General features: G+C 65.7%; 100 protein-coding genes and 4 pseudogenes (2 of these 104 cut by a window edge). 67 read left to right on the forward strand and 37 right to left on the reverse strand.

Annotation, left to right across the window (positions count from 1 at the left end; genetic code table 11):
* A protein-coding gene (locus tag ACPFMA_RS12845; RefSeq protein ID WP_425930409.1) for an aldehyde dehydrogenase family protein crosses the window boundary here: on the forward strand, positions 1 to 722 show its 3' portion. Its footprint begins 697 nt before the window's first position; 722 of the gene's 1,419 nt are visible here — the last part of the coding sequence; its start codon lies off the left edge, out of view; it ends in the stop codon at positions 720 to 722.
* Between the two features lie 229 nt (positions 723 to 951).
* Here the strand turns inward: ACPFMA_RS12845 and ACPFMA_RS12850 are convergent, their stop codons facing one another.
* Positions 952 to 1,710, reverse strand: coding sequence for an IclR family transcriptional regulator (locus ACPFMA_RS12850; RefSeq protein ID WP_425930410.1), 759 nt, complete (start codon positions 1,708 to 1,710; stop codon positions 952 to 954).
* Positions 1,711 to 1,956: 246 nt separating this feature from the next.
* On the opposite strand from ACPFMA_RS12850, the gene ACPFMA_RS12855 reads away from it, so the two are divergent.
* The 9 genes from ACPFMA_RS12855 to ACPFMA_RS12895 all read left to right on the forward strand — a co-directional run bounded on the left by ACPFMA_RS12855 (position 1,957) and on the right by ACPFMA_RS12895 (position 11,418).
* Positions 1,957 to 3,498, forward strand: coding sequence for an acetolactate synthase large subunit (locus ACPFMA_RS12855; RefSeq protein WP_425930411.1), 1,542 nt, complete (start codon positions 1,957 to 1,959; stop codon positions 3,496 to 3,498).
* Between the two features lie 11 nt (positions 3,499 to 3,509).
* Entirely contained in the window at positions 3,510 to 5,000 is a 1,491-nt protein-coding gene (locus ACPFMA_RS12860) for an aldehyde dehydrogenase family protein (RefSeq protein ID WP_425930412.1), read from the forward strand.
* Positions 5,001 to 5,027: 27 nt separating this feature from the next.
* Positions 5,028 to 5,822 (forward strand): SDR family NAD(P)-dependent oxidoreductase, encoded by a 795-nt coding sequence (locus tag ACPFMA_RS12865; protein WP_425930413.1) that lies wholly within the window; start codon positions 5,028 to 5,030, stop codon positions 5,820 to 5,822.
* A gap of 12 nt (positions 5,823 to 5,834) precedes the next feature.
* Positions 5,835 to 6,875 carry a VPS10 domain-containing protein gene (locus tag ACPFMA_RS12870; RefSeq protein ID WP_425930414.1) on the forward strand — a complete coding sequence of 347 codons (1,041 nt, stop codon included), beginning with the start codon at positions 5,835 to 5,837 and terminating at the stop codon, positions 6,873 to 6,875.
* Between the two features lie 11 nt (positions 6,876 to 6,886).
* A complete protein-coding gene (locus tag ACPFMA_RS12875; RefSeq protein WP_425930415.1) occupies positions 6,887 to 7,345 on the forward strand; it encodes a VOC family protein in 459 nt (152 codons plus the stop codon).
* A gap of 11 nt (positions 7,346 to 7,356) precedes the next feature.
* Positions 7,357 to 7,959, forward strand: a complete 603-nt coding sequence (locus ACPFMA_RS12880; RefSeq protein WP_425930416.1) for an amino acid synthesis family protein — start codon at positions 7,357 to 7,359, stop codon at positions 7,957 to 7,959.
* Between the two features lie 58 nt (positions 7,960 to 8,017).
* Positions 8,018 to 9,625: a bifunctional 3-(3-hydroxy-phenyl)propionate/3-hydroxycinnamic acid hydroxylase gene (locus ACPFMA_RS12885; protein WP_425930417.1), complete on the forward strand. Its 1,608-nt coding sequence runs from the start codon at positions 8,018 to 8,020 to the stop codon at positions 9,623 to 9,625.
* Positions 9,622 to 10,401: a 2-keto-4-pentenoate hydratase gene (locus ACPFMA_RS12890; protein WP_425930418.1), complete on the forward strand. Its 780-nt coding sequence runs from the start codon at positions 9,622 to 9,624 to the stop codon at positions 10,399 to 10,401. Before ACPFMA_RS12885 ends, ACPFMA_RS12890 begins: the two co-directional genes overlap by 4 nt.
* Positions 10,402 to 10,476: 75 nt before the next feature.
* Entirely contained in the window at positions 10,477 to 11,418 is a 942-nt protein-coding gene (locus ACPFMA_RS12895) for a helix-turn-helix domain-containing protein (protein ID WP_425930419.1), read from the forward strand.
* Between the two features lie 20 nt (positions 11,419 to 11,438).
* On the opposite strand, the gene ACPFMA_RS12900 is transcribed toward ACPFMA_RS12895, so the two are convergent.
* Positions 11,439 to 12,266 (reverse strand): helix-turn-helix domain-containing protein, encoded by an 828-nt coding sequence (locus ACPFMA_RS12900; protein WP_425930420.1) that lies wholly within the window; start codon positions 12,264 to 12,266, stop codon positions 11,439 to 11,441.
* 174 nt (positions 12,267 to 12,440) lie between these two features.
* On the opposite strand from ACPFMA_RS12900, the gene ACPFMA_RS12905 reads away from it, so the two are divergent.
* From ACPFMA_RS12905 to ACPFMA_RS12930, 6 genes and pseudogenes are all read left to right on the forward strand, one after another.
* Complete coding sequence (locus ACPFMA_RS12905; protein ID WP_425930421.1) at positions 12,441 to 13,580, forward strand: tyramine oxidase subunit B; 1,140 nt, start codon at positions 12,441 to 12,443, stop codon at positions 13,578 to 13,580.
* Between the two features lie 33 nt (positions 13,581 to 13,613).
* Positions 13,614 to 14,036: a RidA family protein gene (locus tag ACPFMA_RS12910; RefSeq protein ID WP_425930422.1), complete on the forward strand. Its 423-nt coding sequence runs from the start codon at positions 13,614 to 13,616 to the stop codon at positions 14,034 to 14,036.
* 57 nt (positions 14,037 to 14,093) lie between these two features.
* The gene (locus tag ACPFMA_RS12915; protein ID WP_425930423.1) at positions 14,094 to 15,386 is read left to right on the forward strand and encodes an NAD(P)/FAD-dependent oxidoreductase; all 1,293 of its coding nucleotides are present in this window, start codon (positions 14,094 to 14,096) and stop codon (positions 15,384 to 15,386) included.
* An 11-nt stretch (positions 15,387 to 15,397) separates the two neighbouring features.
* A complete protein-coding gene (locus tag ACPFMA_RS12920; RefSeq protein ID WP_425930424.1) occupies positions 15,398 to 16,252 on the forward strand; it encodes an alpha/beta fold hydrolase in 855 nt (284 codons plus the stop codon).
* Between the two features lie 266 nt (positions 16,253 to 16,518).
* Positions 16,519 to 17,747: pseudogene (locus ACPFMA_RS12925) on the forward strand (catalase); the annotation flags it as partial.
* A 719-nt stretch (positions 17,748 to 18,466) separates the two neighbouring features.
* Positions 18,467 to 19,750 (forward strand): annotated as a pseudogene (locus ACPFMA_RS12930) (tyrosine-type recombinase/integrase); the annotation flags it as partial.
* A gap of 166 nt (positions 19,751 to 19,916) precedes the next feature.
* On the opposite strand, the pseudogene ACPFMA_RS12935 reads toward ACPFMA_RS12930, so the two are convergent.
* Positions 19,917 to 20,057, reverse strand: a pseudogene (locus ACPFMA_RS12935) (AlpA family phage regulatory protein); the annotation flags it as partial.
* Between the two features lie 267 nt (positions 20,058 to 20,324).
* Between ACPFMA_RS12935 and glaH the strand changes: the two are divergent.
* From glaH to gabD, 3 genes and pseudogenes are all read left to right on the forward strand, one after another.
* A pseudogene (glaH, locus tag ACPFMA_RS12940) lies at positions 20,325 to 21,242 on the forward strand (glutarate dioxygenase GlaH); the annotation flags it as partial.
* A gap of 59 nt (positions 21,243 to 21,301) precedes the next feature.
* Positions 21,302 to 22,546: an L-2-hydroxyglutarate oxidase gene (gene lhgO, locus ACPFMA_RS12945; protein ID WP_425930425.1), complete on the forward strand. Its 1,245-nt coding sequence runs from the start codon at positions 21,302 to 21,304 to the stop codon at positions 22,544 to 22,546.
* A 33-nt stretch (positions 22,547 to 22,579) separates the two neighbouring features.
* Positions 22,580 to 24,028 carry an NADP-dependent succinate-semialdehyde dehydrogenase gene (gene gabD / locus ACPFMA_RS12950; RefSeq protein ID WP_425930426.1) on the forward strand — a complete coding sequence of 483 codons (1,449 nt, stop codon included), beginning with the start codon at positions 22,580 to 22,582 and terminating at the stop codon, positions 24,026 to 24,028.
* A gap of 75 nt (positions 24,029 to 24,103) precedes the next feature.
* On the opposite strand, the gene ACPFMA_RS12955 is transcribed toward gabD, so the two are convergent.
* The 4 genes from ACPFMA_RS12955 to ACPFMA_RS12970 form a co-directional block, all read right to left on the reverse strand.
* A complete protein-coding gene (locus ACPFMA_RS12955) occupies positions 24,104 to 25,072 on the reverse strand; it encodes an SDR family NAD(P)-dependent oxidoreductase (protein ID WP_425930427.1) in 969 nt (322 codons plus the stop codon).
* A gap of 79 nt (positions 25,073 to 25,151) precedes the next feature.
* Positions 25,152 to 25,949, reverse strand: a complete 798-nt coding sequence (locus ACPFMA_RS12960) for an enoyl-CoA hydratase/isomerase family protein (protein ID WP_425930428.1) — start codon at positions 25,947 to 25,949, stop codon at positions 25,152 to 25,154.
* 62 nt (positions 25,950 to 26,011) lie between these two features.
* Positions 26,012 to 26,941: an NmrA family NAD(P)-binding protein gene (locus ACPFMA_RS12965; RefSeq protein ID WP_425930429.1), complete on the reverse strand. Its 930-nt coding sequence runs from the start codon at positions 26,939 to 26,941 to the stop codon at positions 26,012 to 26,014.
* A gap of 35 nt (positions 26,942 to 26,976) precedes the next feature.
* Positions 26,977 to 27,768 (reverse strand): IclR family transcriptional regulator, encoded by a 792-nt coding sequence (locus ACPFMA_RS12970; protein ID WP_425930430.1) that lies wholly within the window; start codon positions 27,766 to 27,768, stop codon positions 26,977 to 26,979.
* Positions 27,769 to 27,860: 92 nt separating this feature from the next.
* On the opposite strand from ACPFMA_RS12970, the gene ACPFMA_RS12975 reads away from it, so the two are divergent.
* Positions 27,861 to 28,637 carry an SDR family NAD(P)-dependent oxidoreductase gene (locus ACPFMA_RS12975; protein WP_425930431.1) on the forward strand — a complete coding sequence of 259 codons (777 nt, stop codon included), beginning with the start codon at positions 27,861 to 27,863 and terminating at the stop codon, positions 28,635 to 28,637.
* A 33-nt stretch (positions 28,638 to 28,670) separates the two neighbouring features.
* Here ACPFMA_RS12975 and ACPFMA_RS12980 read toward each other — a convergent pair whose 3' ends face one another.
* The 6 genes from ACPFMA_RS12980 to ACPFMA_RS13005 form a co-directional block, all read right to left on the reverse strand.
* Positions 28,671 to 30,020: an MFS transporter gene (locus tag ACPFMA_RS12980; protein WP_425930432.1), complete on the reverse strand. Its 1,350-nt coding sequence runs from the start codon at positions 30,018 to 30,020 to the stop codon at positions 28,671 to 28,673.
* Positions 30,010 to 32,409 carry an efflux RND transporter permease subunit gene (locus tag ACPFMA_RS12985; RefSeq protein WP_425930433.1) on the reverse strand — a complete coding sequence of 800 codons (2,400 nt, stop codon included), beginning with the start codon at positions 32,407 to 32,409 and terminating at the stop codon, positions 30,010 to 30,012. Before ACPFMA_RS12985 ends, ACPFMA_RS12980 begins: the two co-directional genes overlap by 11 nt.
* Positions 32,410 to 32,420: 11 nt before the next feature.
* On the reverse strand, positions 32,421 to 33,512 hold the full coding sequence (locus ACPFMA_RS12990; RefSeq protein WP_425930434.1) for a YCF48-related protein: 1,092 nt from the start codon (positions 33,510 to 33,512) through the stop codon (positions 32,421 to 32,423).
* Between the two features lie 62 nt (positions 33,513 to 33,574).
* Entirely contained in the window at positions 33,575 to 34,951 is a 1,377-nt protein-coding gene (locus ACPFMA_RS12995; protein WP_064301409.1) for a DUF1329 domain-containing protein, read from the reverse strand.
* 26 nt (positions 34,952 to 34,977) lie between these two features.
* Entirely contained in the window at positions 34,978 to 36,579 is a 1,602-nt protein-coding gene (locus tag ACPFMA_RS13000) for a DUF1302 domain-containing protein (protein ID WP_425930435.1), read from the reverse strand.
* A 455-nt stretch (positions 36,580 to 37,034) separates the two neighbouring features.
* Positions 37,035 to 37,829, reverse strand: coding sequence for an IclR family transcriptional regulator (locus tag ACPFMA_RS13005; protein WP_201164796.1), 795 nt, complete (start codon positions 37,827 to 37,829; stop codon positions 37,035 to 37,037).
* Positions 37,830 to 38,173: 344 nt separating this feature from the next.
* Here ACPFMA_RS13005 and ACPFMA_RS13010 point away from each other — a divergent pair, with 344 nt between their 5' ends.
* The 4 genes from ACPFMA_RS13010 to ACPFMA_RS13025 all read left to right on the forward strand — a co-directional run bounded on the left by ACPFMA_RS13010 (position 38,174) and on the right by ACPFMA_RS13025 (position 41,437).
* Positions 38,174 to 39,088, forward strand: a complete 915-nt coding sequence (locus ACPFMA_RS13010; protein ID WP_205884571.1) for an SDR family NAD(P)-dependent oxidoreductase — start codon at positions 38,174 to 38,176, stop codon at positions 39,086 to 39,088.
* A 126-nt stretch (positions 39,089 to 39,214) separates the two neighbouring features.
* Positions 39,215 to 40,414: a cytochrome P450 gene (locus ACPFMA_RS13015; RefSeq protein ID WP_425930436.1), complete on the forward strand. Its 1,200-nt coding sequence runs from the start codon at positions 39,215 to 39,217 to the stop codon at positions 40,412 to 40,414.
* Positions 40,415 to 40,431: 17 nt separating this feature from the next.
* On the forward strand, positions 40,432 to 40,596 hold the full coding sequence (locus tag ACPFMA_RS13020) for a rubredoxin (RefSeq protein WP_201164793.1): 165 nt from the start codon (positions 40,432 to 40,434) through the stop codon (positions 40,594 to 40,596).
* A gap of 46 nt (positions 40,597 to 40,642) precedes the next feature.
* Positions 40,643 to 41,437, forward strand: coding sequence for an enoyl-CoA hydratase/isomerase family protein (locus ACPFMA_RS13025; RefSeq protein ID WP_425930437.1), 795 nt, complete (start codon positions 40,643 to 40,645; stop codon positions 41,435 to 41,437).
* 118 nt (positions 41,438 to 41,555) lie between these two features.
* On the opposite strand, the gene ACPFMA_RS13030 is transcribed toward ACPFMA_RS13025, so the two are convergent.
* From ACPFMA_RS13030 to ACPFMA_RS13070, 9 genes are read right to left on the reverse strand one after another with little or no spacing between them, the layout of a single operon-like run.
* Positions 41,556 to 42,752, reverse strand: a complete 1,197-nt coding sequence (locus tag ACPFMA_RS13030) for an acetyl-CoA C-acetyltransferase (protein ID WP_425930438.1) — start codon at positions 42,750 to 42,752, stop codon at positions 41,556 to 41,558.
* A 22-nt stretch (positions 42,753 to 42,774) separates the two neighbouring features.
* Positions 42,775 to 44,028: an acetyl-CoA hydrolase/transferase family protein gene (locus ACPFMA_RS13035; RefSeq protein WP_425930439.1), complete on the reverse strand. Its 1,254-nt coding sequence runs from the start codon at positions 44,026 to 44,028 to the stop codon at positions 42,775 to 42,777.
* A 49-nt stretch (positions 44,029 to 44,077) separates the two neighbouring features.
* Positions 44,078 to 45,262 carry a CaiB/BaiF CoA transferase family protein gene (locus ACPFMA_RS13040; protein ID WP_425930440.1) on the reverse strand — a complete coding sequence of 395 codons (1,185 nt, stop codon included), beginning with the start codon at positions 45,260 to 45,262 and terminating at the stop codon, positions 44,078 to 44,080.
* A gap of 11 nt (positions 45,263 to 45,273) precedes the next feature.
* Positions 45,274 to 46,272, reverse strand: a complete 999-nt coding sequence (locus tag ACPFMA_RS13045; RefSeq protein ID WP_064301401.1) for an NAD(P)H-dependent flavin oxidoreductase — start codon at positions 46,270 to 46,272, stop codon at positions 45,274 to 45,276.
* Positions 46,265 to 46,741 carry a PaaI family thioesterase gene (locus tag ACPFMA_RS13050; RefSeq protein ID WP_064301400.1) on the reverse strand — a complete coding sequence of 159 codons (477 nt, stop codon included), beginning with the start codon at positions 46,739 to 46,741 and terminating at the stop codon, positions 46,265 to 46,267. Before ACPFMA_RS13050 ends, ACPFMA_RS13045 begins: the two co-directional genes overlap by 8 nt.
* A complete protein-coding gene (locus ACPFMA_RS13055) occupies positions 46,738 to 47,217 on the reverse strand; it encodes a PaaI family thioesterase (RefSeq protein WP_064301399.1) in 480 nt (159 codons plus the stop codon). Before ACPFMA_RS13055 ends, ACPFMA_RS13050 begins: the two co-directional genes overlap by 4 nt.
* Positions 47,218 to 47,235: 18 nt before the next feature.
* A complete protein-coding gene (locus ACPFMA_RS13060) occupies positions 47,236 to 48,012 on the reverse strand; it encodes an enoyl-CoA hydratase (protein WP_064301398.1) in 777 nt (258 codons plus the stop codon).
* A gap of 42 nt (positions 48,013 to 48,054) precedes the next feature.
* Positions 48,055 to 49,704 carry an electron transfer flavoprotein-ubiquinone oxidoreductase gene (locus ACPFMA_RS13065; RefSeq protein ID WP_425930596.1) on the reverse strand — a complete coding sequence of 550 codons (1,650 nt, stop codon included), beginning with the start codon at positions 49,702 to 49,704 and terminating at the stop codon, positions 48,055 to 48,057.
* A 54-nt stretch (positions 49,705 to 49,758) separates the two neighbouring features.
* Positions 49,759 to 51,381 (reverse strand): MFS transporter, encoded by a 1,623-nt coding sequence (locus ACPFMA_RS13070; protein WP_425930441.1) that lies wholly within the window; start codon positions 51,379 to 51,381, stop codon positions 49,759 to 49,761.
* Between the two features lie 160 nt (positions 51,382 to 51,541).
* Between ACPFMA_RS13070 and ACPFMA_RS13075 the strand changes: the two genes are divergently transcribed.
* Positions 51,542 to 52,339: a crotonase/enoyl-CoA hydratase family protein gene (locus tag ACPFMA_RS13075; protein WP_201163891.1), complete on the forward strand. Its 798-nt coding sequence runs from the start codon at positions 51,542 to 51,544 to the stop codon at positions 52,337 to 52,339.
* A 20-nt stretch (positions 52,340 to 52,359) separates the two neighbouring features.
* Positions 52,360 to 53,595, forward strand: a complete 1,236-nt coding sequence (locus tag ACPFMA_RS13080; RefSeq protein ID WP_425930442.1) for a CaiB/BaiF CoA transferase family protein — start codon at positions 52,360 to 52,362, stop codon at positions 53,593 to 53,595.
* A 35-nt stretch (positions 53,596 to 53,630) separates the two neighbouring features.
* On the opposite strand, the gene ACPFMA_RS13085 is transcribed toward ACPFMA_RS13080, so the two are convergent.
* Positions 53,631 to 54,407 carry a hypothetical protein gene (locus tag ACPFMA_RS13085; RefSeq protein ID WP_425930443.1) on the reverse strand — a complete coding sequence of 259 codons (777 nt, stop codon included), beginning with the start codon at positions 54,405 to 54,407 and terminating at the stop codon, positions 53,631 to 53,633.
* A gap of 31 nt (positions 54,408 to 54,438) precedes the next feature.
* On the reverse strand, positions 54,439 to 56,139 hold the full coding sequence (locus ACPFMA_RS13090) for a HAMP domain-containing methyl-accepting chemotaxis protein (protein WP_425930444.1): 1,701 nt from the start codon (positions 56,137 to 56,139) through the stop codon (positions 54,439 to 54,441).
* Positions 56,140 to 56,347: 208 nt separating this feature from the next.
* Here ACPFMA_RS13090 and ACPFMA_RS13095 point away from each other — a divergent pair, with 208 nt between their 5' ends.
* From ACPFMA_RS13095 to ACPFMA_RS13115, 5 genes are all read left to right on the forward strand, one after another.
* The gene (locus tag ACPFMA_RS13095; protein ID WP_064301392.1) at positions 56,348 to 57,193 is read left to right on the forward strand and encodes an oxidoreductase; all 846 of its coding nucleotides are present in this window, start codon (positions 56,348 to 56,350) and stop codon (positions 57,191 to 57,193) included.
* A 196-nt stretch (positions 57,194 to 57,389) separates the two neighbouring features.
* Entirely contained in the window at positions 57,390 to 59,177 is a 1,788-nt protein-coding gene (locus tag ACPFMA_RS13100; protein ID WP_167654019.1) for a DUF1302 domain-containing protein, read from the forward strand.
* A 36-nt stretch (positions 59,178 to 59,213) separates the two neighbouring features.
* A complete protein-coding gene (locus ACPFMA_RS13105; RefSeq protein WP_064301390.1) occupies positions 59,214 to 60,584 on the forward strand; it encodes a DUF1329 domain-containing protein in 1,371 nt (456 codons plus the stop codon).
* Between the two features lie 79 nt (positions 60,585 to 60,663).
* Positions 60,664 to 61,722 (forward strand): WD40/YVTN/BNR-like repeat-containing protein, encoded by a 1,059-nt coding sequence (locus ACPFMA_RS13110; protein WP_064301389.1) that lies wholly within the window; start codon positions 60,664 to 60,666, stop codon positions 61,720 to 61,722.
* Between the two features lie 62 nt (positions 61,723 to 61,784).
* Entirely contained in the window at positions 61,785 to 64,319 is a 2,535-nt protein-coding gene (locus ACPFMA_RS13115; protein ID WP_425930445.1) for an efflux RND transporter permease subunit, read from the forward strand.
* Between the two features lie 93 nt (positions 64,320 to 64,412).
* Here ACPFMA_RS13115 and ACPFMA_RS13120 read toward each other — a convergent pair whose 3' ends face one another.
* The 6 genes from ACPFMA_RS13120 to ACPFMA_RS13145 form a co-directional block, all read right to left on the reverse strand.
* The gene (locus ACPFMA_RS13120) at positions 64,413 to 65,549 is read right to left on the reverse strand and encodes a hypothetical protein (RefSeq protein ID WP_425930446.1); all 1,137 of its coding nucleotides are present in this window, start codon (positions 65,547 to 65,549) and stop codon (positions 64,413 to 64,415) included.
* A gap of 44 nt (positions 65,550 to 65,593) precedes the next feature.
* Positions 65,594 to 66,664 carry an NAD(P)H-dependent flavin oxidoreductase gene (locus ACPFMA_RS13125; RefSeq protein WP_425930447.1) on the reverse strand — a complete coding sequence of 357 codons (1,071 nt, stop codon included), beginning with the start codon at positions 66,662 to 66,664 and terminating at the stop codon, positions 65,594 to 65,596.
* 48 nt (positions 66,665 to 66,712) lie between these two features.
* Entirely contained in the window at positions 66,713 to 67,612 is a 900-nt protein-coding gene (locus tag ACPFMA_RS13130; protein WP_425930448.1) for a crotonase/enoyl-CoA hydratase family protein, read from the reverse strand.
* 80 nt (positions 67,613 to 67,692) lie between these two features.
* Entirely contained in the window at positions 67,693 to 68,502 is an 810-nt protein-coding gene (locus tag ACPFMA_RS13135) for an enoyl-CoA hydratase-related protein (RefSeq protein ID WP_064301384.1), read from the reverse strand.
* Between the two features lie 2 nt (positions 68,503 to 68,504).
* The gene (locus tag ACPFMA_RS13140) at positions 68,505 to 69,416 is read right to left on the reverse strand and encodes a crotonase/enoyl-CoA hydratase family protein (RefSeq protein WP_064301383.1); all 912 of its coding nucleotides are present in this window, start codon (positions 69,414 to 69,416) and stop codon (positions 68,505 to 68,507) included.
* A 59-nt stretch (positions 69,417 to 69,475) separates the two neighbouring features.
* On the reverse strand, positions 69,476 to 70,465 hold the full coding sequence (locus ACPFMA_RS13145; RefSeq protein WP_167654018.1) for a GlxA family transcriptional regulator: 990 nt from the start codon (positions 70,463 to 70,465) through the stop codon (positions 69,476 to 69,478).
* Between the two features lie 294 nt (positions 70,466 to 70,759).
* Here ACPFMA_RS13145 and ACPFMA_RS13150 point away from each other — a divergent pair, with 294 nt between their 5' ends.
* From ACPFMA_RS13150 to ACPFMA_RS13160, 3 genes are all read left to right on the forward strand, one after another.
* A complete protein-coding gene (locus ACPFMA_RS13150) occupies positions 70,760 to 71,734 on the forward strand; it encodes an NAD(P)H-dependent flavin oxidoreductase (protein WP_425930449.1) in 975 nt (324 codons plus the stop codon).
* A gap of 115 nt (positions 71,735 to 71,849) precedes the next feature.
* The gene (locus ACPFMA_RS13155) at positions 71,850 to 72,854 is read left to right on the forward strand and encodes a phytanoyl-CoA dioxygenase family protein (protein ID WP_064301381.1); all 1,005 of its coding nucleotides are present in this window, start codon (positions 71,850 to 71,852) and stop codon (positions 72,852 to 72,854) included.
* A 106-nt stretch (positions 72,855 to 72,960) separates the two neighbouring features.
* Complete coding sequence (locus tag ACPFMA_RS13160; RefSeq protein ID WP_064301380.1) at positions 72,961 to 73,794, forward strand: SDR family NAD(P)-dependent oxidoreductase; 834 nt, start codon at positions 72,961 to 72,963, stop codon at positions 73,792 to 73,794.
* Positions 73,795 to 73,871: 77 nt separating this feature from the next.
* Here ACPFMA_RS13160 and ACPFMA_RS13165 read toward each other — a convergent pair whose 3' ends face one another.
* From ACPFMA_RS13165 to ACPFMA_RS13190, 6 genes are all read right to left on the reverse strand, one after another.
* A complete protein-coding gene (locus ACPFMA_RS13165) occupies positions 73,872 to 74,846 on the reverse strand; it encodes a spirocyclase AveC family protein (protein ID WP_425930450.1) in 975 nt (324 codons plus the stop codon).
* A 70-nt stretch (positions 74,847 to 74,916) separates the two neighbouring features.
* Complete coding sequence (locus ACPFMA_RS13170; RefSeq protein ID WP_064301378.1) at positions 74,917 to 75,693, reverse strand: enoyl-CoA hydratase-related protein; 777 nt, start codon at positions 75,691 to 75,693, stop codon at positions 74,917 to 74,919.
* A 32-nt stretch (positions 75,694 to 75,725) separates the two neighbouring features.
* The gene (locus ACPFMA_RS13175) at positions 75,726 to 76,490 is read right to left on the reverse strand and encodes a glucose 1-dehydrogenase (protein WP_425930451.1); all 765 of its coding nucleotides are present in this window, start codon (positions 76,488 to 76,490) and stop codon (positions 75,726 to 75,728) included.
* Between the two features lie 23 nt (positions 76,491 to 76,513).
* Complete coding sequence (locus ACPFMA_RS13180) at positions 76,514 to 77,788, reverse strand: CaiB/BaiF CoA transferase family protein (protein ID WP_425930452.1); 1,275 nt, start codon at positions 77,786 to 77,788, stop codon at positions 76,514 to 76,516.
* Between the two features lie 17 nt (positions 77,789 to 77,805).
* Entirely contained in the window at positions 77,806 to 78,285 is a 480-nt protein-coding gene (locus tag ACPFMA_RS13185) for a MaoC family dehydratase (RefSeq protein ID WP_425930453.1), read from the reverse strand.
* A 55-nt stretch (positions 78,286 to 78,340) separates the two neighbouring features.
* Positions 78,341 to 79,519: an acyl-CoA dehydrogenase family protein gene (locus ACPFMA_RS13190; RefSeq protein ID WP_425930454.1), complete on the reverse strand. Its 1,179-nt coding sequence runs from the start codon at positions 79,517 to 79,519 to the stop codon at positions 78,341 to 78,343.
* A gap of 373 nt (positions 79,520 to 79,892) precedes the next feature.
* On the opposite strand from ACPFMA_RS13190, the gene ACPFMA_RS13195 reads away from it, so the two are divergent.
* The 16 genes from ACPFMA_RS13195 (at position 79,893) to ACPFMA_RS13270 (ending at position 95,428) form a co-directional block, all read left to right on the forward strand.
* Complete coding sequence (locus ACPFMA_RS13195) at positions 79,893 to 80,261, forward strand: Zn-ribbon domain-containing OB-fold protein (RefSeq protein WP_425930455.1); 369 nt, start codon at positions 79,893 to 79,895, stop codon at positions 80,259 to 80,261.
* A 62-nt stretch (positions 80,262 to 80,323) separates the two neighbouring features.
* Positions 80,324 to 81,475, forward strand: coding sequence for a thiolase (locus ACPFMA_RS13200; RefSeq protein WP_425930456.1), 1,152 nt, complete (start codon positions 80,324 to 80,326; stop codon positions 81,473 to 81,475).
* Positions 81,472 to 82,269 carry an enoyl-CoA hydratase/isomerase family protein gene (locus ACPFMA_RS13205; RefSeq protein ID WP_064301372.1) on the forward strand — a complete coding sequence of 266 codons (798 nt, stop codon included), beginning with the start codon at positions 81,472 to 81,474 and terminating at the stop codon, positions 82,267 to 82,269. Before ACPFMA_RS13200 ends, ACPFMA_RS13205 begins: the two co-directional genes overlap by 4 nt.
* 13 nt (positions 82,270 to 82,282) lie before the next feature.
* Entirely contained in the window at positions 82,283 to 83,071 is a 789-nt protein-coding gene (locus ACPFMA_RS13210) for an enoyl-CoA hydratase/isomerase family protein (protein ID WP_425930457.1), read from the forward strand.
* 10 nt (positions 83,072 to 83,081) lie between these two features.
* Positions 83,082 to 83,873 (forward strand): enoyl-CoA hydratase/isomerase family protein, encoded by a 792-nt coding sequence (locus tag ACPFMA_RS13215; RefSeq protein WP_425930458.1) that lies wholly within the window; start codon positions 83,082 to 83,084, stop codon positions 83,871 to 83,873.
* A 4-nt stretch (positions 83,874 to 83,877) separates the two neighbouring features.
* Positions 83,878 to 84,729, forward strand: coding sequence for an SDR family oxidoreductase (locus ACPFMA_RS13220; RefSeq protein ID WP_425930459.1), 852 nt, complete (start codon positions 83,878 to 83,880; stop codon positions 84,727 to 84,729).
* A complete protein-coding gene (locus tag ACPFMA_RS13225; protein WP_425930460.1) occupies positions 84,729 to 85,874 on the forward strand; it encodes a CaiB/BaiF CoA transferase family protein in 1,146 nt (381 codons plus the stop codon). Before ACPFMA_RS13220 ends, ACPFMA_RS13225 begins: the two co-directional genes overlap by 1 nt.
* 10 nt (positions 85,875 to 85,884) lie before the next feature.
* The gene (locus ACPFMA_RS13230; RefSeq protein ID WP_064301368.1) at positions 85,885 to 87,081 is read left to right on the forward strand and encodes an acyl-CoA dehydrogenase family protein; all 1,197 of its coding nucleotides are present in this window, start codon (positions 85,885 to 85,887) and stop codon (positions 87,079 to 87,081) included.
* Between the two features lie 2 nt (positions 87,082 to 87,083).
* Positions 87,084 to 88,238, forward strand: coding sequence for an acyl-CoA dehydrogenase family protein (locus ACPFMA_RS13235; protein WP_425930461.1), 1,155 nt, complete (start codon positions 87,084 to 87,086; stop codon positions 88,236 to 88,238).
* A gap of 17 nt (positions 88,239 to 88,255) precedes the next feature.
* Positions 88,256 to 89,419 (forward strand): acyl-CoA dehydrogenase family protein, encoded by a 1,164-nt coding sequence (locus ACPFMA_RS13240; RefSeq protein ID WP_425930462.1) that lies wholly within the window; start codon positions 88,256 to 88,258, stop codon positions 89,417 to 89,419.
* Positions 89,420 to 89,432: 13 nt separating this feature from the next.
* A complete protein-coding gene (locus ACPFMA_RS13245; RefSeq protein ID WP_064301365.1) occupies positions 89,433 to 90,245 on the forward strand; it encodes an enoyl-CoA hydratase in 813 nt (270 codons plus the stop codon).
* Between the two features lie 59 nt (positions 90,246 to 90,304).
* On the forward strand, positions 90,305 to 91,222 hold the full coding sequence (locus ACPFMA_RS13250) for an SDR family NAD(P)-dependent oxidoreductase (protein WP_425930463.1): 918 nt from the start codon (positions 90,305 to 90,307) through the stop codon (positions 91,220 to 91,222).
* 72 nt (positions 91,223 to 91,294) lie between these two features.
* Positions 91,295 to 92,164: a MaoC/PaaZ C-terminal domain-containing protein gene (locus ACPFMA_RS13255; RefSeq protein WP_425930464.1), complete on the forward strand. Its 870-nt coding sequence runs from the start codon at positions 91,295 to 91,297 to the stop codon at positions 92,162 to 92,164.
* Between the two features lie 10 nt (positions 92,165 to 92,174).
* Positions 92,175 to 93,371, forward strand: coding sequence for an acyl-CoA dehydrogenase family protein (locus ACPFMA_RS13260; protein ID WP_425930465.1), 1,197 nt, complete (start codon positions 92,175 to 92,177; stop codon positions 93,369 to 93,371).
* Between the two features lie 39 nt (positions 93,372 to 93,410).
* Positions 93,411 to 94,544 carry an acyl-CoA dehydrogenase family protein gene (locus ACPFMA_RS13265; RefSeq protein WP_425930466.1) on the forward strand — a complete coding sequence of 378 codons (1,134 nt, stop codon included), beginning with the start codon at positions 93,411 to 93,413 and terminating at the stop codon, positions 94,542 to 94,544.
* Positions 94,541 to 95,428, forward strand: coding sequence for an alpha/beta fold hydrolase (locus ACPFMA_RS13270; protein ID WP_425930467.1), 888 nt, complete (start codon positions 94,541 to 94,543; stop codon positions 95,426 to 95,428). The genes ACPFMA_RS13265 and ACPFMA_RS13270 overlap by 4 nt, the downstream gene beginning before the upstream one ends.
* Before the next feature lie 78 nt (positions 95,429 to 95,506).
* Here ACPFMA_RS13270 and ACPFMA_RS13275 read toward each other — a convergent pair whose 3' ends face one another.
* Complete coding sequence (locus ACPFMA_RS13275; RefSeq protein WP_425930468.1) at positions 95,507 to 95,671, reverse strand: hypothetical protein; 165 nt, start codon at positions 95,669 to 95,671, stop codon at positions 95,507 to 95,509.
* Between the two features lie 310 nt (positions 95,672 to 95,981).
* Between ACPFMA_RS13275 and ACPFMA_RS13280 the strand changes: the two genes are divergently transcribed.
* The 17 genes from ACPFMA_RS13280 to ACPFMA_RS13360 form a co-directional block, all read left to right on the forward strand.
* Positions 95,982 to 96,731, forward strand: coding sequence for an electron transfer flavoprotein subunit beta/FixA family protein (locus ACPFMA_RS13280; RefSeq protein WP_201163924.1), 750 nt, complete (start codon positions 95,982 to 95,984; stop codon positions 96,729 to 96,731).
* Between the two features lies 1 nt (position 96,732).
* Complete coding sequence (locus ACPFMA_RS13285) at positions 96,733 to 97,662, forward strand: electron transfer flavoprotein subunit alpha/FixB family protein (protein ID WP_425930469.1); 930 nt, start codon at positions 96,733 to 96,735, stop codon at positions 97,660 to 97,662.
* Positions 97,663 to 97,747: 85 nt separating this feature from the next.
* A complete protein-coding gene (locus ACPFMA_RS13290; RefSeq protein WP_425930470.1) occupies positions 97,748 to 98,530 on the forward strand; it encodes a glucose 1-dehydrogenase in 783 nt (260 codons plus the stop codon).
* Positions 98,531 to 98,564: 34 nt separating this feature from the next.
* A complete protein-coding gene (locus ACPFMA_RS13295; RefSeq protein ID WP_425930471.1) occupies positions 98,565 to 100,097 on the forward strand; it encodes a class I adenylate-forming enzyme family protein in 1,533 nt (510 codons plus the stop codon).
* A gap of 184 nt (positions 100,098 to 100,281) precedes the next feature.
* The gene (locus ACPFMA_RS13300; protein WP_425930472.1) at positions 100,282 to 101,640 is read left to right on the forward strand and encodes an aromatic ring-hydroxylating oxygenase subunit alpha; all 1,359 of its coding nucleotides are present in this window, start codon (positions 100,282 to 100,284) and stop codon (positions 101,638 to 101,640) included.
* Positions 101,640 to 103,346 carry an FAD-binding protein gene (locus ACPFMA_RS13305; protein WP_425930473.1) on the forward strand — a complete coding sequence of 569 codons (1,707 nt, stop codon included), beginning with the start codon at positions 101,640 to 101,642 and terminating at the stop codon, positions 103,344 to 103,346. The genes ACPFMA_RS13300 and ACPFMA_RS13305 overlap by 1 nt, the downstream gene beginning before the upstream one ends.
* Positions 103,347 to 103,391: 45 nt before the next feature.
* Complete coding sequence (locus ACPFMA_RS13310) at positions 103,392 to 104,375, forward strand: thiamine pyrophosphate-dependent dehydrogenase E1 component subunit alpha (RefSeq protein ID WP_064301355.1); 984 nt, start codon at positions 103,392 to 103,394, stop codon at positions 104,373 to 104,375.
* Positions 104,372 to 105,364 carry an alpha-ketoacid dehydrogenase subunit beta gene (locus ACPFMA_RS13315; protein ID WP_201163931.1) on the forward strand — a complete coding sequence of 331 codons (993 nt, stop codon included), beginning with the start codon at positions 104,372 to 104,374 and terminating at the stop codon, positions 105,362 to 105,364. The genes ACPFMA_RS13310 and ACPFMA_RS13315 overlap by 4 nt, the downstream gene beginning before the upstream one ends.
* Before the next feature lie 20 nt (positions 105,365 to 105,384).
* Positions 105,385 to 105,615 (forward strand): biotin/lipoyl-containing protein, encoded by a 231-nt coding sequence (locus ACPFMA_RS13320; RefSeq protein WP_064301353.1) that lies wholly within the window; start codon positions 105,385 to 105,387, stop codon positions 105,613 to 105,615.
* A gap of 23 nt (positions 105,616 to 105,638) precedes the next feature.
* Positions 105,639 to 106,469 (forward strand): 2-oxo acid dehydrogenase subunit E2, encoded by an 831-nt coding sequence (locus ACPFMA_RS13325; protein WP_425930474.1) that lies wholly within the window; start codon positions 105,639 to 105,641, stop codon positions 106,467 to 106,469.
* The gene (locus ACPFMA_RS13330; protein ID WP_425930475.1) at positions 106,466 to 108,001 is read left to right on the forward strand and encodes a class I adenylate-forming enzyme family protein; all 1,536 of its coding nucleotides are present in this window, start codon (positions 106,466 to 106,468) and stop codon (positions 107,999 to 108,001) included. Before ACPFMA_RS13325 ends, ACPFMA_RS13330 begins: the two co-directional genes overlap by 4 nt.
* Positions 108,002 to 108,076: 75 nt before the next feature.
* Complete coding sequence (locus ACPFMA_RS13335) at positions 108,077 to 109,300, forward strand: acyl-CoA dehydrogenase family protein (RefSeq protein WP_425930476.1); 1,224 nt, start codon at positions 108,077 to 108,079, stop codon at positions 109,298 to 109,300.
* 11 nt (positions 109,301 to 109,311) lie between these two features.
* Positions 109,312 to 110,433, forward strand: a complete 1,122-nt coding sequence (locus ACPFMA_RS13340) for an acyl-CoA dehydrogenase family protein (RefSeq protein ID WP_064301349.1) — start codon at positions 109,312 to 109,314, stop codon at positions 110,431 to 110,433.
* A 49-nt stretch (positions 110,434 to 110,482) separates the two neighbouring features.
* Entirely contained in the window at positions 110,483 to 111,037 is a 555-nt protein-coding gene (locus tag ACPFMA_RS13345) for a nuclear transport factor 2 family protein (RefSeq protein WP_064301348.1), read from the forward strand.
* Between the two features lie 16 nt (positions 111,038 to 111,053).
* The gene (locus ACPFMA_RS13350; RefSeq protein ID WP_425930477.1) at positions 111,054 to 112,064 is read left to right on the forward strand and encodes a zinc-dependent alcohol dehydrogenase family protein; all 1,011 of its coding nucleotides are present in this window, start codon (positions 111,054 to 111,056) and stop codon (positions 112,062 to 112,064) included.
* A 33-nt stretch (positions 112,065 to 112,097) separates the two neighbouring features.
* On the forward strand, positions 112,098 to 112,811 hold the full coding sequence (locus ACPFMA_RS13355) for an SDR family oxidoreductase (protein WP_425930478.1): 714 nt from the start codon (positions 112,098 to 112,100) through the stop codon (positions 112,809 to 112,811).
* Positions 112,808 to 113,324, forward strand: the 5' portion of a protein-coding gene (locus tag ACPFMA_RS13360) for an SDR family NAD(P)-dependent oxidoreductase (RefSeq protein WP_064301345.1). 269 nt of this gene lie beyond the right edge of the window; the window shows 517 of its 786 coding nt (coding positions 1–517); its start codon is at positions 112,808 to 112,810; its stop codon lies off the right edge, out of view. Before ACPFMA_RS13355 ends, ACPFMA_RS13360 begins: the two co-directional genes overlap by 4 nt.

A 113,324-nucleotide genomic window follows, 5' to 3' on the forward strand; every position in this document is an offset into this window, starting at 1 on the left:
CCAGCAACCTCAAGCGACTGACCCTGGAGCTGGGCGGCAACGATGCGGGCATCGTGCTGCCGGGCACGCCGGTGGACGAGGTCGCCGAGGCGATTTTCCAGGCTGCGTTCCTGAACATGGGCCAGACCTGTGCGGCGCTCAAGCGCCTGTATATCCACGAGTCGCAGTACCAGGCGCTGGCCGATGCACTGACCCAGATCGCGAAGCGGCAGGTGGTGGGCAATGGCCTTGAGGCGGGTGTCACCTTCGGGCCGGTGCAGAACCTTGAGCAGTTGCAATGGGTGGAGGCGTTGGTGGCCGATGCCCGCGCCCTGGGTGGGCGGGTGTTGTGTGGGGGTGAGCGGTTGCCGACGCCGGGCTTTTTCTTCCCGCCGACGCTGGTCGCGGATGTCACCGACGGGCATCGCCTGGTCGATGAGGAGCAGTTCGGCCCGGTGTTGCCGTTGATCGCCTACCGTGATATCGAGGATGTATTGCGCCGTGCCAATGGTGGTGACATGGGCCTGGGTGGCTCGGTCTGGGGCCCGGATGTCGAGCAGGCGCAGGCCTTGGCCAGCCGCCTGGAGAGTGGCGTGGCCTGGGTCAACTGCCACGCCCAGATCCAGCCGAACACGCCGTTTGGTGGTAGCAAGATGTCCGGGTTTGGGGTGGAGTTCGGGCTTGAAGGGCTGTTGGAGTTCACTGGGCAGCAATTGTTGTTTGTACGCAAGGCCCAGCAGTAGATCCCCGGCCCGCAGGGCTAAGTGGTCTCTGATAGAACCAAACATAACTTGTTGATTTAGAAGGGCTCTGTGGGAGCGGCTTTAGCCGCGAACACCGGCGCAGCCGGTGCCATCCACCGAGTCGCCTGCTTCGCGGTGGTCCGGCACTCCGGTAAACCCCTTCCCACAAGATTCCGCCAAATCAACAAGTTATGCGCAGATGTAGGACCGTCAGCGGCAGTCGGGCCGGTCAGACGGGCCCGGACGCCAGTGGGCTGCGCATGTTTTCAGCGATGCGCCGGGTGGTGTCCATGACCATTTCGACCACGGTTTCCTGGCGCAGCAACTTGAAGCTCTGGGTCGGGCCCACGGCGGACAAACTGCCGATCACATCATCGATATTCGGCTGCAGAATCGGCGCGGCGATACCGGTCAGCCCGAGATTGAGTTCGTCGTGGGTCAGGCAGTAACCGTCCTTGCGGATTTTTTTTGCCGCCTTGGAAAACCCTGCCCAGTCATACGGGCAGGTCGGGTCGTTGGCCATGTGTTCCTCGAACAATCGCTGCAACCGGCGCCCCTTCTGAAACGCGATCAACACCTTGGACTGCGCACCCTTGAAGAACGGCAAGGGCTGCCCCCGGCCGAACGCGAAGTGGTAGGTGTCGGTGGGTTCGGCGATGTAGGTGTTGATGATGCGCCCGTCGTAGAACACGCTGGCGAACACCGCCAGGCCCGTCTGCGCCGAGAGCGCGTGCATCAGCTCGCGCCCGGCGAGCAGGATGGGGTCGTACTGGCGCATCATCCAGTCAAGCTCGATCACCCGTGGCCCGAGGCCATAACTGCCCGCGTCCACGCGGGTCAGCAAGCCGGCATCGCACAGCTCCTTGACGTAGCGGTACACGGTCGCCCGTGAAAGGCCCATGCGCTCGGCAATGGTGTCTGGGTCGAGGGTGATCGTCTGCGGGCCGAAAAGGTCCAGCACACTCAACAATTTGCTCAGGCTGCTCATCGTGTTCCTAAGGGCAAGGGAAGGGCGCTCGCCTGTCCCGGTACCCACTGGGTCCACCGCGCGGCGCGCTGCGCAGTCGCAACACTACCGCAGCCAGCGGAAAACGCAATCTTGTGCGGCGTATGTCGGTCAGAAAATTTGCCTAAATCTCGCAAAATGAGAAAAAACATGTTTTATCTCTTGTGTAGAATGATTCTGTGTGTGATAAATCTCATCAACACAAATGCTCAAGCAAGAGGGCGAGAAATGAACGGTGCGCAACTGATAGTCAATGCCGCAGCGGCCAGCGGGATCGAATACTGCTTCGCCAACCCCGGCACCACCGAGATACCGCTGGTGGCTGCCATGGCCAGCGCACCTGCTCTGAAGCCTGTGCTGTCGCTGTTCGAAGGGGTGTGCACAGGCGCTGCGGATGGCTATGGCCGCATCGCCGGGCGCCCGGCGATGACCCTGACCCACCTGGGGCCTGGGTTCGCCAACGGCATCGCCAACCTGCACAACGCCCGTCGGGCCAATACCCCCATCGTCAACGTGATCGGCGATCACGCCTCCTGGCACGTCAACTACGACCCGCCCCTGGCCAGCGACATCCAGGCCCTGGCCGGCGCGGTGTCGGGCTGGGTGCGCACCTCGCGCACCGCCGCGGGCATCGGTGAAGACCTGCAAGAGGCCGTGCGCGCCGCGTGGCAGCCGAAAGGCCAGATTGCCAGTTTGATCCTGCCCATGGACCTGCAGGCCCACCAGGTCAGCCATGCCGGTGCATTCGCACCGCTGCGTGCGCCGGTTCGCCGCTTTGCCAGCGACCGGGTCGAGGCCGTGGCCAAGGCCCTGCGCGATGGCCAGCGCCTGGTGTTCATCGTCGGCGACGAAGGCTTGTCGGTGGCGGGCCTGGAAGCGGCAGGGCGCCTGGCCCAGTTGCCCGGCGTGCGCTTGTTCGCCGAAACCTTCCCGCGCCTGAGCTACCGCGGTGGCGGCTTGCCGGACCTCGATCGCCTGCCGTACTTCCCCGAAGTGGCCATCGAAATCCTCGAGCAGTACGACCATGTGGTGTGCGCCGGTGTGCCAGAGCCGATCAGCTACTTTGGCTACGAAGGCATCCCATCGCGGCTGGCCGAGCGCGAGCGCCTGCTGGCATTGGCCGATGTGGGTGACGATGTTGCAGGCGCCCTGGCCGCACTGGCCGATGCCCTGGGCGCACCGGCCTACGTGCCGACCCCCGAAGGCATCGAGCTGCCGCCCGGTCACGCCGAACTCACGCCGCAATCCATTGGCCAGGTGCTGGCGGCCGCCTTGCCCCACGACAGCATCGTGTCGGTCGAAGGTGGCACCTGCGGCTACCCGTTCTTCACCGCCTCTGCCCGCGCGGCGCGGCATCGGGTGTTGACCAATACCGGCGGGGCAATTGGCCAGGGTATTCCGGTGGGCTTTGGCGCGGCCATGGCCGAGCCGGGCAACCGGGTGTTCTGCCTGCAATCGGACGGCAGCGCCCAATACACCATCCAGACCCTGTGGAGCATCGCCCGCGAGCAACTGCCGGTGGTGATCCTGATCGCCGCCAACCACCGCTACGCGATCCTGCAGAACGAGCTGCGGCGCTTCGGCATGACCGAACTGGACCCGCAGGCCCAGCGCCTGACCGTGCTGGATAACCCGCGGGTTGACTGGAAGGCGCTGGCCAAGGGCTACGGCGTACCGGCCTGCACCGTGAATACCAACGCAGAGCTGCAACGGGCACTGGCCAATGCCAGTGCCGACGGTGGCCCTTGCCTGATCGAAATGGTGCTGTGAAGGAGTTGATGATGAAGCAGTTCGACGTATTGCCGGTGGTGAAGGCGTTTTTGTCGCAACCTGGGCGCCTGTTCATCGGCGGCAGTTGGCAGGACGCGGCCTCTGGCCGTCGGTTCGCCGTGGAAAACCCGGCGACCGAAGAAACCCTCACTGAAGTCGCCCAAGGCGATTCGCGCGATGTGGACGCAGCAGTAGCCGCCGCACTTGCGGCGTTCACCGGGGCCTGGGCGCTGCAATCGCCGGCCCAGCGGGGCTTGCTGCTGTTCCGTCTGGCAGACCTGGTAGACCTGCACCGTGAGGAGCTGGCGCAACTGATCACCCTGGAGAACGGCAAGCCGATTGCGGCAGCGCGGGGTGAGGCGGCCAGTGCCGCGACGATCCTGCGTTACTTCGCCGGCTGGCCGACCAAGATCGAAGGCAGCACCTTGCCGGTGTCGCCGGCCAGCGGCGCGCCGATGCTCAATTACACCCTGCGCGAGCCGGTTGGTGTGTGTGCGCTGATCGTGCCGTGGAACTTCCCGTTGAACATGTGTGTATGGAAGCTTGGCCCGGCGCTGGCGACCGGTTGCGTGGCGGTGCTCAAACCTGCCGAGCAGACCCCGCTGGTGGCGATTCGCCTGGTGCAGTTGATCGAGGCGGCCGGGTTCCCGGCAGGCGTGGTCAACCTGATCACAGGGCTCGGCGCCGAAACCGGGGCGCCGCTGGCCCAGCACCCCGACATCGACAAGATCGCCTTCACCGGCTCCACCCAGGTGGGCCGGCTGATCGCCCAGGCGGCGACCAGCAACATGAAGAAAGTCTCGCTCGAACTGGGTGGCAAGTCGCCGAACATCATCCTGCCCGACGCCGATATTGTGCGTGCCGCCAAAGGTGCCGCTGACGGCATCTTCTACAACCAGGGCCAGGTGTGCACGGCGGCCTCGCGGCTGTACGTGCACGACAGCGTGCTTGACCAGGTGCTCGAGGAGCTGCAGCGCCACGCGGCGGCCCACGTGCTGGGCAATGGCCTGGACCCGCGCAGCAGCATGGGGCCGCTGGTTTCCGAGCGGCAATTGAACACCGTCAAAGGCTATTTGCAGAAGGGCCAGGAGGAGGGCGCCGAGCTGATCTGCGGCGGGCAGCGCCCAGCCGAGCTTGAGCGCGGCCACTTCATGGCGCCCAGCGTGTTCCTCGACCGCGCCGATCGCGCCTGCGTGGCCCGGGAAGAAATCTTCGGGCCGGTGCTGACGGTCATGAGCTGGAGCGAAATCGATGAGCTGGTGGTGCGCGCCAATGATTCGCCCTACGGGCTTGCGGCCGGCCTGTGGACGCGCGACCTGCGTTCGGCGCACCGCGTGGCTGCGCAGCTCAAGGCCGGCTCGGTGTGGGTCAACTGCTGGAACGTGGTCGACGCGGCGTCGCCGTTCGGTGGCTACAAGCAATCCGGCTGGGGCCGGGAAATGGGCAAAAACGTGATCGACGCGTACACCGAAACCAAAAGCGTGTTCGTCGACCTGGCTTGAATCGATCAATCACAAGAGGTTGTTGCTATGGATCTGGAATTGAAAGGCCGTGTGGCCATTGTCACCGGCGGCGGCATGGGCATCGGCAAGGAAGTGGCACGTTTTCTTTCCGAGGAAGGCTGCAAGGTGGTGATCTGCGCGCGGCGCATGTCGTTCCTGCAAGAGGCGGCGGCAGAAATCAGCGCGCAGACCGGCAATGAAGTCCTGCCGCTGTTCTGCGACACCAACGACATGACCGCCGTATCGGAGATGGTCGAGGCCGCGCACAAGCACTTCGGCCGCATCGACATCCTGGTCAATGGCGCTGCCGCGCCGTCGGGCGTGGTGCGCAACGACATCGAGCACGCCGGCGACGACGAGCTGCTGTCGGACCTCAACACCAAGGTCATCGGTTACTTCCGCTGCGCCAAGGCGGTGACCCCGCACATGAAGGCGGGCGGTTTTGGCCGCATCATCAACATCGGCGGCCTCACCGGGCGCAGCAGCAAAGTGCTGTCGGGCATGCGCAACCTGGCCATCGCGCACATGACCAAAGCCTTGTCCGACCAGTTGGGCGCCTCGGGCATCACGGTCAACCTGATTCACCCAGGTGTGGTCGATACCCCGCACATCCAGGAGCTTTACGAGCGCGAAGGGATCAAGCAAGGCAAGACCCCTGAGCAGGTCGAGCAGGCATACATCGACGCAACGCCGATCCGGCGCACCCTGGCACCCATCGAAATGGGCTGGTTGATCGGGTTCCTGGCCTCGCCGAAGGCCGCTGCCGTGACCGGTGAGTCGATTGGCATCGACGGCGGTTTGACCCGTGGTATCTACATCTGAGGAGCAGCAGCGATGAGTAACGGAACGCTTTTGGTCGCAACCGTTGGCCAGGCCGTGATCCGCAGTGCGGACGATGGCCGTACCTGGCACCGCCTGGGCCTCGGGCAGGACCTTGAATTCGATGCAATCACACGCTCGCTGAGCATGCACCCGGACACCCCCGAGCGCATCTATGCCGGTACCGATGTGGGGCTGTGTGTCAGCCATGACACAGGCGGGCGCTGGGAGCGCATCGATTCGCCGTTCAATGGCCAGACCGTGTGGAAGGTCGCAGTCGACCCGCAGGATGCCCAGCGCATCTTCGTCGGCACCGGTGCGCCGTCGCGGGCGGTGTTGTGGCGCACCCTGGACGGTGGCCTGAGCTGGGACCGCGCGCCGGTGGAAATCCCGGAGTTCTGCGACGGCGTCAGCCGCCCACGGCTGCTGGCCTTCGCCTACGACCCCACCGACCGCAACCAGCTCTGGTTCGGCCTGGAGGAAGGCGGTTTGTTCCATTCGCGTGATGGCGGCGACACCTGGACGCGGGTCGACGACCGCCTGCTGTGGGACTACAACTCGGACATCCACAACATCGTGGTGCTGCCCAACCATGGGGCAAAAGTCATCGTGGTGGTGTGCGTCAACGCGGTATACCGCAGCGAGGACGAGGGCTTGACCTGGACCGGCATCATCGGCCGCGAAGCCTTTGGCCTGTATTACCTGCGGGCGATGAACGCACCGCTGGGCACGCAGAACGAGCTGTACCTGAGCATTTCCGACGGCACGCCGGGCACCACCAGCAAAATCCTGGTGTCGCGTGATGCCGCCCTCAGCTGGACCGTGCTGCCCCTGCCGCAGCAGCCCAACTCGTGCATCTGGGGGGTTGCGTTCAACCCGGCCAACCCTCGGCAGATAGTGGCGGGGACCAAGTACGGGCATTTGTTCACCTCCGACAACGGTGGCGATGGCTGGCAGAAGCATTGGCGCGAATTCAGTGAGATCGCGGATGTGCTGTGGACGCCTGCCGTGGCGCAGATCAAGGCCGGGCATCAATCCATCGTCGGAAAACACTGAGGAATTGCGCCATGAAGGTCGAGATTCTGCGGACTCATTTATCGCTCTTCGTCAGTGACCCGGACGTGTCGGCGCTGTGGTACGCCGACGTTCTGGGCATGCACGAAAGTGCCCGAGGCGAAAGCTGGGTGATGATGGCGTTTGGCGGCAAGCACCACGATATCGCCCTGATTCGTGCAGACCCTGGCGCCCATCAGGGCGGGCTCGGGTTGCAGCACTACGGCCTCGAAATCGCCGGCGACATGACCACCCTGCGCCAGCTCTACGGCATGTTGCTCGGCAAAGGGGTCGAGGTGGTGAAGATCACCGACCATGAAATCGGCCATGGCGTGTATTTCAACGACCCCGACGGCAACCGCATGGAGTTCTTCCTCGAAACCGAACACGACGAGGCGCGCGGCAAGGCTCGATTCAAGGCCGCAGGTGCGCCCAGCCGGCATTTCAAGCTCGATCCACTAGACCCACTTTGAGACCTGTCACCATGAAAACCGCAAATTTCGCCAGCTATCACATTCGCAAATGGCACAGCTTCGTCGAGGAAACCCTGGCCAACGAAAGTGGCCAGCTTGCCGATGGTGCGCCATTGTTCAAGTATGCAATTGCCGCTGTCATCGCCAACCCGTACGCCGGGCGCTACAGCGAGTCGCTGGCCGAGCTGGTCGAGCCCTCGCCGCTGCTGGGCGAAGAGTTTGGCCGGCGTATCCAGGCCCTGGCCGGCACCCATGAAGTGGTCAGTTACGGCAAGGCCATCCTGGTCGGCAGCGAGGGCGAGTACGAGCATGGCAATGCTTTCCTGACCAACCCCGCAGCCGACCCCATCCGCGTGGCACTGGGCGGCGGCAAGTCGTGGGTACCGTCCACCGGCAAGCGTGGCGGGCCAGGGTCGACCATCGATGTGCCGCTGGCGCACAAGGATGCGCTGTACGTGCGCTCGCACTACGACACGATGTCGTTGATGTTCGCCGATGGTCCGGCGCCGGATGAAGTCGTGGTCATCTGGGCATTCGCCACACGCGGGCGCCTGCATGCACGGCTCGGTGGCTTGCAAGCCAAAGACATCAAAGGCCAGGACGGCTTGCACTGATCGCAGGGGTGCGGCAGCGGGTGCGGTTTACCAACACAATAAAAGAGCGGTGAATGCGATGAAGCAGGAGAAGACCCAGGTTGTCATTGTCGGCGGCGGGCCCAATGGGATCACGACCGCGCACTATATGGGCATGTACGGCATCGACTGCGTCGTCCTGGAACTCGCCGAAGGCATACTGCCGTACCCGCGTGCAGTGGGCATGGATGACGAAGCGTTGCGTGTGCTGCAGGGCGTCGGCATTGCCGAGCTGGCCGCACGCGACATGATCTGCGATGTGCCGCTGCGCTATTACAACGCGCGCGGCGCCTGCTTTGCCGAGGTCAAGCCGACCACCGCCCAATACGGCTGGCCCATGCGCAACATCTTCATGCAGCAGTTGCTCGAAGGCACGTTGCGCGAGACGTTGGGCCAGCATGGCACTGTAGCCTTGCGCACAGGCCACGAAATGCTCGAACTGGAGCAGGACGACCAAGGCGTCACGCTGCAGGTACGCGATGCCCACGGCCAGGTCTACGCGCTGCGCGCCGATTACGTGATCGGCGCCGATGGCGGGCGGTCCAGTGTGCGCCGGGCGCTGGATATCGAGCTTCTGGGGCTGACGCACCCGCGCAAGTGGGTGGTGGTCGACACCGCCAACGACACCCTGGACGCACCGTACACGGCGCTGCATGCCGACCCGCAACGGCCGTTCGTGTGCATTTACCTGCCGTACCAGCAGCGGCGCTGGGAGTTCATGCTGCTGGAGGGCGAAGACGAAGCGAAGATGTGCGAGCCAGGCACCATTCGCGAGTTGATTCGCGGCCATATCGGTGATGCGGTGGAGCAGTTGAACATCATCCGCATACGTGCCTATACCCACCATTCCCGAGTGGCGGCGCGTTTCGTTCAAGGGCGCGTGGCGCTGGTTGGCGATGCGGCGCATCTGTCGCCGCCGTGGGCCGGGCAGGGCCTGAATTCCGGTTTGCGCGACGTGGCCAACGTGGCCTGGAAAATCGCGGCGATCATCCAGGGCCGTGCCTCGCACGCAATCCTGGCAAGCTACGACCAGGAGCGGCGCGGCCATGCCATGGAACTGGTGGGCCTGGCGGACAATATGGGCGCGGTGCTGGGGTTGACCAACCCGTTGATGGCCGGGGTACGCGACTGGTTGTTCCAGGCGGTGAACACGGTCGACAACCTGCGTTCGCACCTGCTCGAGTTCAAGTTCAAACCCAAGGCCACCATTACCAAGGGGCTGGTCTACCACGAACGCGCCGAACTGCGCGAGGACGACCTAGTCGGCCAGCTGTTCGTGCAGCCCTACATCGAAGACGCCCAAGGCCTGCGTCGACGCCTGGACGATGTGCTGGGGACGTCCTACGCAGTGCTCGGCTACCGGGTCAACCCACGTGAGAACCTGAGCGAGGCGTCGGCGCAATTCTGGGCACGCTGGGACACACGCTTCATTCAGGTCAACCGCTCGCGCAGCGGCATTGGCCGCAACCAGCCGTTGACGGCGACCGACGCGATCAGCATCGAGGACGTCGATAACCGTTTGGGCGAGTGGTTCTCCAAGGTGCGCGACTGCATCGTTATCGTGCGCCCGGACCGTTTCGTGGCGGCGATCACCACCCCCGAGCGCCTTGACAGTGTGCTGCGCAAACTGGCGGAGCAGCTGTCATGAGCGACATGGATGACGTGGTCGGCCAACTGCATCGGGCAACCGGCTCGGCACTGGCGATTGCGCCGCTTGCCGCCGATGCATTCAGCGTGGGCGAGGGCTATGCGCTGCAACGCCACGGGCTGCAGCGGCGCGCGGCAGCGGGTGAGCGGTTCAGTGGCTGGAAGGTTGCCTTCGCCGGCAGCTCAGCGCAGCAGCGCTTCGGCCTGGATCAGCCGGTGTACGGGGGCCTGACCGAGCACATGCACGTTGCGCCGAATAGCGCGGTGGCGCTGTCAGGGTTGATCCAGCCCAAGCTGGAAATCGAAGTGGCGTTGGTCATGGGCCGCAGCCTGGCGCCCGGTGAATACACCGATGCACAGGTTCTGGGCGCCATTGCACAGGTGGCGCCAGCCTTCGAGATTGCCGACTGCCGCTGGCAGGGCTGGCGCTTCGGCGCAGGGGCATTCCTGGCGGACAACGCCGCCGCAGCCCTCTACTGCCTTGGGCCGCGCCTCGATTTCGACCCCGTTGAGCATGCCAATATCGCCTACCGTCTGGAATGTGCAGGCGAATCGGTCGGCAACGGGTATACCTCGGAGCGCAAAGACACCCCGTTCGCCAATGTGTGCTGGCTGGTGCGACGGTTGTTGGCAGATGGGCAAACGGTCGAGGCCGGCCAGGTGGTGTTGTCGGGGGCACTGTTATCGCCCATCGATATTCGACCGGATACCTATAAGTTATATATGTTTGGCATGGAACTCGCATTGAAATTCAGCGCGGACGCTGCGCCCACTTGAAGTGGGGGGGCATGGAAGACTGGAGTCACCGGCAGTTCGATAATAATAACCGGGGGTCACAGAGGAACGACTACCATGATTGCTGAAGTTCGAACCTTCAATGACTCTCAACAACATGCCGGCTCCATTCCGGGCTGGCGCCAAGTGTATGATCAGATGAGTTGCGGTTTTTTAACCAGTGAACTACGGCAATTAACCGCAGAACGTTTTCAAATCTTTCAAGAGACCGTCGATAAACGCCTGGTGCAGCGCGGTTTTGCACCCCAGGGGCGACTGTGCGCGGCCATGTCATTGGGCAGTGCACCGGTCGTTCAGGGCCAGCAAGTGGGCACTCACAGTGTGGTGTTGTTGCGCGATGGCGAAGAGTTCGTCCTGCATGCGCCAGAGGGCATGCACTTTTTCGCGTTCAACGTCGACATGCTGCGTTTCGCCAAGTTGGCGGCGTTCGAGTTGTCGACCGAGCAGCTCAAACGCCTGTCGACGCGCTCCCAATTGAGCGTGGCCGAGCCGCTGCTGCAGCGTATCCGCCAGCGCATCGCACCGATGTTCTGTCACCTTCTGGAACAAACGGACAGCCTCGGCAGTAGCGCTGAAAAGATGCTCGAGGATGAACTGCTCGGTGCGTTTCTGGACCTGTTCAGCAACGCCACCGAGGAGGTGCGTTGCCGGCGGGGCAACATCACCGTGAGCGCTTACCTGGTCAAGCGTTGCCAGGAGTTGATCGATGCCAGCGGCGATGCGCCCTTGAGCATCATCGACCTGTGCGAGCACTTGCGCGTCAGCCGGCGCACCTTGCAGAACAGTTTTCAGGCGGTGACCGACATGCGGCCTGTCGAGTACCTGCGCAACCTGCGCCTGAATGCGGTGCGTCGCCGCCTGATCGCCACCCCCGCCGCCAGCCAGAACGTGGGTGATGTGGCCATGGCCATGGGCTTCTACCACTTGAGCCACTTCGCCGGCCATTACCGCAACCTGTTCGGTGAATCCCCCTCCGAAACCCGCCGCGCGAACGCCTGAGCAAGCCTGCGCAGGCTCGCTCAGGCGTAGCGAATGCGGTCGCTGTAGGCGCTCTGCAGCATCTTGCGCTGGTAGTCCCACGGGGTGGTGCTGACCAGTTTCTTGAAGTCGCGCTGGAAATGCGACTGGTCGGAAAACCCAAGGTCCAGGGCCAGCTCGGTGAACGACACGTCCTGCTGGGTGTTGAGGGTGTCCAGGGCGGCCTGGCAGCGGATGATCCGGCAGAAAGCCTTGGGCGAAAGGCCCGTATCCTGGCAGAACTGGCGATGCAGCGTGCGGCTGGTATAACCGCTGAGGTCTTCGAGTTGCTGGATGCGAATATCACCGCGATGCTGCAGCGCCTGCTGGATGATCATGGCGGTGAGCTGCGAAGTTCTGGCCATCAGGCGCGGCGCTAGGTACTCACTGAACAGACGCATTTGATCGCCCAGCTCAGGGGCCTGCACGATGCTCTCGAAAATCCGCTGGGCGAACCCTGAAACCTCAAGCAGGTCGAGTTCGCGTTCGGTCAGTTCTTCGGCCAGCACGTCGATGAAACCGGGAATCACCCCCGGCGCGAAGCGCACGCCGAAATAGTGGTGATGCTGGTGCAGTTGAACGGCCTGTGCGGTCAGCGGCGTACCGCAGATTTTCGCACTCGGGCGGGTTGCATCGCAGTCGAACAGAATGTCCACGCAGCCGTCCGGCACTGCGAGTAAACCCGACGACCGGGCAACATCGAATGCATAGAAATGCGAGATCGCCGGGTGGGCAGATGGCATCACGCAATAGCCCGAAGAGTTAATTACCAACCAAGGCTGTTCATTGGCCGTTTGATGACGGGGCATTGACGGGCTTTGTTTGATCATGGCGTGCACCTGCTAAAGCATGGACAACAGTGTGGCATGCATTAATTGCCTCAACAATGCTTGTGTCGATGTCCGATATTTACAATACGCGCGTGCGTCTCGGCTGGATACTCGATCTCGACAGCGTGCCGCTGCGATAACCGCAACGACTGCACTTTGAGCGCGAGATCCAAAATGCCAATAAATACAAAAATCGATTTTATCTATCTCTCCGAGCAGGACATGATCCGCGCGGGTGTGACCGATATGCTGGCGTGCGTGAACACCATGGAAGAGATGTTCGGCCTGCTGTATGCCGGCGATTACCGCATGGCCGGCCCCAACAGCGATTCGCACGGCGCCATGGTGGTGTTCCCCGAGCACTCGCCGTTCCCGAACATGCCCAAGCCGACCGCAGACCGACGCATGATGGCCATGCCAGCCTACCTGGGTGGGCGGTTCTGCACCGCAGGGGTGAAATGGTACGGCTCGAACATCGCCAACCGTGAGAAAGGCCTGCCGCGTTCGATCTTGCTGTTCACCCTGAACGATCCAGACACCGGGGCGCCACTCGCGCACATGTCGGCCAACCTGTTGTCTGCCTATCGTACCGGTGCCATTCCGGGCGTGGGCGCCCGGCACCTGGCACGCAAGGATTCGAAAGTCGTCGGCCTGCTCGGGCCAGGGGTGATGGGCAAGACCACCCTGGCGGCGTTCATGGCCGTCTGCCCGAACATCGACACCCTCAAGATCAAGGGCCGTGGCCGGCAAAGCCTGGACAATTTCATTGTATGGGTTGGGGAAACCTACCCACAGATCACCACCATTCAGGTGGTCGAGACGCTCGAAGAGGTGGTCCGCGATTCGGACCTCGTCACCTATTGCAGTTCGTGCGAGGTGGGCGACCCTTCGGCCTACCCGATCGTGCGCCGCGAGTGGGTCAAGCCCGGCGCGTTTCTGGCCATGCCGGCAGCCTGCTCGCTGGATGCCGGCATGGAGCAGCCCGACGTACGCAAGGTGCTCGACAACACCGGGTTGTACCAGGCTTGGTTCGAAGAGCTGCCCAAGCCTGCACACCACACGGTGCCGGTGATTGGCGTGCGCTTCATGGACATGCTCGCGCAAGGCAAGCTGCGCCTCGACGACCTCGAAGACATCGGCAAGATCATCGCCGGCGATGCGCCCGCCCGCAGGCACGATGAAGAAATCATCATCATGTCGGTAGGCGGCATGCCCGTCGAGGACGTGGCCTGGGGCACCGTGGTGTATCGCAACGCCATCGAACGCGGCATTGGCGTCACGCTCAACCTTTGGGATACCCCGGTGCTGCGCTGAGTCGCCCATCCATTCTTCAACGAGGCATTCGACATGACAAACATCATCAAGCTGAAAACCGGTTCACAGTACGAGGAAATGGGCAGTTACTCGCGCCTGGTGGCGGTGGGTGACTGGATCTTCGTGTCCAACACCGCGGGGCGCAACCCGCAGACCAAGCTGATTGCCGAGGACGTTCTGGAGCAGACCCACCAGGTGTTCGCCAACATCGAAGCGGCCCTGAACGCGGTGGGTGCGAGCCTGGGCGATGTGGTGTGTTCGCGGGTGTTCATCCAGGACCCCAAGGACGTACCTGCGGTCATGACGTTGATCGGCGAGAAGTTCCGTGGCATCGACCCTGCCAGCACGGTCACCTGCCCGCCATTGGGCTCCACCGTCTACAAGGTGGAGCTTGAGGTTACCGCGCACCGTGGCGCGTCGAAGGCGCAGGTCGAACACGTTCGCCTGTCGCAGTAAGCGTCTACTGGCCACGCACACGCGTGGCTACCCCCCATTCGCTAAAGAGTCTTGATCATGGCACCGACCATAGCGCCCGTGACAACGTCCAACGAGTTTCCCCGGTCAACCTCCGTTGTCATCATTGGTGGCGGGATCATCGGCCTTACGGCAGCACTGACCCTGGCTGAGCGCAACATTGCGGTGGTGGTGCTAGAAAAGGGCCGTATTGCCGCAGAACAGTCTTCGCGCAACCTGGGGTGGGTGCGCAAGACCAGCCGGCATGCTGCCGACATTCCCCTGGCCCTGGCGGCGGACCGGTTGTGGGCACAGATGCCCGAGCGGGTAGGTGCCGACGTCGGCTACCGCCAGGAAGGCATCATGTTCGTCGGCCGTACCCAGGCGCAGATGGCGATGCATGAAGGCTGGTTGAAGTCGGTGGAGCACCTTGCGCTTGATTCGCGGCTGCTCAGCAAGCGCGAAATCGATGCGCTGGTGCCCGGTGGCCAGGGTGATTGGGCTGGCGGCATCTACACGCCCTCCGATGCACGCGCCGAACCCACCCTGGCCAGCAGCGCGATTGCCAAGGCGGCGATGGCCAAGGGCGTGGTGATCGTCGAGCAATGTGCCGTGCGCACGTTGCAGATGGCGGCCGGCGCGGTCAGTGGCGTGGTCACCGAACGAGGCGAAATCAGCTGTGACCATGTGCTGCTGGCCGGGGGCATGTGGTCCCGGCGTTTTCTCGGTAACCTGGGCGTGGCACTGCCGACCTTGCCGTTGACCTGTTCGGTGATGCGCACCCAACCCATGGAAGGGCCAACGCAGATTGCCGTGGGCGCCCCGGACTTTTCCTTCCGCAAGCACCATGACGGCGGTTTCATCATTACCCAGCGTGGCAAGCTGGATGCCTTCCTGACCCTCGATCACCTGCTGCTGGCCAGGCAATACATGCCGCAGTTCCGCGCTCAGCGCAGTGTGCTGAACGTGTCGCTGGGCAAACCATTCCTCAAGGACCTGGCGCTTGCGCGCAGCTGGCGTGCTGATAGCGTGAGCCCTTTCGAGCGGGTGAGGGTACAGGACCCGGCAGCCAACCCGCGCCTCAACGGCGATGCGCTGAACAACCTCATCGCTGCCTGGCCAGTGTTCGAGCAAGCGAAAATCGCCCAGGCTTGGGCCGGGACCATCGATGTGACACCCGATTCCAACCCCGTCATCGGGCCAGTCGCGCAGATTCCCGGGCTGACCGTGGCCACCGGTTTTTCGGGGCATGGATTCGGCACCTCGCCAGCGGCGGGCCAACTGGCGGCAGATCTGGTCAGTGGCCAGGCACCGCTGATCGACCCGCATCCGTATCGATTCGATCGCTTCTAGAGGAATAGGCAATGGCCGCTGAAAGCTGTTTTTTCACCAACCGTTCGGGCTTGCGTCTGCATTATCTGTGCTGGGGGGAGCCGAACGGGGTGCCACTGGTGCTGCTGCATGGCTTGCGCGCCTACGCACAAACCTGGGAATCGCTGGCCCAGGCCCTGGGCCGCGGGTATCGCATCTACGCCCTGGACCAGCGTGGCCGTGGCCTGAGTGACTGGGCGCCGGCTGCCAGTTACCACACGCAATCCTACGTCGAAGACCTCGAAGACCTGGTGGCGCACCTGCACCTAGAGCGTTTCGTGTTGCTGGGGCATTCACTGGGCGGCGCCAATGCCTTGGAATACTCCCGCCAGCACGCTGATCGGCTGTTGGGCCTGATCATCGAGGACATTGGTCCGGGGTCTTCGAAGCAGGGCATGGGGGCTGAGCGCATTCGGCGCGAAATGAGCCAGACACCGCTGCAGTTCGAAAGCTGGGAGGCTGCCCGCGCGTTCTGGCAGGCCTCACGCCCGACATTATCGGAAGATGGGCTGGCCTCGCGGCTTGCCTATTCGATGCTGGAGCGCGACGGCGCGATTGGCTGGCGCCATGACCAACAAGGGATCGCCGAGGCGCGGCTGAGTATCGAACCCACTGACCTGTGGCCAGCGGTGCGCGCGTTGCAATGCCCGAGCCTGTTCATTCGCGGTGGCTGCTCGGACTTCCTGCCATTGTTGACGCTACAGGCAATGCGTGGCGGCAATTCGCAGGTACAGACCGTGGAGATCGCTAATGCAAGCCACTACGTGCATGACGATCAACCCGAGGCGTTCAACGCGCTGGTGACGGACTTTCTCAATACCCTGCCGCAGGCGCGTCCAACCATCTGATAGTTAAATTTTTAAGTTTGCATATTTACAGCTTGCGGTCGAACAGTCTTTGGATATGCAATGTCTGGACGCGTAGGCGTTTGTGGGACTTGCGGCGACATGCAATTCAGGACGCGGCGCGACTGCAAGTTTAGGTCATTAATTGGTTGGATGCACCTTAATTAAAAATTCTAGTCGAGGGCATCTACAGGATCTGTTTAGGTTTTCTTAATCGGGTCCCTAATCTCAGCGAGCGAAATACCCAATAGAGACATAGGAGTCCACTCATGAGCCCCTCGATGAATTTCTTTAAACCCGGCCGCCTCCTAGATGCGGCGACGCTTGTCGCGAGCATGTTGTCAGTGTCAGTGCACGCCGCCACTTTGACGCGTGATAACGGTGCGCCAGTAGGTGACAACCAGAACTCACAGACTGCTAGACTGACTGGTTCGGTGCTGTTGCAGGACGTTCAGCTGTTGCAAAAATTGCAGCGCTTTGACCGTGAGCGTATCCCGGAAAGGGTGGTTCATGCTCGCGGCACAGGCGTCCACGGTCAGTTCACCGCAAGCTCCGACATCAGTGATTTGAGCAAGGCGAAGGGGTTCCGTCCCGGCAAAAAAACTCCTGTGTTCGTGCGTTTCTCCTCTGTAGATCATGGCAACCAATCGCCGGTAACCCAGTGTGATCCGCGAGGTTCCGCGACAAAATTCTGTACCGCCGACGGTAACTGGGACTTGGTCGGCAATAACTACCCGACCTTCTTCATTCGCGACGCTATCAAGTTCCCGAACATGGTTCACGCGTTAAAGCCGGACTCGCAGACTAACCTCGACGATGACTCGCGCCGATTCGATTTCTTCTCCCATGTGCCGGAAGCAACTCGCACTCTCACCCTGCTGTACTCCAATGAGGGCACCCGGCCAGCCACCGCGAGATGGACGGCAACAGTGTGCACGCCTACAAGCTGGTCAATGCAAAGGGACAAGTCCACTACGTCAAGTTTCACTGGAAGAGCCTGCGAGGAAAGGAGAACCTCGACCCGAAACAAGTCGAAGAGGTGCAGGGGCGTGACTACAGTCACATGACTCATGACTTGGTTAAGGCCATTAACGATGGCAAGTTCTCGAAATGGGACCTGTACATCCAGGTGTTCAAGCCTGAAGAATTGTCCAAGTTTGACTTCGACCCGCTGGACGCGACCAACATCTGGCCCAATATACCTGAGCGTAAGATTGGTCAGAAGGTGCTCGATCGCAACGTCGACAATTTCTTCCAGGAAACTGAGCAGGTGGCCATGGTGCCGTCGAACCTAGTGTCGGGTATCGAGCCGTCGGAGGACCGTCTGCTTCAGGGGCGTCTTTTAGCTTATGCCGACACGCAGATTTACCGAATCGGCGCAAATGGACTCAGCCTGCCGGTAAACCGTCCGCGGAACGAGGTAAATACTATCAACCAGGATGGCGCGGCGAATAGCGGTCAAACCACTAGCGGCGTCAACTCCCAGCCGAGTCGTTTGTAGTCGCGAGACGAGCAGTCGAGCAGTCGAGCGCACGCCGCACCACTCCTGCGCGGGTACTTCCTTGATGCCGCGTCGGGGCGACCAAGCTATGCTACTGTTGCACTCGGGAATAGTCCGCTGAGCTTAAGCCGTGATGAAATCAACGGTGTGTTGCCCGGGCATTAACCTGCAATCAGGTAGTGCACGCACGCCGCAAGCTTTTCGATTGTAGCGGACAAGAGCCCGTTATCTGGACGATTTGTTAACGGGGTTGTCGACGCACCTTGCGTACGTCGGGTTGCTCCATGCCCTGGAGTGTTGCAATAGTCCAGGCCGACAAGGGGACACGCCTGGCCAAGTTCTTTCAGTCCCTTTAGCGAGCGGTCATGTACCGCTGCGCGATTGCTGTCAGTTAAATGAGTCCGGAATCGAGGCTGTGCCTGTTTCGGGGACAGCCGAATTTTTTAGATTTCAACAACTCGCAAGCCCTATGCTAGTCTCGTTTCCCGCTCCAGATGTTGTTCTTCAGAGCTCCACGGAGGTCTGAAGGGATTGAAAATAGGGCCTTTTGGCCCTTTTTTCGTTCCGCTGAAAGCCGCTCAGATCCACCAGTGTCCGGCAATTTTAAGTACACGATTGAGTACACGAATCCGGAGATTGGCCGAGGCGGTTTTTCGCTAGAGCAGCTTGGTGCACGCGACAAGCATCTGGTTCCTGACCCAGCTCAGGAGCTTCACATGGCACTCTCAGAAATGGCCGTTCGGCAAGCCCGGACCACCGCCAACCCTTACTCCCTCACTGATTTTGATGGTCTGTCACTGTACGTAAGCAAAGGTGGCAGCAAGATCTGGCATTTCAGGTATTACTGGCTGGGCAAGCAGCAGCGCATGTCGCTTGGCGCCTATCCACAAGTCTCCCTCAAAGATGCGCGGTTGAAGCGAGACGAAGCGCGTGAGCTGGTAGCAGACGGTATCAACCCTTGCGAGCAGCGTAAGGAGCAGAAGCGTGCAGCCAGAGAGAGGGCTGACTACATTTTTGCCTCGGTGTTTCGGCAGTGGTATGAATTCCGTGCTCTTGAACTCAAGGCTGGGCGACAAAGTACGCTTTCTCAAATCAACAGGATTTTTAGCCGCGATGTGTTGCCCTACCTTGGTGATCGTTCCATCTATGGAATTACTCGGCACGATCTCCTCGACGTTCTTAGTCGTGTTGAGCTGCGAGGTGCTCTGACCACTGCAGAGAAGTGTCGGACTTGGTTCAACCAGTTGTTCCGCTATGCGCTGGTAAGGGTTCCAGGGCTTGAGCAAAATCCCGCGTTCGACCTGGATGTTGTTGCGGTTCCCAAGCCTCTAGTTGAGCACAACCCTTTTCTCGAGATGGATGAGCTTTCTGAGCTTCTGCCCAAGATGAGAGGCTACGGTGGAGCCCCCTCAACCACTCTTGGATTATTCTTGTTGATGCTGACGGGCGTGAGGACAGGAGAACTGCGCTTTTCTAAGCCGGACTACTTCGACGTAGAAAAGCGGCTTTGGACGATCCCACCTGAGGCGGTAAAACAGCTTCAGGTGCAAATGCGAAAGCCGCGGAGAAAGAGTACTAGCATCCCTCCCTACATTATCCCTCTATCTCGGCAAGCGGCTGAAATCGTGGGCGTGATGCTTAAGCTCGTGCGGCCAGGTCAAAGGTACCTGTTCTGTCACAGATCGGACCTCAATCTTCCCATCAGCGAAAACACGTTGAACGCGGCACTGCATCGCCTCGGGTACGCTGATCGCCTGACGGGACACGGTATGAGGGCGACTATCACTACTGCGTTGACGGAAATTGGGTATCCAGAAAAATGGATCGACGCTCAGCTCTCGCATTGTGATCCTAACAAGACGAGAGCTGCCTACATCCACGCAAAGTACGTGGAGCAGCGTCGCGCTGTGATGCAGGACTGGGCGAACCGCTTGGATCTCTGGGAGGAAGGTAGAGGGGGAGAGGCAGGCGAACGATTAACCCAGACACTGGAGGGTGTTGTGGTGCAAAGGCTGCAAGAGCGAGGCCTCGGAGTTGATGATGCTTTGGTGAGTGAATCTCTGGGTTACCGGACTTAACTGCCTGCACTGAATACAGAACCCCGCTGTGCAAGACAGGGCGCCTTTTACATGGATACCGTTTCCCACCACCCATACGGACGCCCAGGCGAACCTGGCGCGGAAACTGTCCTTGTTTGATCAGGTTGTACAGCTGCGAGCGTTTAAGGCCTGTGATTCGCTCGACTTCTGACCGACGTAAGAGGCGATTGTCGACACCGGCAACTGATAAAGCGCTTGGGACATCCATGGTGACACTCCTTGACGTTTGCTGAGAGCGAAGAGGTGTCGAATGTTGGAGCGCATCGGATTTGGTTGGACACAAAGAATGCGGATCTGCTTGGCTCCGGTTTTCTACAACCGAAGCCTGCGAGCTCTTGGGGGGCTTTGTGAAGCGTGTGGAATGAGGTGGAGGGCGTCGAGAGGACAACCAAGTGCCGCGGCGTGGGATAGATCCGAAAAATCAGACAACAGAGGGCGGTACGATGATAAGTACTCGCGGTATTGCTACGATAGGTATCGCATGCAACTCGAGGCTAGGTCGCCTCGATTGCTGGAGATCCGCTTCGAAGCCGCTACCGTCGAGGCTTTCGTCCAGGCGGTCAGCGAGTGGCCGGTACAGGCGCTGGAATACAAGTCGTTCCTGCGCTTCCGTGTCGCCCAGATCCTGGATGAGCTGTGCGCCGGGACCTTGCGCCCGGTACTCCTGGAGACCATCCTCGACCGTGCCTCCGGCGGCATGCTGATCACCCCGCAAGGCCTGGACGACGTGTCCCGGGCCGAGGACATGGTCAAGTTCACCACCGCGTGCGCCCACCTGATCAGCCGCTCGAACTTCGACGCCATGAGCGGCCAGTTCTATGCGCGGTTCGTGGTGGCCAACGTCGACACCTCCGACAGCTACCTTCGGCAGCCGCACCGTGTCATGGAACTGCACAACGACGGGACCTTCGTCGAGCAGGTCACCGACTACGTGCTGATGCTCAAGGTCGACGAGCAGAACATGGAGGGTGGCGACTCGCTGCTCCTGCACCTCGACGACTGGGAAGAGTGCGGGGCATTTTTCCAGAGCCCCATGGCCCGTCGCCAGATGCGCTGGAGCGCTCCACCGAGCAAGAACGTGAAGGCCGACGTGTTCCATCCAGTGTTCGACACCGATGGCGAAGGCCGGCCGACGCTGCGCTACATCGACCAGTTCGTCCAGCCGGCGGACTTCCAGGAAGGCATCTGGCTGAACGCTCTTTCCGAGTCGCTGGAGGGCAGTGTGCACAAGCTTTCCGTACCCGTGCCGGTGGGCAGTTTCCTGCTGATCAACAACCTGTTCTGGCTGCATGGCCGCGATCGCTTCACGCCTCACGAAGGCCTGCGGCGGGAGCTGATGCGCCAGCGTGGCTATATTGCCCAGGAGAAACCGCGCTACCAGCGCGGACAGTGAACCGCCATCCCCCATACGAATGCCACGGGGTGTGAACGCCCCGGGCCGAGGTACTTGCTGTGCATGACTTCATAATCATTGGCGGTGGCATCGTCGGCATGTCGACGGCGATGCAACTGATGCAGGCCTATCCCGAGGCGAAGGTGCTGTTGCTGGAAAAGGAAGCGGGCCTGGCCAGGCACCAGACCGGGCATAACAGCGGGGTCATCCACGCAGGCGTGTACTACACGCCGGGAAGCCTCAAGGCTAGGTTCTGCCTCGAAGGCAACCGGGCGACCAAGGTGTTCTGCCAGAAGCACGCGATTCCCTATGACGAGTGCGGCAAGCTGCTGGTCGCGACCAGCGACCTGGAAATGCAACGCATGCAGGCACTGTGGGAGCGCACCGCCGCCAATGGCATCGAGCGCCACTGGCTATCGGCCGAAGCCCTGCACGAGCGCGAGCCGAACATCGTCGGCCTGGGCGGGATCTTCGTGCCTTCCAGCGGCATCGTCAGCTATGCGCAGGTCACCCAGGCGATGAGCCGCGAGTTTCAGGCGGCGGGCGGCGAGGTGCGTTTCAACAGCGAGGTGACCGCGCTGCAGGAGCGGGCCGATGAAGTGGTGGTGCGCACGACTGCCGAGGAGCACCGCTGCCGCTACCTGATCACCTGCTCGGGGCTGATGGCCGACCGGGTCGTGCGCATGCTGGGCCTGCGCCCGGACTTCATCATCTGCCCGTTCCGCGGTGAGTACTACCTGCTACCTGAACAGCACAACCCTATCGTCAATCACCTGATCTATCCGATTCCCGACCCGGGCATGCCGTTTCTCGGGGTGCACCTGACCCGCATGATCGACGGCACCGTGACGGTCGGGCCGAACGCGGTGCTGGCCATGAAGCGCGAGGGCTATCGCAAGACCGACCTGTCGCTGGCGGACATGTGGCAGACCTTCACCCATGGTGGGGTCCTCAAGGTGCTGGCGCGCAATCTGCGTCCCGGGCTTGGCGAAATGAAGAACTCGCTGTTCAAGGACGGCTACCTGAAGCGGGTGCAGAAATACTGCCCGAGCATCGGCAAGCAGGACCTCAAGCCGTATCCGGCGGGGGTGCGAGCCCAGGCCGTGTCCCGCGACGGCAAGCTGATCGACGACTTTCTCTTCGTCAATACGCCGCGCACGGTCAACGTCTGCAACGCCCCGTCGCCGGCGGCGACCTCGGCCTTGCCCATCGGCGCCTACATCATCGACAAGGTCCGCGAGCAGATAGGTGACCAGCCTGGCCCCGCCTTCGATTCGACGCATAAACAGCGCGCTGCCCTGTAGCGCCTGCTGACCACCTTTTATCAGGAGTGACTCGTGCAATTGAATGACCCCAGCCTGTTCCGCGAGCAGGCCTACATCGACGGAACCTGGATGGCTGCCGACAGCGGCCAGACCATCGACGTTTTCAACCCGGCAACCGGTCGCCTGCTGGGCACCGTGCCGAAGATGGCGGCGGCTGAAACCCGGCGTGCCATCGCCGCCGCGGAGCTGGCGCTGCCGGGCTGGAAGGCCCTGACCGCCAAGGACCGCGCCGGCCGCCTGCGGCGCTGGTTCGAGTTGATGATCGAGCACCAGGAAGACCTCGCCCGCCTGATGACCCTCGAACAAGGCAAGCCCCTGAGCGAATCCCGGGGAGAAATCGTCTACGCGGCGTCCTTCCTGGAATGGTTCGCGGAGGAGGCCAAGCGGGTCTACGGCGACATGATCCCCGGGCACCAGCCCGACAAGCGGCTGATGGTGATCAAGCAACCGATCGGCGTCACGGCGGCGATCACGCCGTGGAACTTCCCTTCGGCGTTGATCACCCGCAAGGCCGGCCCGGCCCTGGCTGCCGGCTGCACCATGGTGCTCAAGCCGGCCTCGCAGACCCCGTACTCGGCCCTTGCCCTGGCGGTGCTGGCCGAGCGCGCGGGCATTCCCAAGGGGGTGCTGAGCGTCGTGACGGGTTCGGCGGGCGCCGTGGGCGGGGAACTTACCGGCAACCCGGCGGTGCGCAAGCTGACCTTCACCGGCTCGACCGAAATCGGCCGGCAACTGATGGCCGAATGCGCCCAGGACATCAAGAAGGTTTCGCTGGAGCTGGGCGGCAACGCACCCTTCATCGTGTTCGAGGACGCCGACCTGGACCTGGCGGTGCAAGGCGCTCTGGTCTCCAAGTTCCGCAACAATGGCCAGACCTGCGTCTGTGCCAACCGCCTGTATGTGCATGACAGCGTCTACGAGGCGTTCGTCGCCAGGCTGGTCGCCGCCGTGGCCCGCCTGAACGTGGGTAACGGCCTGGAGGAGGGCGTTACCACCGGTCCGCTGATCGACATCAAGGCGGTGGCGAAAGTCGAGGAGCACATTGCCGATGCGGTGGCCAAGGGCGCCCGCGTCGTCGCCGGAGGCGCTCATCATGCCTTGGGCGGTACCTTCTTCCAGCCAACCGTTCTGGCCGACGTTCCGCCAACGGCCGCGGTGGCCAAGGAAGAGACCTTCGGCCCGCTCGCGCCGGTCTTCCGTTTCAGCAGCGAGGACGAGGTGGTGGCGATGGCCAACGACACGGAATTCGGCCTCGCGTCGTATTTCTATGCGAAGGACATGAGCCGCATCTTCGGCGTGGGCGAGGCGCTGGAGTACGGCATCGTCGGTATCAACACCGGGATCATCTCCACCGAAGTCGCGCCCTTCGGCGGCATCAAGGCCTCGGGCATCGGTCGCGAGGGCTCGCGGTATGGCATCGACGACTATCTCGAGATCAAGTACCTGTGCATGAGCGTCTGAACGGGTAGCGGCATTGCTTGCAACGCCCGCTAAAGGGGTGGCGGCCGGGCCTTCGCCGGCCGTTGCCCGGTCTCGTCATCGGCTGGCGGGGCGCTCGCGTTTCGCGGTAGCCAGGACTTCGGCAAATTCAGGGTTGATCGAAGCTATCCCCGCCGACAGCCGTGCACCCGACTGGTCCGAGCTTCTCGGTACGGTGTAGCCCGCCTCATCGAGGATACCCGGCAATGCCTCGAGCAGACCTTCAGGGGACATGGTCTCCAGGCTGAAGGTGGCACCGGCTGTCTCTCCCACGAACACCCGCGAAACGAATCCGCCGCCACAATGGAACATTTCGCCTGTGACAGGGCAGTCGACATGGGCCAGCAACATCACGAGGTTGCTGACCATGACCGGCGGGGCAAAACGCTCCATGATCGACGGTATGCCCTGTGCTTTCGACTGGTCGGTAAAGGCGACCGGGCCTACCAGGTTGACCTTGATGCCTTGCGGGTCACCTTCTGTCGCGAGCACCTTGGTCATGCCGATAAGCGCACTTTTGGCCACGCTGTAGGCCTGGTCGCGGCGGCGACCGAACATTCCGGCACCCGAGCCGGTGATGACGATACGGCCCTGTCCTTGACGCTGCATGTGTGGCCAGGCCGCATGGGCGACATTCCAGCCGCCGGTGACGTTGACGCGCATGATGCGTTCAAGATCATCCACGCTGCTGGCCTCGAACGGGCCAAGGTCGGCGTAGGTGCTCGCGTTGTGGATCAGGACATCGAGCCGGCCCCATTGCGCGATGATCGCCTCCATCATCTTCGCCACTTGCGCACGTTCTCCTATGTCACAGCAAGCCGCCATGGCTTGTCCGCCAGCCGCCTGAATCTGCGCAACTACCGCATCGGCAGGAGCGGAATCTCCACCGTGCTCACCGCGTCCATCCACACCGTAGTCATTGATCACCACGCAAGCGCCACGTTCGGCGAGGGACATCGCGTGCTGTCGTCCAATGCCGCGTCCGGCCCCGGTGATCAGAACGACTTTTCCATGGAAATCCAGCATTTCGATATCTTCCTTCGCAATCCAGCGGTTGTTGGTTTGATGGGGTCGAACGGCATTGGGATTGAGCTCTGCGCCTGCGTCAGTCGGCCTGCCTGCGCTTCTGCTGCTCGATGAAACGGCTGGCGATGGCGTGGTGCTCCGTGCTCATGGTCGCGGCCAGCTGGCGGCCAAGAGTCGCATCGAGCATCTGGGCGGCGGAGCGATGCAGGTACAGGTTCATCAGCTTCTTGGTCTCGCGCAGGGCCTGTGCGGGCTGCTTGAGCAACTTGCTGGCGAGGGCCCTGGCTTCGTCCAGCAGCTGCTCCGGCGCCACCACCCGGTTGGCCAGGCCGAATTCGACAGCCTGCCGGGCACTGATGCGGTCGCCGGTGAAGATCAGTTCCTTGGCCCGCAGCAGGCTGGTGTAGAGCGGCCAGGACACGGAAATGCCGTCGCCCACCACCAGGCCGATATTGATATGCGGCTCGGCCATGAACGCGTCATCGGCCATCAGCACTATGTCGCAGAGCGTGGCCAGGGTGGCGCCCCAGCCGACCGCAGGGCCGTTAACTGCGGCGATGATCGGGATCGGCAGGTCGATGAAGCCATGGATGGTGCGCCTGGCGTTCTCCTGCACGGATCTGGCGAAGTCGGCATCGTCCAGGGTCCTGACGAAATGGTTCATGTCGCCCCCGGCGCTGAAGGCCCGACCGGCGCCGGTCAGGATGGCGACCCCGGCCTCCAGGTCCTCGGCCAAGGCGCTGAATAGCCTGGGGAAGGCGAACAGCATCTCGCTGGTCGACGCATTCAGGTCGTCCGGCCGGTCAAGGGTGATGAGGCGCAGGCCGCCTTCGGCCGTGATCCGGATGCCGTCCGGCAGGTCGTAGAAATTGCTCATGGGCACTCGCTCTTGTTGTTATGGGTTGTGCGTTGATTCAGCGTCGTCGCAGCCAGCTGGGCTTAATCGATGCGAATGCGCCCCTGGTGTCGCTCGACCCACTGGGCGAACGGTGTCAGCGCCAGGCCTTCGGCGCCCAGCATCGCGTTGAGCCGGGCAATGTCCGCGCGGTAGCCGACGGCGTTGGTCCATTCCTGCGAGCGGACCCAGCCGTGGAACAGGCCGGCCTCGATCGCCTGTGCCGGGTTGACCGAGCGTGCGCTCACCGGTTTGCCCAGCACCTGCGCCAGGGTGGCGGCAACCTCGTCCATGGTCAGTGCCTCGGCCGCCAGGTCGATGTTTTTGTGGGAGAAGGTGGTCGGCGCGGCGAACGCTGCGCGAGCCAGCGCGCCGACGTCGGCGGCGGCGATCAGTTGCATGCGCGTGGTGGGTTCCAGGGCCGTGAGGATCGTCCCCTGCTGCAAATGGGGGAACATGTGGCGGGCCTTGGGCTGGGCGAAGTTGTCCATCATGAAAGCCGGTTTCAGCACGGTCCAGTGCGTGAAACCGGCAGTGCGCACGGCTTCCTCCACGTCCCACTTGTCGGTCCAGTATTTCTGCCACCAGTAGCCGCTTTCCCAGCGGGGGAAGGCGGTGTGCTTGCCCGCTTCGCAGACGGAGGTATGAACGAAGTGATCCACGCCGGCCGCCCTGGCGAGCTCGACCAGGGCAAAGCCGTGGCGACGTTCCGAGTCCGTGCCCCTGGCGTCGGGCACCTGCACCGAAAACACGCCATGGACGCCCTGCAGGGCAGTGGCCAGTGAGGCGGCATCGTCCAGGTCGCCTGCCGCGGCTTCGGCGCCTGAGCAGATCAGCGCCCGTGCCGCAGGGCCGTCCGGATCACGGGTGAAGATGCGCACGCGCCACCCGGCCTCCAGCAGTTCACGGGCGGCTGCACCGCCTTGGGCACCGGTTGCGCCGGTGACAAGAATCAGGGGTCGTTGGATTGCCATGTGGAGCTCCTTGCAGGTGATGGAAGTGCCGGGGATCAGTCCGCGGCGATCGTCAGTTGGCGCGCCAGCGCAGCCAGCTCGGGCCCTACGGTCATGAGCTTTTCCAGTGGCCACTCAGCCGCCAGGCCGGAGGCCGACAGGGCATACACCGTGCCGCTGCGCAGCGAGCGGATGGGCACCGCGATGGCGTTCAGGTGTTCATGGATGACGCCGATGCTGGTGATGAAACCGTGCTGCAGGTACTGCTCGGTGGCCTTGTACAGTTGCTCGCGGATGGCGGGCAGGGCGGCAGGCTCATGCCGCTCCAGGGCCTCCAGCACATCCTCGCGCTGCTGGCTGTCGTAGCCGGCGAAGCAGGCCCAGCCCGTGGGTGCGATGGCGAAGGGGCGGCGCGCGCCGACCGGGTCGTTCATGTAGACGAAGTCACCGTGGGTACGCTGCAGGTAGAGCATGTCCAGGCCGTCGCGAACCGCCAGCGACATACCCATGCGCCGGGTGTCCGTCAGCGCCTGCATGTGCGGCAGGGCTATTTTCGGCAGCTCCTGGCGGACCAGGGCGGCGTAGCCCAGGGCCAACGCGGGCAGGCCAAGCGCCATGCGGTTGTTTTCACCGGCACAGACGATGAAGCCCTCCTTGCTCAGGGTGTGGCACAAGCGCCAGATCGTCGGCTGCGGCAGGCCGGTCATGCGCACGATCTCCTGCGGCGTCAGCTCCGGTTTTTCATGGGTGAAGCAGCGCAGGATCTGCAGGCCACGGGCCAGCGCGGTCACGTACTGGCGGTCCTTTTCCTGGTCGGCGGGTGTGTCTTTCGCAACGGGTGTAGTCATGGCGTGTGCTCGTCGAAGACTTTCGGAGTATATTCGAAATTCACTGTGTGGATACTAAATTCGCACTGCGAATAAAAATAATGGAGTGTGAAATGGGTTCGTCTTCCTTGTTCGACCTGCGGGGCAAAGTGGCAATTATCACCGGTTCCAGCCGTGGCCTGGGGCTGGCCAGTGCAATGGGCATGGCGGAGCATGGTGCGAAAGTTGTCATTTCCGGGCGCAAGGCCCAAGCGTGCGAAGCGGCGGTGGCGCAGATCCGCGATGCCGGCGGCGAGGCCATGGCCGTGCCGTGCAATATCGGGCGCAAGGAGGATGTTCAACACCTCGTCGACAGCGCCGTGGATGCCTGGGGGCGGGTGGACATCGTGATGGCCAATGCCGCGATCCACCCCTGGGTAGGCTCGGTGCTCGAGCTACCGGAAGAAACCTTCGACAAGTTCATGCAGGTCAACGTCCAGAGCAGCATTTGGCTGGCGCAGATGACGGTGCCGGGCATGCTTGAGCGCGGCTATGGACGCTTCATCGTGGTGGCGTCCATCGTCGGCCTGCTGGGTGACCGCATGACCGGCACCTATGGCTTGACCAAGGCCGCCGATATGCAACTGGTCCGCAACCTTGCCAACGAATTCGCCAGCAAGGGGGTGACGGCCAATTGCATCGCCCCCGGCACCTTCAAGACCGAGATGGCCCGCTCGCAGTGGGAGGACCCGGCCATGGTCGAGTGGTACCAGGGGCGCAACCCGTCCCAGCGCTTCGGCGAAGTTGACGAGCTGGCCGGGTTGGCCGTGCTGCTGGCATCGCCGTCCGGTGGCTACATCAACGGCCAGACCATCGCGGTCGATGGCGGCCATACTGTCTCCTTCCGCTGAGCCAGGCCGGGGCCGGATCCATACCGGCCGGCCTCAGGCGATCGGCTGGTTCTCCTCCACCGCCCGGCTCATCGCGGCCCGGCCCAGTTGCAGGACCAGGGCCGCGAGCGGGCAGGCGATGGCGAACAGCAGCGCCAGGGAGTTGCCCAGCTTCGCGTCGTCGGCAAACAGGAAGTCGGTGAAGGCCGCGACCACCGAGGGGCCGGCACCGATGCCCAGCAGGATCATCACGAACAGGTAGATCGACGACAGCCGCCCGCGCAAGTGCGCCGGCGCGGCGAGCTGCAGCGCTGCCGCCGAGATCCCCATGATCGGGCTGACCAGCACCTGGGCAATGAAGAACGCCGCGAGGAACACGTAGGGGTCGCCCCAGAGCATGCCGGCGACCACCACCGGGCAAGCGATCAGGCTGGTGATGCTGAACAGGCGCAGATGCGCGTCACGCTTGCCTTTCGCCACCTGGGCGTCGATCAGTTGCCCGCACAGCACGGCACCGATGACGCCGCCGAGGGTCCCGACTACGCCGAGCCAGGTGCCGATCTGCCCGGGCGACCAGGCGAAGGTCCTGGCCAGGTAGGTCGGTGCCCACAGCGCCAGGCCGGTCACCGCCATCACGCAGAGGGTGAAGCCGCCGTGGTGGCAGAGGAAGAAGGTGCGGTGCCGTTGCAGGTAGCCCAGCACGTCGCCGACCACGTCCCGGCTTTGCCGTACGGTGCCCGCCGTGCGGCGGCGCCCCGGGTCCTTGAAGGTGAAGACCAGCAGGCCCAGCAGGATCCCCGGCAGGCCGATCACCACGAACACCATCTGCCATGAACGGACCTCGCCGAGTATCGGCAGCAGGACGACGTCGTGCGTGGCGACCAGTTCGACGATCAATCCGCCCATCAGGTACGCCATGCCGGTGCCGAACAGTGAGCCCAGGGAGTAGACCGCCAGCGCGGTGGTCAGCCGGTGCGCGGGAAAGCTGTCGGCCATCAGCGAATAGGCCGCCGGGCTCAGGGCCGCTTCGCCGGCGCCCACGCCGATGCGTGCCAGGAACAGTTGCCAATAGCTGTGCGCGGCGCCGCAGAACACGGTGGCCAGGGTCCAGACGGTGACCCCGCCGAAGATCACCCAGCGGCGGCTGAAGCGGTCGACCAGCCAACCCAGCGGCAGCCCGCAGACGGCATAGAAGGCGCCGAAGGCGAAGCCCTGGAGCAGCGACAGCTCGAAGTCGCTGATGCCCAGGTCGCGGCGGATCGGCGCGACCAGCAGGGAAATCACCAGGCGATCCAGCAGGGACAGCCAGTACAGCAAAAACAGCACGCCGGTCATGTACCAGGCCAGCGCCGGGCGCGGGTAGTTCTGCAGCCCCTGGGCAGGGAGGATGGGTTCAAGCTTCATGATTCGGGCTCCGCAGCAGGAAGCAGGAAAGGGCAGGGATGAGCAGCAAGGCGCCAAGCATGTTCCACAGCAGCATGAAGGTCAGGAGGATACCCATGTCGGCCTGGAACTTGATCGGTGACCAGGCCCAGGTGATGACCCCCGCCGCCAGCGTCACTCCGACCAGCGCCACCACCTTGCCGGTGAAGGACAGGGCGTGGCGATAGGCGTCCGCCAGGGAGGCGCCCTTGCGCATGTGTTCCAGTTGCACGCTGAGCAGGTAGAGCGCGTAGTCGACGCCGATGCCGACGCCCAGGGCGATCACCGGCAGCGTGGCGACCTTGACGCCGATGCCGAGGGCGACCATCAACGCCTCGCAGAGGATCGAGGTGATCAGCAGCGGGAGGATGGCCACCACCACCGCGCGCCAGCTTCTGAAGGTGACCAGGCACAGCGCCGCGACCGCCAGGTAGACCAGCACCAGCATGGTCCGGTTGGCGTCCCGCACGACGATGTTGGTGACCGCATCGATCCCGGCGGAGCCGGCGACGGGCAGGAATTCCAGCCCCGGCGCGTCATGCTCGCGGGCAAAGGCTTCGCTGGCCTTGAGCACCCGGTCCAGGGTCGCCGCCTTGTGGTCGCTCAGGTACGCGACCACCGGAATCACCGAGCAGTCCGGGTTCACCAGTTCCGGGTTGGCCTCCTGCGCGCGCAGCAGCGAGGTGTTGACCAGGGCCTGGTTGTGGCTGACGGTGATCCACTTGGGCGAGGCTTCGAACAGCGCCGAGGACATCCGCGCCACCGCGCCCGCCATGGACACGGTGGCCTGCACCCCGGGCACCTGCAGCAGCGCCCAGTCCAGCCGGTCGATCTCCATCTGCACCTGCCACTTCTCGCACTCCCCGGGGGGCGTCTTGACGATGACCGCGAACTGGTCGCTGGAGAGCCCGTAGTGGGCATTGATGTAGGCGGTGTCGCGGTTGTAGGTGGAGTCGGCGCGCAATTCCGGGGCGCCGGCGTCGAGGTCGCCGATCTGCAGGTGCAGGCTGACCATGAAGCCGGCGACGGCCAGGGCCGCGGCAACGACCAGGGCCACTGCCGCCAGGCGCGGTTCGGTGAAGCGCACCAGGGCTTCGCGCAGGCGCGAGGGTGGCATGGCCCCGGCGGCGACCGGCCGGGCTGCCGGCGTGCCGACGCCCAGGTAGGAGAGCAGGATCGGCAGCAGGATCAGGTTGGTGAACACCAGCACGGCGACCCCGATGCTGGCGGTGAGCGCCAGGTCCTGGATCACCGGGATATCGATCACCGTTAGCACGGCGAAGCCCACCACGTCCGCCATCAGCGCGGTCAGGCCGGCGAGGAACAAGCGGCGGAAGGTGTAGCGCGCGGCCACGTACTTGTGCGTGCCCCGGGCGACGTCCTGCATGATCCCGTTCATCTTTTGCGCGCCGTGGGACACCCCGATGGCGAAGACCAGGAACGGCACCAGCACGGAATAGGGATCGAGGGAGAAGCCCAGCAGGCGGACGATGCCGAGCTGCCAGGCAACCGCGATCAGCGAACAGCCCACCACCAGCACGGTGCTGCGCACGCACCGCGTGTAGGCGAACAGCACGAGGATGGCGATGGCCGCGGCGACCGCGAAGTAGGACATGATTTGGTGCAACCCGGCGATCAGGTCGCCGACCAGCTTGCCGAAGCCGATGATGTGAATGCGCACCTTGCCGGGATGATCGCCCTCGTTCGCCAGCGCCCGCAGGCTTTCCAGATGTTGCTGGAGGGCGCCGTAGTCGATGGGCTGGCCAGTGTCGGCGTATTTCTCCAGCACCGGCGCGACGATCATGGTCGAGCGCTGGTCATTGGCGACCAGGGTGCCGAGCAACCCGGCCCGGCCGATGTTGGCGCGCAGGCCGGCGATCGAGGCGGCGCTGCCGTCGTAGGTATCGGGCATCACCGGGCCGCCGCGGAAGCCTTCCTCGGTCACCTCCGTCCAGCGCACGGCGGGCATCCAGATCGACTTGACGAAGGGCCGGTTGATGCCCGGCGTCAGGAACAGCGCGTCGTTGACCCGACGCAGCACTTCCAGGTACTGCGGGTCATAGATGTCGCCGTCGGTGTTCTCCACCACGACCCGCAGGTTGTTGCCCAGGCCGCTCAGCTCGGCCTTGTTCTGCAGGTAGTTGCGGATGTAGGGGTGGGACTGGGGGATGAGGTTTTCGAAGCCTGCGTTCACCCCGAGCCGGCTGGCGTGCAGCGCGAAGAACAGGGTCAGCGCGCTGCACAGTACGATGATCGGCAGGCGATGGTTGAACAGCAAGCGCTCCAGCCATGAGCCTGAGCGCGTATCGAACAGCTCCGGGCGGCCGATGACCGGGGCGTCCTTCGAGGGATCGGTTTCAAAGTGGGTCATGCCTGGGTTCCCTAGCGGCTTGCCGCGTCGGCGGCGAGGTCGAACAGCCGGACGCCAGCGGCACCGACCACAACGGCGGTGGCGTCCTGGCCGGTGGCGATGCCATAGAGCGGTTGGGTGGAGTCGAGGGGCACTGCGCGAAAATGCCCGGCGCTGGCGTCGTCGCTGAGCAGCAGGCGGCCCTCGGCCGTCACCAGGACGACCCGGCCGTCCGCCAGGCTGGCGCCGGCGTTGAGGGTGCCCTGGGTCCCGGTGTCGACTTGGGTCCAGCTGGCGCCCTGGTCATGGCTCGCGTAGGCCGTGCCGCGCAGGCCGAACAGCAGCATCAGGTCTGGCCGCGCCAGCAGGCCGAACCAGGTGCCGCCGTAGGGCGTCTGGATGGCCTCGAAGCGGCCGGTCGCCGGATTCTCCTGGAGCAGCAGGCCCTGTTCTCCGACGAGGTAGGCCTGCCTGTCGAGCAGGCGAACCGCGTTCAGGTGCAAGGCGGACGGGTTGTCCGCCCGGTCGGACAGCACTTGCCAGTGCGCACCCGCGTCGGTCGTCATCAGGATCAGGTTGTAGGCGCCCACGGCGTAGCCGGTCTGCTCATCGATGAAGGCGACATCGAGGAACGGCCGTCCCGGCCCCTCGTCCTTGAAGCGTTCGGCATCCTGCAACGCCAGGTGGGCGCCGGGTTCCGTCTCGCTCGCTTGGGCGGCGAGCGGCGTCCAGTGGGCGATCAGCAGGTCGGCCAGGCGCCGGCCGTCAAGTTGCGTTTCCCAGCTGCGGCCGCCGTCCAGGCTGCGCAGGATCACGCCGCCGTGGCCGACGGCCCAGCCGTGCTCGGCGGTGGGAAAACTGACAGCCACCAGGTCGACGGAGACCGGCACCTTGGCCTGATGCCAGGCGTGCGCATCGTCCGACCAGAGCACGTGGCCTCGCCGTCCCACCGCCACCCAGCGCCCGCCTGGCGCGCGGGTCACTCCCACCAGCAGGCTGGTGCCGGCCTTGTCGCTGTGCAGGGCGGGGGTGTCGAGCGGGTCGCGGAACACCGTGTCGGCGCTCGCCGCGCAGGCGCAGCAAGCCACTACCAGTGCCACCAGGGCTTGATAGATAAATCCCATGTGAATGACCTTCCAAGGGCGCGCCAGCCGGGTGTCCGGGTGGCGCGCGTTCGCCAGGTGGATTAACGACCGCTACGGGCCTGCAGGGCTTCCGGGGTGAAGGTGGAGGGCGGGAAGGGCTTGTCCATGACCCGCCAGCCGAACTTCAGGTCGGCGTAGTTCTGCGAGAACGAGTACACGCCGGTGGCCAGGTCGTAGGCCCAGTAGGTCCGGGACATCGGCACCTGCTTGTCGTAGAGCTGGCTCATGCCCATGTGCACGCCCTTGTAGAGTTTCCCCGCGCCGTCGTACTCGTCGCTGACGCCGGCGCCCGACCAGTCCTCGTCGAAGTAGTAGACCCGCTTGCTGTAGACATGGCGCAGGCCCGGCTTCAGGGTGCCCTCGACCACCCAGACGCGGTGCAGCTCCCAGCGCACGGCATCGGGATTGACGTGGTTGGGCGTCAGCGCCTGGTCGGAGTGGACCTTGAAGCTCAGGTCATAGATGTTGTACGGGATATACAGCTCGCGCTTGCCCACCAGCTTCCAGTCGAAACGGTCGAGCTTGCCGCTGTACAGCTCGGCATCGTCGTAGGTCGTCACCCCGCCCTGGGAGGCGATGGGCGTGTCGTAGGCGATATCGGGGCTGAGCCGCACCCGGCGGGTGCTGGCCGAATAGGCATAGGCCCGGCGCGGCATGGCGTTCATGTCGATGGTGTCGTAGTACATGGTGGCATCGCCCACGCTCCGGGCCGGGCCGGTGAAGTGGTAGGCGTTCTGGAAGATGAAGGCGTCGTTCTTCTTGAGGCTCTCGGCCGTCGCCGCCGGGTTGTGGAAGGTGAAGTTCCTCGACAGCTTGATTTCGCCGGAGTTGATCCGCTTGCCGTTGCTGTCCACGTAGAAGTTGCGCATGTGGTCTTCGGCGGCGACGCCGTTGAAGCGCGCCATGTGGTTCCACATGACTTCGTAGCCGGTCTTCGGGATCGGGAACGGAATGCCGCCGATCGCCCCCGCCAGGGTGTTGCCGTCCGCCGAGAGCGAGGCCTTGGTGGCGTTGTCGCGGGTCTTGTCGAGGATGTACTGCGGGTAGGCGACGCTTCGGTGGGTCGGATAGATGTCCAGGCGGTAGCTTGGATAGCGCTGCAGCATCACCTTGGTCGCTTCACTGAGCTTGTCGGCGTACTCGGCCATGTTGGCCGCGGTGATGCTGTACAGCGGTTTCTCTTGTGCATAGGGGTTGATCCACTTGCCGGAGTCCTTGACGAACCCTGGCGGATTGGTCGACGTCGGCAGGCCGCCGTCGTACGCCGGGATGGTGCCGGCGGCATTGGCCGCCTGCTCGGCGCCGAAGGCCGTCAGGTTCTTGCCCAGTTGCGCGGCTTCGTCCGGGCTGACGGCGGCAAGTGCGGAGCCCGCGCAGAGGGTGGTCAGCGCACAGGCGAACAGTTTGGATGTGAACATGGAATATCCCCGTGGACGTCAGCGAATCAGAAGGTGGTTTGGTAGGTCAGCGAGACCCAGGCCTTGTCGAGGTAGGGCGGGCCCAGGACCAGGTTTCGCGAGTCACTGTGCTTCTGGTCGTAGTAGGTCACGGCCAGGTCGATGAAATGCACCGCATAGGCTTCGGCCGAGATGCCGATCTTGGCGGTGGTCAGGCCTTCGCTGCCGCCGCCATTGGTCGGTGCGTTGCCGCTGAGGTTGCGCGAGAGGAACATCGGCAGTTTCAGGTCGATGCTCGGGAACACCTGGGTCCACACCGGGGTGAAGGACAGCGATGCGCTGTAGAAGTCATCGTCGGAGCAGCCGCGCAGCCTGGCATCTTCGCCGCAACCGGCGTTGTAGCCCTTGGCCCGGTAGGCCGCAGCGTTGTCGGTCACCTTGTCCAGCCGGGCCCAGGACAGCTCGCCCGACAGGCTGGCGGAGTCGAACACGGCGGTGTCGCCGTAGGTCTGCACGGCGTTGAGCACCGCATGCCAGGTCGAGCCCCTGGCGCCTTCGAGGCGGTGGGCCTGGTCTGCCGCGGCGCCGCTGCTGTTGAGCGGCATGTTTTCCCGGTAGGACAGCTCGGCGCCCACCGACAGCCCGCCGATGTTGGAGCTGACACTCAGGCCGTAGAGATCGATGTCCTTGGCGTACACCGCCCGGGCCAGCCCGGTGGACGCGTCGATCTGCGAGGCCCAGGCGGATTTTTCGTCGAAGCGACGGTAGTAGGCGCCCAGGGTGCCGTCGAACCAGTCGGGCCGCCAGCGCAGCGACAGGCCGTAGTCGCCACTGTCGCCATCGATCGACTTGCCGCGGCCGACGTTCGGGCCTTCGAGAATGCTGTCGGAACCGGCGAAGTAGGTGCCGCCTTCGGCGATGCGGTTGGGTTTCCAGTCGAACAGGTACTGGGCGGCCAGGACGAACTGATCGTTCAACTGCACCATGGTCGAGACCTGGTTGATCGGCAGCGCGGTCTCCTTGGCCGAGGCGCCGGGGTTCGCGGTGGTCTTGCGCAGGTCGCTCGGGGCCTGGGCGTAGGAAATGGCGTTGGTACTGCCGAACAGCGCTTCACCCCAGATCACCGCGTGCTGGCCGGCGCGGATATCCATGGGCAGGCCCGCCGGCTCGAAACGACCGTAGACGTAGGCGTCGAGGAACTCGCCGGAAGGGCCGGCGTAGTAACGCTTGACCACGTCGGTGAAGTGGTTGTCGGCATAGCTGCTGCCGCCAGGCACCCGTGCCGGGTCCTTGCCGTCGTAGGCCTGGTCGTACCAGGCGGCGGCACTCAGCCGTGCGCCGTACTTGTTCTGATAGTTGAGGTCGACCTCGGACAGCAGGTCCAGGCGATTGGTGATGGTGTCGTAGCGGTCGAAGGCGGCGTTGCTTTGGTCGAAGGCGCCGCCACTGGCCCGATTGACCAGATGGCTCTGCTTCTGCAGGCGCATCCCCCAGTTGTACCTGACGGTGTTGTCCCAACGCAGGTGAAAGTCCGACTCACCCAGATCGATGTCGAATCCGTATGCCTGGCCCGCGGCCAGTAAAGCGGTAGCCATGGCGAGCAAGCGCGGTGAGGCGGCCACTCGTCCTGAAGGCACTCTGATCATCATTTACAAACCTTTGTTAATTATTGTTGGTGAGGTTTGTCCGCTATGGACGTGCTGTGGAAAGAACACGATGCGTGCCGCCAGGGTCCGCCCTGGCCGGATAGATCTTCCAAGTAGCCAAGATTTCGTTCATATATATGAACATAGTTCTGTTTTTAATCTAGCACGGCTTTTTTAGCTTCGAAAAGAGCTTTCCAGGCAAATTCCCGGGGGCGCGGCGTTAAGCCGTTGACATCATTGGAAATGTTTTTTGCCGCGTGACAGGACGCCGCGCTGCTGGAGCGGGGAATGGCGGAAAGGGCGGCAGGCGTCGCCGTCGCTAAGCGGCGGGATTGGCTCGATCGGGATCAGGCGAAATGCCTGGGAGCGCAGGAGGAGTCGGTGTATCGCTAGGCCGCCCGGCCGTTACCTGGAGACGTCAGGTTCTCGAAGGCAACGACCGCGTCGGGGGCTGCTCGTCAGTTGTTCAACTGGCCGGACGCGTCGGAAGCGGCCTCGACCAGCACGGCGCGCAGCTCGTTGAGCTTGTGCTGCATGCGTTCGGCCGGCGCGGCGATCACCAGGGCCGCCGCCACCGAGCCGTCGGTGTCGAATACCGGGACGGCGATACCGGCCGCACCTTCGCTCAGCTCGCTGATGCTGATGGACACGCCGCTGTCGCGGATTTCCTTGAGCTGTTTCTTCAGCGTGTTGCGGTCGGTGACCGTACGCCAGGTCATGGCCTTGAGCTTGGCGGTCTTGAGGTAGTGCTCCTGGACCTTCTCGTCCTGGTAGGCGAGTAGCAGACGGCCGGGGGCAGTGCAGTGCAGGGGGCGCGGCGCACCCAGCGGCGAGACGTAGCGCACCGGATTCTGCGAGTCGATGCCATCGATGTGGGTGACCATCTGCGATTCGACATCGATCACCGACAGATACACGCTCTCTCCGGTTTTCGAGGCCAGTTCCTCGAGGTAGGGGCGCATCAGTTTCGGGAAATTGCGCGTCGCCAGGATATTGCCGGCCAGCCGGTAGATGAAGGGGCCGAGGCGGTAGCGGTTGTTGCCGTGGCTCAGGTAACCCTCGGCGACCAGCGGCCGCAGCAGGGTCAACAGGCTGCTTTTGGGGGTTTCGAGGGTGCTGCTCAGTTCCGCGAGCGACATGCCATCGCCGGCCTTGGCCAGTACTTCGAACAGTCCGAGGATGCGGGTCACCGAGCGAGGGCCCAGCGGAGGTGTCGTTTCTACGGCATCCACGTCGTTTTCCCTGTTTTTCATGAAATATCCCAATGTTTGAGAAGGGCGGGAATAAAGGGTCGCGTCCATCGCTGGCGCGAATGTCGTGCAGTATATCAAATGACGTTTAGAATTTATCGTCTAGTAATTGCATTCCGCTGCCCTGCCAGCCAGTGAAGCCCTGGTAGATCCGTTCAGTCCCCGAACGGACCCCACGACCCATCAGGCACCTGCGGGGTTGATCTTCATGCTAGCAGCTGTTTTTATATGGGAACAGCGTTCATGGTTATGATCGCGGATTGCCGCTTGCCGTCAGCGTAGTAGACGGGCTTGCGGCAGAGCGTCGTCCGTTCGGACGGTGTATCTCTTGATCGAGGGGCTTTGAGATGGGTTCGATGGTTGAAGGCAAGGTGGTCCTGGTAACGGGGGCCGGTGGCGGTATCGGGCGCGACATCGCCCTGCAGATGGCGCAGCAGGGCGCGAAGGTCGTGGTCAACGACGTCGGCGCCTCGGTTTCGGGCGAAGGGGTCGATGTCGGCCCGGCCCAGCGCGTGGTCGACGAGATCCTGTCGGCCGGCGGCCAGGCGGTGGCCAACACCGACAGCGTGTCCGACCCGGCCGCCGCCGCGCGCATGGTCGAGCAGGCGGTGCAGCAGTTCGGCCGGATCGACTGCGTGGTGAACAACGCCGGCATCCTGCGCGATCGCTTTTTCCACAAGATGACGGCCGAAGAGTTCGACGCCGTGCTCAAGGTCCACCTCTACGGTTCCTTCTACGTCAGTCGCGCGGCGGCGAACTACTTCAAGGAACAGGAAGCGGGCTGCTTCGTCCACATGACCTCCACCTCGGGCCTGATCGGCAACCTCGGCCAGGCCAACTACAACGCCGCCAAGCTGGGGATCATGGCGCTGTCCAAGTCGATCGCCCTGGACATGCAGAAATTCAACGTGCGCTCCAACTGCGTGGCGCCGTTCGCCTACAGCCGGATGATCGGTGCGATTCCGACCGACACCCCGGAGCAGCAGGCCCGGGTCGAGAAGATCAAGCAGATGACCCCGGCCAAGATCGCCCCGATCTGCGTCTACCTGGCCAGTGACCGGGCGGCGGAGGTCAATGCCCAGGTGTTCGCGGTGCGCAACAACGAAATCTTCCTGATGAGCCAGCCGCGGCCGATCCGCTCGGTGCAGCGCTCCGAGGGCTGGACCGCGGAAAGCCTGGCCGAGCATGGCATGCCGGCGCTCAAGGGCTCGTTCATCCCGGTCGAACGCTCCGGCGAGGTCTTCACCTGGGACCCGGTCTGAGCCCTTGCGGGCCGTCGCGAGATCAGCCCCCGGGTTGATTCGTGGCGGCTCGTGTTGTACAAAAATGCGAACGATGTTCCTAAAACAACAATAAGAGGGAAATGATTTCCCTCCATGGAGCCTGCAATGAGCTATCCCGCACACTGGGTCGTTCCCGGCCATGTCCCCGCCGACCGCGTGGTGGACTTCGACTTCATGCACCCACCCGGTGCCGAAACCGACGTCCACGCCGCCTGGAAGACCCTGCACGACGGCCCGGACGTGGTCTGGTCGCCCTACAACGGTGGTCACTGGATCGCCACCCGGGCCCAGGACATCGAGACGATCCAGAAGGATGCGGCGCGTTTCTCCCATGTCCGGGTCACCGTGCCGCGCAGCGAGGACGTGCAACTGGTACCCCTGGAGCTGGATCCGCCGGAGCACGCGGCGTACCGGACGCTGATCACCCCGTCCTTCCTGCCCCAGGCCATCGCCTCGATGGAGGAGGATGTGCGGGCGCTGACCATCGAGCTGATCGAAGGCTTCAAGGCCCGTGGCGAATGCGAGTTCGTCGGCGAATTCGCCAAGATGCTGCCGATCGTCATCTTCCTGCGCCTGGTGGACCTGCCCCAGGACGACCGCCTGCAATTGCTGGAAATGGCCGAGCTGTCGGTGCGGGGCGACCTGCAGGAACGCCAGCGCTCCCAGGGCATGCTGATGGGCTATATCGGCAAGTGGGTGGAGGAACGCACCCGCAACCCGGGCAACGACCTGATCAGCCTGATCGTCAACGCCAGGATCGACGGGCAGCCGATTTCCCCCGAGCGCATGTTCGGGATGATGATCGTGGTGCTGTTCGGCGGCCTGGACACCGTCGCCGCCATGATGAGCTTCATCTGCCGCTTCCTTGCCGAACATCCGGTCGAGCGCCGGCGCCTGGCGGCGGAGCCCGAGCTGATCCTCACCGCCGTCGACGAACTGATCCGCCGCCACGGCGTGACCAACACCGCCCGGGTGGTGGTGCAGGACACGGCGTTCAATGGCGTGCGGCTCAAGCGGGGCGACCAGATCCAGGTGCCCAACGCCCTGTTCGGCCTGGACGAGCGGCGTTTCGCCAACCCGATGGACATCGACCTGGGCCGCAAGCCGGTGGTGCATGCCGCCTTCGGCAACGGTCCGCACCGCTGCCCGGGCTCCTTCCTCGCACGCACTGAAATCAAGGTGTTCCTGCAGGAGTGGCTCAAGCGCATTCCCGAATTCGAGATCAAGGCGGGTGAGCAACCGCGCTGTGCCTCCGGCATGGTCAACGGCATGCTCCACCTGCCTTTGCAATGGCACGTGGCCTGACGCCCGGGGAGCGAGCGATGAAGAAGTGGCAGTGTTTTTTCTGTGGATTCATCTACGACGAAGCCGAGGGCTGGCCCGATGAAGGCATCCCGGCAGGCACCCGCTGGGAGGACGTCCCCGACGACTGGGCGTGCCCCGAATGCGGTGCGGCCAAGGGCGATTTCCAGATGGTCGAGATCTGAGCCGCGGCAAGTGCCGTAACCCCTATAACGTGGAACGAGGCAACTGATGGACTTTTCCAACTACCAGGCGCTCAAGCTCGAGCGCGACAACGGTGTACTGACGATCACGCTCAACCGTCCCGAAACGCTCAATGCGATCGACGACGACATGGACAAGGAACTGGCCCGCGTGTTCATCGACGCCGGCCATGACCCGCTGACCCGGGTGATCATCTTTACGGGCGCGGGGCGTGCCTTCAGCGCGGGCGGCGACATCGAGGAAATGCAGCGGGTCATAGACGAGCCGCAGCGTTTCGTCGACAGCATGCGTCGCGGCAAGCAGATCGTGTTCTCCATGCTCGACTGCCAGAAGCCGATCATCGCCAAGATCAACGGCCACGCCATCGGGCTCGGCGCGACCCTGGCCCTGTTCAGCGACATCTCCTATGCCGCGCTGCCGGCGAAGATCGGCGACCCGCACGTGGCCGTCGGCTTCGTTGCCGGTGATGGCGGGGCGGCCATCTGGCCGCAACTGGTCGGCTACGCCAAGGCTAAGGAATTCCTGTTGACGGGGGACCTGCTGTCCGCCGAACAGGCCGAGCGTATCGGCCTGATCAACTATGCAGTGCCTCCGGAGGAGCTCGATGGCCGGGTACAGGAACTGGCCAGCCGCCTGGCCAATGGTGCGGCCAATGCCATCCAGTGGACCAAGGCGTCGATCAACATTGCCCTCAAACAGGTGGTCACCTCGGTGATCGATGCATCGCTGGCCTATGAGGCGCTTTCCAACCAGACCGCGGATCACCAGGAAGCGGTCAACGCCTTCCGCGAGAAACGCAAACCGGTGTTCAAGGGCTGCTGATCTGCGTCCTTCCGAGAGCCTGCTTCGGCAGGCTTTTTCGTTGGGCGCGGCACAGGACAAGGGCATCGGGACCCAAAAAGCCCAGCCGCCGGACCAGGGCCGGCGGCTGGGCTTTCGTTCAACTGCGCTCGAAGATCGCGGCCAGACCCTGCCCACCACCGATGCACATGGTTTCCAGACCGTAGCGCCCCTGGCGTCGCTGCAACTCATGCAGCATCGTGGTCAGCATGCGCACACCCGTGGCGCCGATCGGGTGACCAAGGGAAATGCCAGACCCGTTGACGTTAAGCCGCTCGGTATCTTGCCACTCCAGCCCCTTCAACACCGCCAGCACCTGGCAGGCGAACGCCTCGTTGATTTCCATCAGGTCCATCTGCTCCAGCTTCAACCCGGTCCTGGCCAGCAGCCGCTGCACGGCCGGCACCGGGCCGATGCCCATCCGCGACGGCTCGCAGCCGGCCGCCGCCCAGCCCACCAGGAAGCCCATGGGTTCCAGGCCCAGTTCGGCCAGCTTGTCCTCGGCGACGATCAGGCAGGCGGCCGCCGCATCGTTCTGCTGGCTGGCGTTGCCGGCGGTGACTGTGCCGCCAGGCAACAGCGAGCGCAACTTGCCCAGGCTTTCCAGGCTGGCATCGGCACGAATGCCTTCGTCACGACTGAACAGCAGCGGCTCGTCCTTGCGCTGCGGCACGCTGACCGGCACCACCTCGGCGTCGAAACGACCGTCGGCCCAGGCCTGGGCCGCGCGCTGGTGGCTGCGCAGGGCGAAGGCGTCAGCGTCGGCCCGGGAGATCCCATGGTCCTGCGCCAGGTTCTCTGCGGTCTCGATCATGCCGGAGATATGGCCGAAGCGAGCTTCGGGCTGGGAGCGTTCGCGGCCACGTTCCAGGCGGTCGTGCAGGGTGACGCTGCCGGAGCGCGAGCCCCAGCGCATGTCGGTGGTGTAGTACTCGATATTGCTCATGCTTTCCACGCCGCCGGCGACGACTACGTCGGCGGCGCCGGTCTGCACCATCATCGCTGCGCTGAGCACCGCCTGCAGTCCACCGCCGCAGCGGCGGTCCAGCTGCATGCCGGGGACCGTGACCGGAAGCCCGGCCTGCAGGCCGATCCAGCGGCCCACGCAGGGGGTTTCGCTGTTGGCATAGGACTGAGCGAAGACGATGTCGTCGATGCGCGCAGGATCGAGGCCGGTGCGTTGCAGCACCGCATTGACGACCTGGGCGCCGAGGTCCTCGACGGTGATGCTGCGCAGGCTGCCGCCGAAGGTACCGACCGGGGTGCGCAGGGGGGCGACTATTGCTGCTCTTCTCATGGTGTCTCTCCAACGGGCCGGCTCAAAGGCCGGCGGCTGCTTGTTCCAGCTGTTCGCGGAACTGGGGGTGGGCGATTTCGATCATGCGGCGGGCCCGCTGCCTGAGACTCAGGCCACGCAGGTCGGCGACGCCGAATTCGGTGACGATCAGCCCGGCATCGCACCGGGGCGTGCTGACCGGGCCGTTCAGGTGGCTGACGATCCGGCTGTTCTGGCCGGCGCTGGAGGGCAGGGCGATGATCGGCAGGCCGCCCCGCGAGCGGTGCGCGCCGCGCAGGAAGTCCACCGCACCGCCCAGGGCGCCGACATAGTTGCCCGCGACGCTTTCGGCGTTGATCTGGCCGGTGAGGTCCACTTCGATGGCCGAATTGATCGCTACCAGGCGGTCGTGGGCCGCGAGCACCTGCGGGTGGTGGGTGTAGTCGGTGGAGCGCATCTGGATGAGCCAGTTGCGGTGGGCGAAGCGGTGCAGCGAGCTGCTGCCCATGAGCACCCCGGCGACCGTCACCCCGGCGTCCTGGGTCTTGCGCGAGTTGGTGATGACGCCCCGTTCGATGAGTGCGGCAACGCCATCGCCGATGGTGCCGGAATGCACCCCCAGGTCGCGGTGGTCGGCCAGTGCCTGGACCACCGCCTCGGGGATTGCGCCGATGCCCAGTTGCAGTGTCGAGCCGTCCTCGACCAGGCCGGCCACCCGCTCGGCGATGCTGCGTTCCACCGGGCCGGGATCGACCGCCGGGGTCTGTAGCGGCGCCCGCTCGGTATGCAGGATCGCGTCGAGGTCTTCCTCGTAGAGGTAGCGCTCGCCGAAGGTCCAGGGGCAGGCCTGGTTGACCTCGGCGATGACCACCCGCGCGGTTTCCAGCGCGGGCAGCAGGTACTCGTGGGCCAGGCCGAGGCTGTAGCGGCCGTGTTCGTCGGCCGGGGCGAGCTGCAGCATGAGCACGTCGATGCGCAGCGCGCCGCTGCGGATCATGCGCGGCAGCTCGGAGTAGTGGCAGGGCAGGATCTCCAGTACACCGGCCTTGGCCAGCTGGCGGTTGGCGCCGCTGCCGCAATAGGAGACGAAATCCAGGCTGTCGGCGTGTTCCGGGCGGCAACTGTCGCTGTTCGGGATGCCCAGCATGAGGCGCAGGCGACCCAGGGCATGGCGCTGCTCCACCAGTGCCTGGGTCAGCGGCAGCGGTTCGGCGTTGGCCTGTCCCCACATCACGGTGTCGCCCGGGCGGATCAGGGCGCTCAGGTCCAGGTTGCTTTGAGTCAGGAGCATGGTCATGGGTGCGTTCTTCAGTGTGGGCGATGTTCGTCTTGTCGAGGCGGTGCCGTCACCGCCCGAGGGGCGGGCGGCCACGCGCGTCGTCCTCTTCAGGGGCACGGACCAGCGCGCCTGACCGGTACAGGGCGTCACGGGCGTCCGCGTCCAGGCCCAGTTCCGCGAGGAGCAGGTCGTTATGCTCTCCCAGCCGCGGAACATGGAGATCGGGGATGCAGGGTTCGTTGCGGAACCTGAGGGCGCCGGCGTAATGCATGGCGCCTTGCTCGTCCTCGAGCAACATCGCCCGGGCCTGCACGTGCGGGTGTCGCAGCGCCTGGCCCAGATCCAGTACCGGCGCCGCACTGACCTGATGAGCGTCCAGCCAGCCCAACCAGTGTTCGCGGCTGTCGCTGGCAAAGGTACGCTCGAGGAAATCCCGCACGACCTGCTGGTCCCGGCCGACAGGTCCCACGGCGCAGGGAATCAGGTCGGGCCGTCCCAGTGGCGTGAACAGCCGACGGCAGAAATGCAGCTCGCGACCGCCCAGGCAGAGCCACTGGCCATCGGCGCAGCGGTAGGCGCCGAGCATGGCCAGGTCTTCCTGGGCGGGCATCGCGGTGTCGTGCGCCTGGCCGAGCGCCCGGCGCAGGGCATAGGGCCGGGCATTGAGCAGGCTGTCGTGCAGGGCGATATCGAGGTAGTCGCCGACCCCGCTCTCCCTTGCGCGCAACAGGGCCATGAGGATCGCCGCGAGGCCCGTCAGCGAGCCGACCAGCGCCGAGACGGGCACGCCGCCGGTGACCGGGGTGCCATCGGCGGCCCTTGGCAGCGAACCGCCCAGCGCCTGGACCACGCTGTCATGCCCGCCAAGGTCGCGCAGCGGACCGGTCTGGCCGAAGGCCGTCAGCGAGCAGTACACCAGGCGCGGATTGAGCGCGGACAGCGCTGCGTAGCCCAGGCCAAGTCGCTCGGCTACCCCGGGGCGGAACGATTCCACCACCACATCGGCGCGAGCGGCCAGGGCCAGGGCCACGCGCAGTCCTTGCGGATGCTTGAGGTCCAGGCAGAGGCTCTGCTTGCCGCGGTTGCAGGCAGCGAGGAAATCCCCCGGCCCCGCAGGATCGCGCCGGGCGGGATCGCCGGCCGGCGGTTCGACCTTGTTGACCCGCGCGCCGTGGTCCGCGAGGGTTGCGCCCAGAGTCGGCCCGGGCATGAACTGGGAGAAGTCCAGTACCTCTATCCCCGAGAGCTTCATGAGCGGCGCACCTAGGCCTGGCCGCTCAGTTGGCCAAGACGCTGCAGCGCCTGGCGGGCATCGTCGAGCATCTCGTCGAAGATCGCTTCCACCGGTTTGACGGCATCGGCGAACACCACCGCAGGCCCGTAGTCGAGCATGCCCAGCGAGCTGTCGCCGCTCGCGTAGGCCTGGGTCGCCAGCGCTCCGCCCACGTGCGGGCGGTACAGCTCGAAGTCGCTGGCGCCGGCGGCATCGAGGGCCGCGACCGCCTTGGCGCTGTCGTTGTTGAGGACCCGGTGGTGATCGCGCAGCCCGGTCTTGACGATGATGCTTTCGCTGCCGTCGCCGCGCACCACCTGTGCTTTGTAGTCCGGGTGGATCTGCAGCTCGCGGGAAACCAGCATGCGCGAGCCCATCAGCACCGCGTCGGCACCCATCGCCAGGGTCGCGGCCAGTTGCCGCCCGCTGCCTATGCCGCCGCCGATGATGATGGGCAGGGCGATCTCTTCTGGGGCCCGGGCGGCCTGGACCATGCTGCCGATCCCGTAGATGCCGGGGTGGCCGCCACAGTCGTTGCCGACGACGATGACCGCGTCGACCCCCAGTCGCGCTGCGGTATGCGCATAACGCACCGCCGGCACCTTGTGCAGGACCTTGATTCCGGCGTCGCGCAGGACTGGCAGCACGGCCTCGGGGCTGGCCCCCGCGGTCTCGACGCACAGCACGCCTTCCTCGGCGACGATCGCCAGTTGCTGCTTGAGCCGCTCGACCCCGCCGGCCTGCCGGGAGATGTACAGGTTGACGCCGAAGCCCTTGCCGGCGGTCAGCTGGCGGCAGCGGCGCAACTGCTCGCGGAATTCGTCCGGGTCGGGAAAACCGGCGGCGACGATGAAGCCCATGCCGCCGGCATTGACCACCGCCGCGACGTACTCGGCCTCGGACACCCGCGGGCCCATGCCGCCGCAGAGGATGGGATGGCGAATCCCGAGCATTTCGGTGATTCGGGTCTTGAACAAGGCGTCACGCATCGGGAGTCTCCAGGTGCTGGTCGGTACCGGCCAGGGCCGGATGGAGGTGTCGGGTGATGTACAAGGTGCCGCGGCCGCTGGCGACCAGCAGGCCCTCGGCGTCATGGATGAAGGCTTCGGCGCTGCAGATCCGGCTGCCCCGGTGCAGGAGGCGGCCGGTCACGCGCAGCTCGCCGAGGCTGGCGGCGCGGTGGAAGTCCACCTGCAGGTTGACGGTGCTCACGCCCTGGCCGGTGGCGGCCATCACCGCGTAGCCGCAGCCGGTGTCCACCAGGCTGCCGATGATCCCGCCGTGCACGCGCTGCAGGGCTTGGGTGCCGATGAACTCGGCGCGGCCAGGCACGCGCAGCTCGATCTCGCGCTCGTCCAGCCGCAGCACGTCGAGCCCGAGCCAGTGATTGAACGGGTTGGCCAGCACCACGGTGCGCAGCTGCGCGGCGGTCAGTGGCGAGGGCGCGTGCGCGTTCATCGATGGGACTCGCCGGAGGCGGCGCTGGCCGGTGCATCGGCGCCCATGGCACGCGGGACGAACTTGAAGGTGCCGCTGGCGGTGGCGATCAGCCGTCCATCGTGGTCGAGCAGTTCGCCGTCGCAGAATGCCAGGGTCCGGCTGGCATGGCGCAGCGTGCCCCGCGCGCGCAGGCGGCCACCGGTGCCGCCCCCGGGGCGCAGGAAGTTGCTCTTCATTTCAACGGTGACGTAAAAGCCCGGCTCCTTGCACAGGGGCCGGGTCGCCGCGGCCATGGCCATGTCCAGCAGGGTCATCATCAGGCCGCCGTGGGCCTGGCCACCGCCATTGAGGTGATGACGCTGCAGGTCGACCACCAGGGTCGGTGTTTCCGGGTGCACCTCCACCAGGACGTCCAGGTGGTCGAGGAAGGGGACTTCGAAGCGATAGTCCGCGTAGCGAATGGCCTTGATCGGGGCCGGATCGTGGTTCGACATGGCAGGCTCCGTCGGCTGTCAGCGATGCTTGAACTGGGGCGCGCGTTTTTCCACGAAGGCCGCCAGCCCTTCGCTCTGGTCCTCGGTGCCGAAGGTGACGTAGGCCATGCGGCGTTCGTAGAGGATGCCTTCGCTCAGGCTGCTCTCGAAGGCGCGGTTCACGCATTCCTTGGCCAGGGCCACCACCGGTTGGGAGAAGCCGGCGATCCGGCTGGCCAGTTCCAGGGCTTGCGGCACCAGTTCGGCCAGGGGCACGACGCGGCTGGCCAGCCCGCAGCGCTCGGCTTCCTCGGCCAGCATGGGGCGTGCGCCGAGGATCATTTCCATGGCCTTGGACTTGCCCACCGCTCGGGTCAGGCGCTGGGTGCCGCCCGCGCCGGGAATGGTCGCCAGGGTGATTTCCGGCAGGGCGAAACGGGCGTTTTCGGCGGCGATGATCAGGTCGCACATCAGCGCCAGCTCGCAGCCACCGCCCAGCGCCAGGCCGCTGACCGCGGCGATCACCGGCTTGCGGCAGCGCGCGGTGCGCTCCCAGTTGGCGGTGATGAACTGGCGCTTGAAGACGTCCATCATGTCCCACTCGCGCATCATCTTGATGTCGGCGCCGGCCGCGAAGGCCTTGTCGCTGCCCGCCAGCACGATGGCGCCGATGCCATCGTCCGCCTCGAGCTGGTCCAGCACCGCGGTCAGCTCGTCCATCAGGCGGTCGTTGAGGGCGTTGTAGGCTTCCGGCCGGTTGAGCCGGACCAGGGCAACGTTGTCGTGTCTTTCCAGGATCAGGGTGTCGAAGGTCATGTGCCGCGCTCCTCGTCGGGCGCCAAAAGGCGCCCCGGTCGATTACATGTTGGGATAGTTCGGGCCGCCGCTGCCTTCAGGGGCGACCCAGGTGATGTTCTGCGCCGGATCCTTGATGTCGCAGGTCTTGCAGTGCACGCAGTTCTGCGCATTGATCTGCAGGCGCTGGCCCGAATCCGCGTCGCCCACCACCTCGTACACACCGGCGGGGCAGTAGCGCTGCGCGGGTTCGTCGTACAGCGGCAGGTTGTGGCTGATCGGCAGGTCCGGGTCGCGCAGCCGGAGGTGGACCGGCTGGTCCTCCTCGTGGTTGGTACTGGAGAGAAACACCGAGGACAGCTTGTCGAAGCTGAGCTTGCCGTCGGGCTTGGGGTAGTCGATCTGCGCCGCGTCGCTGGCCTTCTTCAGGCTGGCATGGTCGGGGGTGTTGTCGCGCAGGGTGAACGGCGCCTTGCCGGCGAAGACGTTCTGGTCGAGCCAGTTGAGGCCGCCACCGATCACCGCGCCGAACTTGTGGATCGCCGCGCCGAAGTTGCGGCTGCGCAGCAGTTCGTCGTGCAGCCAGCTGGCCTTGAAGGCCTCGACATAGCCGTCGAGCTCGTCGCCACCCTCGCGCCCGGCGGCCAGGGCCTGGGCGACGGCCTCGGCCGCCAGCATGCCGGACTTCATGGCGGTGTGGCTGCCCTTGATCTTGGCGAAATTCAGCGTGCCCAGGTCGCAGCCGATCAACGCCCCGCCGGGGAACACCATCTTCGGCAGCGCGTTGTAGCCGCCCTTGCAGATGGCGCGGGCACCGTAGGCCACGCGTTTGCCGCCCTGCAGGTACTGGCTGACCTTCGGGTGGTGCTTGTAGCGCTGGAACTCGTCGAACGGCGAAAGGTGCGGGTTGCGGTACGACAGGTCGACGATCAGGCCGACCACCACCTGGTTGTTCTCCAGGTGATAGAGGAACGAGCCGCCGGTGTTCTCGGTGCCCAGGGTCGACAGCGGCCAGCCGGCGGTGTGCACCACCAGCCCGGGGCGGTGGCGGGAGGGTTCGATGTCCCAGATTTCCTTGATGCCGATGCCGTAGTGCTGGGCGTCCGCGTCGCGGTCGAGTTGGTAGCGGGCGATCAGCTGCTTGCCGATATGTCCCCGGCAGCCCTCGGCGAACAGGGTGTAGCGGGCCCGCAGTTCCATGCCGGGGGTGTAGTAGCCGTCCTTCGGCTGGCCGTCGCGGTCGACGCCGAGGTCGCCGGTGAGAATCCCGCAGACCGCCCCTCGCTCGTCGATCAGCGCCTCCTGCGCGGCGAACCCCGGGTAGATCTCGACGCCCAGGGCCTCGGCCTGCTGCGCCAGCCAGCGGCACAGGTTGCCCAGGGAAATGATGTAGTTGCCCTCGTTGTGCATGGTCTTGGGCACCAGGAACCCCGGGACCTTGACGGCCCGTTCCTGGTCCCTGAGGAAATAGATGTCATCCCCGGTCACCGGCGTGTTCAGCGGGGCGCCGAGGGCCTTCCAGTCGGGAAACAGTTCGTTCAGCGCGCGCGGCTCGAACACCGCGCCGGACAGGATATGGGCGCCCACTTCGGAGCCCTTCTCGACCACGCATACGCTGATTTCCCGCACGTCCTCGGCGGCCTTTTGCTTGAGCCGGCAGGCGGCGGACAGGCCGGCAGGGCCGGCGCCGACGATGACGACGTCGAATTCCATGTACTCACGATCAGACAACTAGGGACTCCTTTGCCACTTCAGGGGCGGCATTCATCACGGTGTGGAGGCGGTTTGCGCGATCACCAGGAAGTGCGAGATCGCGGGGCTCGAATCGGCCTTGAGGAACTGCCTTATGTGGTCTTCCTGGTCGCGGTCGGCGAGGGTGCTGCGTTCGCGCTGGCGCAGGAGTTCGCCCCAGGAGGCGACGATGAAGCGTTCGCTGAACTGGTCGGGGCGGGACAGGTCGCGGTACAGCAGCCAATGGCTGGCGCCATCCCGGCGGCGGGTGCTGCCCAGGCGTTGCAGCGCGCCGCAGAACGCGTCGCGGTGCTCGTCGGCGACCTGGTAGACGATCTGCACGGCGATCGGCCCGTCCTTGGCGTCGGGCTCGTGGCCGGCGGACAGATCCAGGTCCCACTGTTGCGCCGACGGCGTGACCTCGGCTTCATTGCCCATGCGTAGGGCATGGTGGCGGGTGCAGAACAGGCCGAAGACGATCAGTCCCGCGGCCAGCGTCAGGGTCCAGGACACCCCCAGCCCGTTGGCGACAGCGCCCCAGAGCACGCCACCCACGGCCATCGAGCCCTGGAAGCTGAGCATGAAGATGGCCAGCGCCCGCGCCCGGACCCAGGCCGGCAGGGCGGTCTGGAACGCGGCGCTGGTGGTGGAGTTGAAGCTGATCCAGGCGGCGCCGGCGAGGACCAGGGCCGGGCTGACCAGGTAGGCGCTGGGCACCCAGGCGGCGATGAGCATGCCGGCGACGAACACCAGGTTGGCGCCGGTCGCCAGGCGACCGTAGTCACGGATATAGGGGCGCAGGCGATTGAGCAGCAGGCCACCGGCCACGGCACCCGCGCCCAGGCTGCCGAGCAGCAGCCCGTAGCCGCCGGCCATGCCGTCGTGGCCGACCAGGGGCAGCAGGGCCCAGAGGCCGCTGGCACAACTGATGAACGCCAGGGTCCGGAGCATCTGCGCGTGCAACTGGCGCGCATGGCGGACATAGCGAACGCCGCTGCGCATGGCCGACAGCAAGGGTTCAGGTGGTGCCGGCGGCAGGGCCTCGGGGCGATAGAGCACGATGAAGATCAGCAGCACCAGCAGCAACAGGGCGATGTTCAGGGCAAACACCCAGTTGACCCCGAGGGTGGCGATGACGGCCCCGGCCAGGGCCGGACCGACCGCGCGGGCGGCGTTGTAGGCGATGGCGTTGAGATTGATCGCCGCGCCGAGGACTTCGCGCGGCACCGCATCGGAGGTCGAGGCTTGCCACGCCGGCACGCTGACCGCGCTGCCGGTCCCCAGCAGGAAGGTCAGCGCCAGCAGGCTCAGGGGGCCCAGGTTGTCGCTCAACTGCAGCAGGTACAGCGCCACCGTGGCCGCCAGCATCCAGGCGTGGGTCAGGACCAGCATGCGCCGCCGGTCGAGCAGGTCGGCGTAGACACCGGCCGGGAGGCCGAAGAGGAAGGCGGGCAGGGCGATGGCGGTCTGCACCAGGGCCACCATCAGCGGTGCCGGATCGAACGCGACCATCAACCAGGCCGCCGCGACGTTCTGCATCCACACGCACACATTGGCAGTCAGCGCGGCACACCACACCGCCCGGAACAACGGATAGCTCAACGGTGGACGGCTGGAGGTCGCCTGCAGGAGCGAGGTAGTCTGTGCGCTGGACGGCATTCAGTGGACCCCTTGGCGTTTTCGCCTATTGTTAATATTTTGAACGACGTTTAGCATTCTGAATACGCCCTGTTGGGCTGTCAATCGGCTTCTTGCACCTGCGCACCAGGTGACGGGGCCACCGATATGCGATTGGCTCGATGCCAAGGGAGCTTTCAGAATGAGTGAAACCCGTGATCCGGATGGACAAGTCACCACGCGCCAGGAAGGGCAGATCCTGCTGATCTGCGTCGACCGGCCGGAAAAGCGCAATGGCTTCACGCCGAAGATGTTCGAGGAACTGGCCAAGGCCTTCACCCGCCTGGAAGAGTCGCCGGAGCTGTTCTGCGGCCTGCTCTACGCCGCCGGGGATCACTTCACCGCCGGGCTGGACATGCCGAAGATCGTGCCGCTGCGCCAGGCCGGCAAGCCGCTGTTCCCCGCCAACGAAGCCGACCCGTTCAACCTGCGCGAGCCGCTGCGCAAGAAGCCCGTGGTGATCGCCCTGCAGGGCATCTGCTTCACCGTCGCCGTCGAGCTGATGCTGGCTTCGGACATCGCGGTGGCCGCCGACAACTGCCGGTTCTCCCAGCTGGAGGTCAAGCGCGGGATCATGGCCGGTTGCGGGGCGACCATCCGCATGGTCGAGCGCGCCGGGTGGGGCAATGCCATGAAGATCCTGCTGACGGGCGATGAATTCAGCGCCGAAGAAGCGTATCGTCTGAACTTCGTTCAGGAAGTCGTACCCGCCGGCACCGAATTCGACAAGGCCATGGAATACGCGCTGAAGATCGCCGCCCAGGCGCCGCTGGCCGTCCAGGCGACTCGCGAGAACGCTCGCCTGTCCCTGGGGCAGGGCTGGCTGACGGCGTATTCGAAGATCCAGTCGACGCAGAAATTCCTCTACAACACCGAGGACGCCAAGGAAGGGGTGCAATCCTTCATCGAGAAGCGCACCGCGCGCTTCGTCGGCCGTTGAGTCCAGGAGCAGATAACAAGATGGCTAAAGGCCCCCTGCATAACATCCGCGTGCTCGACATGAGCCGCATCCTCGCCGGCCCCTGGGCCGCGCAAATGCTCGCCGACCTGGGCGCCGAAGTGATCAAGGTCGAGCGCCCGGGCAAGGGCGACGATTCCCGTCAGTTTGGTCCGCCCTTCCTCAAGGATGAGGAGGGCCGCGACACCCGCGAGTCTTCCTTCTATATCAGTACCAACCGCAACAAGAAGTCGATCACCTGCGACATCGCCAAGCCCGAGGGCCAGGCGCTGATCCGCGATCTGGTGGCGCAGTGCGACGTGCTGCTGGAGAACTACAAGGTCGGCGACCTGCAGCGCTACGGCCTGGATTACGCCAGCCTGCGCGAGGTCAACCCGCGCCTGGTCTACTGCTCGCTGACCGGTTTCGGCCAGACCGGGCCCTATTCGCCGCGTCCGGGCTATGACTCGATCTTCCAAGCCATGGGCGGCCTGATGAGCATCACCGGCCTGCCCGACGATGTGGCCGGCGGTGGCCCGATGAAGACCGGGCCGAGCCTGGCCGACATCCTCGCCGGCCAGTACGCCGCCTACGCCATCCAGGCGGCGCTGTATGCCCGTGACGTCAATGGCGCGCCGGGCCAGCATATCGACGTGGCCCTGCTCGACGCGCTGATCGCCTCGACTTCGCACTACGCCAGCCAGTACCTGGTGTCCGGGGACGTTCCGGTTCGCCGTGGCACCGAAGGCAACGGCGGCATGCCGTCGCGGATGTTCCAGTGCGCCGACGGCGGCATCATGATCGTCGCCGGCAACAACGAGCAGTACGCACGCTTCTGCGCGGTGCTCGGGCATCCCGAGCTGGCCACCGACGAGCGCTTTGCCGAGATTGCCCTGCGGGTGGTCAACCGGCGGATCCTGGGCGAGGTCTTCGAGCCGCTGGTGGCGGCCTGGAAACTCCAGGACCTGCTTGCGGCGCTGGATGCGGCGGGGGTTCCGGCGGGGCCGATCAACGACCTGCAGCAGGTGTTCGCCGATCCGCACGTCCAGGCCCGCGGCATGTGCGTGGAAAGCCGTCATCCGCTGGCCGCCGACGGCAAGGTCAGGCTGGTGGCCAACCCGGTGAAGTTCTCGGCCACGCCCATCGACCGCTACGACGCGCCGCCGGTCCAGGGTGCGCATACCGAGAGCGTGCTGGGCGAGTTGCTGGGGATGGATAGCGTGCGCATCCAGGCCCTGCGCGAGCGCGGCATCGTCTGAGCCCGGTGCCGGGGCGGCTCGCTGCCCCGGCGCTGTCATTGACGGAACAGCAACAGCGCTTCCGGCACCTGGCTGAAGTCCCGGGTGTTGCCGATCCGCGGTATGGCGCGGGCTGCCGCTTCCGGCTGGAAGGCATGGCAGGCGCCGCGCAATGCCTTGACCGGATCGCGGCGCAGGCTGCGCAACTGGTCGACATCGAAGCGCCGCGCGGTCGCGATCAGCGCACAGATCTGCAGGACATAGGCGCCCTCCAGGGCATCCCCCACCAGGACCTCGGCCACCCAGCGGGAGAATCCCTCGCCAAGCGGGTGCCCCTGGTATTCGGCCGGGGCGACCAGCACCGAGTCGCGTCCCGCCCAGTGCAGCAGCGGCTGGCCATCGAGCCGGACGACGAGCTGGCTGACGCCGGCCTGGGCATCGCCGATCTCGACATCGTATTGGCGCGTGGTCGTGCCGCGACAGGCATGGTTCAGGGCCAGCCAGAGCAGGTCATGCAGGTGCGTGCAGTGCAGGCGCGGATTGGCGTGGCCGCGAAAGCGCCGGCGATCGCAGCCGATCCCGATCCCGAGGAAGGCCTGCAGCAGCGCCGGGGCTTCCGGGCAGGCGTCGGTGGGCACCCGCAGGCTACGGGCGCTGACGGCCTGCAAGTGGCGGCCGTCATGCTCGATGCGCAGGCGAAAGGCATGGTAGTCATCCTCCATGTCCACCTCGACCGCACCCGGGCTGCCCTGCAGGCGAATGCGCCGGCGGAAGCAGCCGGCGCCATACGCCGGGTTCGGTGCCACCTGGGGAAACTCGTCGGAGTCGATCATGTGCTGCTCCCGCCGTTCGTGTGTCCTGGGGTCAGATCCGGAACTGCCCGACTTCTTCGCGCAGGCGTTGCGCGAGCGAGCTCAGGTCGGTGGAGACACCCGACGTCTGCTCTGCGGCCGCGCGGTTGGTTTCGCTCATGTTCGCCACGGTCTCGATGCGCTGCGCCATGTCCTGCGCCGCCGCATTCTGCTGGCTGATCGCGGTGGCGATCAGGCCGACGGCCTCTGCCACCTGCAACGAGGTGCTGCGGATCGTGTCCATGCGCTCGGAGGCCTGTCCGGAAAGGGCCTTGCCGTTGCCGACCTGGGCGCTGACGCGGTGCATGCCGGCCATGGCATCGGCGGCGGCGGTCTGCATGGCCGTGACCCGGCCGGCGATTTCTTCCGAGGAACCGCTGGTCCGGGCGGCCAGTTGCCGGACTTCGTCGGCCACCACCGCGAAACCGCGCCCCAGGTCACCGGCACGGGCGGCCTCGATGGCGGCATTGAGCGCCAGCAGGTTGGTTTGCTCGGCCACTTCCTTGATCACCTGCATGACCAGGGAGATGCGGTTGGAGTGCTCGCCCAGGGCCTCGATCAAGCCCTGGGCGCTTTCCACGGTGGTGGAAATCGCGTCCATTTCATCGTTGTTGCGGGCAATGATCCGGGTGCCCTGGGCGGCGCTGTCACCGGCGTCGTGCGCGCGCTCCCGGGCATCGTCGGTGTTGCTGCTGATATGGCCGATGCTGGCGCTCATCTGCTCGATTGCGGCGGCGATGACCGTGGCCGCTTCGTTCTGGTTGATCGACGAGTCGTGGACTCGCTGCGACGCCTGGCGGGCGTGCTCGGCCATTTCACCGAGCTGTTCGGCATTGCGCAGGACGCTGCCCAGGGCCTGCTGGAGCTTGTCCAGCAGGCTGTTGAAGGCCGCGGTGGTCTGGCCGACTTCGTCGTGGCCGCGCACCCCGGCGCGCAGGGTGAAGTCGTTGTCGCGGGCGACGGCGACGATGGTCTGGCGCATTTCCTGGAGTGCCCCGACGATGCCCCGGGCGATCAGCCAGGCCGACACCAGCAGGCCGGCCAGGGCCAGGCAGAAGATACCGGCGATCAGCCATTGCGCGCGCTGCTGCTGCTCGATGCCTTGCAGCCTCGCCTGCGCCGCGGCGACCTTGTTCATCTCGATCAGCCGATCGAGCTGCCCGCCGAGGGTGTTGAGCGCCCCCTGGGACGTGCGGTCAAGGCCGATGATCTGGCTCATGCCCTGGCGCAGGCGTCCCCAGTCGTGGGTCTCGCGCAGTTGTTCGAGCACCGCGTTGATCTGGCTGTTGGTATCGAGAAAGTTCGACCATTCCTGCTGCAACTCCTGCCAGGCGGCGTCTTCCTCGGCGCTCTTGGGCAGCGCCGAGTAGGCGTCGAAGGCCGCTTGGGTGCGGGCTTCGGAGCGTTGTTTGTCCTCGCCGACCGAGGTGTAGAAGTCCCGCGCCTCTTCGAGAATGGGCGTCTTGTCGACGATGTTCTCGAACGGATCGAGGTTCCAGGAAATCATCTCGCGGGTGGCGTTCACCGTGGTCAGCTGGCCCAAGCGCAGGCTCAGCAAGTGTTCCACCGCCGGGGCGCGCTGATTGCCGAGCAGGTCCAGCTGCCGGCCCAGTTGCTGGACGCCATGCCAGCCGCTTGCTCCCACCAGCAACAGCATCAGCGAGGAGAAGAGGGCGGTGATGGCGAGTTTGGTTCTGATCGAGAGAGAACGCATGGTGTGGATGCCTGTGTTCGAGGGTCCGCGCGCATCGGTCCTGGCGTCGGGACGGCGTGCGCATTGTTGTTATTGAGTGCGGATTATTGAACGACGTTTCTTTATGTGTCCATGCTTTTGATTGGCGGTATTGTGAATATCGTTCCTTTATGTGTATGTTGGCGACCGCTAATCGCGTTCATCCCCTATAAGAAAAAGGAGCTACCCAATGCCTGCTGCGCTGCGGAAATGGTTGATCACCGGTGTGTCCAGCGGTCTGGGCGAGGCGCTTGCCAAGGCCGTCCTGGCCCGTGGCGACACTGTCGTCGGCACGTTGCGCAAGCCTGAGCAGACCGCTGATTTCGAGGCCCTGGCGCCAGGTCGTGCGCACGCCCTGGTGCTGGACCTGCGCGATTTCGCCGGTGTCCTGGAGACGGTCGGCGAGGCCGCGCGACGCCTGGGTGGCATCGATGTGCTGGTGAACAATGCCGGATACGGGCTCGCGGGCGCGCTGGAGGAAGTCAGCGAGCACGAGGCGCGCGAGCAGATGGAAACCAACTTCTTCGGCGCCCTGGCGGCAACCCAGGCGGTGTTGCCGGGCATGCGTGCCCAGCGCTGGGGCCATGTGGTGAACATCACCTCGATGGCCGGGTTCATGGGCATTCCCGGCATGCCGATCTACAGCGCCTCGAAGTTCGCCCTCGAAGGCCTGGGCGCGGCGCTGGCGGCAGAGGCGGGCGAGCTGGGCATCCGCGTCACCAACGTCGAACCGGGCGCGCTGCGCACGCGCTGGGCCTCGGGCAATGCCATCGTCCGCTCCGCCCGGGTCATCGAGGATTACCAGCAGACCGCCGGTGCCGTGCGCGGCGGCCTGGCGAAGATGGACGGGCGCCAGGATGGCGATCCGGACAAGGCTGCGCTGGCGATCATCGCCGCCGTCGATGCCGAGCGCGCGCCCTTGCACCTGCCGATTCACCCCAGCGCCTGGAATGCCTTCAAGTCGGTACTGCAGACCACCAGCGAACAGCTGGACGACTGGCGCGAGGTCAGTGAAAGCATTCTGTACGAGCGCTAGCTGCAGCCCTGCGGCGTGATCGGTGATTGACAAGATTTGTAGTGTATACAAATATGTGAACGTCGTTCATTTGAACTGGGCGACTGAGGTTCGAACCTGGTGTTCGCAACGCCCGGCAAGACCTGCGCAGCTGCTGCCGTGAGGCGCTCCAGGGCTTTGACCGGTCTGGCTCAAGAGATGGAGAACAACAATAATGATGCATCGCTTTCCTCAGCCTCGTTTCACCTCGCCCGGGCGCTTGCACGTCCAGGCTTCCTTGCTGGCCGTCGCGGTCGCCGCCGTCGCGGGCAACGCCCAGGCGGTCAACCTGGACTTCGGCAACCCCGATATCCAGAGCCGCCTGGACACCACCGTGCGCTACAACATGGGCATTCGCGGGGAGCACACCGACGCTCGCCTGAAGATGGGCCCGGGGGGCACGGCCGATCCGAACAACAACAGCGTGGCGCTGGGCAACAACCGCTTCGACAAGGGTGACGTCGTGGTCAACCGGCTCGACGTGCTGTCCGAGTTCGACCTTATCTTCCACGACAACTACGGCTTGCGCGCCAGCGCTGCGGCCTGGTACGACCCCACCTATGATGGTGGCGTGGACGATCCGACCACGGGCAACGCCATCTCCCAGACGTTCTTCAAGAACGGCAAGTTTTCCGACTACACCCGCAACTACACCAGCGGACCCTACGCCGAGCTGCTCGACGCCTTCGTCTTCGGCACCTTCGATGTCGGCGCCACGACCACCTCGCTGAAGTTCGGGCGGCACAACATCTACTGGGGCAACTCGCTGTTCCCGCAGTCCAAGCAAGCTTCCATCGCCTACAGCCAGGCGGCCCTGGACCTGCAGAAGGCCGCCTACAGCCCGGGCCTCGAAGCCAAGGAACTGTTCCTGCCGCAGACCCAGTTCACCGGCACCGTGCAGCTCAATCCGCAGTTCTCCCTGGCCTGGCAGTATTCCCTGGAATGGCGCCGCGATCGCTACCCCGAAGGCGGCACCTTCTTCGAATATGCCGCGCCAGCCTTCTACGGCGCGGATGGCCCGGCCATCGGCCAGACCCGCAACAAGCCCGGCAGCGGGCAGCATGACTGGGGCGTCATGGCCAAATGGCAACCCGATTTCATGGACGGCGGCAACATGAGCCTGGTGTACCGCGAATTCCGCGAGAAAACCCCCAACCCCTTCGCCGTGGCCGAGGACGGCCTGCTCGACCGGGTCTACAACCCGCGCAGGAACCAGCTGTTCGGCTTCGCCATGGAGCAGAACATCGCCAGCGTCAACTGGGGTCTGGAACTGACCTACCGCAAGAATGCCCAGCTCTACACCACCATCACCGGGCGCCTGCAGCAGGCCGGGCCGGCAGTGATCGGCTTCGACTCGCAAAACGCACCCCGTGGCGATGTCTACGGCATCGTTCTCAATGCGGTGAAGCTGCTGCCGCAGACGGCATTCTGGGACGCGGGCGAGATCGCCGCGGAGCTGGCCTTCCAGCATCTGGACAAGGTCACCTACGACCCGGCGTTCGGCATGAGCATGGGCGGCACCTTCACGCCCCTGGGCGGCAACAACTTCCCCATCAAGAACGGCAACTCGCCGCTGTGCGCCGACAGCAGCGGCGTGCCGGGCTCGGGCGACGGGTCCTGGGGGTGTGCGACGCGCAATTCCACGGTCCTCTCCACCAACTTCACGCCGCGCTGGCTCCAGGTCCTGCCGGGCGTCGACTTCAGCGCGCCGGTGTTCCTCTCCTGGGGCGTACAGGGCAACGCCGCCACCGGCGGCCTGATCGGTGCCGAAGGGCAGGTCAGCTATTCGTTCGGCGTGCAGGCGGACATCTACCAGACCCACACCGTGAAGCTGGCCTGGAACGACAGCTGGTCGCCGAACCACAACACCACCGGCGCGACTGGCGGCCAGGGGGTCACTGGCGGTGGCACCTGGTGGCAGAACGACCACGGTTGGTTGTCGTTGAGCCTGAAGACCGCCTTCTGAGTTATCCCAAATCGCATGAATGCCAGGGTGAAAACAATGAACTACAAGAAATACCTGCTTTCCATTGCCGTTTCCTATGCCGTGGCGGCACAGGGTTTTGCCGCCAGCGCCGACGATGCCCGGCAGATCGGCAGCACGCTGACCGAGTTCGGCGCGACCATCGCCGGCAACGCCGATGGCAGCATTCCGGCCTATGACCCGGCCAAGGCGCTGACCAAGCCGCCGGCCGGCTACTCGCCCAGGCAGGCGGGCGGCGGCTTCCCCTACGTCGATCCGTATGCCGCCGACAAGCCGCTGTTCTCCATCACCGCGAAGAACATGGCGCAATACGCCGACAAGCTGGACGACGGCAACAAGGCGCTCCTGAGCCAATACCCGGACTACCGGCTGGACATCTACCCCACGCACCGCAGCGCACCGCCACTGCCCCGGTTCGCCCACGACAACACCGTCAACAACATCGGCAAGCCGCGCCTCGAAGGCGAGGGCACCGGGCTGGCCGATGCCCATGCGCAAGTGCCGTTTCCCATTCCCAGGACCGGCAACGAAGCCATGTGGAACTTCGTCGTGCGCTTCTTCAGGCCCTATGAATCCGGCAACTTCGCCACCTACCTGATCGACAGCGCCGGCGAGAAGACCCTGGTCACCGATTCGACCGTGTACTACGAGCACGAGTACTGGGATTCCTCGAAGACCAGCTCCGAATACGCCAACCGCCTGCTCAACAACAACAAGGCCCCGGCCGCCAAGTCCGGTTCCAAGGACCTGCGCTACACCCCCCTGCGCCTGGACAGCAAGAGCGACAGCGCCTGGTCCTATTCGCCCGGCCAGCGGCGCGTGCGCCTGGCGCCGGAGTTCAAGTACGACACGGTGTCGGCGCAATACGGCGGGCTCATCACCTTCGACGAGATCACCGGCTTCGATGGCAAGCAGGACCGCTTCGATTTCAAGCTGGTCGGCAAGCAGGAAATGTTCGTGCCCTACAACACTTGGCGCACCGCCTCGGCGAAGCTGGACGAGCTGGTGAAGCCGGGCTTCGTCAACCCCGATCATGTGCGCTGGGAACTGCACCGGGTCTGGGTGGTGGAAGCCAAGCTCAAGGCCGGGCAGCGCCATACCAACCCGACCAAGCGCTTCTACTTCGACGAAGACAGCTGGAACATGACGATGTACAACTCGTACGACGCCGCCGGCAAGCTGCACCATTCGCAGAACTTCGTGCTGTTCGTCGGCTATGACGACGTGCCGATGATGCGCAGCGAAGGCGTGCTGGTGTACGACCATTCCAAGCGCAGCTACGCGCTGGCCTCGCTGCCGTTCGAAACCCGCAGCGGCTGGTTCGCGGTCCCGCCGTTCTCGCCGAACCTCCTGTCGCCGTCGGCGATGGCCGGCTCGGGCATTCGCTAAGGCATGGCGGGGCCCGCCGGGTCTCCGCCTGGAGGCTCGCGGGCGCCTGCCCCTTCGCTCCACAGGTGAGGAGGTGTACATGTCGCGCATTACCCTGACCGCCATGGCGCTGGCGGCCCTGCTGCCGCTGGCGACGGTCGTGGCGCAACCCTATGTCGATCCGATCGACGCCCCCGCTGAAGCATCCCCGCTCGCGGCCCGTTCGCAACTGACCGCCATCACCCAGGCGGGCGACCGGCTGGTGGCCGTGGGCGCCCGCGGCGTCATCCTGCTCTCCGACGACGCTGGGCAGCAGTGGCGCCAGGCCAGGGTGCCGGTCAGTTCCGACCTGGTCAGCGTGCAGTTTCCGTCCGCGTTGCAGGGCTGGGCCGCAGGCCATGACGGGGTGATCCTGCACAGCGCCGATGGTGGCGAAAGCTGGAGCAAGCAACTCGACGGCCGCCAGTTGCTGGGCCAGCTGACCGCGCATTTCCAGGCGCTGGCGGACGCCGGCGACGAGCGCGCCAGCCAGTACCTGGAACTGGTCAACCTGAATTTCGGCAACGGTCCCGAGCTGCCTTTCCTCGGCGTCTGGTTCGACAACGAACGGGACGGCTATGCCGTCGGGGCGTTCGGCACCCTGCTGGCGACCACCGACGGCGGCAAGAGCTGGGTGTCCTGGATCGAGAAGATCGACAACCCCAACAGTTTCCATCTCAACGCGGTCATCGGCATCGGTGGCGAGCTGTACATCGCCAGCGAGCAAGGCACGGTGTTCAAGCTGGACCGGGCGCAGCAACGTTTCGTGGCCCTCGCCACCGGCTACGCCGGGAGCTTCTTCGGCCTGGTCGGCAACGCCCGGTTTCTCCTCGCCCATGGGCTCAGGGGCACGGCCTACCGCTCCACGGATGGTGGCCAGTCGTGGGCGCGGGTCGACACCGGGCATGGCGCCGGGCTGGTCGCCGGGGCAATGGAGGACAACGGTGACGTGCTGCTGGCCAGCCAGGCCGGAGCCGTGCTGCGCAGCGCAGACCAGGGCAGGAGCTTCACGCCCCTCGGCGCGGTGACCCCGTACCTGTTCGCCGGCCTCAGCCCGGTGGCGGGCACGCGGGTGGCGATCGTCGGCATGGCGGGCGTGCAGGTCGCTCCGGCGCGGTAACGGCAGCGAGCGCGGCGGCGCCGCGCGATGTCGGCTGAACAACAATAATCGAGAAGACATTTATGGCTATTCCAGCCGGTGAACAGCGTGACATGCAGGTCATTCGCGATCCCAGGGACTTTGATCGAAACAGCGGCATCTGGCTCGAGCGCTTCATTTTCAACCATCGCCTGGCGATCCTCCTCGTCTGCCTGGCGAGCACCTTCTTCTGGGCCTGGCAAGCCGCCAGGCTGCCGGTCAACGCCAGCTTCGAGAAGATGATTCCGCAGTCCCATCCCTACATTCAGAACTACTTCGCCAACAAGGACGCCCTGCGCGGCATGGGCAACGCGGTGCGGGTGGTGGTGGAAAACACCCAGGGCAGCATCTTCGACAAGGACGCGCTGGAGGTGCTGCAGAAGGCCAACGACGCCCTGTTCCTCATGCCCGGCGTCGACCGCTCGGCGCTGCGCAGCCTGTGGACCTCCAGCCTGCGCTGGACCGAGGTCACCGAGGAGGGCTATCGCGGCGGGCCGGTGATGCCCGATCCGTTCGATGGCTCGCCGGCGGCGATGGAGGCGCTGCGCAACAACATTCTCCAGGCCGGCATCGTCGGCAACTTCGTCGCCTCGGACTTCAAGTCCAGCCTGGTCGTCGTGCCACTGATGGACAGCAACCAGGACACCGGGGAGCCCCTGGATTACCGGGCCTTCTCCCATCAACTGGAAAGCACCATCCGCGCCCTGGAAACGCCGAAGATCAAGATCCATATCGTCGGCTTCGCCAAGCTGGTGGGCGACCTGATCGACGGCCTGTGGCAGGTCGCCGAGTTCTTCGCCATCGCGGCCGTCATCGCCGCGCTGTTCGTCTTCCTCTACACCCGTTGCCTGCGCAGCACGCTGCTGCTGGTGTTCTACGCGACGCTCGGGGTGATCTGGCTGCTGGGCATCCTGCGCCTGATCGGCTACGTCCTGGACCCTTACCTGATCCTGGTGCCGTTCCTGATCTTCGCCATCGGCCTGTCCCACGGCGCGCAGAAGATGAACGGGATCATGCAGGACGTCGGGCGCGGCACGCACAAGTACGTCGCTGCCCGCTACACCTTCCGCCGTCTGTTCCGCGCCGGTATCACCGCCTTGCTGGCCAACGTGGTGGGCTTCGCGGTGCTGATCATCATCGACATTCCGGTCATCAAGGAAATGGCCGTGAGCATGTCCATCGGCGTCGGCATCCTGATCTTCACCATCCTGGTGCTGGTACCGGTCTCGCTGTCCTACGTCGGCGTCAGTGCCCGGGCCGCCCGGCGCAGCATCGCCGAGGAACGGGGCGAGGCGGCCGGGCCTATCTGGGCCTTCTTCGCCAGCTTCATCGGTCGCGGCCGGGCCACTGTGGCGCTGCTGGTGGCGGCGGTCATCACCCTGGGCGGCGTGCTGGCCAGCACCCATGTGAAGATCGGCGATCTCGACGCCGGTGCCCCGGAGCTGCGCAGCGACTCGCGCTACAACCGCGATGTCGCCTACCTCACCGGTCACTACGCGCTGTCCAGCGACCTGTTCGTGGTGATGATGAAGACCCGCGAGGGCGGCTGCCTGGCCTATCCTTCCCTGGTCGAGGCCGATCGCCTGAGCAACCTGCTGCGCCAGGTGCCGGGGGTGCAGATGACGGTCTCGGCCGCCGACTCGGTGCGCATGGTGTTCGCCGGGCAGAACGAAGGCAGCCCGAAATGGATGTCGATCCCCAGGAATGCCAGCAACCTCAACTCGGCGATCGAACAGGTGCAGGTCGACAAGGCGGAACTGGTGGACCGCACCTGTTCGGTGACACCGGTGGTCGCCTACCTGCAGGACCACAAGGCCGACACCCTGGAGCGGGTGGTGGCGGCCGTCGAGGCCTTTGCCCGCGCCCATGACGACGACAACCGCCACTTCCTCCTGGCGGCGGGCAGTGCCGGGATCGAGGCGGTCACCAACATCGTCGTCAAGACCGCCAACGGCAAGATGCTCCTGGCCCTCTACGGCGCCGTGACGCTGCTCTGCTTCGTCGTCTTCCGCAACTGGCGGGCGACCTTCATCGCGGTGCTGCCGCTGTTCATCAGCACCGTGTTGTGCGAGGCGCTGATGGTGGCGCTGGGGATCGGCATGAAGGTCGCGACCCTGCCGGCCATCACCCTGGGCGTGGGCATCGGCGTGGACTACGCCCTGTACCTGGTGAGCGTGCAGCTGCAGCAACAGAAGGCCGGTCACAGCCTGGCCGACGCCTACCGCTACGCCTTGCGCTTTACCGGGCGGGTGGTGGCCCTGGTGGGCATGACTTTGGCGGCCGGCGTGGTCACCTGGGTCTGGTCGCCCATCAAGTTCCAGGCCGACATGGGCATCCTGCTGACCTTCATGTTCCTGGGCAACATGGTCGGTGCGCTGATCCTGATTCCCGCCTTGTCTTATTTCCTCCTGCGCGATCTTGGTGGGGCTGGCAAGGGCAAGGGCAGGGCGGCAGTGCCTGCGAAGGCCGGCAGGCGTGTGGCGGCCATGGCCACTTCCCATGTTCAGGCCCAGGCCGAGCTGACGGCCGGGGAGCTTGCGGCGCTGGGTATCGATGTCAGGCAGCGCAGGGAGCGGTGAGGTGGGCCCCCGGCCCCCTTGACGCGAACAAGAGCCACAAAAAAAGCCCTCCAGATGGAGGGCTTTCCGTTACCAGCGTATCCCAACCCCGTATCAGTCCCGGCTGAATACCGGCCCCATACTGGTCTCATTGGCCGTAAGCACGGTGCGGCAGAACGAGTTCACGGTCAGGTGGTTATCCAGCTCCAGCGTGCGACCGTCGGGTAGCTTCACCGTTCCGCTCATCGTCGACAGCAGGTAGCAGTACATGCGCGTGCCGGTCGAGGTGGGCCAGAAACTGTAGGCCCGGCCATGGGCCGCGACCTTCACGTCCGCGCAGGTGTCGCCGTTGGCCATGCCCAGGTGCCATTTGACCGGCATGTTCATGCCCGTGCGCGGGTCTTCCCACTTCTGCGTGACCTCGAAACGCAGGGTCCCGTTGCCGGTGGCGGGGTTGATGTTGACCTGCTGGTCCTCGCCATATTTGACGAAGCCCAGCAGCATCCCGTCCCGCGGCTGGAAGAAGTTGATCTTGACGTCGTCCTTGATCGAGTAAAGCCACCACATCCAGTTCGGCGCGGGCAGGTTGCGCACCGGGTCATTGGACTGGCCGGTGAGGATGTGCTCGCGCACCCCGTAGCCCTTGGTGATATCGAGGGTATAGGCGCTGGTCTGGATGCGTCCCTGGACGTCGACGAAGGCATCGTAGCCGGCACGGTCACTCTCATGCGCCTTGGCGAACGGCCCCCAGTTCCACAGGGGGCTGCCTTTCTGGGTGTAGAGCAGATCGAACTCGGCGTCGCCGGCCTTGCCCTGGAGCTGCCATTGTGGCGGGCTGGCAATGAACTTCAGCCCGTCGAAGTCCCAGGTCACGGCGTCGTCGCTGCTGCTGACCGAGAACTGCTCGCCCTGCAGTCGTTCGCCGGGTGTCCAGCCAACCCGGACGAAGTGGTTGTCGCTGATGCGCCCGCGTGACGATTTGGGCACGGCGATCAGCTGGATTTCCCGTTCGGCGGACGCGCCCGGCCCCCAGATGCCCTTGCCATTGCCGAACAGGGCGTAGCCGGCAGCCCAGAGCAGGACGTCATAGTCGCCCGCTTCGGCGACCACGCCCAGCGCGGTCTCCTCCCACAGGTCGGTCTGGCTGGAGGGCAGGGCCAGGGCCTCGAAGTGCGTCCCTTCGTCCTGCAGGGTAATGCCGGAGCTGGAATGCTGAATGCGGTTGTACTTTTCGCTGTAGTCGTCGCTCATGTGGAACTCCCTGGAAATCGATGACGGAAAGGAACCCGGGCCGGCTAGCCGACCTTGTCCTTCCAGGCTTCCTGCGTGGGCACCTGGCTTGCCAGGCGTCGTTGCACGGCTTCGGCCTCGTCGACGATGGCCTTCATCAGCACCGCGATGGTCGGCAGGTCGTGCACCAGGCCCACCGACTGCCCGGAGGCGGTCATGCCCTTGTCCAGGTCGCCGGTCGACATGGTCAGCCCATGCATCTTGAGCATCTGCGACATGCGCATCATCGATTCGACCTGGCGCGGCCCCAGCGACAGCGTCGACTTGGCCAGCTTGAACCAGGGAATGTTCAGCTCCCTGGCGATGGTGAAGGAGTTGAGGAAGATCTCCCAGACGTTGAGCAACTTGGCGTTGACCATGCGCTCGGCAGCGGCGGTCTTCATCTGCCGGCAGGGGATGCCGTCGAAACGGTCGGAGAACACGGTGTCGTGGACGTCGAGTTCCAAGGCCTTGTTCTTGAAGTTGGCGTGCATCGGGCCTTCCTGGGTGGTCCAGAAGCGGGTACCCATCGAGACCCCGCCGGCGCCCAGGGCGAGCGCGGCGACCAGCCCGGCACCGTTGGCCACGCCACCGGCGGCGATCACCGGGATCTTCAGCAGTTCGGCCAGGCGCGGGACCAGCACGAAGGTGCCGATTTCCCCGGCGTGGCCGGCGGCTTCGAACCCGGCGGCGATCACTGCGTCACAGCCATGCGCTTCGGCCCGCTGGGCCAGGCGCAGGTCGCTGACCGACGCGATCACCTTGCCACCGTAGGCGTGGGCGGCCTTGACGATCCAGTCGCCCTTGCCCATGGAGTAGTTGATCACCGGGACCTTCTCTTCCAGCAGCACCTTGGCGTTGGCCATGCCGTTGGGCAAGGCCAGCGGGGCATTGGCGCCGAACGGCTTGTCGGTCAGCGAACGGATCTCGCGGATCGCCGCGCGGGTGACCTCGGGGGGATTGGAGCCCGCCCCGTAGACGCCCAGGCCGCCGGCGTTGGACACGGCGGCCACCATGTTGGGGAAGGCGACCCGCCCCATGCCCGCATTGAGGATCGGGTAGTCGATGCCAAACAGTTCTGTGATTGTTGTTTTCATGGTCTGGTCCTGAAGCGCCGGGAAGGCTGCGGTTCCCGTTCGTTTGGGTTAGGAATACGCAGGCTCTTCCCACCACGGGAAGTAGTCGGGCATGTCCTGCGAGACACTGCAGGCGAAGTCCGGCAGGCGCTTTTCGACGAAGGACTGCACGCCTTCCTTGGCATCGAGGCTGCGGCCCCGGGTGCAGATGCCGCGGCTTTCGATGCGGTGCGCTTCCATCGGGTGCGACATGCCCAGGCTGCGCCAGGCCATCTGGCGCATCAGCGCGACCGAGACCGGCGCCGTGTTGTCGGCGATTTCCCGGGCGATCTCGTAGGCACGCGGCAGCAGTTGCTCGTGGGCCACCACTTCGCTGACCAGGCCGCCGGCCTTGAGCTCCTCGGCCGGCATGACGCGGCCACTGAAGCTCCACTCCAGGGCCTTGGTGATACCGACGATGCGCGGCAGGAACCAGGACGAGCAGCACTCGTAGACGATGCCGCGGCGCGCGTAGACGAAGCCCAGGCGGGCCTTTTCACTGGCGATGCGGATATCCATCGGCAGCAGCATCGAGGCGCCGATGCCGACGCCGGCGCCATTGATCGCGCCGATCACCGGCTTGAGGCTGTTGAAAATGCGCAGGGCGAGCTTGCCACCACCGTCGCGGGCCGATTCCTTGCTGTAGTCGAAACTGCCGTCGGCGCGGAACGGGCTTTCCTTCTCGGCGCTGCCGTTCTTGTCCTTGTCGAAGATGTCGGCACCCTTGGACAGGTCGGCGCCGCCGCAGAAGCCCTTGCCCTCGCCGGTGATCACCACGGCGCGGACCGCGTCGTCGCGGTCGGTTTCGTCGAAGACCGCGATGAGCTCGTTCATCATCAGCGGGTTCATGGCGTTGAAGACTTCAGGACGGTTGAGGGTCACCGTCGCGATGCGGTCGCTGACCTCGTAGCGAATGGTCTGGAAATTCACGGGTTATCTCCTCGGTGGCGGCACGGGCCGCCACTGGCTGCTGGAAAAAGGGCCGTCAGGACGGCCCTGGCGCTGGCGGATTACTTGAAGCTGAACTGCGGCGCGCGTTTCTCGAAGAACGCCTTCTGCTTCTCGACCTTGTCCTCGGTGGACTGGGCGACATACACGCCGCGGCTTTCCAGCTCGATGGCCTGTTCGAGGCTGCCGGCATTCATGTTCTGCCACAGCGATTGCTTGGTGACCCAGATGCCCATCGGCACGTTGGCGACGATGTTTTTGGCGATCTCCAGGCAGGCGTCCTGCAGTTCCTCGTCCGGCACGGCCTTGAGCACCAGGCCGATGCGCTCGGCTTCGTCGGCCAGGACCGGGCGCGAGGTGTAGAGGAACTCGGCGGCACGCTGGGCGCCCACGGCGCGCGGCAGCAGGTAGCTGATGCCCAGCTCGGCGCCGGAGCCGGCGTTATGGATGGCGTTGACGAACTTCGCCGATTTCGCCGCGAGGGTGATGTCCGCCGCCAGCGGGAAGGCCAGCGCCATGCCGGCCACGGTGCCGTTGACCGCGCAGATCACCGGCTGCGGCAGGTTGCGCATCAGCACCGGCAGCGAGGCGATGACGTCGATGGTGTAGCGCGAGAAGAACGGCTTGCCGACGCCGTCCGGGACCCAGTCGGCGGTGCCCGGGTTCTTCAGGTCGTGGCCGGTGCAGAAATGCCGGTTGCCGGCCGCGGTCAGGATCACCACCCGGGTGCGCGGGTCGTACTTGATCTGCTTGAACAGCTCGGCCAGCTCCGTGTACATCTCGAACTGGAAGGTGTTGGTGGACTCGGGGCGGTTGATGGTGATGCGCTTGACGCCTTCGAGCGGTTCGTCGACCAGGAAGTTCTCGCTCATCATTACGCTCCTTGCTCGCCGTTGAGCCAATGGGCCTTGACCATGTTGTCGCCGTACGGTTCGTCGCGTTTCTTCAGGGCGTCCTTGAGGCCGTACTCGGCCATGTCGGCCTTGAACTGGGTGCGGCGCGGCCCCTGGCTGAGGTGCGCGCGGGCGTCCATTTCGACGGCGAAGCGTTGCAGGGTGCGGGCGCCCTGCAGTTCCAGCGCGGCATTGATGATGCGCTTGTGCGAGGACAGCAGCTCGGCGTCGACGAAGCTGATCCGGCGTGCCAGTTCGTTGACCGCGTCATCCAGTTGTTCCACCGGCACCGCATCGAGTACCAGGCCGATGCGCGCGGCTTCGCGGCCCCAGAGATTGTCGCCGGTCATCATCATGCGCTTGGCCCACTGCGGGCCGACGTGGTAGACCCACATCTGGATCGGCGGCGTGCCATTGGCGCGGGCGGCGGGGAAGCCGATCTTGGCGTTTTCGGCGCAGATGACGAAGTCGCACATCAGCGCCAGGTCGGTGCCGCCGGCCAGGCAGTTGCCCTGGACCCTGGCGATCACCGGCTTGTGCATGTCGAACAGCACCATGTTCAGCTTCTGGGTTTGCTCCATGTTCCAGCAGTCATCGTCGACGGTCTTGTTGATGGTGCGATAACGGGTTTCGTCCCACGGCGGGGTGCCGTCCTTGAAGCCGGCGTAGGCGCCTGCCAGGTCGTAGCCGGCGCAGAAGTCCTTGCCGGCGCCTTCGAGGATGACCACGTTGACGTCGTTGCGGTCATCGGCCTCCAGCAGCGCGTCACGCAACTCGGCGAGCAGGGCAGGGTGCAGGGCGTTGCGTTTGTCGGGGCGGTTCAGGGTGATCCGGGCGATGCGGTTCTCGACGCTGAACAGCAGGTATTCCGAGCTGCGGAGGTGCTTGTTCATATTATCTCCATGCATTTTTGTGAACGACGGTCGATAATATAAACGCTGCGCGCCTTTGGTCAAGCGCGTGTCGGAGGCGATTCCGGGGGGCCGCCGGCGCGGGCGCGGTACTGGCTCGGGCTGCTCCCGGTCAGCTCGCGGAAGACCTTGCGAAAGCTCGGAATGTCGTTGTAGCCAACCAATGTGGCGATCTGGCCAATGTTGCGGCTGGTGCGCAGCAGCATCTCCTGCGCCGAGCGTATCCGCGTGTGGCGCACGTACTCCTGGGGGGTTTGCTTGAGGTGGCGCTGGAAGTGGCGCAGCAAGGTCTGCTGGCTGACCGACATGGCGCTCGCCAGGTCGCTGATGCGCACGTCCTGGGCAAAGCGCTCCTCCAGCCAGCGCTGGGCGTTGGCGGTCAGCGGGTCGTCTGCCAGGCGCTCGTCCGCGGCCGGGTCGAGGCTGGTGACATCGCGTAGCCAGCCGCCCAGTTCCGGCGTGGTGACCAACTCCGTCAGGCGTGCCAGCAACTGCGCGTCGGCGGCCAGGCCGACGGCGCTGACCACGCGCTGGTGCTCGACCACGGCGGCCCGGCGATCGACCGTGATCCGCGGGTAGCGTCGGCGAAACCAGGGCACCAGGGCCTTGCCGACGGCCACGCTGCCATCCTCCAGCAACCCGGCCTCGGCGAGCAGGAACACCGCGGCCCCGCTGGCGGCGATACGTGCCCCGCCGGCATGCTGGCGGACCAGCCAGCGGCATAGCGCGGCCTCGCCGGCGAGCCTGGCGTCCAGCGCGGCGGCATCGCCGACCAGGAAGCCGGGCAGGTAGACCAGGTCGTACTGCACTGGGTTGTCCAGGCCGCCATCGGCCTTTAGCGAGCGCCCCCCGGCCATGCGCACCGTCCGCCCGGCGGGGCTGAGCAGGTGTACCTGGCTCTGCATCGCCACGGGCTCACGGGTCCGATACAGCTGGGTGACCTGGCGGCGGATGAGTTCGAAGGTGTCGAGGAATATCCCCAGGCTGGAGATATAGGCATCGGCCAGGCCGATGACCGCGAAGCCCGCCATCTTTCTCTCTCCTTGGCCGGAAGGTCCCACGCGAGCCGGCTCGGGAGAACAGCCGGTATGCCCTGGGTTCGTCTGGCTTGTTCTGCTATATGAATGGGGTTTCAACATAGTCCAGGGCTGGCTGGTGATCAAGTCTGCCCTGCGTCGCCGCGCTGGGGCTTTCACCCCTCGGATTGACCTGCCAACACTATGGCTATATTTTGAATATCGTTCACATATAGGTATGCAGTCCTGCCAGGCAAAACCGCCTCGACGTTGCATGCCGCTCGCCAATCCAACCAACGCGGACCCGTCATGTTCAAGACCAGAATCACCGAGCTCTTCGGTATCCAGTACCCATTGATCCAGGGCGGCATGCGCCACGTCTCGCGGGCCGAGCTGGTGGCGGCGGTGTCCGATGCCGGTGGGCTCGGGTTCCTGTCGGCGCACAGTTTCGCCTCGCCCGCCGCCCTGCGCGCGGAGATCGAGAAAGTCCGCGCGCTGACCGACAAGCCGTTCGGCGTCAACCTCACCATCCTGCCCAAGCTGAGCGTCAAGCCGGAAGACAGCGCGCGGGTGATTCTCGATGCCGGCGTGTCCTGCGTCGAGACCGCCGGGGGCAACCCGGCCACCTTCATCGCCGCCTTCAAGGACGCCGGGATCAAGGTGCTGCACAAGTGCACCTCGGTCCGTTTCGCCCTGAAGGCCGAGCAACTGGGGGCCGACGCGGTCAGCCTGACCGGCTTCGAGGCCGCCGGCCACCCGGGGGAAGACCAGGTACCGAACATGGTCCTGATTCCTGCGGCGGTCGAGCGCTTGAAGATCCCGGTGGTGGCCAACGGCGGCTTCGCCAATGGCCGCGGACTGGTGGCCGCGCTTGCCCTCGGTGCCGAGGGCATATCGATGGGCACGCGGTTCCTGATGGTCAAGGAATCGCCGATGGCCGAGGCGGTCAAGCGCCGCTACCTGGAAGCCTCCGAGCGCGATACGACGCTGATCTGCCGCTCCCTCGGCGACTCGACCCGGGTCCTGAAGAATGCCTTTACCGATCACATCCTCGAACTGGAGCGCCTGGGGCCGGCGTTCCACGACGAAGTCCTGTCCATGGCCAGCAGCCAGCGCTGGGTCAATGCCGCCGAGCGGGGCGATCCGGACGATGGTGCCTATGCGGCAGGCGTCGGCATCGGGCTGATCCACGATGTTCCCGACTGCCGCGACCTGGTGCAGACGATCATGAGCGACGCTCATGCGGTGATCGAGCAACGCTTGCGCGCCATCGCCGGGTGTTGAATCCACCCCCCGTTTATGTCGCGCAGGCCCCTGTGTGGGCCTGCGCACCGGTGTCAGCATGAATCCGGAAAACCGTGGTCAGTTGCACCACGACAAGAACCGATAGAGAGGGTGTATGAACAATAACAACGCACAGCCTGTATCGCCCGACCAGCCGCGCATGGGCCAGTTGAAAACCGCCAATCACCTGCTTGGCGACCGCCAGGCCCTCGACCAGGCCTGGGAGCGGGACGGCTACTGGTACTTCAAGGGCGTGCTCGACCAGGATGTCATCACCGAGATGCGCGGGCTATGGATCGACTACCTGCAGCGCAACGGCCTGATCGACCCCGGCGTCACCGAAAACCGCTACAACGGCTCCGGTTTCGCCGACAAGACCGTGACCCCGGCCGAGCTGTCCCGCGTGGGTGAATTCAACACGCGCAACATCCACACCATGCTCACCGAAAACCCACGCATCGTCGCCACCTTGAAAGCCATTCTCGGCGACGATCCCTTCTGGCTGCCGATTGCCGAGTACCGGGCCAACCCGCCGGTCGACGACCCGGCCGCGAGCCGCTTCATCTATCCGCACCAGGACGGCTTCTACAGCCGCGACATGCCGATGAAGATCTGCTGGGTGCCACTGGACCATATCGACGAGCAGACCGGTGGCTGCGCCTGGATCGAAGGCGCGCACCGCGGGCCGATCCTGCATGACCTGAGCAAGCCGCCGCTGTTCCCGATCCCGCCGGAAGTGGTGTCGCTGGACGGCTGGAAGCGCGCCGATTTCGCGCCGGGCGACATCGTCCTGTTCGACCTCAACCTGCCGCACAGCGGCCTGACCAACCTGTCCCGGGATCGCTTCCGCCTGTCGATGGATATCCGGGTCACCGAGGCATCGGGCAAGGTCCCGTCGATCGGCCAGTTGGTCAGCATCGATGAAAACCAGGTCACCCTGCGCAATGACCGCACCGGGGCGCAGGAATCCTTTGTCGTCGATGCCGGTACCTACGTCCGTGGCACCGATGGCAAGAAGCGCGAAGGCGCGCAGATCCCGGCGACCTTCCAGGCCGGCGAGCAGGTGATCGTCAACTCCCGGGACGGCCGTAGCGCCACGCTGGTGCGTTCCATCCACTGACGCGGCACATCGATGCACGCGCAGGACAGCGACCCCGGCCTCTTCATCGAAGTGGCCGGGGTTTGTGCTGTCCGTCGATCTTTCCCAAATCCGGAGAAGCGAAGCAATGCCACAACCCACACAGTACAACGCCACCCTGGCCGGCAAGGTCGCCCTCGTCACGGGCGCCGGCACCGACGGTGACGGCATCGGCATCGGCAAGGCGATCGCCATCGTGCTTGCCGGCGAGGGTGCCAGGGTCTGCCTGGTCGACCGCGATGCCGAGCGCGCCGAGCAGACCTGCGCGACCATCCGGGACATGGGCGGGGAAGCCTTCGTCGCGGCCGGTGATGTCACGGCCCGGGCCGATTGCTCGCGTTTCGTCGAAGAAACCCTGGGCCGCTATGGTCGCCTCGATATCCTGGTCAACAACGTCGGCGTGGCAACGCCGGTGGCGCTGGACGCCGAGGACGAGTCTGCCTGGTCGCGGGTGCTCGACCTGAACCTGACCAGCGCCATGCTCATGAGTCGCTACGCGGTGGCGGCCATGATCCGCAATGGCGGAGGGTCGATCGTCAATATCTCCTCCATCGCCGGCATCCGTGCCCACGGCAGCCTGGCCTATGGTCCGTCGAAGGCGGCGATGGCTGCGCTGGCCCGGGAATTGACGGTGCTCTACGGACGCCAGGGCATCCGCGCCAACACGGTCGCCCCCGGGCATGTGCTGACGCCCCTGGCGCAATCGCTGCTGCCGGAGGAGATGAGGGCCAAGCGGCGCAATGTCGGCCCGCTGGGGCTGGAAGGTGATGCCTGGGATATCGCCCTCGCGGTGCGTTTCCTGGCCAGTGACGAGGCGCGCTTCGTGACCGGAGTGCATCTGCCGGTGGATGGTGGTGTCAGTGAAATCGGCCCTATGGCGGGTCATGCGCTGATCGAGGCGGGTGCTCGCGCCACACACTGACGGGCAAAAAAAAGCCGCCTGGCTGGTACCAGGCGGCAAACGCATCACCCCGAAAGGTGACCAAGCATGCTCGTGGATCAGTGTGCGCCGATCGGCACCTGCTCGTTGCTCAACCAGCTGGGCATGTTGCCCGGCCAGGGATCGACATACAGCGCATGGACGCCCATGGCCGTGGTGTAGGCGAGATTCAGCACATTGCAGAAGGCGATGAACGCCAGGACACGCATGACCGTGGCCAGTCGCGGCGAGGAGGCGAAATGCTCGATGCCGCGCTCGATCGCGGTGTAGCCGCGGGCGTCGGCATGCATCAGGAGAAAGGCGCAGGCGATGAAGGTAGACGGGAAGAGAATGAATTCGTAGATGGGGAACTGGTAGAAATCACCCCCCCAGAACGACCAGGCGTGGAAGGCCCCCGGCCAGGCGTCGAAGTGCAGGTAGTGGGTGGCGACGATGTCCAGCAGGCCCATGGACAGCCACACCCCGCTGAATCCGGCCAGGGTCAGCCCGGCGATGCCCAGCCGCGGGAAGCGCGCCTGCGCCTTGCGCATGAAGGCCAGGCCGATGAGCGCGGTGCCGGCGAAGGAATAGAAGTACGCCGGACCATCGATCAACAGCGGTTCGGCGATGCGCGAGCCGTTGGGCGTCTGCCAGCCGGGGATGAATTCGCACCAGCAGCCGTAATTGAAGGCGTAGGCGTTGTAGGTGAACATCGGCCGCAGGAAGTTCAGGAACGGGTCCAGCCAGTAGGCCGAGAGCCAGCCGATCATCATCAGCCGGGTGCTGTCGAGGTGGCCGCTGCGGCGCCAGCCCCGCACGAACCAGACCAGCGCGATGGCCAGGGTCACCAGGCTCAGCACTTCGTAGATCGTCATCGCCCAGCGCGAGTAATCGGGAATCGGGTCGCTGCCGCGCTCGCTCGGTTGGAAGTCGTCGGAGCCGATCCAGGCCGCGTAGACATTCAGCTGGAGCGCGAGGAACGCGCTGCCCAGGACCGCCCAGAAGACCAGGGGCCAGGGGCGCGAGGTGGGGATTGCACTGACAGAAGCCGTCATTGTTGTTATTCCTGTGGTGCGAGGGCAGGGGGCTTGAACGGTGAAAGGCGGCCTTGCGGCCGCCCCTGGATCACTTCACGTACTTGCGGAACTCCGGCTTGCGCTTCTCGCGGAAGGCATTGCCGCCCTCGCGCGACTCGTCGGTGTCGTAGTACATGGCCAGCGCCTGCATGGCGAAGGCGCCGATGCCGCGGATGTTCTCGTTGTCCATGTTGAACGAGCGCTTGGCCAGGGCGATGGCGGTCGGGCTCATCTGCAGGATGTCGTCGCACCATTGCTTGACCTCGGCGTCCAGCTGGTCGGCCGGCACCACGGCGTTGACCAGGCCCCAGTCCAGCGCCTGCTTGGCGCTGTAGCGGCGGCACAGGTACCAGATCTCGCGGGCGCGCTTGTCACCGGCAAGGCGGGCGAGCAGGGCGGTGCCGAAACCCGGGTCGACCGAGCCGACCTTCGGCCCGACCTGGCCGAGCTGGGCGGTGTCCGCGGCGATGGCCAGGTCGCACAGGGTGACCAGCACGTTGCCGCCGCCGATGGCGTAGCCATTGACCCGGGCAATCACCGGCTTGGGAATGTCGCGGATGATGCTTTGCAGTTCCTCGATCGGCAGGCCGACCACGCCGCGGCCCTGGTGGCGGCCGCCGGACTGGTCGCTGCCGGTGCAGAAGGCCTTGTCGCCGGCACCGGTCAGCACCACGACGCCGATGTCCTTGTTGTAGCCGGCCTGGCTGAAGGCCTGGATCAGTTCCTCGCAGGTGTTGGCGGTGAACGCGTTGTACACCTGCGGGCGGTTGATGGTGATGGTGGCGATGCCGTTGTCTTCGGTGTAGAGAATGTCGCGAAATTCCATGTGCTGCTCCTGGATAGGGGGAAAGGTCGGGTTCAGCCGACCATGGTCAGGCCGCCGGAAACGCTGATCACCTGGCCGGTGATGAACGCGGCGTCGTCGCTGGCGAGGAACAGCACGCTGCCGGCGATGTCCTCGGGCTGGCCCATGCGTCCGAACGGCACGGCCTTGACCAGGCCAGCCTTGATCCGCTCGCCTTTTTCACCCTGGGCCAGGTTGTCCAGCAGCGGGGTGGCGGTAGGACCTGGGCAGACGACGTTGACCGGAATCTGCTGGCGGGCCATTTCCCGTGCCATGGTCTTGGTGAAGGCGATCAGGCCGCCCTTGCAGAAGGAGTACACGGCCTCCATCGAGGAGCCGACGCGACCGGCGTCGGAGGCGATGTTCACCACCCGCCCGCGGCCGCGCTCGCTCATCCGGCGCAGCACCGCGTGGTGCATGTTCAGCGGGCCGTAGAGGTTGATGGCGACCACCTTGTCCCAGAACGGTTTTTCGGTTTGCAGGAAGAAGGCACCGGTGTCCCAGCCGGCGTTGTTGACCAGCACATCGATCGGCCCCAGCTCCTCTTCGACCTGCGCCACCGCGGCGTGCACGCCTTCATGGTCGGTGATGTCGACGCTGTAGCCGCGCGCGCGGCCGCCGCTGCTTTCGATCTCGCCGACCAGGCGGCTGGCGGCCTCGGCGTTCAGGTCGAACACCGCCACCCGCGAACCCGCTTCGGCGAAGCGCTGGCAGATGGCGCTGCCGATGCCGCCGGCGCCGCCGGTGACCACTACCACTTTGTCTTGCAATCCTTTCATGCTCGGTACCCCTGGATGAACGGCTAGGAACGCGGCTGCGCCGCGATTTCAATGGACATGCCCTCGCTGCCAGCGGCATGGGAAACGGGAGGTGACTGCGGGGCGCCGGTGCGCGTGGCACTGAGGCGCTCGACCTGCTCGGCGCTGTAGCCCAGCGCACCCAGCACTTCCTGGCTGTGCTCGCCGAGGTTGGGCGGCAGGTAGCGCACGTTGCCGGGCGAGGCGGAGAACTGCACCGGGATCGAGGTCATCACCAGGTTGCCCTCGGTGGGGTGCTCCACCTTGCGGAAGAACCCGGTCGTGCGCAGGTATTCGTCCTGCATCAGCTCGTTGAGCTCGCGAACCTGGCCGTGGGGCACGTCCGCCTCGGCGAAGGTCTTTTCCCAGTAGGCCGAGGGCTGCCTGGAAATGGCGTCGCCGAGGATGCCGTAGAGCTCGTTGATGTTGCGCATGCGCTCGGTCATGCGGCAGAAGCGCGGGTCTTCCAGCAGTTCCGGGCGGCCGATGGCCGTCAGTACGCGGCGCCACTGTTCGTCGTTGACCGCCAGCAGGCAGATGTAGCCATCCTGGGTGGCGTAGGGCCGGCGGTGCGGAGAGAACATCCGCGTGTAGCCAAGGCCTTGGCCGTCGGACTCGCCCAGGGCGCCTTCCCAGAGGTGCTCGAACAGGTTGAACTGCAGCATCGTCTCGAGCATCGGCACCAGCACTTCCTGGCCTTCGCCGGTACGCTCGCGGTGATAGAGCGCCATGCTGATCGAGGACGCCAAAACGTAGCCGCAGAACTTGTCGACGATCACCGTGGGGAAATAGCGCGGACGACCGTCCGCATCGCGGTTGATCGCGGCCAGGCCGCTTTCGCCCTGGATCACGTCATCGAAGGCCGGCATGTCCTTGTACGGGCCGTCGCCCCGGTAGCCCGGGGCGAAGGCATAGATGATCCGCGGATTGCGCTCGCGGATCTTCTCGTAGCAGATGCCCAGGCGCTTGGCGGCGCTGGGGCGCATGCTGTGGACGATGACGTCGGCGGTTTCCACCAGCTTCATCAGCGCTTCCATGCAGTCCGGCTGCTTGAGGTCCAGGACGATGCTGCGCTTGTTGCGGTTCATGATGAGGTAGAAGACCGACATCCCCGGGTTGCGCCCGGGGCCGTTCTGGCGGTTCTGGTCGCCGCTGGGCGGCTCCACCTTGATCACGTCGGCACCCATGTCGCCAAGAATCTGGGTGGCGACGGGGCCCAGCACGTTGATGGTCAGGTCGATGACCCGCAGCCCCGTGAGCGGGCCGGTTGCTTGCTCCAATGCCCGTTGCGCCATGATCAGTCAGCCCTGTAGTCCTTGCCCTTGACAAGGCGCAGGGGGGTGTACTCCTGCACCAGCGTACCGTCCTGCTTGTAGATGCGGTTGCGCGTGCGCACCAGGCCCAGGCCCGGGCGGTTCTTGCTCTCGCGGCATTCGATCACTTCGCATTCGACGTGGAGGGTGTCGCCGACGAACACCGGCCCCTTGATGTCCAGTTCCATGTTGAGGAAGGCGAAGCCCACGCCCTGCATGGTGGCCTGGGTCAGCAGGCCCTCGGCGAAGGTGAAGACCAGGGCCCCGGGGGCGACCCGGCCCTTGATGGCCGACTGTTCCTTGAGGAACTCGACGTTGGTGAAGAGCACTTCCAGCATGCCGGTCACCGAGACGAAATTGACCACGTCGGCTTCGGTCACGGTACGCCCGACGGTTTTGAAACGGCGCCCTACCGGGAGGTCTTCCCAATGGATGCCCAGGCCTACGGTTTCGAACTGCTCCATATCTGTTCCCTGTCTTGTTGTTGATTGCGGGGTTTGGGGGTGGATCGCAAGGCCCTTAGCGGGGCTTGGCCTCGCCACGGCTGGCGCGGCCGAGCACGCTGTCGGCAACGATGTTGCGCTGGATCTGGTTGGTGCCCTCGATGATCTGGACCACCTTGGCATCCCTGAAATAGCGATTGATCGGGTACTCGTTGGAAATGCCGGCGGCGCCGAACAGCTGCACGGCGTCGGTGGCGACCTTCATCGCGACATCGGAGGCGAACATCTTGGCCATGGCGGCCATCGGCGCGAGGGTGCGGCCGGTGATGCCGGCATCGACCATCGAGGCGGTGCGGTACACCAGCTGGCGAGCCGCTTCGGTCTGGGTGACCATGTCGGCGATCATCCAGCGCACGCCCTGGAAGTCGCTGATCTTCTGTTTGAAGGCGACTCGCTCCTTGACGTAGTCGACCGAGTGGTCAATGGCGCCCTGGGCCAGGCCGACGGCCCGCGCGGCGATCAACGGGCGACTGGTGTTGAGGGCTTCCATGGCCACCTTGAAGCCTTCGCCTCCTTCCGGACCAACCCGGTTGGCCACGGGCACGAAGGCCTCGTCGAAGAACAGCGGGCAGGCCGGCACGCCGCGCGCGCCCATCTTGCTTTCGTGGGCGCCGATGGTCAGGCCCGGGGTCGCGCGGTCGACGATGAACAGGTTGATGCCCAGCGGCGCGCCGGTTTCGTCGACGGTGCGCGCGGCGACCAGGATGAAGTCGGCAATGTGCGAGTTGGTGCACCAGATCTTCGAGCCATTGAGCTGGTAGCCGCCCTCGACCCGGCGTGCGGTGGTCTTGATACCCGACACGTCCGAGCCGCTTTGCGGTTCGGTCAGCGAGAGCGCCCCGCGCAGGTCGCCACTGGCCAGGCCCGGCAGCAGGCGCTGCTTCTGCTCCTCGGTGCCACCGGCCAGGATCGCGCCGAACGGCGTCCACTGCACCACCAGCAGGTAGCCGGTGTTGTAGCAGACGCGACCCAGCTCCTCGACGGCGATGCAGGCCGACAACAGGCTGTTGGTGCCGCCGTATTCGGTGGGGAAGGGCAGGGCGAACAGGCCTAGCTCCTTGAGCAGGGCGAACATGTCGTGCGGGTACTCCGCGCTGCGGTCGATCTCGTCGGCCCGCGGGGCCACCTTCTCGCGGGCAACCCGGCGAATCAGGTCCTGGATCTGGCGCTGTTCTTCGGTCAATTCGTAATTCACGGTTTCGCTGACTCCCTCATGGGCTTGCTGCGGCGGGGCGGGCATGGTCCAGGATGATCTATTTCTGAACGATGTTCGTAAACGTAAACGACGTTCATGAAATGTGTCAAGTAACCCTGCGAATGCTCGACCGGCGTACACCCCTCGCCGTCCTTGGCTTTGCCCGGTTTCCATGGATTACTGGTCGTTCCCGGACAGGCGGACCGATAGAAGGTAGGTCGCTTCTTCCACAGAGTTATGGAAACGTTGTTTGGAATGATGCATAAAGATGCAGGCCCGATCCGGCCGATGGCTTGACGCATTCTTTGAACGGCGTTTATCATTCCGAACGTCGTTCAATGAAAGCGCTATCGGCCACTCAAGGGAGGGCGCCATGCACAGCCTGAAACCGGAACTCGACTATCAGCGCTTCCTGGGTGAGGGGCGTTTCATGCTTCAGCGCAGTCGCCAGAGTGGCGGCTATGTCTTCTACCCGCGTGTCGCGGAACCCGTGACCGGCAATACCGACCTGGAGTGGGTCGAGGCCAGCGGCCGCGGCACCGTCTATTCCACCACCGTGGTGCGCCAGCGCCCGCCGACCCCCCACTACAACGTTGCCTTGATCGACCTCGAGGAAGGCGTGCGGCTGATGAGCCGCGTCGAGGGCATCGAGGCCGAAGCGGTACGGATCGGCATGGCGGTCAAGGCAAGAATCCTCCGCGACGATCCCGCGGCCGCCGTTCTCGTGTTCGAGCCGGCCTGAGCCGGCCTGCGCCATCGAACGCTTCTTCAACCTGCACCGACAAGAACAAGGCAGGAGTCGATATGTATCAGAGCTTGCGTGGACAGACCGCAGTCGTGTCTGCCGCCACCTACGGGATGGGCGAGGCCCCTGGCCAGTCCTCGATGGACCTCGCCGCGGCCGCCAGTGTGCGGGCCCTGGCCCAGGTCGGGCTGACCCCCGGCGATGTCGACGGGCTGTTCGTCAGCGTGCCGGACGACATGCTTTCCGGGTTGACCTTCTCCGAGTACCTGGGGATCCACCCGCGTTTCACCGACAACAACCGCACCGGCGGTTCGGCCTTCCAGATCTATGCCCACACCGCCGCGATGGCCCTGGCCAGCGGCCAGATCGACGTGGCCCTGATCGCCTACGGTAGCAACCAGAAAAGCGCTTCCGGCAAGCTGGTGCAGTCGTCCCGGCCATCGCCCTGGGAAACGCCTTACCGGCCAATGAACCCGGTGTCGTCCTATGCCCTGGCCGCGGCCCGGCACATGCACCAGTACGGCACCACCCGCGAACAGCTCGCCGAAGTCGCGGTCGCCGCGCGCAAGTGGGCGCAGCTCAACCCTGACGCCTACATGCGCGACGACCTCGGCATCGACGACGTGCTGGCCGCGCGCATGGTTTCCGACCCGCTCACCGTGCGCGATTGCTGCCTGGTGACCGACGGCGCGGCCGCCGTGGTGATGATGCGCGCCGACCGCGCCCGGGACCTGGTGGCCCGGCCGGCCTACCTGCTGGGTGCCGGCTCCGCCACCTCGCACCGTGAAATCGCCTCGATGGACGACCTCACCGTCACCGCCGCCCGTGAATCGGCGCAGCGCGCCTATGCCATGGCCGGTGTCGGCGCGGCGGATATCGACGTGGTGATGCTCTACGACGCCTTCACCATCAACACCATCCTGTTCCTCGAAGACCTCGGTTTCTGCCCCAAGGGCGAGGGTGGCCGCTTCGTTGCCGATGGCGGTATCGCCCCCGGCGGCAGGCTGGCGGTGAATACCAATGGTGGCGGGCTGTCTTGCGTGCATCCGGGGATGTATGGCCTGTTCACCATGGTCGAGGCGACCCAGCAACTGATGGGCCAGTGCGGTGCCCGGCAGGTGGACGCGGCCCGCCTGGCCATCGCCCACGGCAACGGCGGCGTGCTGTCGAGCCAGGCGACGGTGATCCTCGGCACGGAGGAAACGCTATGAGCCAGGCTCCGGACAACACCACGCAGGACGTCCTGGTCGAGCATGACGGCGACGTGGCGATCGTCACCCTCAGTTATCCGCAACGGCGCAACGCCTTCTCGTTGAAGATCCGTCAGGCGCTGTACGACACCCTGTACCGCCTCATGCATCACGACGCCACGTGCCGGGCCATCGTGCTCACCGGCCACGGCCAGGTGTTCTGTGCCGGTGGCGACATCTCCGAGATGAAGGAACGCACCGTGCTCGAATACCGCGAGCGCAACCTGCTGCCGCTGAACATCTTCCGCCTCATGGTCGAGGGGCCCAAGGCGGTGGTGGCTGCCGTCGAAGGTTTCGCCATGGGCGCCGGGGTGTCCCTGGCGGCGGCCAGCGACTATGTGGTCAGCGCCAGCGACACCCGTTACGCCTGCGCCTTCGTCAAGGTCGGGCTGATGCCCGATACCGGCCTGTTCTGGTCGCTGGCCCAGCGCGTCGGGGGTGGCAAGGCCCGCGAGCTGATGCTCGGCGCGGACGAGTTCAACGGCGAGCAGGCCCTGCAGATGGGCTTTGCCAACCAGTTGACGGCGCCGGGCGAGACGCTGGCCGCGGCGCTGGTCGTGGCCCGCCAGTACGCCCGCATGCCGCCGCTGGCGGTGGCCCATTTGAAGGCGGCGCTCGCCGGGGGCATCGCCTCGCTGGACGAAGCCATCGAGACCGAAGTCAACCTGCAGCCGATCCTGCGGCGCAGCCAGGACCACCAGGAGGCCGCCGCGGCCTTCATGGAAAAGCGTCCGGCCGTGTTCGTCGGTAACTGAGAAGGAATACCACGTGACTGAACATACCGACGAGCGCATCCAGGTCAGCCGCGAGGGCGAGGTCGCCATCGTGACCATCAACAACCCGCTGCGGCGCAACGCGATGGGCCGGCAGATGCGCCTGGCCCTGCGCAACACCCTGCAGCAACTGATGACCGCGGACCCCGAGTCCAGGGCGATCGTGCTGACGGGGGCCGGCAGCCATTTCAGCGCCGGTGCCGACATCAGCGAGATGACCAAGCGCACCGTCCTGCAGAGCCGCGAGATCCTCGCCGAGTCCTGCGAGGTCGTGCGCAACATGCTGGGCGGGCCGAAACCGGTGGTCTGCGCGGTCGAGGGCGTTGCCTTCGGCGCGGGGCTGTCGCTGGCGGTGGCCACCGACTACCTGGTGGCGGCCGCCGATGCGCGCTTCTGCGCAGCCTTCATGCGCATCGGGCTGATCCCCGACACCGGCATCCTCTGGACCCTGCCGAAGAAGATCGGCCTGGCCAAGGCCCGCGAGCTGTTGTCGCTGGCGCGCGAGATCGATGCGACCGAAGCCCTGCGCATCGGCCTGGCCAATCGCCTGGTCGAGCCAGGACAGGCCCTGCCGGCGGCCATCGCCTATGCCCGCGAGCTGGCCCGGCAGCCACCGCTGGCCATGGCCCTGATCAAGTCCGCGCTGACCTTCGCTGCCGACGACATGGATGCGTCGCTGCGCGCCGAAATCGATTACCAGCCCCTGCTGCGGCAGTCCAAGGACCACCGGGAAGCGGCCCGCGCTTTCCTGGAGAAGCGTACGCCGGTCTTCACCGGTCAGTGAGGAGTCTGAAATGAGCGAACACACCGATATCGTCCAGGTCGAGCGCCAGGGCGAGGTGGCCATCGTCACCCTGAACTACCCGGAACGCCGCAACGCCTTCTCGATGAAGATGCGCCTGGCGCTGCTGGACACCTTCCAGCACCTGTTGCACGAGGATGCCGGCAGCCGGGCCATCGTGCTGACCGGCGCCGGCGGGCACTTCTGCGCCGGTGGCGACCTGTCCGAGATGACCGAGGTGTCACCGTCCCTGCTCGCCATGCGCGAGCGCATCGCCGTTGGCACCCGCCTGTTCCGCCTGTTGTACACCGGCGACAAGCCGATCGTCGCGGCGGTCGAGGGCAGTTGCATGGGTGCCGGCATTTCCCTGGCGGCGGCCTGCGACCTGGCGGTCGGCAGCGAGGCGGCGAAGCTTTCCTGCGCCTTCGTCAAGGTCGGCCTGCTGCCCGACACCGGGCTGCTGTGGACCCTGGCGCAGAAGGTCGGCGCCGGCAAGGCTCGCGAACTGATGCTCGCTGGCGCCGCGTTCGACGGCGTCGAGGCCGGGCGCATCGGCCTGTTCAACCAGGTGGTAGCCCCGGGCCAGGCGCTGCCGGCCGCCATCGAGCGGGCCGCGCGACTGGCGCGGCTGCCACCGGTCACCCTGGCCCTGCTCAAGGCATCGCTGGTGCAGGGCGGCAACAGCATCGACGCCGCCTGGCGACGCGAGGTCGACCTCAACCCGCTGACCCGGCAGACCCAGGACCACCAGGAGGCCGTCGCGGCCTTCATGGAAAAACGCAAACCGACTTTCAGCGGAAATTGAATCCATGTTCGAGCGCAATCTTCTGGCAGGCAAAAAGATCCTCATCACCGGTGGCGGCACCGGCCTTGGCAAGAGTATCGGCAAGCGTTACCTGGAACTGGGGGCCGAGCTGGTCATCGCCGGTCGCCGCAAGGACGTGCTCGAGGCCACGGCCGCGGAGTTCCGCGACGCCATCCCCGGCGCGAAGGTCGCCACCGTGCAGGCCGACGTGCGCGATGCCGAGTCCGTCGAGGCGATGATGGAAGAGATCTGGCGCAGCGGTCCCCTGGACGTGTTGCTGTGCAACGCCGCGGCGAACTTCATCTCGCGCACCGAAACCCTCTCGCCGCGGGCGGTGGACGCGGTGCTCGATATCGTCCTGCACGGCAGCTTCTACTGCACCATCGCCGCCGGCAAGCGCTGGATCGCCGAGGGGCGTCCGGGCAACGTGATCAGCACCGTGTCCACCCCGACCATGACCGGCTCGGCCTTCACCGCGCCCAGCGCCGCGGCCAAGGCCGGGGTGCTGGCCATGACCCGCAGCCTGGCGGTCGAGTGGGGCCCCAAGGGCATCCGCCTGAACTGCGTCGCCCCCGGCCTGTTCCCCACCCCCGGGGCCTGGGAGCAACTGTACCCGGCGGGCTCGCAGGTCGAGCCACAGGAAAAGGGCGTGCCGCTGCGCCGCTTCGGCGATCACCAGGAACTGGCCAACCTGTACAGCTACCTGGCCAGCGACGGCTCGGGCTACATCACCGGTGACATGGTGGTCATCGACGGCGGCCGCTGGATGCAGGGCGTCGGCGGGCCGACCTTCCGCGCCATGCAGGACTGGAGCGACGAGCAGTGGCAGGCCATGCGCGGCGAGGGCCGCAAGTAATGGCCGGCCCGTTGAGCGGCATCAAGGTGGTCGAGCTGGCAGGGATCGGCCCCGGGCCGATGTGCGCCATGCTCCTGGCCGACCTCGGCGCGACGGTGATCCGCGTCGACCGCAAGGCGCCGGTGAAGCTGGGGATCGAGCGTCCGCTGCAATACAACACCCTGCTGCGCAATCGCTACGCCATCGCGGTCGACCTGAAGGACCCGGCCGGCGTCGAGACCGTGCTGCAACTGGTCGAGCAGGCCGACGCGCTGATCGAAGGCTTCCGGCCCGGGGTCACCGAGCGCCTGGGCCTGGGCCCGGACGACTGCCTGGCGCGCAACCCGCGCCTGGTGTACGGGCGCATGACCGGCTGGGGGCAGGACGGCCCGCTGGCGCAATACGCCGGCCATGACCTGAATTACCTGGCGCTGACCGGCATCCTCGATGCCATAGGCCGCGAGGGCCAGCCGCCGAGCATCCCCCTGAACCTGCTGGGCGACTACGCCGGCGGCTCGCTGTACCTGGCCCTCGGCCTGCTGGCCGGGATCCTCGAAGCCAGGGGCTCCCGGCAGGGCCAGGTGGTCGATGCGGCCATCGTCGACGGCTCGGCGCACCTGGCGACCACCTTCTTCGGCATGCTCGCCGCGGGCATCTGGAAAGAAGGGCGGGGCACCAACATCACCGACAGCGGTTCGCCGTTCTATGACTGCTACGAATGCAGCGATGGCAAGTACCTGAGCATCGGCCCCATCGAAAGCAAGTTCTACGCGCAACTGCTGCAGCTCATCGACCTCGACCCGGCGCTGCTCGGCGAGCAGATGGACCGCTCGGCGTGGGCCGGCGCCAAGGAGCGGATCGCCGAGCGTTTGCGCAGCCGCACCCGCGACGAATGGGCGGCGCTGCTCGAATCGAGCGATGCCTGCGCCGCCGGCGTGCTGAGTTTCACCGAGGCGCCGCAGCACCCGCACTTGCGCGCCCGCGGCACCTTCATCGAGGTTGACGGGGTCACCCAGCCGGCGCCGGCGCCGCGTTTCTCGCGCAGCGTGCCGCCGACCCCGTTCGCCCCGCAACCGATCACCGCGCAGAACACCGATGCGGCCCTGGCCGCCTGGTTCGACCCCGCCCGGATTGCCGCCCTGCGCAGCCAGGGCGTCATCGACTGAGGACAACACCATGGAATTGCGATTTACCCCCGAGGAACTGGCCTTTCGCGATGAGGTCCGGGCGTTCCTGAAACACGCGGTACCGCCTGCGATCCGGCGCAAGGTCGAGTTCGGCCAGCGGCTGTCCAAGGAAGAGATGGTCGGCTGGGTGAAGATCCTGCACGCCAAGGGCTGGTCCTGCCCGGCCTGGGCGCCGGAGTGGGGCGGCCAGGCCTGGAGCGCCACCCAGCACTACATCTTCAAGGAAGAGCTGCACATGGCCCCGGCGCCCGAGCCGATCTCGTTCAACATGAACATGATCGGCCCGGTGCTGACCGCCTTCGGCACCCAGGCGCAGAAGGAGCACTTCCTGCCGCGGGTGGCCAACATGGACTACTGGTTCTGCCAGGGCTTCTCCGAGCCAGGCTCGGGTTCGGACCTGGCATCGCTGCGCACCAGTGCCGTGCGCGACGGCGATCACTATGTGCTCAACGGCCAGAAACTGTGGACGTCCACCGCCCACCATGCCGACTGGTGCTTCGTCCTGGCGCGCACCGATGCCAGCGCCAAGAAGCAGCAGGGCATCAGCTTCCTGCTGATGGACATGAAGACCCCGGGCATTTCCATCCGGCCGATCGTCACCCTCGATGGCCACCACGAAACCAACGAGATGTTCCTGGATAACGTGCGGGTCCCGGTGGCCAACCTGGTCGGCGAGGAAAACCGTGGCTGGGATGTCGCCAAGTTCCTGCTCGGCAGCGAGCGTGGCGGTATCGCCCGGGTCGGGCTGTCGAAATTCCGCGTGCGCCGGGCCAAGCAACTGGCCGCCCAGGTGGTGGTGGGCGACGGCGTGCTGGCGGACGAGCCGCGCTTCCGTGAGCGCGTGGCCGCGCTGGAGGTCGAGCTCAAGGCGCTGGAAATGACCCAGATGCGCGTCATCGCCGACAGCGAGAAATACGGCCATGCCCCGGACCCGCGCAGCTCGATCCTGAAGATGAAGGGCTCGGAACTGCAACAGGTCGCTACCGAACTGCTGATGGAAGTGGCGGGCTACAACGCCCTGGAATACGACCACGGGTTCGTCATCGGCGAGCGTGAAGTGGAGGGCGAGGACGACTGGGCGCGGACCATCGCGCCCAACTACTACTGGGTGCGTCACGTCTCCATCGTCGGTGGATCGAACGAAATCCAGCACAACATCCTGGCCAAATCCCTGCTCGGACTCTAAGCATGAATTTCGATCTGAACGAAGAACAACGCTTGCTCAAGGACGCGGTCGATCGCCTGGTGGCCGACCGCTACAGCTTCGAACAGCGCACCCGCTACCTGGCCGAAGCCGAGGGCTGGAGCCGTGACCGCTGGCGCGACTACGCCGAGCTGGGGCTGCTCGGCCTGCCGTTCGCCGAAGCCGATGGCGGCTTCGACGGCGGCCCGGCCGACACCCTGACGGTAATGGAGGCGGCCGGTCGCGGCCTGCTGCTGGAGCCCTACCTGGCCACGGTGGTCCTGGCGGGCGGGCTGTTCGCCAGCGCGGCCAGCGCGGCGCAACGCGCCGATGTGCTGCCGGCGCTGATCGCCGGCGAGCGCCTGCTGGCCTTCGCCCACAGCGAGGCCCAGGCCCGCTATGACCTAGCCGACGTGGCCACCTGTGCCCGTCGCGACGGCGACGACTGGGTGCTCGATGGCGCCAAGCGCTACGTGCTGCACGGCGACTGCGCCGACCAGCTGATCGTCTCGGCGCGGGTTTCCGGTGGCCGTCGCGATGCCGAGGGCCTGGCCCTGTTTCTCGTCGATGCCCAGGCCGCCGGCGTCAGCCGTCGCGGCTACCAGACCCAGGACCGGCTGCGCGCGGCGGACGTCACCCTCGACGGCGTGCGGGTCGACGACGCTGCCTTGCTCGGTGTCGCCGGCCAGGCGCTGCCGCTGATCGAGAAGGCCGTCGACACGGCGCTGGCGGCCCTCTGCGCCGAGGCCGTCGGGGCCATGCAGCAGGCCTGCGACATGACCGTCGAGTACCTCAAGGTGCGCAAGCAGTTCGGTGTCGCCATCGGTTCCTTCCAGGCCCTGCAGCACCGTGCCGTGGACATGCTGGTGATGATCGAGCAGGCCCGCAGCATGGCCCTGTACGCCAGCATGATGGCCAGTGACGATGACGCCCGCGAGCGGCGCCGCGCCATCGCCGCGGCCAAGGTGCAGATCAACCGCTCGGCGCGCTTCGTCGCCCAGCAGGCGGTGCAACTGCACGGCGGCATCGGCGTGACCGAGGAATGCCAGGTGGGGCACTACATGCGCCGCCTGTCGATGATCGAAATCCTGTTCGGCGATGCCGACCACCATCTGGCCCAACTGGCCCGCGCTGGCGGCCTGATTGACGCCGACGCCTGACTGACGAGAGAGCCCGTATGAAGCATGACGCCAATGATCCGTACCGCGAACTGCGCGACTCCCTGCGCGACCTGTGCGCCGAGTACCCCGATGAGTACTGGCGCAAGATCGACCATGCGCGGGTCTACCCCGAGGCCTTCGTCGATGCGCTGACCAAGGCGGGCTGGATGGCTGCGCTGATCCCCGAGGAATATGGCGGGTCCGGGCTGGGCCTGGCCGAAGCCTCGGTGATCATGGAAGAGATCAACCGCAACGGCGGCAACTCCGGTTTCTGCCATGGGCAGATGTACAACATGAACACCCTGCTGCGTAACGGTTCCGCCGAGCAGAAGCGCAAGTACCTGCCGAAGATCGCCAGCGGCGAACTGCGCCTGCAGTCCATGGCGGTGACTGAGCCCACCACCGGCACCGACACCACCAAGCTCAAGACCAACGCCGTGAAGAAGGGCGACCGCTACGTGGTCAACGGCCAGAAGGTCTGGATCTCGCGGGTCCAGCATTCGGACATGATGATCCTGCTGGCGCGCACCACGCCGCTGGCCGATGTGAAGAAGAAGTCCGAGGGCCTCTCGTGCTTCCTGGTCGACCTGCACGATGCCATCGGCAAGGGCCTGGACGTGCGGCCGATCCCGAACATGGTCAACCACGAGACCAACGAGCTGTTCTTCGACAACCTGGAGATCCCCGAGGAAAACCTGATCGGCGAGGAGGGCAAGGGCTTCAAGTACATCCTCGATGGGCTGAACGCCGAGCGCACCCTGATCGCCGCCGAATGCATCGGCGATGGCTACTGGTTCGTCGACCGCACCTCGCGCTATGCCAATGACCGCGTGGTGTTCGACCGGCCGATCGGCAAGAACCAGGGCATCCAGTTCCCGATCGCCGAGTCCTATATCGACCTGCGCGCCGCGGACCTGATGCGCTATCGCGCCTGCGAGCTGTTCGACGCGCACCAGGCCTGCGGGGCCGAGGCCAACATGGCCAAGCACCTGGCCGCCACCGCCTCGTGGAAGGCGGCCAATGCCTGCCTGCAGACCCACGGCGGCTTCGGCTTCGCCTGCGAATACGACGTCGAGCGCAAGTTCCGCGAAACCCGCCTGTACCAGGTGGCGCCGATCTCCACCAACCTGATCCTGTCCTACGTGGCCGAGCACATCCTCGGCCTGCCGCGGTCGTTCTGAGCGAGGTATCGGGATGAACTACGAGAGCATTCTCTACCAGGTGGAAGACCGTATCGCCACCATCACCATCAACCGGCCCGACCAGCTCAACAGCTGGAACGACCAGGTGGCCACCGAGGTGTACCACGCCATGCAGGCCGCCGGCGCCGACAAGGGCGTGCGGGTGATCGTCTTCACCGGTGCCGGCAAGGCGTTCTGCGCCGGCGGTGACATCAACAGCTTCGGCGGCGACCCGAACCAGCTGATGACCAAGTTGCCGCGCCCGTTCGACATGCGCAAGCGGCCCGACTGGCAGACCCGCTGCTCCTACTACCCGGCGATCCCCAAGCCGGTGATCGCCATGCTCAACGGCGCGACCGTGGGCATCGGGCTGATTCACGCGCTGTTCTGCGACATCCGCTTCGCCGCGGAAGACGCCACCATCACCACGGCCTTCGCCCGCCGCGGGCTGACCGCCGAATACGGCATGGCCTGGATCCTGGAGCACCATGTCGGCCAGGCCAACGCCCTCGACCTGCTGCTCTCGGCACGCAAGATCAAGGGCATCGAGGCCCAGCGCATGGGCCTGGTCAACCGCGCCATTGCCGCCGAGCAACTGGTCGAGCAGACCTATGCCTATGCCCGCGACCTGGCACAGAACTGCTCGCCGCGCTCGATGCGGATCATGAAGCAGCAACTCTGGGAGGTGCCGTTCCAGACCTGCCACGAAGCCGTGATGAGCGCCGGGCTGGACATGCCCATCGCCAACCAGGGGCCCGACTACAAGGAGGGCATCGCCAGCTTCATGGAAAAGCGCCCGGCGCAATTCCCCGACGACGACATCTGAGAACTGGACGCCGAGCGCGCCCAGGGCCGCTCGTCCACCGATAACAAGAGGAAAGCAAGATGAGTGCAATGGTTGAAGGCAAGGTAGTGGTGGTCACCGGCGCCGGTAACGGCATCGGCCGTGCGATCGCCCTGGCGATGGCAGCCGAAGGCGCGCGGGTGGTGGTCAACGACCTGGGTTCCTCGGTCCACGGCGATGGCCAGGACGCCGGCCCTGCGCAGCGCGTGGTCGACGAGATCAAGGCGGCCGGCGGCGAAGCCGTGGCCAGCACCGACAGCGTGGCCGGCTGGGACTCGGCCCACCGCATCGTGCAGACGGCCCTGGATACCTTCGGCCGCATCGACAGCGTGGTGAACAACGCCGGCATCCTGCGCGACCGCATGTTCCACAAGATGGACGAGCAGGAGTGGCTGGCGGTGCTGAACGTGCACCTCAACGGCTCGTTCTTCATGGCCCGCGCGGCCGCGCCGCATTTCCGCGCCCAGAGCTCGGGCTCGTACATCCACATGACCTCCAACACCGGCCTGGTGGGCAACGTCGGCCAGGTCAACTATGCCGCGGCCAAGCTCGGCATCGTCGGCATGTCCAAGGCCATCGCCCTGGACATGGCCGCGTTCGGCGTACGCTCCAACTGCATTTCCCCGGCGGCCTGGAGCCGCATGATCGGCGCGGTGCCGACCGACACCCCGGAGAAGAAACTGCAGGCCGAGCGCATGGAACGGATGATGCACCCGTCCAAGCAGGCGCCGCTGGCGGTGTTCCTGGCCTCGGACCAGGCCAAGGACGTGTCCGGGCAGATCTTCTACGTGCGTTCCAACGAAATCATGCTGGTCAACCAGCCGCGGGTCATCCGCTCGGTGCACCGCGAAAACGGCTGGACCCCCAGCGAAGTCGCCGAGCACGCTATCCCGGCGCTGCGCCCAAGCTTCCTGCCGCTGCACCAGACCCACGACGTGTACAGCTGGGAACCGGTCTGAGACGCATCCCCCCGCCTGCCGGCCGGTGCGCCGGCAGGCCGACCCTACGCCACGACAGCGAGTGAACCCGGCATGTTGAATTACGAACGCGTCAAACACTGGCCCATCGAAGAGGTCACCCAGTCCTACAGCAAGCGCGACAGCATCCTTTACGCCCTGGGCCTGGGTGTGGGCGGCGATCCCATGGACCCCGTGCAACTGCGCTTCACCTTCGAGAAGGACCTGCAGGCGGTCCCGACCCTGGCCGCCGCGATCGCCTGGCCGAAACCGTGGATGACCAACCCGGACACCGGCGTCGACTACCTCAAGCTGGTGCATGGCGAACAGGACACCGAGTGGTTCCGGCCGATGCCGGCCGAGGCCACGGTGCGCAGCCAGACCCGGGTCAACCGCATCTGCGACAAGGGCGCCGGCAAGGGCGCCATCGTCGAACTGCTGCGCGACATCATCAACGTCGAAACCGGCGAGCGCGTCGCCCAGACCCGGCAGGTCTCGTTCCTGCGCGGTGACGGTGGCTACAGTGCCGAAGCGGGTGTCAGCGACGCGCCGCCGCAAAGCCTGCCGGCGGTGCCGGAGCGTGCCCCGGACTTCGAGTACGAACTGTTCTCGCCGCCCCAGGCCGCGCTGATCTATCGCCTTTCCGGCGACAGCAACCCGTTGCACGCCGACCCCGAGGTCGCCAGCCGGGCGGGCTTCCCGCAGCCGATCCTGCACGGCCTGGCCACCTATGGCATGGCCGCCTTCGCCGCGGTCTGCCGCTGCGCCGATGGCGACGCCAGTCGGCTCAAGCGCCTGGCGGCGCGTTTCACCTCGCCGGTGTTCCCGGGGGAGACGCTGCGCTTCCAGTTCTGGAGCGGCGAGGAAGGGCGCATCCACCTGCGCGCCCGGGTCGACGCCCGGGACGTGACCGTACTCAACAACGGTGTGGTCGAACTCGCCTGAGGAGCAGCCGATGGATTTTCGCGTAAGTAGCGAAGAAAAGGCCTTCCGCCAGGAGGTCCGTGATTTCGTCGCGCAGCACCTGCCGGCGGACATTCGCGAGCGGGTGCTGGGCTTCCGCCACCTGGGCCGGGAAGACTACGTGCGCTGGCAGCGCATCCTGTTCCAGCGCGGCTGGGGCGCACCCGGCTGGCCGACGGCGTTCGGCGGCACCGGCTGGACCTCGGCGCAGCGCAATATCTTCGACGAGGAGTGCTTTACGGCGGGAGCGCCGCGGCAGATGCCGTTCGGCCTGTCGATGGTCGCCCCGGTGCTGCAGAAGTTCGGCAGCGCCGAGCAGCAGGCGCGCTTCCTGCCGCGCATCCTCGAGATGAGCGACTGGTGGTGCCAGGGCTACTCCGAGCCCGGCGCCGGCTCCGACCTCTCGGCCCTGCGCTGCCGGGCCGACCGGGAGGGCGACGGCTACCGGGTCAACGGGCAGAAGATCTGGACCTCGTTCGCGCAATGGGCGAACTGGATCTTCTGCCTGGTCCGCACCCATAGCGACGGCCGACAGCAGGAAGGCATTTCCTTCCTGCTGATCGACATGGCGACGCCCGGCATCCAGGTCCGCCCGATCAAGACCCTCGACGGCGGCCACGACGTCAACGAGGTGTTCTTCGACAACGTCTGGGTGCCGCGGGAAAACCTGGTGGGCGAGGAGCACAAGGGCTGGTCGATCGCCAAGTACCTGCTCGGCCACGAACGCACCAACATCGCCGGGCTGGGCAACTGCAAGCGCTTCATGCGCCGGCTCAAGGAGATCGCCGCCAGCAGCCTGAAGCAGGGCCGGCCGCTGCTCGATGACGTGCGCTTTCGCGACAAGGTGGTCAGTGTCGAGATGGAACTGTTGGCCCACGAGTGGTCGCTGCTGCGCCTGATCGACCAGGAAGGCAAGGGCCAGGGCAGCGGCTTCGAGGCTTCGCTGCTGAAGATCCGCGGCTCGGAGATCCAGCAGCGCCTGACCGAACTGATCATGGAATGCGCCGGCCCCTACGCGGTGCCGTTCACGGCGGGCGCGCTGGAAGGCGATGCCGGCGTCGACAGCGCCAACGGCGAACTGCTCAACGCCCTGGCCCCGCATTACCTGGACTGGCGCAAGATCTCCATCTACGGCGGCGCCAACGAAGTGCAAAAGAACATCATCGCCAAGCAGGCGCTTGGCCTTTAATCGCTGCGCCGTGCTGGCGCAGCCGTGGAGATCGATGCGATGGACTTCTCTCTCAACGACGAGCAGCAGATGCTCGCCGATCTGGTCGCGCGCTTCGTCGAGCGACAGTATGATTTCGAGGCGCGTCGCAAGCTGGCGGACACCTCGCAGGGCTGGTCCGCGCAGAATTGGGCGGCCCTGGCCGAAACCGGCCTGCTGGCGCTGGCCCTGGATGAAGAACACGGCGGCCTTGGTGCTGGCGCCGAGGCCACCCTGGTGGTGATGGAGGCCTTTGGCCGCGGCCTGGTGCTGGAGCCCTACCTGTCCAGTGCGCTGGTGGCGGCGCCGTTGCTCCAGCGCCTCGGCGACGCGGCGCTGAAGTCGCGGCTGCTGGAGCAGGTGGCCAGTGGCGAATGTCGCCTGGGCCTGGCGGCCCTGGAACCGCAGGCGCGCTTCGACCTGCAGGACGTGGCCTGCCAGGCGCAGGCAAGCGGGACGGGCTTCTGCCTGAACGGGCGCAAGAGCGTCGTCGCCCATGGCGACTCGGCGCATTGGCTGATCGTCTCCGCGCGTACCGCCGGAAACCCGCGGGATCGCCAGGGCATCAGCCTGTTCCTGGTCGACACCCAGGCCGAGGGCGTCAGTGTGCGCGGCTTCCCGGGGCTGGACGGGCAACGGGTGGCGGAAGTCGAGTTGCGTGACGTTCGGCTGCCGGCCGAGGCGCTGCTGGGCACCCGGCACGAAGCCTTCGCCGACCTCGAATGGGCGGTGGACCGGGCTTGCTTCGCGTTGTGCGCCGAAGCGCTCGGCTGCATGGCGCGGCTGACCGAACTCACCGTCGACTACCTGCGCACCCGCAAGCAGTTCGGCAAGCCCATCGGCAGCTTCCAGGCGTTGCAGCACCGGGTCGCGGAAATGCTCGGTTATGTCGAGCAGGTGCGCTCCATCACCTGCTACGCCGCCGCTCACCTGGACGATCCGGATGCCGCTGTCCGCGCCCGCGCGGTGTCGGCGGCCAAGGCCCTGGTGGGCAAGGCCGGGCGTTTCATCGGCCAGCAGGCCGTGCAACTGCACGGCGGCATGGGCATGACCGATGAGCTGGCGGTGGGCTGGTACTTCAAGCGCCTGACGGCCATCGACATGACCTGGGGCGACAGCGACCACCATGTCGAGCGCTACGGTGCCTTGATGTGAGCCCGCCCGAGACGGACGTGCCGGAGGATGTGCCGGCCTGGGCGCGGGACGCGCTGCGCGCCCGGCCGGCCTCCTGCTACGCGGATTCGGACAAGGTGCCGATCCACTACCTGGCCTGGAATCCCGACGACCGGCAGAAGCCAGGGCTGGTCTTCGTCCATGGTTTTCGTGGCCATGCGCACTGGTGGGACCACATCGCGCCCTTGTTCACCGCGCACTACCGGGTTTATGCCCTGGACCTGGGCGGAATGGGGCAGAGCGGCTGGCGCAAGGAATACACGCCGCTGCTCTACGCCCGCGACATCGCCGCGGTGGTCAGGCATGCCGGGCTCAAGTCGGCGGTGCTGGTCGGCCACAGCTTTGGCGGTTCGCGGGTGCTGCGTGCCTGCACGCTGATTCCCGAGTTGCTGCGCCTGGCGATCATCGTCGACAGCCCGCTGCGGCTGGGGGACGAGGTCAATGCACGGTCACCGGGGCGCCGCTATGGGGAGAAGGTCTATCCGAATCGCGAAGCGGCGTTGCAGCGCTTTCGCCTGATGCCTGAACAGCCTGCGCTGGAGTGGGTGCGCCGGCACATCGCCCAGACCTCCATCCGGCGGGTGGACGAGGGCTGGGCCTGGTGCTTCGACCCGGCGCTGCCGCCGCCGGAGATCGAAGCCGATGGTGCTGCGTTGCTGGCCCAGGTGCGGGTGCCGCTGCGGATGATCACCGGCGAGCTCAGTACGGTGGTCACGCCCGCGCGGCTGGAGCGCATGATCCAGCTCCTGCGCCTGTTGCCCACGGCGCGGCCGCCGGTGGTCATCCCGGGTGGCCATCATCACCTGATGGTCGACCAGCCCCTGGCGTTGGTCGCTGCGCTGCGGGCGATCCTTGCCGAATGCTGAAGCCGCGGTGGTGACGACGCCCGGGCCTCCTTGCTTGGGCCCGGGCGTTCGCGCAGCAGGCGCAACCAGGGCGTGCGCTCAGTGCAACGAGGCGAAACTGACGGCGGGGTGGACGCAACTGTAGGGATTCACCTGGCAACTGTGCAGTTGCGCGCGTTTTTCCACCAGGCGGACTTCGGTGACGGCACCTGCGGTGGCCACCAGCGTAACGACGAAAAGCGACAGCATGAGCGTTCTTTTCATGGGGTACCTGCTTTCGAGCAGTGTTATTGGAAGGTTAGCGCTCCGGCCCGCCCGGATGCGTGGTCCGGAAGGGCCGCTGGAGCACTGGGCCGGATAGTGACACATCATCAATCAAGTTGAACATCGTTTATAAATATAAATAGCACCGGTGGTCGTTCATGCCAGTACGCCACGACGGATGGTGTAGTCGGCACGGTAATAAAAAGCTCAAGAAGGTAAAGGGCGGACCAGGCGTGCATCGCGCACGTTGACAATTAATTTGAATGAGGTTCAGAATAGTGAACGTCATTCAGATAATCGTGGAGCTGCAATGAAAGTCCTCGTCGCTGTCAAACGGGTCATCGACTACAACGCCAAGCCGCGAGTCAGGCCGGACGGTTCCGGCATCGATCTGACCAACCTGAAAATGTCGATGAATCCTTTCGACGAGATCGCCGTCGAGGAAGCCGTACGCCTCAAGGAAGCCGGGATCGCCAGCGAGGTCGTGGTGGTCTCCATCGGCCCGGCGGCTGCCCAGGAAGTCCTGCGCACGGCACTGGCACTGGGCGGCGATCGCGCCATCCTGCTGCAGGACGACGCCGAAGTACAGCCCCTGGCCGTGGCCAAGGCCCTCACCGCGCTGTGCAAGCGCGAACAACCCGACCTGCTGATCCTCGGCAAGCAGGCCATCGATGACGATGCCTGCCAGACCGGACAGATGACCGCCGCCTTGCTCGACTGGCCCCAGGCGACCTTCGCCTCGCGGGTGGAAATCGCCGCAGGGCGCGCGCAGGTCACGCGGGAGATCGATGGCGGCCTGGAAACCCTCGACCTGGCACTGCCGGCCATCGTCACCACCGACCTGCGCCTGAACACGCCGCGCTATGCGTCGTTGCCCAACATCATGAAAGCCAAGAAAAAGCCCCTGGAGACCCTCACCGCCGCGGAGCTGGGCGTGGACCTGGCGCCGCGCCTGAAGACCCTCAAGGTGGTCGAGCCGCCCAAGCGTGGCGGTGGTGTGATCGTCGCCGACGTGGCGACCCTGGTGGACAAACTGCGTAATGAAGCGAAGGTGATCTGAGATGGCCGTACTGGTAATTGCCGAACACGACAATGCAACCCTGAAAGTCGCGACCCGTCACGCCGTGACCGCGGGCCGGGAGATGGCGCAGGAGGTCCACCTGCTGGTGGCAGGGCAGGGCTGCGCCGCCGTGGCGGAGCAGGGTGCCCGGCTGCAGGGGGTGAGCAAGGTGCTGCTGGCCGACGCGGCCGTCCATGCCCATGCCGCGGCGGAAAACCTCGCCGCGCAGGTCCTGGCGCTCGCCGGCCAGTACACCCACCTGGTCGCCGCGGCCAGCGCCACCGGCAAGGGCTTCATGCCGCGTGTCGCCGCGCTGCTCGACGCGGCCCAGGTGTCCGATGTGCTGGCGGTCGAAGCGCCCGATACCTTCGTTCGGCCGATCTATGCCGGTAACGCCCTGGCGACCGTGCAGAGCCCCGATCCGGTCAAGGTGGTGACCGTGCGCACCACCGGTTTCGACCCCGCGCCCGACGGCGGCAATGCCAGCGTCGAAGCCATCGAGGCGGTGCAGGGCGATGCCCGGGTGCGTTTCGTTGGCCAGGAAGTGACGCTGTCTTCGCGCCCCGAGCTGGCGGCCGCCCGCGTGGTGGTCTCGGGCGGGCGCGGCATGGGCAACGGCGGCAACTTCGCCCTGCTCGAAACCCTGGCCGACCAGCTGGGCGGTGCGGTGGGTGCGTCGCGGGCGGCGGTGGACGCCGGGTTCATGCCCAACGATTACCAGGTGGGGCAGACCGGCAAGATCGTCGCGCCGGAACTGTACATCGCGGTGGGTATCTCCGGGGCGATCCAGCACCTGGCGGGGATGAAGGATTCCAAGGTCATCGTCGCGATCAACAAGGACCCGGAGGCGCCGATCTTCCAGGTCGCCGACTACGGCCTGGTGGCGGACCTGTTCGAGGCGGTGCCGCAGATCAGCGGCAGCCTCGGCTGAGATGCCACGGGGTGCGCCGCCCGCCGGCGCACCCCGCATCCGCACATTCGACGCACCACAATAATAAAGAGAAGGTGTTTGGCTTATGCAGTTGTTCTCCCTGCAGGGCAAGGTCGCGCTGGTCACCGGGGCATCCCGCGGCCTGGGGCGGGCCATGGCGATGGGCCTGGCGGCAGCCGGGGCGCTGGTGGTGCTGGCGGCGCGTGACCGCGAGCGTTTGCTGGAGGTGGCCGAAGCCATTCGCCAGCAGGGCGGGCAGGCCGATATCCAGGCCTTCGACCTGGCCGACGAGGCGGCGGTGGTCGCGGCGGTACCGGCGATCGTCCAGCGCCACGGGCGGCTGGACGTGCTGCTGAACAATGCCGGCATCTGCCTCTGGCAGCCCTTGCTCGATTCCAGCCTGGACGATTGGCGCCGGACCCTCGACATCAACCTGACCGCCCATTACCTGCTGGCCCGCGAAGCCGCCCGGCCCATGCTTGCCCAGGGCAGCGGGGCGATCATCAACGTCGCCTCCTACGTCGCCCGGGTCGGCCGCGAGAAGCTGCAGGCCTATGTGGCCAGCAAGCACGGCGTGGTCGGCCTGACCAAGTCGCTGGCCGGCGAACTCGGCCCCCATGGCATTCGCTGCAATGCCATCTGCCCGGGCTATTTCCACACCGACATGGCCGAGCCGGTGAGTGCCAACCCGGCGCTCTGGGAGACCGTGCGCAGCCATATTTCCGTAGGCCGCTGGGGCAACCCCGAGGAGCTGCAAGGCGCCGCCGTGTTCCTGGCGTCCGATGCCAGCAGCTATGTCAACGGCCATTCGCTGATGGTCGATGGCGGTGTGTCCGAAGTGCTGTGCCTGCCTGTTCCTGTTGTTTGAACGACGCCCTCTGATCATCAGGAGAATCCGTGGCATGAAAACCCTTGGCGAGTTGCTGGAGCGCAACGCCCGTCTGTTCCCGGACCAGCAGGCCGTGGTCTTCGATGAAGTGCGCATCACTTACCGGCAGTTGCTGGAGCGCGCCCGGCGCCTGTCGTCGGGCCTGCACCAGCGCGGCATGCGCCACCAGGACCGGGTGGCGATCCTGGCGATGAACTGCAACGAATATTTCGACGTCTACGCCGCCTGCCATGTGTCCGGCTTCATCTGTGCGACGGTGAATTTCCGCCTGGCCGGCGCCGAGATCGCTTTTATCCTCCAGGACAGCGCGCCGCGTGCCCTGGTCTTCGAAGCGCAGTACAGCGACACCATCGCGGCCCTGCGCGACAGCCTGCCGTCGATCGAGCACTACCTGTGCATCGGCGAGTGCCCCGACTGGGCCGAACCCTACGACGCCCTGCTGGCCGCCGGCGATCCGGCCGGCGCGCCGATGCGGGCGCAGCCCGACGACGTCGTGCACCTGATCTATACCAGCGGCACCACCGGGCGGCCCAAGGGCGCGGCGCGCACGCAAAAGGGCGACCTGGCGCTGGCGCAGAACCAGTCGGCGACCATGGACATGCGCACCAACGGCCGCGTGCTGGTGATGATGCCGATGTTCCATGCCGGCGGGCTGTCGATGATGCTCTCGGAGTTCTGGCATGCCGGCTGCGTGGTGCTGCACCGCAAGTTCGATCCCCACGAGGTGCTGGGCACCATCGAGCGCGAGCGCATCGTCACGGTGCACATGGCGCCGACCATCCTCCAGCAGGTGCTGGACGTGCCGGACATCGGCCGCTACGACCTGTCGAGCCTGGAGACCATCCTCTACGCCGCCGCGCCCATGCCGGTGGCGGTCCTGCAGCGGGGCGTGCATCTGCTCGGGCAGATCTTCGTCAACTCCTGGGGCATGACCGAAACCACCGGCACCGTGCTGCCCAAGCACCTGCACAAGCTGCAGGGCAGCGCGGACGAAGTGCGGCGCCTGGGCTCCATCGGCCAGCCCATGACCTTCTGCGATATCCGCATCGTCGACGAGCAGGGCGAGGACTGCGCCGACGGCACGCCCGGGGAGATCTGGATACGCTCGCCGGCCAACCTCGCCTACTACTGGAACAACAGCGTGGCGACCATCGAGGCCCTGCGCGACGGCTGGCTGCGCACCGGCGACATGGCCTGGCGCGACGACCAGGGCTTCCTGTTCCTGGTCGACCGCAAGAAGGACATGATCATTTCCGGGGGCGAGAACATCTATTGCCAGGAAGTCGAGCAGGCCCTCATGCACCACCCGGGCGTCCAGGACGTGGCGGTGATCGGCGTGCCGCACGAAAAGTGGGGCGAGACGGTCAAGGCGGTGGTGGTGCTCAAGGCGGGGGCAAGCGTGGGCGCCGACGAGCTGAGCGAGTTCTCCACCACCCGCATCGCCCGCTACAAGCGCCCGAGCAGTGTCGAGTTCGTCGACGAACTGCCGCGCCTGGCCAGTGGCAAGGTCAACAAGATCGCTCTGCGTCAGCGCTACGGCGACTGATTTCCAGGCATTCGAAAAAGGCTTTTCCCGCGGCGCCGAAGCACTTGCAAGCGCGTTGACAGTCATGTCGAGCCGCGTTTATAGTCTTGAACGTCGTTCAGAATATCGCAGGGTGGTTCGCTGCCCTTCAACAACAATAAGAAGCCAGGCAGACCCCGTGGGCTGCCGATGCAGGAGGTTCCAGATGACTGCTCGAGAATCGGCACCACAGGCGGTACGGCCGGATTTCGTCCCCCGCGACGGTTACATCTCAAAGGACTATGTGCAACTCGAAAAGGAGCGGATGTGGCCGAAGGTGTGGCAAGTGGCCTGCCGTCTCGAAGAGCTCCCCAACGTCGGCGACTACGTGACCTTCGACGTGATCGACGAGTCGATCATCGTCACTCGCCTGACCGGTGACCGGATCAAGGCCTACTACAACGTCTGCCAGCACCGCGGACGCCGCCTCACCAGCGGTTGCGGCCACGCCACCAAGTTCCACTGCAACTACCACGGCTGGCAGTGGAACCTCGATGGCAGCCTGCTGCGCATCCTCGACGAGGACGATTGGGCCGGTTGCCCGAACATGAGCCACGAAGAGCTGGCGCTCAAGGAAGTGCTGGTCGACACCTGGGGCGGCTTCGTCTTCATCAACATGGACCCCGCTGCCGAGCCGCTGGCCAAGTACCTGGATCCGGTGCCGGAAATCACCGACTGCTACGAATTCGAGAAGATGCGCTACCGCTGGTACAAGTCGGTGCGCCTGCCGTGCAACTGGAAGGTCGCGCTGGAGGCCTTCAACGAGGGCTACCACGTCGCCGCCACCCACCCGCAGATCCTCGATACCCAGGGCGACGACGTCACCCGCAGCTTCGCCTTCGGCAAGCACGGCATGTTCGACTACTCGACCGCCACCCGCCTGCCGGGCACGCCATCGCCGCGCACCGGCAAGCCGATTCCCGAAGACATCCGCCCTGGCCTGGTGAAGTTCTACCAGATCATGGAAGACCAGCTCAAAGCCATCTTCACCGACCGCGACCACGAGGCCACCAAGCGCCTGCTGACCGAGGTCGAGCCGACCCAGGACCAGATGCTGGTGCTGGGCAAGGCCATGCAGTTCCAGGCCGAGGCGGCCATCGCCGAAGGCGCTGGCTGGCCGAACATCTCGCCGGAGCAGATGGGTCGTGCCGGCACCGACTGGCACGTGTTCCCGAACCTGGTGTTCCTGCTGTATCCCGATGGCGCGCTGTTCTACCGCGCCCGTCCCGACGGCGACAACCCGGACTCGTGCATCTACGACATCTGGTCGCTCAAGCGCTACGCCCCGGGCCAGGAGCCCAAGCTCAAGCGCGAGTTCTACCACGGCGTGGATGACTGGAAAAACAACACCGTGGAGAACTTCGGCCTGATCCTCAGCCAGGACTTCAACAACATGGGCCAGGTCCAGCAGGGCATGAAGTCCCGTGGCTTCACCGGTTCCAGGACCAGCCCGCTGCAGGAGTCGGCGATCTCCAATTTCCATCGTGAGCTGAGCGAGTACCTCTTCGCCGCGGAGTCCAAGTAATGAGCCAATGGGACGAAAGCGTCGACCTGCTCATCGTCGGCAGCGGCGGGGGCTCCATGTGCGCGGCACTCAAGGCCAAGGAGTTGGGCAAGCGCGCCCTGATCATCGAGAAGCTCGACAAGGTCGGCGGCTCCACCGGCTACTCCGGCGGGGTCTGGTGGGTGCCGAACAACCCGGTGATGAAACGCCATGGCGTCGCCGACTCCTATGAGAAGGCACAGCAGTACCTGGCCAGCACCGTGACCTACGAAGGGCCGTCCACCAGCCCGGAACGGCGCGAGGCGTTCCTGCGCACCGGCCCGCTGATGGTGGATTTCCTCGAGCGCGCGGGCATGGCCTTCGAATACGCCGACGGCTGGGCCGACTACTACGATGACCGTCCCGGTGGCCAGCCACGGGGTCGCTCGCTGGTGGCCAAGCTGTTCGATATCCGCGAGCTGGGCGACTGGGCAGGGCGCCTGTCGCGCTACCAGGGCGCGGCGATCCCGGCCAACTCCCACGAGTTCCCCACGCTGTTCCTGATGAAGCGCACCTGGGCCGGCAAGCTCAAGGCGCTGCAACTGGGCCTGCGCATGGTCCGCCAGAAACTCACCGGCAAGGAAATCCTCGGCGGTGGCGCAGCGATCCAGGGCCGCATGCTGCAGATCGCCCTGCGTGAAGGCTTGCCGATCTGGACCTCGACGCCGGTCCAGGAACTGATCGTCGAAGACGGCCGGGTGACCGGCGTGGTCGCCCTTCGCGAAGGGCGCCAGGTTCGTGTCCAGGCCAAGGACGGCGTGCTGATCAACACCGGCGGTTTCTCGCGCAACGCCGACATGCGCAAGCGCTTCCAGCCGCAGCCGTCCTCGGCGCAGTGGACCAACGCCAACCCCGGCGATACCGGCGAGGTCATCGAGGCCGCCATGCAACTGGGCGCCGCGGTGGACTGCATGGACGAAGCCTGGTGGGTGGTCACCTCCCTGGGCCCCGACGAAAGCCTGCCCGAGGGTGCGCGCACCGCCAAGGGCGAGCCGCTGCCGTTCATGCACCACCTGGACCTGTCGCTGCCGTACTCGATCATGGTCGACCAGGACGGCCGGCGTTTCTGCGACGAAGCCGGCTCCTACATGGAAATCGGCCAGCGCATGTACAAGCGCCAGGCCGAAACCGGCAAGGCCGTGCCGAGCTGGGTGGTGATGGACAGCCGCCAGCGCAAGTTCTACCCCTGGGGCACGGCCATGCCCGGCCAGGTGCCGAAGCAGTGGCTGGACAGCGGCTACATGGTCAAGGCGGATTCGCTGGAGGCGCTGGCGCGCAAATGCGCCATCGACACGGCCGGCCTGCTGGACACGGTGCAGCGTTTCAACGGTTTTTGCGCCAAGGGCGTCGACGCCGATTTCGGCCGCGGTTCGCGGGCCTTCGACCGCTGCCATGGCGATCCGTCGGTCACCCCCAACCCGAACCTGGGCAGCATCGAGCAGGGGCCGTTCTACGCCGTGCGCATGTACCCCGGCGATGTGGGGACCGCCGGCGGCCTGGTCACCGACCAGTACGCCCGGGTCCTGCGCGAGGACGGCAGCTGCATTGCCGGCCTCTACGCCACGGGCAATGCCACGGCGGGGGTCACCGGGCGCTGCTACCCGGGTGCCGGCACCAGCATCGCCGCGTCCTTCATCTTCGCTTACATCGCCGCCCAGCATTCGGCCGGGCGCGACAACATCTGGTAGGGCACGCCAGCCCGGCGTTTTGGTTCAGACGGAGAGAACAACACGATGACAGCCGCAATTCCAGACCGCGACGTCCTGGTAGGCATCTACCAGCGCATGACCCGGATCAAGCAGAACGACGAGCGCTTCCGCGCGGTACTCAAGTCCGGGAAGCTGGTCATGCCGTACTACTCGCCCCGTGGCCAGGAGGTGATCCCTTCGGCCGTGTCGGCCTGCCTGACCGCTGAAGACTACATCTGCACCATCTATCGAGGGGTGCACGACATGATTGCCAAGGGTATCCCGCTCAAGGACCTTTGGGCCGAGTTCGGTGGCCGGGTGACCGGCACCTGCAAGGGCAAGGGCGGACCGATGCACGTGACCCACCCGGCCACCGGCGTCATGGTCACCACCGGTATCGTCGGCAGTTCCATGCCGATCGCCAACGGCCTGGCCCTGGCCGCGCAGATCCGCGGTGAGAAGCGCGTCGCCGTGGCCTATTTCGGTGACGGCGCGAGCAACATCGGGGCCTTCCACGAGGCCCTGAACATGGCTTCGGTATGGAAGCTGCCGGTGATCTTCGTCTGCCAGAACAATGGCTACGCCGAGCACACCAAGTACGCCTACGGCACCTCGGTGGCCAATATCGCCCAGCGCGCCGTGGCCTATTCCATGCCCGGCGTCACCGTCGATGGCAACGACCCGGTGGCCATGTACCACGCCGCCCGCGAGGCCGTCGAACGTGCCCGCGCCGGCCAGGGGCCGACCCTGATCGAGGCCAAGACCTTCCGCTTCCATGGCCATGTGTTCGGCGATGCCGACGCCTACATGGACAAGGGCGAGAAGGACGCCTGGATGGCCAAGGACCCGGTACCGCTGTTCCGCGCCTGGTTGATCGCCACCGGGCATGCCAGCGAGACCGAGCTGGCCGACATGGAAGCCCTGATCGCCGGCGAGATCGACGAAGCCGTGGAATTCACATTGAACAGCCCCTATCCGGATCTCGCCGAGCTCAAGCGCGACATCTTCAAGGACGAGGTGACCGCATGAACCAGCCAGCCAAGTTCAACACCATCCAGGCGATCAACCTGGCGCTCGACGACGCCATGGCCGCCGACCCGAACGTCATCGTCCTCGGCGAGGACGTTGGCGACAAGGAAGAGGGCGGCATCGTCGGGGTGACCCGCGGGCTGTCCTATACCTACGGCGACTCCCGGGTGCGTTCCACGCCGATCTCCGAGCAGGCGATCATCGGCGCGGCCATCGGCGCGGCCATCGTCGGCATGCGCCCGGTCGCCGAGATCATGCTGATGAACTTCACCACCGTGGCGATGGACATGATCATCAACCACGCCGCCAAGCTGCGCTTCATGTCCGGCGGCCAGACCCACGTGCCGATGGTGATTCGCACCATGACCGGCGCCGGTTTCGGCACCGGCGGACAGCACGCCGACTACCTCGAGGCCTGGTTCGCCCACACCGCCGGGATCAAGGTGGTGGCGCCGTCCACGCCTGCCGATGCCTACGGCCTGATGCTGTCGGCCATCGAGGACGATGACCCGGTGCTGTTCATCGAGAACATGCCGACCTACTGGAACCCGGGCGCGCCACCGGAGCGCGGGGTGAAGATCCCCCTGGGCAAGGCCAAGGTGGTCCGCGAGGGCAGCGACGTGACCCTGATCAGCTACAGCCGGCGCATGCAGGAATGCGCGGCGGTGGCGGAGAAGCTGGCGGCGGAAGGCATCTCGGTGGAACTCATCGACCTGCGCACCATTTCGCCGCTGGACACCGACTGCATCCTCGCCTCCGTGGGCAGGACCGGCCGCGCGGTGATCGTCCACGAAGCGGTGAAGCCTTTTGGCGTCGGCGCCGAGATCGCCTCGCTGATCTACGAATCCCTGTACGGCCAGCTCAAGGCGCCGGTGCAGCGGGTCGGTGCCAACTACGCGCCGGTGCCGTTCTCCAAGCCACTGGAAGACGCCCATGTCCCGGGTGTCGAGCAGATCGAAAGCGCCGTGCGCGCCACCCTTAACCGTTAACACCGTTCAAGGAACACCTGATGAGCACTCAAGTACTGCTGCCCAAGCTGGGCTTCTCGATGAATGAAGGCACCCTGGCCGAATGGCTGGTGGCCGATGGCGCAACGGTCAAGGAAGGGGAGGTGCTCTACGCCCTGGAAAGCGACAAGTCGGTCCAGGAGATCGAGGCCCCGGCCAGCGGCACGCTGAAAATCGTCGCCCCGGCGGGCGAAACCTACGAGGTCGGCGCCTTGCTGGCCGAGATCATCTAAGCCTTCGCCACAGAGGAACGACCATGAGCGCCGATGTTTCAGCGAGTACCGGCCGCGACGCACCGGCGGCCTTCGGCAGTGACCTGCCAGCCTGGCCGCAGGTGGACTTCAGCGAGTTCGGCGAAGTGGAGGCGCGTGCGCTGTCGCGGGTGCAGACGCTCACCGCGCGGTACATGTCGCGCAACTGGCTGATGATTCCCCATGTCACCCATCACGATGACGCCGATATCACCGCGCTCGAGCAGCAGCGCAAGGCGCGCAACGCGGCGGGCGAGCCGGTCAAGCTGACCCTGCTGCCCTACCTGATCAAGGCGGTGGTGGAGGCGCTGAAGGCATTTCCCCAGTTCAACGCCTCGCTCGATGGCAGTGGCAAGCAGCTGGTGCTGAAGAAGTACTTCCATATCGGCGTGGCGGTCGACACCCGCTTCGGCCTGCTGGTGCCGGTGATCCGCGACTGCGACCGCAAGAGCGTCGCGCAACTGGCGCAGGAGCTCCAGGCCATTACCAGCAAGGCCCGTGACAAGGGCCTGGGCATGGCGGAGATGTCCGGTGGCTGCTTCACCATCAGTTCCCTTGGCGCCTTCGGCGGCACCGGCTTCACGCCCATCGTCAACGCGCCGGAAGTGGCCATCCTCGGGGTGACCCGCAGCCAGGAGAAGCCGCGCCGGGGCGCCGACGACCAGGTCCAGTGGCGCCAGGTGCTGCCGCTGTCGCTGAGCTACGACCACCGGGTCATCAACGGTGCCGACGCGGCGCGCTTCACCGCCAGGCTGGCGCAGTTGCTGGCCGAGGTCGCCCCCCTGGAGCAGGCCCCGACCCTCCCAACACCGACACCTGTAACGGAACAGCAATGAATACACTCGGTGAAATGATCGAGCGTAATGCTCGCTTTTTCCCTGCGGGCAATGCCTTCACCTCCGTCAGCCGGCGGGTGAGCAACGCCGAGCTGGCCGAGCGTGCGCGCCGGCTGGCGGCAAGCTTCTACCAGCAGGGCCTGCGTCGCCAGGACCGGGTCGCGATCCTGGCGATGAACTGCGTCGAGTACTACGAGACCTACCGCGCCTGCGAGTGGGCCGGCTTCATCGCCGCCACGGTGAACTTCCGCCTGGCGCCGCGGGAAGTGCTGTACATCCTGCAGGACGCCGCGCCCAGGACGTTGGTGTTCGAGGCGCAATACACCGCGGTGGTGGCGCAATTGCGCGCCGAGCTGCCGACCATCGAGCACTACCTGTGCATCGGCCCAGCGCCGGACTGGGCCGTGCCCTTCGAGCAGGCCATGGCCGACGGCGATCCGTCCGGCCCGCCGATGCGCGCCCAGCCCGATGACTACGCCTACCTGATGTACACCAGCGGCACCACCGGCCAGCCCAAGGGCGTGGTGCGCACCCACCGCGCCATGTGCCGCACCGCCGACAGCTGCGCCCTGATGAGCGACTTCAGCGGGGCCACGCGGGTGCTGCAGACCACCCCGGCGTTCCACATCGGCGGCATCGGCTTCGTTAACTCGGCGGCCTGGGTCGGCGGCTCGACCGTCATCCACCAGGGCTTCGACCCGCGCACCACCTTGCAGGCCGTGCAGGATGAGAAGGTCACCTTCACCTTCATGGTCGCCGCCATGCTCCAGGCGGTGCTGGATGTTCCCGAGATCAGCGATTACTGCCTCGACAGCCTGGCGCACGTGGTGACGGCGGCGGCGCCGATCCCCGCGCCGCTGCTCAGGCGCGCCTTCGACGTGCTGGGCCCGATCTTCTCGGTGCAGTACGGCATGACCGAAAGCAACGCCTGCGTGCTGCCGCGGCACGAAGTCAATCCGTTCGGCAGCCCGCAGCAGGTCCACCGCCTGGAGTCGGTCGGCGTGCCGTGCCCGGGCATCGAGCTGAAGGTGCTCGACGACCACGGCAACGAGTGCCCGGAGGGTGTGCCGGGCGAGGTGGTCCTGCGTTCCGAAACCCAGCTCAGCGGCTACTGGAACAATTCGGTGGCGACCATGGAGGCCCTGCGCGACGGCTGGTACCACACCGGTGACATGGGCTACCGCGACGCCGAGGGCTACCTGTACCTGGTCGATCGCAAGAAGGACATGATCATTTCCGGCGGCGAGAACATCTACAGCCGCGAAGTGGAGGTCGCCCTGGAGCTGCACCCGCAGGTGAAGGAGTCGGCGGTCATCGGCATCGCCGATCCGAAATGGGGCGAATCGGTCAAGGCGGTGGTGGTGCTGGTGCCCGGCACCAGCCTCGGCGAGGCCGACCTGATCGTCCACTGCAAGTCGGTGCTGGCCAGCTACAAGTGCCCGAAGGTGATCGAATTCGTCGGTGAACTGCCACGCATGGCCACCGGCAAGATCAACAAGGTGGCGCTGCGCGAGCGCGAGCGGGTCGCTTGAATCCGGGTTTTGAAGTCAATGATCGGGGGCCGCTCGTGCAGCGGTCCCCTCGAGGCGAGATGAGGAGCTACCACCATGCATTTTGAGTTCAGCCCTGAAGACGAGGCATTCCGCCAGGAAGTCCGGCAGTTCTTCCAGGAAAGCGTCAGCCGCGAGGTTGCCCACTACGGCTTCGAGGGCGCCCACCCGGTGCCCCGGGATGTGTTGCGCACCTGGCAGAAGACCCTGCATGCGCGTGGCTGGGGCGCACCGCACTGGCCCCAGGAGTTCGGCGGCACCGGCTGGTCGGCGATCCGCAAGCACATCTTCCTGGAAGAGCTGGTCAACGCCGACGGCCTGGACTACGGCTGGCAAGGCACCCACATGATGGCACCGGTGGTGATCGCCTTCGGCAGCCAATGGCAGCAGGAAACCTTCCTGCCGCCGTTGCTGGCCGGCGACGTGTTCTGGTGCCAGGGCTTCTCCGAGCCCAATTCCGGTTCCGACCTGGCCAGCCTCAAGACCCGCGCCGAACTCGACGAGGCGGGGACCCACTACATCGTCAACGGGCAGAAGATCTGGACCAGTGACGCGAAGATCGCCGACTGGGGCTTTTTCCTGGTGCGTACCGACGCGACCGTCAAGCCGCAGCGCGGCATTTCCTTCCTGCTCATCGACATGAAGACCCCGGGCATCACCGTGCGCCCGATCGTCTCCATCGACGGCGGCGACGGCCTGGCCGAAGTGTTCCTGGAAAACGTCCGGGTACCCAAGGAAAACCTGGTGGGCGAACCCGGCATGGGCTGGACCTACGCCAAGTACCTGCTGGAGAAGGAGCGCACCTCCAGCGCGTTCATCTACTTCAACAAGCGTGAACTGGAGAAGGCCAAGGCGATCGCCCGCCACGAGACCGTCGATGGCGTGCCGCTCCTGGAAACCCCGGCCTTCGCCCGGCGCGTCGGCGAGATCGAGACCGACATCCTCGCCCTGGAATGGTCGGTGCTGCGTGTGCTGGCCCAGGAAAGCTTCCGCGACAACCTCGATGCGGTCGTCTCGACCCTCAAGGTCCGCGGCTCCGAGTTGCAGCAGCGCGTCACCGAGCTGCAGGTCGATGCCCTCGGACCGCGGGCGCTGCGCTTCTTCGACCATGGTCCAGGGCGCCTCGGCCACGAGCACGTGTCCAGCGAATGGGACGACCTGTGGCCGGCCTACGTGCCCGGGCGCAGCAACATGTACTTCTTCCAGCGCGCCGCGACGATCTACGGCGGCGCCCGGGAAGTGCAGAAAAACATCATTGCCAAACTGGCGTTCGGCCTCTGAGGAGCGGTCACATGGATTTCAATCTTTCCGAAGAGCAGGTAATGCTGCGTGATGGCGTCGAGCGCTACATCCGCGAGGACTACGGTTTCGAGGCGCGCCGGCACCAGGCCGGCAGCGGCGAAGGCTTCAGCCGCGCGCACTGGCAGCAGTTCGCCGAGCTGGGCTGGCTGGCGCTGACCCTGCCGGAGGATGTCGGCGGCCTGGACTGCTCGTTCGTCGAGGCGTCGGTGGTGCTCGAATCGTTCGGCCGCGGCATGGTCCTGGAGCCCTTCGTCAGCAGCGCGGTGCTGTGCGCGCGGATCATCGACCGCAGCGGCAGCGACTACCACCGCAACGACCTGCTGCCGGCGCTGATCGAGGGCCGCCTGCTGCTGGCGCTTGCCGACAGCGAGAGCGGTTCGCGCTTCGCCATCGGCTGCTGCGACGACACCATCGCCCACAAGACCGGCCAGGGCTACCAGCTCACGGGCAGCAAGACCCTGGTGTTCAACGCACCCTCGGCCGACAAGCTGCTGGTGACCGCGCGCCTCGACGACGCCAGCGAGCCGGCGGTGTTCGTGGTGGACCGCACGGCCCCCGGGGTGACGCTCAACGAATACCCGCTGGTGGATGGCTCGCGCGCCGCCGACGTGCGCTTTGCCAAGGTCGAGCTGGACGATTCGGCGCTGCTGCTCAGCCCGGGCAAGAGCCAGGCCGTGCTCGACGAGGCGAGCGACCGTGCCGCCCTGGCCGTGGTGGCGCAGATGCTCGGGGTGATGCACGGGGTCATCGACATGACCGCCGAGTACATCAAGACCCGCAACCAGTTCGGCCAGCCCATCGGCAAGTTCCAGGCGCTGCAGCACCGGATGGCGGAGATGTTCATCGAGGCGCAGCACGCCCGTTCGATCCTCTACCGGGGCATGGCCTACCTCGACAAGCCTGCCGCCGAACGCCGCCAGGCGGTGTCCGCGGCCAAGGCGGCGGCGAGCAAGGCCGGGCGCTTCGTCTGCGCGCAAGGGGTGCAGTTGCACGGCGGCATCGGCCTCACCGAGGAGTACCCGGTAGGGCATTACTTCCGCCTGATGACCCTGTTGGAAAAGCAGTTCGGCGACACCGACTTCCATCTGGCGCGCTTCGTCGCCCGCCATTGACCAGGCGCCCGCATCGCCTGGCGGTGCGGGCCATTGCAGGGAGCCTTGCATGAACGACAACAAGAACAACAAGAACGATGTTTCGCAGGAGCGCATCCAGTCCTTGCTCGACCGCCAGGACATCCTCGACTGCCTGACGCGCTACTGCCGTGCCGTGGACCGCTTCGACACCGAGTTGCTGCGCAGCGTCTACCACGAGGATGCCATCGACGACCACGGCAGCTTCCTCGGCGACCGCGACAGCTTCATCGACTGGGCGCTGGGCTACCACCGCCAGCACCAGCTGTCGCACCACCACATGATCTTCAACCACAGCGTCGAGCTGGACGGCGACCAGGCGCACAGCGAAACCTACTGGCTGTTCTTCGGCGAGAACCGCAGCAAGCCCGACACCCTGGCGGTGGGCCGCTACATCGACCGTTTCGAGAAGCGCGCCGGACGCTGGGCCATCGCCGAGCGGGTGTGCGTCACCGAATCGGTCAACGAGCTGGGTGCGCCGGACCTGCCGGCGGCGTTCCGCGCGGTGCAGATGGGCAATGCCCACAGCAGCCGCGACCGCCAGGACATCTCCTACCAACGGCCACTGCGCGCACGTCGCCCCTGATCGCCGGAGCACTTCGATGAAAGCTTATGTGATCGATCGCTACGGCGATGTCGATGGTCTCGTCCTGCGTGACGTGCCGACCCCTGGCCCGCCCGCGCCGGGCCAGGTGCTGGTGCGCCTGCGCGCGGCCTCGCTGAATTTCCGCGACCTGCTGATCGCCGGCGGGCAGTACCGCTCGCTGTGCAAGTCGTCGCTGATCCCGTGCTCCGATGGTGCCGGCGAAGTGATCGCGGTGGGCAGCGGCGTGACCCGGACCACCGTTGGCGAGCGGGTGATGCTGACCTTCCATCCGCACTGGATCAGCGGCGGCATGCCGGAGGGCCGGGATGTGCTGGGCCGGGGCGGCTCGGTCGACGGCACGCTGTGCGAATACGCCTGCGTCAGCCAGGAGGAAGTGGTGCGGGTGCCCGAGCACCTGTCCTACGAGGAAGCTGCCACGCTGCCGTGCGCCGCGCTCACCGCCTGGGCGGCGCTCAACGCCGGACGCGGCCTGCTGCCTGGCCAGAGCGTGCTGACCCAGGGCGGCGGCGGGGTATCGGTGTTCGCCGTGCAACTGGCCAAGCTGGCCGGCGCCCGGGTGATCGCCCTGTCTTCCAGCGCCCAGCGCCTGGAACGCCTGCGCGCCCTGGGGGCCGACGCTACGATCGACTACCGCGTGCACCCGGAATGGCATGCGCTGGTGCGGCAGATGACCGGCGGCGAGGGCGTCGACCTGACGGTCGAGGTCGGCGGCGGCGACACGGTCGAGCGCTCGGTGCAGGCCACCCGCGTCGGTGGCCGCCTGAGCCTCGTCGGCCTGCTCAGTGGCGGCCCCAAGCTCAGCGAGGCCTTTTTCTATCGCGGCTTGACCCTGCACAGCATCCGGGTCGGCAGCCGCGAACAGTTCGAGCAGATGTGCGCGGCCATCGCGGCTCATCGCCTGCGGCCGGTCATCGAGCGGGTATTCCGTTTCGACGAGCTGCATGCGGCGTTCCAGGCGCTGGGCAGCGCCCGTCACTTCGGCAAGCTGGTGATCACCATCGACTGATACGACTGCCAATAACAACAAGAGGACAGGCGAATGAAGGATTGGGATTGCGGTGTACGCCCTCTGGCGGGGCACCGGGTGTTGCTGGTCACGCCGGGATGCCCGGCGCTGGCCGGGCTGGGTGATGGATTGAGCGGGCTCGGGGCCGACTGCCGGGAGGTGTTCGCAGCCGAGGACTGCGCCGCGCTCGCGCCGCTCGAAGCGGCCTTTGCCCGGTCCGAGGCCGAGCTGGGCGGGCTGGATGCGCTGGTGATCGCGGTGGGCAGTGCCCTGAGCCGTGAGCCGCGTCCGTTGACCGGGTTTTCCCCGGAGCAATGGCGGGACGCCTGCCTGGTGCCCTTGCGCACCACGCGCCAGTGCCTGCAAGCCGCCTGGCGCACCCTGGCCGGCCGCGCCGCGCGGATCGTGCTGCTCGGCCCCAACCTGGCGCTGACCGGCGCGAGCGGCCTGACGGCCCTCTCCGCACTCGGCGAAGGGCAGCGCGGGCTGATGAAATCCGCCGCCCGGCAGTGGGGCGGGCAGGGCATCCAGCTCAACTGGCTGGGGCTCGACGCCCGGGTCTTCGCCCGCGAGCTGGACGCCCAGGCGCTGGCCCGCAGCCCGGAGATGGGCGATCCCGCACCGGCTCTCGGGCGCACGCCCGACCTGTCCTGGGGCGTGGCCGAAAGCCTCGCCCTGCTCATCGGAGCCCATGCCTTCACCGGGGCTTCCCTTCCTGTCGACGGCGGTTTCTGGATGGTCCCATGACGCAGAGTGCACAGATTCGAACGCTGGAAGGGCGCGTCGCGCTGGTGACCGGCGCAGGCGGCGGGCTGGGCCGGGGTATCGCCCTGGCCCTGGCGGAAATGGGCGCCAGGGTGGTGATCGCGGCACGCCGGGGCGTGACGGGCGAGGAAACCGCCGCCCTGATCCGCGCCGAAGGCGGCGAGGCCCTGGCCCTGGAGGTCGACGTGACCGTGCTGGCCTCGGTGCAGGCTGCGGTCGGCGCGACGCTGGAGCGCTTCGGCGGCCTCGATATCCTGGTCCACAACGCCACCCACGGCGCCTCGGGGCACCCCAAGCAACTGGAGGCCTTCGACGACCAGGACTGGGACGACCAGGTCGCGGTGGACCTGGCGGGCGCCCATCACTGCGCGCTGGCGGCCTTCGAGGCCCTGCGCGCCAGCGACGCGGCACGCGCGGTGTTCCTGTGTTCGGCGTTCGGCCTGCACGGCGCGGCGCTGAACCCGGCCTATGCCGCCATCAAGGGCGCGATCCGCG

It is taken from the genome of Pseudomonas sp. NyZ201, assembly GCF_049860765.1.
GTDB classification, from domain to species: Bacteria; Pseudomonadota; Gammaproteobacteria; order Pseudomonadales; family Pseudomonadaceae; genus Aquipseudomonas; species Aquipseudomonas bharatica.

Coding starts and splice junctions, on each gene's coding strand:
- ACPFMA_RS12850 (WP_425930410.1), bottom strand. CDS start 1,710: ATGAGCAGCCTGAGCAAATTGTTGAGTGTGCTGGACCTTTTCGGCCCG.
- ACPFMA_RS12855 (WP_425930411.1), top strand. CDS start 1,957: ATGAACGGTGCGCAACTGATAGTCAATGCCGCAGCGGCCAGCGGGATC.
- ACPFMA_RS12860 (WP_425930412.1), top strand. CDS start 3,510: ATGAAGCAGTTCGACGTATTGCCGGTGGTGAAGGCGTTTTTGTCGCAA.
- ACPFMA_RS12865 (WP_425930413.1), top strand. CDS start 5,028: ATGGATCTGGAATTGAAAGGCCGTGTGGCCATTGTCACCGGCGGCGGC.
- ACPFMA_RS12870 (WP_425930414.1), top strand. CDS start 5,835: ATGAGTAACGGAACGCTTTTGGTCGCAACCGTTGGCCAGGCCGTGATC.
- ACPFMA_RS12875 (WP_425930415.1), top strand. CDS start 6,887: ATGAAGGTCGAGATTCTGCGGACTCATTTATCGCTCTTCGTCAGTGAC.
- ACPFMA_RS12880 (WP_425930416.1), top strand. CDS start 7,357: ATGAAAACCGCAAATTTCGCCAGCTATCACATTCGCAAATGGCACAGC.
- ACPFMA_RS12885 (WP_425930417.1), top strand. CDS start 8,018: ATGAAGCAGGAGAAGACCCAGGTTGTCATTGTCGGCGGCGGGCCCAAT.
- ACPFMA_RS12890 (WP_425930418.1), top strand. CDS start 9,622: ATGAGCGACATGGATGACGTGGTCGGCCAACTGCATCGGGCAACCGGC.
- ACPFMA_RS12895 (WP_425930419.1), top strand. CDS start 10,477: ATGATTGCTGAAGTTCGAACCTTCAATGACTCTCAACAACATGCCGGC.
- ACPFMA_RS12900 (WP_425930420.1), bottom strand. CDS start 12,266: ATGATCAAACAAAGCCCGTCAATGCCCCGTCATCAAACGGCCAATGAA.
- ACPFMA_RS12905 (WP_425930421.1), top strand. CDS start 12,441: ATGCCAATAAATACAAAAATCGATTTTATCTATCTCTCCGAGCAGGAC.
- ACPFMA_RS12910 (WP_425930422.1), top strand. CDS start 13,614: ATGACAAACATCATCAAGCTGAAAACCGGTTCACAGTACGAGGAAATG.
- ACPFMA_RS12915 (WP_425930423.1), top strand. CDS start 14,094: ATGGCACCGACCATAGCGCCCGTGACAACGTCCAACGAGTTTCCCCGG.
- ACPFMA_RS12920 (WP_425930424.1), top strand. CDS start 15,398: ATGGCCGCTGAAAGCTGTTTTTTCACCAACCGTTCGGGCTTGCGTCTG.
- ACPFMA_RS12955 (WP_425930427.1), bottom strand. CDS start 25,072: ATGCTGGATTTCCATGGAAAAGTCGTTCTGATCACCGGGGCCGGACGC.
- ACPFMA_RS12960 (WP_425930428.1), bottom strand. CDS start 25,949: ATGAGCAATTTCTACGACCTGCCGGACGGCATCCGGATCACGGCCGAA.
- ACPFMA_RS12965 (WP_425930429.1), bottom strand. CDS start 26,941: ATGGCAATCCAACGACCCCTGATTCTTGTCACCGGCGCAACCGGTGCC.
- ACPFMA_RS12970 (WP_425930430.1), bottom strand. CDS start 27,768: ATGACTACACCCGTTGCGAAAGACACACCCGCCGACCAGGAAAAGGAC.
- ACPFMA_RS12975 (WP_425930431.1), top strand. CDS start 27,861: ATGGGTTCGTCTTCCTTGTTCGACCTGCGGGGCAAAGTGGCAATTATC.
- ACPFMA_RS12980 (WP_425930432.1), bottom strand. CDS start 30,020: ATGAAGCTTGAACCCATCCTCCCTGCCCAGGGGCTGCAGAACTACCCG.
- ACPFMA_RS12985 (WP_425930433.1), bottom strand. CDS start 32,409: ATGACCCACTTTGAAACCGATCCCTCGAAGGACGCCCCGGTCATCGGC.
- ACPFMA_RS12990 (WP_425930434.1), bottom strand. CDS start 33,512: ATGGGATTTATCTATCAAGCCCTGGTGGCACTGGTAGTGGCTTGCTGC.
- ACPFMA_RS12995 (WP_064301409.1), bottom strand. CDS start 34,951: ATGTTCACATCCAAACTGTTCGCCTGTGCGCTGACCACCCTCTGCGCG.
- ACPFMA_RS13000 (WP_425930435.1), bottom strand. CDS start 36,579: ATGATGATCAGAGTGCCTTCAGGACGAGTGGCCGCCTCACCGCGCTTG.
- ACPFMA_RS13005 (WP_201164796.1), bottom strand. CDS start 37,829: ATGAAAAACAGGGAAAACGACGTGGATGCCGTAGAAACGACACCTCCG.
- ACPFMA_RS13010 (WP_205884571.1), top strand. CDS start 38,174: ATGGGTTCGATGGTTGAAGGCAAGGTGGTCCTGGTAACGGGGGCCGGT.
- ACPFMA_RS13015 (WP_425930436.1), top strand. CDS start 39,215: ATGAGCTATCCCGCACACTGGGTCGTTCCCGGCCATGTCCCCGCCGAC.
- ACPFMA_RS13020 (WP_201164793.1), top strand. CDS start 40,432: ATGAAGAAGTGGCAGTGTTTTTTCTGTGGATTCATCTACGACGAAGCC.
- ACPFMA_RS13025 (WP_425930437.1), top strand. CDS start 40,643: ATGGACTTTTCCAACTACCAGGCGCTCAAGCTCGAGCGCGACAACGGT.
- ACPFMA_RS13030 (WP_425930438.1), bottom strand. CDS start 42,752: ATGAGAAGAGCAGCAATAGTCGCCCCCCTGCGCACCCCGGTCGGTACC.
- ACPFMA_RS13035 (WP_425930439.1), bottom strand. CDS start 44,028: ATGACCATGCTCCTGACTCAAAGCAACCTGGACCTGAGCGCCCTGATC.
- ACPFMA_RS13040 (WP_425930440.1), bottom strand. CDS start 45,262: ATGAAGCTCTCGGGGATAGAGGTACTGGACTTCTCCCAGTTCATGCCC.
- ACPFMA_RS13045 (WP_064301401.1), bottom strand. CDS start 46,272: ATGCGTGACGCCTTGTTCAAGACCCGAATCACCGAAATGCTCGGGATT.
- ACPFMA_RS13050 (WP_064301400.1), bottom strand. CDS start 46,741: ATGAACGCGCACGCGCCCTCGCCACTGACCGCCGCGCAGCTGCGCACC.
- ACPFMA_RS13055 (WP_064301399.1), bottom strand. CDS start 47,217: ATGTCGAACCACGATCCGGCCCCGATCAAGGCCATTCGCTACGCGGAC.
- ACPFMA_RS13060 (WP_064301398.1), bottom strand. CDS start 48,012: ATGACCTTCGACACCCTGATCCTGGAAAGACACGACAACGTTGCCCTG.
- ACPFMA_RS13065 (WP_425930596.1), bottom strand. CDS start 49,704: ATGGAATTCGACGTCGTCATCGTCGGCGCCGGCCCTGCCGGCCTGTCC.
- ACPFMA_RS13070 (WP_425930441.1), bottom strand. CDS start 51,381: ATGCCGTCCAGCGCACAGACTACCTCGCTCCTGCAGGCGACCTCCAGC.
- ACPFMA_RS13075 (WP_201163891.1), top strand. CDS start 51,542: ATGAGTGAAACCCGTGATCCGGATGGACAAGTCACCACGCGCCAGGAA.
- ACPFMA_RS13080 (WP_425930442.1), top strand. CDS start 52,360: ATGGCTAAAGGCCCCCTGCATAACATCCGCGTGCTCGACATGAGCCGC.
- ACPFMA_RS13085 (WP_425930443.1), bottom strand. CDS start 54,407: ATGATCGACTCCGACGAGTTTCCCCAGGTGGCACCGAACCCGGCGTAT.
- ACPFMA_RS13090 (WP_425930444.1), bottom strand. CDS start 56,139: ATGCGTTCTCTCTCGATCAGAACCAAACTCGCCATCACCGCCCTCTTC.
- ACPFMA_RS13095 (WP_064301392.1), top strand. CDS start 56,348: ATGCCTGCTGCGCTGCGGAAATGGTTGATCACCGGTGTGTCCAGCGGT.
- ACPFMA_RS13100 (WP_167654019.1), top strand. CDS start 57,390: ATGCATCGCTTTCCTCAGCCTCGTTTCACCTCGCCCGGGCGCTTGCAC.
- ACPFMA_RS13105 (WP_064301390.1), top strand. CDS start 59,214: ATGAACTACAAGAAATACCTGCTTTCCATTGCCGTTTCCTATGCCGTG.
- ACPFMA_RS13110 (WP_064301389.1), top strand. CDS start 60,664: ATGTCGCGCATTACCCTGACCGCCATGGCGCTGGCGGCCCTGCTGCCG.
- ACPFMA_RS13115 (WP_425930445.1), top strand. CDS start 61,785: ATGGCTATTCCAGCCGGTGAACAGCGTGACATGCAGGTCATTCGCGAT.
- ACPFMA_RS13120 (WP_425930446.1), bottom strand. CDS start 65,549: ATGAGCGACGACTACAGCGAAAAGTACAACCGCATTCAGCATTCCAGC.
- ACPFMA_RS13125 (WP_425930447.1), bottom strand. CDS start 66,664: ATGAAAACAACAATCACAGAACTGTTTGGCATCGACTACCCGATCCTC.
- ACPFMA_RS13135 (WP_064301384.1), bottom strand. CDS start 68,502: ATGAGCGAGAACTTCCTGGTCGACGAACCGCTCGAAGGCGTCAAGCGC.
- ACPFMA_RS13140 (WP_064301383.1), bottom strand. CDS start 69,416: ATGAACAAGCACCTCCGCAGCTCGGAATACCTGCTGTTCAGCGTCGAG.
- ACPFMA_RS13145 (WP_167654018.1), bottom strand. CDS start 70,465: ATGGCGGGCTTCGCGGTCATCGGCCTGGCCGATGCCTATATCTCCAGC.
- ACPFMA_RS13150 (WP_425930449.1), top strand. CDS start 70,760: ATGTTCAAGACCAGAATCACCGAGCTCTTCGGTATCCAGTACCCATTG.
- ACPFMA_RS13155 (WP_064301381.1), top strand. CDS start 71,850: ATGAACAATAACAACGCACAGCCTGTATCGCCCGACCAGCCGCGCATG.
- ACPFMA_RS13160 (WP_064301380.1), top strand. CDS start 72,961: ATGCCACAACCCACACAGTACAACGCCACCCTGGCCGGCAAGGTCGCC.
- ACPFMA_RS13165 (WP_425930450.1), bottom strand. CDS start 74,846: ATGACGGCTTCTGTCAGTGCAATCCCCACCTCGCGCCCCTGGCCCCTG.
- ACPFMA_RS13170 (WP_064301378.1), bottom strand. CDS start 75,693: ATGGAATTTCGCGACATTCTCTACACCGAAGACAACGGCATCGCCACC.
- ACPFMA_RS13175 (WP_425930451.1), bottom strand. CDS start 76,490: ATGAAAGGATTGCAAGACAAAGTGGTAGTGGTCACCGGCGGCGCCGGC.
- ACPFMA_RS13185 (WP_425930453.1), bottom strand. CDS start 78,285: ATGGAGCAGTTCGAAACCGTAGGCCTGGGCATCCATTGGGAAGACCTC.
- ACPFMA_RS13195 (WP_425930455.1), top strand. CDS start 79,893: ATGCACAGCCTGAAACCGGAACTCGACTATCAGCGCTTCCTGGGTGAG.
- ACPFMA_RS13200 (WP_425930456.1), top strand. CDS start 80,324: ATGTATCAGAGCTTGCGTGGACAGACCGCAGTCGTGTCTGCCGCCACC.
- ACPFMA_RS13205 (WP_064301372.1), top strand. CDS start 81,472: ATGAGCCAGGCTCCGGACAACACCACGCAGGACGTCCTGGTCGAGCAT.
- ACPFMA_RS13215 (WP_425930458.1), top strand. CDS start 83,082: ATGAGCGAACACACCGATATCGTCCAGGTCGAGCGCCAGGGCGAGGTG.
- ACPFMA_RS13220 (WP_425930459.1), top strand. CDS start 83,878: ATGTTCGAGCGCAATCTTCTGGCAGGCAAAAAGATCCTCATCACCGGT.
- ACPFMA_RS13225 (WP_425930460.1), top strand. CDS start 84,729: ATGGCCGGCCCGTTGAGCGGCATCAAGGTGGTCGAGCTGGCAGGGATC.
- ACPFMA_RS13230 (WP_064301368.1), top strand. CDS start 85,885: ATGGAATTGCGATTTACCCCCGAGGAACTGGCCTTTCGCGATGAGGTC.
- ACPFMA_RS13235 (WP_425930461.1), top strand. CDS start 87,084: ATGAATTTCGATCTGAACGAAGAACAACGCTTGCTCAAGGACGCGGTC.
- ACPFMA_RS13240 (WP_425930462.1), top strand. CDS start 88,256: ATGAAGCATGACGCCAATGATCCGTACCGCGAACTGCGCGACTCCCTG.
- ACPFMA_RS13245 (WP_064301365.1), top strand. CDS start 89,433: ATGAACTACGAGAGCATTCTCTACCAGGTGGAAGACCGTATCGCCACC.
- ACPFMA_RS13250 (WP_425930463.1), top strand. CDS start 90,305: ATGAGTGCAATGGTTGAAGGCAAGGTAGTGGTGGTCACCGGCGCCGGT.
- ACPFMA_RS13255 (WP_425930464.1), top strand. CDS start 91,295: ATGTTGAATTACGAACGCGTCAAACACTGGCCCATCGAAGAGGTCACC.
- ACPFMA_RS13260 (WP_425930465.1), top strand. CDS start 92,175: ATGGATTTTCGCGTAAGTAGCGAAGAAAAGGCCTTCCGCCAGGAGGTC.
- ACPFMA_RS13265 (WP_425930466.1), top strand. CDS start 93,411: ATGGACTTCTCTCTCAACGACGAGCAGCAGATGCTCGCCGATCTGGTC.
- ACPFMA_RS13275 (WP_425930468.1), bottom strand. CDS start 95,671: ATGAAAAGAACGCTCATGCTGTCGCTTTTCGTCGTTACGCTGGTGGCC.
- ACPFMA_RS13280 (WP_201163924.1), top strand. CDS start 95,982: ATGAAAGTCCTCGTCGCTGTCAAACGGGTCATCGACTACAACGCCAAG.
- ACPFMA_RS13285 (WP_425930469.1), top strand. CDS start 96,733: ATGGCCGTACTGGTAATTGCCGAACACGACAATGCAACCCTGAAAGTC.
- ACPFMA_RS13290 (WP_425930470.1), top strand. CDS start 97,748: ATGCAGTTGTTCTCCCTGCAGGGCAAGGTCGCGCTGGTCACCGGGGCA.
- ACPFMA_RS13295 (WP_425930471.1), top strand. CDS start 98,565: ATGAAAACCCTTGGCGAGTTGCTGGAGCGCAACGCCCGTCTGTTCCCG.
- ACPFMA_RS13300 (WP_425930472.1), top strand. CDS start 100,282: ATGACTGCTCGAGAATCGGCACCACAGGCGGTACGGCCGGATTTCGTC.
- ACPFMA_RS13305 (WP_425930473.1), top strand. CDS start 101,640: ATGAGCCAATGGGACGAAAGCGTCGACCTGCTCATCGTCGGCAGCGGC.
- ACPFMA_RS13310 (WP_064301355.1), top strand. CDS start 103,392: ATGACAGCCGCAATTCCAGACCGCGACGTCCTGGTAGGCATCTACCAG.
- ACPFMA_RS13315 (WP_201163931.1), top strand. CDS start 104,372: ATGAACCAGCCAGCCAAGTTCAACACCATCCAGGCGATCAACCTGGCG.
- ACPFMA_RS13320 (WP_064301353.1), top strand. CDS start 105,385: ATGAGCACTCAAGTACTGCTGCCCAAGCTGGGCTTCTCGATGAATGAA.
- ACPFMA_RS13325 (WP_425930474.1), top strand. CDS start 105,639: ATGAGCGCCGATGTTTCAGCGAGTACCGGCCGCGACGCACCGGCGGCC.
- ACPFMA_RS13330 (WP_425930475.1), top strand. CDS start 106,466: ATGAATACACTCGGTGAAATGATCGAGCGTAATGCTCGCTTTTTCCCT.
- ACPFMA_RS13335 (WP_425930476.1), top strand. CDS start 108,077: ATGCATTTTGAGTTCAGCCCTGAAGACGAGGCATTCCGCCAGGAAGTC.
- ACPFMA_RS13340 (WP_064301349.1), top strand. CDS start 109,312: ATGGATTTCAATCTTTCCGAAGAGCAGGTAATGCTGCGTGATGGCGTC.
- ACPFMA_RS13345 (WP_064301348.1), top strand. CDS start 110,483: ATGAACGACAACAAGAACAACAAGAACGATGTTTCGCAGGAGCGCATC.
- ACPFMA_RS13350 (WP_425930477.1), top strand. CDS start 111,054: ATGAAAGCTTATGTGATCGATCGCTACGGCGATGTCGATGGTCTCGTC.
- ACPFMA_RS13355 (WP_425930478.1), top strand. CDS start 112,098: ATGAAGGATTGGGATTGCGGTGTACGCCCTCTGGCGGGGCACCGGGTG.